This is a genomic window from Sporosarcina sp. P19 (assembly GCF_002743165.1).
Classification (GTDB): Bacteria; Bacillota; Bacilli; order Bacillales_A; family Planococcaceae; genus Sporosarcina; species Sporosarcina ureae.
On sequence record NZ_PDYR01000008.1, the window covers coordinates 57,672 to 146,638 of the forward strand.

General features: G+C 41.5%; 89 protein-coding genes, 1 rRNA gene and 1 other annotated feature (1 of these 91 only partly in view). Of the genes, 25 read left to right on the forward strand and 65 right to left on the reverse strand.

Annotated features, from left to right (window positions below; translation table 11 throughout):
- Together CSV74_RS16930 and CSV74_RS10055 are read right to left on the reverse strand one after the other, a co-directional pair.
- Window positions 1-52, reverse strand: partial view of a DMT family transporter gene (locus CSV74_RS16930; RefSeq protein WP_233190874.1) — the 5' end (the start) only. Its footprint begins 191 nt before the window's first position; only the first 52 of its 243 coding nucleotides appear in the window; the start codon lies at window positions 50-52; its stop codon lies beyond the left edge, outside the window.
- Window positions 53-283: 231 nt separating this feature from the next.
- Window positions 284-1,195, reverse strand: a complete 912-nt coding sequence (locus CSV74_RS10055) for a LysR family transcriptional regulator (protein ID WP_099691537.1) — start codon at window positions 1,193-1,195, stop codon at window positions 284-286.
- Between the two features lie 112 nt (window positions 1,196-1,307).
- Between CSV74_RS10055 and hutG the strand changes: the two genes are divergently transcribed.
- From hutG to CSV74_RS10075, 4 genes are all read left to right on the forward strand, one after another.
- Complete coding sequence (gene hutG, locus CSV74_RS10060) at window positions 1,308-2,267, forward strand: formimidoylglutamase (protein WP_099691538.1); 960 nt, start codon at window positions 1,308-1,310, stop codon at window positions 2,265-2,267.
- Complete coding sequence (gltS, locus tag CSV74_RS10065; protein WP_099671858.1) at window positions 2,264-3,454, forward strand: sodium/glutamate symporter; 1,191 nt, start codon at window positions 2,264-2,266, stop codon at window positions 3,452-3,454. Before hutG ends, gltS begins: the two co-directional genes overlap by 4 nt.
- Window positions 3,455-4,072: 618 nt before the next feature.
- The gene (gene pepT, locus CSV74_RS10070; protein ID WP_099691539.1) at window positions 4,073-5,299 is read left to right on the forward strand and encodes a peptidase T; all 1,227 of its coding nucleotides are present in this window, start codon (window positions 4,073-4,075) and stop codon (window positions 5,297-5,299) included.
- 4 nt (window positions 5,300-5,303) lie between these two features.
- Window positions 5,304-6,257, forward strand: a complete 954-nt coding sequence (locus CSV74_RS10075; RefSeq protein ID WP_099691540.1) for a DMT family transporter — start codon at window positions 5,304-5,306, stop codon at window positions 6,255-6,257.
- Window positions 6,258-6,306: 49 nt separating this feature from the next.
- Here the strand turns inward: CSV74_RS10075 and CSV74_RS10080 are convergent, their stop codons facing one another.
- The 4 genes from CSV74_RS10080 to CSV74_RS10095 form a co-directional block, all read right to left on the reverse strand.
- Complete coding sequence (locus CSV74_RS10080; protein WP_099691605.1) at window positions 6,307-7,200, reverse strand: DMT family transporter; 894 nt, start codon at window positions 7,198-7,200, stop codon at window positions 6,307-6,309.
- Between the two features lie 693 nt (window positions 7,201-7,893).
- Window positions 7,894-8,964 carry an ABC transporter substrate-binding protein gene (locus tag CSV74_RS10085; RefSeq protein ID WP_099691606.1) on the reverse strand — a complete coding sequence of 357 codons (1,071 nt, stop codon included), beginning with the start codon at window positions 8,962-8,964 and terminating at the stop codon, window positions 7,894-7,896.
- A gap of 32 nt (window positions 8,965-8,996) precedes the next feature.
- Complete coding sequence (locus tag CSV74_RS10090) at window positions 8,997-9,776, reverse strand: ABC transporter ATP-binding protein (protein ID WP_029053964.1); 780 nt, start codon at window positions 9,774-9,776, stop codon at window positions 8,997-8,999.
- 5 nt (window positions 9,777-9,781) lie between these two features.
- Entirely contained in the window at window positions 9,782-10,600 is an 819-nt protein-coding gene (locus CSV74_RS10095) for an ABC transporter permease (RefSeq protein WP_051210536.1), read from the reverse strand.
- 107 nt (window positions 10,601-10,707) lie between these two features.
- On the opposite strand from CSV74_RS10095, the gene CSV74_RS10100 reads away from it, so the two are divergent.
- A complete protein-coding gene (locus CSV74_RS10100; protein ID WP_099691541.1) occupies window positions 10,708-11,415 on the forward strand; it encodes a hypothetical protein in 708 nt (235 codons plus the stop codon).
- 37 nt (window positions 11,416-11,452) lie between these two features.
- Here the strand turns inward: CSV74_RS10100 and CSV74_RS10105 are convergent, their stop codons facing one another.
- Window positions 11,453-11,731: a hypothetical protein gene (locus CSV74_RS10105; protein ID WP_099691542.1), complete on the reverse strand. Its 279-nt coding sequence runs from the start codon at window positions 11,729-11,731 to the stop codon at window positions 11,453-11,455.
- Between the two features lie 98 nt (window positions 11,732-11,829).
- The gene (locus CSV74_RS10110; RefSeq protein WP_099691543.1) at window positions 11,830-12,909 is read right to left on the reverse strand and encodes an AI-2E family transporter; all 1,080 of its coding nucleotides are present in this window, start codon (window positions 12,907-12,909) and stop codon (window positions 11,830-11,832) included.
- Between the two features lie 255 nt (window positions 12,910-13,164).
- Between CSV74_RS10110 and CSV74_RS10115 the strand changes: the two genes are divergently transcribed.
- Window positions 13,165-14,814 (forward strand): SLC13 family permease, encoded by a 1,650-nt coding sequence (locus CSV74_RS10115; RefSeq protein ID WP_099691544.1) that lies wholly within the window; start codon window positions 13,165-13,167, stop codon window positions 14,812-14,814.
- Window positions 14,815-14,858: 44 nt separating this feature from the next.
- Here CSV74_RS10115 and CSV74_RS10120 read toward each other — a convergent pair whose 3' ends face one another.
- A complete protein-coding gene (locus CSV74_RS10120; RefSeq protein WP_099691545.1) occupies window positions 14,859-16,058 on the reverse strand; it encodes an MFS transporter in 1,200 nt (399 codons plus the stop codon).
- A gap of 145 nt (window positions 16,059-16,203) precedes the next feature.
- On the opposite strand from CSV74_RS10120, the gene CSV74_RS17020 reads away from it, so the two are divergent.
- Both CSV74_RS17020 and CSV74_RS10125 read left to right on the forward strand, forming a co-directional pair.
- Window positions 16,204-16,326, forward strand: coding sequence for a hypothetical protein (locus CSV74_RS17020; protein ID WP_255397532.1), 123 nt, complete (start codon window positions 16,204-16,206; stop codon window positions 16,324-16,326).
- Between the two features lie 173 nt (window positions 16,327-16,499).
- The gene (locus tag CSV74_RS10125; protein WP_099691546.1) at window positions 16,500-16,709 is read left to right on the forward strand and encodes a CsbD family protein; all 210 of its coding nucleotides are present in this window, start codon (window positions 16,500-16,502) and stop codon (window positions 16,707-16,709) included.
- A 97-nt stretch (window positions 16,710-16,806) separates the two neighbouring features.
- On the opposite strand, the gene CSV74_RS10130 is transcribed toward CSV74_RS10125, so the two are convergent.
- Window positions 16,807-17,280, reverse strand: coding sequence for a YflT domain-containing protein (locus CSV74_RS10130; protein WP_158231786.1), 474 nt, complete (start codon window positions 17,278-17,280; stop codon window positions 16,807-16,809).
- Window positions 17,281-17,431: 151 nt separating this feature from the next.
- Between CSV74_RS10130 and CSV74_RS10135 the strand changes: the two genes are divergently transcribed.
- The 3 genes from CSV74_RS10135 to CSV74_RS10145 all read left to right on the forward strand — a co-directional run bounded on the left by CSV74_RS10135 (window position 17,432) and on the right by CSV74_RS10145 (window position 19,060).
- Entirely contained in the window at window positions 17,432-17,737 is a 306-nt protein-coding gene (locus CSV74_RS10135; RefSeq protein WP_029053973.1) for a DUF3243 domain-containing protein, read from the forward strand.
- Between the two features lie 16 nt (window positions 17,738-17,753).
- Window positions 17,754-17,993 carry a hypothetical protein gene (locus tag CSV74_RS10140; RefSeq protein WP_099691548.1) on the forward strand — a complete coding sequence of 80 codons (240 nt, stop codon included), beginning with the start codon at window positions 17,754-17,756 and terminating at the stop codon, window positions 17,991-17,993.
- A gap of 155 nt (window positions 17,994-18,148) precedes the next feature.
- Window positions 18,149-19,060: an EamA family transporter gene (locus tag CSV74_RS10145; RefSeq protein WP_369823708.1), complete on the forward strand. Its 912-nt coding sequence runs from the start codon at window positions 18,149-18,151 to the stop codon at window positions 19,058-19,060.
- A gap of 32 nt (window positions 19,061-19,092) precedes the next feature.
- On the opposite strand, the gene CSV74_RS10150 is transcribed toward CSV74_RS10145, so the two are convergent.
- The 5 genes from CSV74_RS10150 to CSV74_RS10170 all read right to left on the reverse strand — a co-directional run bounded on the left by CSV74_RS10150 (window position 19,093) and on the right by CSV74_RS10170 (window position 23,047).
- Window positions 19,093-19,656, reverse strand: a complete 564-nt coding sequence (locus CSV74_RS10150; protein WP_099691550.1) for a hypothetical protein — start codon at window positions 19,654-19,656, stop codon at window positions 19,093-19,095.
- Window positions 19,649-20,536 (reverse strand): hypothetical protein, encoded by an 888-nt coding sequence (locus CSV74_RS10155; RefSeq protein WP_099691551.1) that lies wholly within the window; start codon window positions 20,534-20,536, stop codon window positions 19,649-19,651. Before CSV74_RS10155 ends, CSV74_RS10150 begins: the two co-directional genes overlap by 8 nt.
- 12 nt (window positions 20,537-20,548) lie before the next feature.
- Window positions 20,549-21,178, reverse strand: coding sequence for an alpha/beta hydrolase (locus tag CSV74_RS10160; RefSeq protein WP_099691552.1), 630 nt, complete (start codon window positions 21,176-21,178; stop codon window positions 20,549-20,551).
- Between the two features lie 158 nt (window positions 21,179-21,336).
- Window positions 21,337-22,014: an ABC transporter ATP-binding protein gene (locus tag CSV74_RS10165; RefSeq protein WP_099691553.1), complete on the reverse strand. Its 678-nt coding sequence runs from the start codon at window positions 22,012-22,014 to the stop codon at window positions 21,337-21,339.
- A gap of 1 nt (window position 22,015) precedes the next feature.
- Window positions 22,016-23,047, reverse strand: a complete 1,032-nt coding sequence (locus CSV74_RS10170) for an ABC transporter permease (RefSeq protein ID WP_099691554.1) — start codon at window positions 23,045-23,047, stop codon at window positions 22,016-22,018.
- Between the two features lie 169 nt (window positions 23,048-23,216).
- Here CSV74_RS10170 and CSV74_RS10175 point away from each other — a divergent pair, with 169 nt between their 5' ends.
- Both CSV74_RS10175 and CSV74_RS10180 read left to right on the forward strand, forming a co-directional pair.
- Window positions 23,217-24,167: an ABC transporter ATP-binding protein gene (locus tag CSV74_RS10175; RefSeq protein ID WP_099691555.1), complete on the forward strand. Its 951-nt coding sequence runs from the start codon at window positions 23,217-23,219 to the stop codon at window positions 24,165-24,167.
- A complete protein-coding gene (locus CSV74_RS10180; protein WP_099691556.1) occupies window positions 24,160-25,677 on the forward strand; it encodes an ABC transporter permease/substrate-binding protein in 1,518 nt (505 codons plus the stop codon). The genes CSV74_RS10175 and CSV74_RS10180 overlap by 8 nt, the downstream gene beginning before the upstream one ends.
- A gap of 266 nt (window positions 25,678-25,943) precedes the next feature.
- On the opposite strand, the gene CSV74_RS10185 is transcribed toward CSV74_RS10180, so the two are convergent.
- Window positions 25,944-27,185 (reverse strand): acyl-CoA dehydrogenase family protein, encoded by a 1,242-nt coding sequence (locus tag CSV74_RS10185; RefSeq protein WP_369823709.1) that lies wholly within the window; start codon window positions 27,183-27,185, stop codon window positions 25,944-25,946.
- 402 nt (window positions 27,186-27,587) lie between these two features.
- Here CSV74_RS10185 and CSV74_RS10190 point away from each other — a divergent pair, with 402 nt between their 5' ends.
- Window positions 27,588-28,190, forward strand: a complete 603-nt coding sequence (locus CSV74_RS10190) for a hypothetical protein (protein WP_099691557.1) — start codon at window positions 27,588-27,590, stop codon at window positions 28,188-28,190.
- Window positions 28,191-28,241: 51 nt separating this feature from the next.
- Here CSV74_RS10190 and CSV74_RS10195 read toward each other — a convergent pair whose 3' ends face one another.
- Complete coding sequence (locus CSV74_RS10195) at window positions 28,242-28,679, reverse strand: GatB/YqeY domain-containing protein (RefSeq protein ID WP_099691558.1); 438 nt, start codon at window positions 28,677-28,679, stop codon at window positions 28,242-28,244.
- A 296-nt stretch (window positions 28,680-28,975) separates the two neighbouring features.
- Between CSV74_RS10195 and CSV74_RS10200 the strand changes: the two genes are divergently transcribed.
- Window positions 28,976-31,168 carry a DNA topoisomerase III gene (locus tag CSV74_RS10200; protein WP_099691559.1) on the forward strand — a complete coding sequence of 731 codons (2,193 nt, stop codon included), beginning with the start codon at window positions 28,976-28,978 and terminating at the stop codon, window positions 31,166-31,168.
- Between the two features lie 331 nt (window positions 31,169-31,499).
- On the opposite strand, the gene proS is transcribed toward CSV74_RS10200, so the two are convergent.
- From proS to CSV74_RS10220, 4 genes are all read right to left on the reverse strand, one after another.
- Window positions 31,500-32,936 (reverse strand): proline--tRNA ligase, encoded by a 1,437-nt coding sequence (gene proS, locus CSV74_RS10205; RefSeq protein ID WP_099691560.1) that lies wholly within the window; start codon window positions 32,934-32,936, stop codon window positions 31,500-31,502.
- Between the two features lie 159 nt (window positions 32,937-33,095).
- On the reverse strand, window positions 33,096-34,385 hold the full coding sequence (locus CSV74_RS10210; RefSeq protein ID WP_099691561.1) for a cation:dicarboxylate symporter family transporter: 1,290 nt from the start codon (window positions 34,383-34,385) through the stop codon (window positions 33,096-33,098).
- Window positions 34,386-34,483: 98 nt separating this feature from the next.
- On the reverse strand, window positions 34,484-35,359 hold the full coding sequence (locus CSV74_RS10215) for a response regulator (protein WP_099691562.1): 876 nt from the start codon (window positions 35,357-35,359) through the stop codon (window positions 34,484-34,486).
- On the reverse strand, window positions 35,356-36,630 hold the full coding sequence (locus CSV74_RS10220; RefSeq protein WP_099691563.1) for a sensor histidine kinase: 1,275 nt from the start codon (window positions 36,628-36,630) through the stop codon (window positions 35,356-35,358). The genes CSV74_RS10215 and CSV74_RS10220 overlap by 4 nt, the downstream gene beginning before the upstream one ends.
- A gap of 138 nt (window positions 36,631-36,768) precedes the next feature.
- Here CSV74_RS10220 and CSV74_RS10225 point away from each other — a divergent pair, with 138 nt between their 5' ends.
- Complete coding sequence (locus tag CSV74_RS10225) at window positions 36,769-37,419, forward strand: SDR family oxidoreductase (RefSeq protein ID WP_099691564.1); 651 nt, start codon at window positions 36,769-36,771, stop codon at window positions 37,417-37,419.
- A 145-nt stretch (window positions 37,420-37,564) separates the two neighbouring features.
- Here CSV74_RS10225 and CSV74_RS10230 read toward each other — a convergent pair whose 3' ends face one another.
- From CSV74_RS10230 to CSV74_RS10295, 14 genes are all read right to left on the reverse strand, one after another.
- On the reverse strand, window positions 37,565-38,413 hold the full coding sequence (locus CSV74_RS10230) for an ABC transporter permease subunit (protein ID WP_099691565.1): 849 nt from the start codon (window positions 38,411-38,413) through the stop codon (window positions 37,565-37,567).
- Entirely contained in the window at window positions 38,413-39,201 is a 789-nt protein-coding gene (phnE, locus tag CSV74_RS10235; RefSeq protein ID WP_099691566.1) for a phosphonate ABC transporter, permease protein PhnE, read from the reverse strand. Before phnE ends, CSV74_RS10230 begins: the two co-directional genes overlap by 1 nt.
- Before the next feature lie 13 nt (window positions 39,202-39,214).
- Window positions 39,215-39,997 (reverse strand): phosphonate ABC transporter ATP-binding protein, encoded by a 783-nt coding sequence (phnC, locus tag CSV74_RS10240; protein WP_099691567.1) that lies wholly within the window; start codon window positions 39,995-39,997, stop codon window positions 39,215-39,217.
- A gap of 77 nt (window positions 39,998-40,074) precedes the next feature.
- Window positions 40,075-41,118, reverse strand: coding sequence for a PhnD/SsuA/transferrin family substrate-binding protein (locus CSV74_RS10245; protein WP_099691568.1), 1,044 nt, complete (start codon window positions 41,116-41,118; stop codon window positions 40,075-40,077).
- 113 nt (window positions 41,119-41,231) lie between these two features.
- Window positions 41,232-42,029 carry a PHP domain-containing protein gene (locus CSV74_RS10250; RefSeq protein WP_099691607.1) on the reverse strand — a complete coding sequence of 266 codons (798 nt, stop codon included), beginning with the start codon at window positions 42,027-42,029 and terminating at the stop codon, window positions 41,232-41,234.
- Entirely contained in the window at window positions 42,019-42,744 is a 726-nt protein-coding gene (locus tag CSV74_RS10255; RefSeq protein WP_099691569.1) for a phosphonate C-P lyase system protein PhnL, read from the reverse strand. The genes CSV74_RS10250 and CSV74_RS10255 overlap by 11 nt, the downstream gene beginning before the upstream one ends.
- A 26-nt stretch (window positions 42,745-42,770) precedes the next feature.
- Window positions 42,771-43,952 carry a phosphonate metabolism protein PhnM gene (phnM, locus tag CSV74_RS10260; protein WP_099691570.1) on the reverse strand — a complete coding sequence of 394 codons (1,182 nt, stop codon included), beginning with the start codon at window positions 43,950-43,952 and terminating at the stop codon, window positions 42,771-42,773.
- 14 nt (window positions 43,953-43,966) lie between these two features.
- Window positions 43,967-44,806, reverse strand: a complete 840-nt coding sequence (locus tag CSV74_RS10265; protein WP_099691571.1) for an ATP-binding cassette domain-containing protein — start codon at window positions 44,804-44,806, stop codon at window positions 43,967-43,969.
- Window positions 44,799-45,665 (reverse strand): alpha-D-ribose 1-methylphosphonate 5-phosphate C-P-lyase PhnJ, encoded by an 867-nt coding sequence (locus CSV74_RS10270; RefSeq protein ID WP_099691572.1) that lies wholly within the window; start codon window positions 45,663-45,665, stop codon window positions 44,799-44,801. The genes CSV74_RS10265 and CSV74_RS10270 overlap by 8 nt, the downstream gene beginning before the upstream one ends.
- Window positions 45,655-46,770 carry a carbon-phosphorus lyase complex subunit PhnI gene (locus CSV74_RS10275; protein WP_099691573.1) on the reverse strand — a complete coding sequence of 372 codons (1,116 nt, stop codon included), beginning with the start codon at window positions 46,768-46,770 and terminating at the stop codon, window positions 45,655-45,657. Before CSV74_RS10275 ends, CSV74_RS10270 begins: the two co-directional genes overlap by 11 nt.
- On the reverse strand, window positions 46,771-47,367 hold the full coding sequence (gene phnH / locus CSV74_RS10280) for a phosphonate C-P lyase system protein PhnH (RefSeq protein WP_099691574.1): 597 nt from the start codon (window positions 47,365-47,367) through the stop codon (window positions 46,771-46,773).
- A gap of 36 nt (window positions 47,368-47,403) precedes the next feature.
- A complete protein-coding gene (gene phnG, locus CSV74_RS10285) occupies window positions 47,404-47,826 on the reverse strand; it encodes a phosphonate C-P lyase system protein PhnG (RefSeq protein ID WP_099691575.1) in 423 nt (140 codons plus the stop codon).
- Window positions 47,827-47,963: 137 nt separating this feature from the next.
- Complete coding sequence (locus CSV74_RS10290) at window positions 47,964-48,692, reverse strand: GntR family transcriptional regulator (protein ID WP_199170342.1); 729 nt, start codon at window positions 48,690-48,692, stop codon at window positions 47,964-47,966.
- A gap of 221 nt (window positions 48,693-48,913) precedes the next feature.
- Complete coding sequence (locus CSV74_RS10295; protein WP_099691576.1) at window positions 48,914-49,810, reverse strand: DMT family transporter; 897 nt, start codon at window positions 49,808-49,810, stop codon at window positions 48,914-48,916.
- A gap of 134 nt (window positions 49,811-49,944) precedes the next feature.
- On the opposite strand from CSV74_RS10295, the gene CSV74_RS10300 reads away from it, so the two are divergent.
- The 4 genes from CSV74_RS10300 to CSV74_RS10315 all read left to right on the forward strand — a co-directional run bounded on the left by CSV74_RS10300 (window position 49,945) and on the right by CSV74_RS10315 (window position 53,969).
- Window positions 49,945-50,379 (forward strand): hypothetical protein, encoded by a 435-nt coding sequence (locus CSV74_RS10300; protein WP_099691577.1) that lies wholly within the window; start codon window positions 49,945-49,947, stop codon window positions 50,377-50,379.
- A gap of 145 nt (window positions 50,380-50,524) precedes the next feature.
- Window positions 50,525-51,367, forward strand: coding sequence for a YitT family protein (locus tag CSV74_RS10305; RefSeq protein ID WP_029054007.1), 843 nt, complete (start codon window positions 50,525-50,527; stop codon window positions 51,365-51,367).
- Window positions 51,368-51,749: 382 nt separating this feature from the next.
- A complete protein-coding gene (locus CSV74_RS10310; protein ID WP_029054008.1) occupies window positions 51,750-53,282 on the forward strand; it encodes an AbgT family transporter in 1,533 nt (510 codons plus the stop codon).
- Window positions 53,283-53,399: 117 nt separating this feature from the next.
- Window positions 53,400-53,969: a nitroreductase family protein gene (locus CSV74_RS10315; protein ID WP_099691578.1), complete on the forward strand. Its 570-nt coding sequence runs from the start codon at window positions 53,400-53,402 to the stop codon at window positions 53,967-53,969.
- A 102-nt stretch (window positions 53,970-54,071) separates the two neighbouring features.
- Here CSV74_RS10315 and CSV74_RS10320 read toward each other — a convergent pair whose 3' ends face one another.
- A complete protein-coding gene (locus tag CSV74_RS10320; RefSeq protein WP_099691579.1) occupies window positions 54,072-55,019 on the reverse strand; it encodes an NAD(P)H-dependent flavin oxidoreductase in 948 nt (315 codons plus the stop codon).
- Between the two features lie 63 nt (window positions 55,020-55,082).
- Between CSV74_RS10320 and CSV74_RS10325 the strand changes: the two genes are divergently transcribed.
- Window positions 55,083-55,610: a gamma carbonic anhydrase family protein gene (locus tag CSV74_RS10325; RefSeq protein WP_099691580.1), complete on the forward strand. Its 528-nt coding sequence runs from the start codon at window positions 55,083-55,085 to the stop codon at window positions 55,608-55,610.
- A gap of 53 nt (window positions 55,611-55,663) precedes the next feature.
- Here the strand turns inward: CSV74_RS10325 and paaX are convergent, their stop codons facing one another.
- The 20 genes from paaX to CSV74_RS10425 form a co-directional block, all read right to left on the reverse strand.
- Window positions 55,664-56,524, reverse strand: a complete 861-nt coding sequence (gene paaX / locus CSV74_RS10330) for a phenylacetic acid degradation operon negative regulatory protein PaaX (RefSeq protein ID WP_099691581.1) — start codon at window positions 56,522-56,524, stop codon at window positions 55,664-55,666.
- A gap of 95 nt (window positions 56,525-56,619) precedes the next feature.
- Window positions 56,620-57,396, reverse strand: a complete 777-nt coding sequence (locus CSV74_RS10335; RefSeq protein WP_029054013.1) for an enoyl-CoA hydratase-related protein — start codon at window positions 57,394-57,396, stop codon at window positions 56,620-56,622.
- Between the two features lie 36 nt (window positions 57,397-57,432).
- On the reverse strand, window positions 57,433-58,638 hold the full coding sequence (locus tag CSV74_RS10340) for a thiolase family protein (protein WP_099691582.1): 1,206 nt from the start codon (window positions 58,636-58,638) through the stop codon (window positions 57,433-57,435).
- Entirely contained in the window at window positions 58,635-59,507 is an 873-nt protein-coding gene (locus CSV74_RS10345; RefSeq protein WP_099691583.1) for a 3-hydroxyacyl-CoA dehydrogenase, read from the reverse strand. Before CSV74_RS10345 ends, CSV74_RS10340 begins: the two co-directional genes overlap by 4 nt.
- A gap of 94 nt (window positions 59,508-59,601) precedes the next feature.
- Entirely contained in the window at window positions 59,602-61,116 is a 1,515-nt protein-coding gene (locus CSV74_RS10350) for an aldehyde dehydrogenase family protein (protein ID WP_099691584.1), read from the reverse strand.
- A 14-nt stretch (window positions 61,117-61,130) separates the two neighbouring features.
- Window positions 61,131-61,904, reverse strand: coding sequence for an enoyl-CoA hydratase-related protein (locus tag CSV74_RS10355; RefSeq protein WP_099691585.1), 774 nt, complete (start codon window positions 61,902-61,904; stop codon window positions 61,131-61,133).
- A gap of 14 nt (window positions 61,905-61,918) precedes the next feature.
- A complete protein-coding gene (locus CSV74_RS10360) occupies window positions 61,919-62,695 on the reverse strand; it encodes an enoyl-CoA hydratase/isomerase family protein (RefSeq protein WP_029054018.1) in 777 nt (258 codons plus the stop codon).
- Window positions 62,692-62,997, reverse strand: a complete 306-nt coding sequence (locus CSV74_RS10365) for an EthD family reductase (RefSeq protein ID WP_029054019.1) — start codon at window positions 62,995-62,997, stop codon at window positions 62,692-62,694. Before CSV74_RS10365 ends, CSV74_RS10360 begins: the two co-directional genes overlap by 4 nt.
- A 14-nt stretch (window positions 62,998-63,011) precedes the next feature.
- On the reverse strand, window positions 63,012-63,515 hold the full coding sequence (gene paaD, locus CSV74_RS10370) for a 1,2-phenylacetyl-CoA epoxidase subunit PaaD (RefSeq protein ID WP_099691586.1): 504 nt from the start codon (window positions 63,513-63,515) through the stop codon (window positions 63,012-63,014).
- Window positions 63,516-63,539: 24 nt separating this feature from the next.
- Window positions 63,540-64,349 (reverse strand): 1,2-phenylacetyl-CoA epoxidase subunit PaaC, encoded by an 810-nt coding sequence (paaC, locus tag CSV74_RS10375; RefSeq protein ID WP_199170343.1) that lies wholly within the window; start codon window positions 64,347-64,349, stop codon window positions 63,540-63,542.
- A complete protein-coding gene (gene paaB, locus CSV74_RS10380) occupies window positions 64,346-64,693 on the reverse strand; it encodes a 1,2-phenylacetyl-CoA epoxidase subunit PaaB (protein WP_099691587.1) in 348 nt (115 codons plus the stop codon). The genes paaC and paaB overlap by 4 nt, the downstream gene beginning before the upstream one ends.
- Window positions 64,694-64,709: 16 nt before the next feature.
- On the reverse strand, window positions 64,710-65,663 hold the full coding sequence (paaA, locus tag CSV74_RS10385) for a 1,2-phenylacetyl-CoA epoxidase subunit PaaA (RefSeq protein ID WP_099691588.1): 954 nt from the start codon (window positions 65,661-65,663) through the stop codon (window positions 64,710-64,712).
- A gap of 122 nt (window positions 65,664-65,785) precedes the next feature.
- Window positions 65,786-66,025 carry a ferredoxin gene (locus CSV74_RS10390; RefSeq protein WP_029054024.1) on the reverse strand — a complete coding sequence of 80 codons (240 nt, stop codon included), beginning with the start codon at window positions 66,023-66,025 and terminating at the stop codon, window positions 65,786-65,788.
- 37 nt (window positions 66,026-66,062) lie between these two features.
- Entirely contained in the window at window positions 66,063-67,097 is a 1,035-nt protein-coding gene (locus CSV74_RS10395; RefSeq protein ID WP_099691589.1) for an NAD(P)/FAD-dependent oxidoreductase, read from the reverse strand.
- Window positions 67,098-67,354: 257 nt separating this feature from the next.
- Entirely contained in the window at window positions 67,355-68,530 is a 1,176-nt protein-coding gene (locus CSV74_RS10400) for an ABC transporter substrate-binding protein (protein WP_099691590.1), read from the reverse strand.
- A gap of 17 nt (window positions 68,531-68,547) precedes the next feature.
- Complete coding sequence (locus CSV74_RS10405; RefSeq protein WP_029054026.1) at window positions 68,548-69,288, reverse strand: ABC transporter ATP-binding protein; 741 nt, start codon at window positions 69,286-69,288, stop codon at window positions 68,548-68,550.
- A complete protein-coding gene (locus tag CSV74_RS10410; protein ID WP_029054027.1) occupies window positions 69,285-70,064 on the reverse strand; it encodes an ABC transporter ATP-binding protein in 780 nt (259 codons plus the stop codon). The genes CSV74_RS10405 and CSV74_RS10410 overlap by 4 nt, the downstream gene beginning before the upstream one ends.
- 4 nt (window positions 70,065-70,068) lie before the next feature.
- Window positions 70,069-71,106 carry a branched-chain amino acid ABC transporter permease gene (locus CSV74_RS10415; RefSeq protein WP_099691591.1) on the reverse strand — a complete coding sequence of 346 codons (1,038 nt, stop codon included), beginning with the start codon at window positions 71,104-71,106 and terminating at the stop codon, window positions 70,069-70,071.
- On the reverse strand, window positions 71,106-71,984 hold the full coding sequence (locus tag CSV74_RS10420; protein WP_029054029.1) for a branched-chain amino acid ABC transporter permease: 879 nt from the start codon (window positions 71,982-71,984) through the stop codon (window positions 71,106-71,108). Before CSV74_RS10420 ends, CSV74_RS10415 begins: the two co-directional genes overlap by 1 nt.
- A 30-nt stretch (window positions 71,985-72,014) precedes the next feature.
- The gene (locus tag CSV74_RS10425; RefSeq protein ID WP_099691592.1) at window positions 72,015-73,343 is read right to left on the reverse strand and encodes a phenylacetate--CoA ligase family protein; all 1,329 of its coding nucleotides are present in this window, start codon (window positions 73,341-73,343) and stop codon (window positions 72,015-72,017) included.
- Between the two features lie 550 nt (window positions 73,344-73,893).
- On the opposite strand from CSV74_RS10425, the gene yedE reads away from it, so the two are divergent.
- Both yedE and yedF read left to right on the forward strand, forming a co-directional pair.
- Entirely contained in the window at window positions 73,894-75,102 is a 1,209-nt protein-coding gene (gene yedE, locus CSV74_RS10430; protein WP_099691593.1) for a selenium metabolism membrane protein YedE/FdhT, read from the forward strand.
- Window positions 75,092-75,331: a sulfurtransferase-like selenium metabolism protein YedF gene (gene yedF / locus CSV74_RS10435; protein WP_099691594.1), complete on the forward strand. Its 240-nt coding sequence runs from the start codon at window positions 75,092-75,094 to the stop codon at window positions 75,329-75,331. The genes yedE and yedF overlap by 11 nt, the downstream gene beginning before the upstream one ends.
- Window positions 75,332-75,378: 47 nt before the next feature.
- On the opposite strand, the gene CSV74_RS10440 is transcribed toward yedF, so the two are convergent.
- Window positions 75,379-76,965, reverse strand: a complete 1,587-nt coding sequence (locus tag CSV74_RS10440) for a 2-isopropylmalate synthase (protein WP_099691595.1) — start codon at window positions 76,963-76,965, stop codon at window positions 75,379-75,381.
- Between the two features lie 57 nt (window positions 76,966-77,022).
- Window positions 77,023-77,262 (reverse strand) — a binding site (T-box leader).
- Between the two features lie 290 nt (window positions 77,263-77,552).
- Here CSV74_RS10440 and CSV74_RS10445 point away from each other — a divergent pair.
- Window positions 77,553-78,929 carry an alanine/glycine:cation symporter family protein gene (locus CSV74_RS10445; RefSeq protein WP_099691596.1) on the forward strand — a complete coding sequence of 459 codons (1,377 nt, stop codon included), beginning with the start codon at window positions 77,553-77,555 and terminating at the stop codon, window positions 78,927-78,929.
- Between the two features lie 59 nt (window positions 78,930-78,988).
- Here CSV74_RS10445 and CSV74_RS10450 read toward each other — a convergent pair whose 3' ends face one another.
- Window positions 78,989-79,876, reverse strand: coding sequence for a stalk domain-containing protein (locus CSV74_RS10450; RefSeq protein WP_099691597.1), 888 nt, complete (start codon window positions 79,874-79,876; stop codon window positions 78,989-78,991).
- Between the two features lie 177 nt (window positions 79,877-80,053).
- Here CSV74_RS10450 and CSV74_RS10455 point away from each other — a divergent pair, with 177 nt between their 5' ends.
- The gene (locus CSV74_RS10455; protein ID WP_099691598.1) at window positions 80,054-82,192 is read left to right on the forward strand and encodes a type IA DNA topoisomerase; all 2,139 of its coding nucleotides are present in this window, start codon (window positions 80,054-80,056) and stop codon (window positions 82,190-82,192) included.
- 95 nt (window positions 82,193-82,287) lie between these two features.
- Here the strand turns inward: CSV74_RS10455 and cls are convergent, their stop codons facing one another.
- The 7 genes from cls to rrf form a co-directional block, all read right to left on the reverse strand.
- Window positions 82,288-83,742 carry a cardiolipin synthase gene (cls, locus tag CSV74_RS10460; protein WP_099691609.1) on the reverse strand — a complete coding sequence of 485 codons (1,455 nt, stop codon included), beginning with the start codon at window positions 83,740-83,742 and terminating at the stop codon, window positions 82,288-82,290.
- A gap of 355 nt (window positions 83,743-84,097) precedes the next feature.
- Window positions 84,098-84,754 carry a hypothetical protein gene (locus tag CSV74_RS10465; RefSeq protein WP_099691599.1) on the reverse strand — a complete coding sequence of 219 codons (657 nt, stop codon included), beginning with the start codon at window positions 84,752-84,754 and terminating at the stop codon, window positions 84,098-84,100.
- A 154-nt stretch (window positions 84,755-84,908) separates the two neighbouring features.
- Complete coding sequence (locus tag CSV74_RS10470; protein ID WP_099691600.1) at window positions 84,909-85,313, reverse strand: hypothetical protein; 405 nt, start codon at window positions 85,311-85,313, stop codon at window positions 84,909-84,911.
- A gap of 74 nt (window positions 85,314-85,387) precedes the next feature.
- The gene (locus CSV74_RS10475) at window positions 85,388-86,767 is read right to left on the reverse strand and encodes a sensor histidine kinase (RefSeq protein WP_099691601.1); all 1,380 of its coding nucleotides are present in this window, start codon (window positions 86,765-86,767) and stop codon (window positions 85,388-85,390) included.
- Window positions 86,764-87,435, reverse strand: a complete 672-nt coding sequence (locus tag CSV74_RS10480) for a response regulator transcription factor (RefSeq protein ID WP_099691602.1) — start codon at window positions 87,433-87,435, stop codon at window positions 86,764-86,766. Before CSV74_RS10480 ends, CSV74_RS10475 begins: the two co-directional genes overlap by 4 nt.
- Window positions 87,432-88,232 (reverse strand): YihY/virulence factor BrkB family protein, encoded by an 801-nt coding sequence (locus CSV74_RS10485; RefSeq protein WP_029054042.1) that lies wholly within the window; start codon window positions 88,230-88,232, stop codon window positions 87,432-87,434. Before CSV74_RS10485 ends, CSV74_RS10480 begins: the two co-directional genes overlap by 4 nt.
- 467 nt (window positions 88,233-88,699) lie before the next feature.
- Window positions 88,700-88,815 (reverse strand): 5S ribosomal RNA (gene rrf / locus CSV74_RS10490).
- Between the last annotated feature and the right edge of the window lie 152 nt (window positions 88,816-88,967).

The window sequence follows — 88,967 nt, forward strand, 5'->3', positions numbered from 1 at the left end:
TTGTCTGCAATAAATAAAACCAAATAGCATTTGATAGGCAGTCATCACCCATGTATCAAAACGATAGCCGTGTACTTTGACAAGCAACGTCGCGCAAACCCACGCTACTGCAGATAAAAATCTTAATACCGTACCCATTTTTCAAAATCAAATGATCACCCATCACTCCACCCCACTGTTGCAAGCGGTAAATAAGCTTCTATACTAGTGTCCCAATAGCAAATGACGAGGCCATAAAAGCAGTCGTAATGACAACTAAAATACCGAATAAAAACTTATTCATTTAGTTCTCCCCTTCTTTCCACTTTACAGAAGAGTCACGCTGCATTTGTATACTATCGATCAACACCTCAATAGCTGGTGGCATATAACGTTTTTTCAAATAAGTGAGATACACTGTGCGTGTCAACGTCTTTGAATTTGTTGTTTTTATGACAATAGTTGGATCGGACCTATGCGCAAAATATTTTTGTGGAATAATCGAAATTCCAATATTCTCCCGTACCAACTCCACAATCGTTTCAAAACGCTCTACTTCATAACATACATTCATTCGCACGCCTTCTTCAGCAAACGCAGCAAAAATATCCTGTCTTGTTTGCAATCCAACACTCGTGACAATGAATGCCTCATCTTCTAGATCGGCTAGCGTAATAGAATCCTTGCCTGCCAAACGATGTTCTGGATGCATGACAACTGCTAATTGCTCTTGGTATAAAGGAATCGTGACGATATCCGAAGCCTCTATAAATTGATTGGTTAAACAGACATGGACAGCGTATTGACGGAGCGCTCGTTCAACATCTCCGCGGCCTAACACCTCTATTAACTTCACATGCATCGATGGAAACTCTTGGCGGTATGCAAGTAGTATAGAAGGAAGCCAATTTTTCACCGATTCAATCATACCGATCTGCACACTTCCGCTGCCTGTCCACTTCACTTCTTTAATTTCTTGCTGTAAAATATCTGTCTCATGGAGAATCTGCAATGCACGTTCATAAATCACGCTACCCGATTCCGTCAATTGGACACGCTTGGTCGTTCGTTCAAGCAACTGAAATCCTACTTCAAATTCCAAGTTCTTGATTGCTTTACTGAGCGAAGGCTGTGAAAGATGAAGTTTTTTGGCCGCTTCAGAAAAACTGGACTGCTGGACCACCATGACAAAATACTGCAATTGCTTGAATTCCATTCATCTCACCTCCACTTATAGTCTGTATGCATGAATATATGAAAAACATGTATTAGAATTAATAAGTACAAACCAGTATAGTAAGAATATCACGTTGGAAAGGGTGAGTATATTGTTAATCCCATCAAATGAAAAATACTGGTCAGGTCGTACCGATAGCGAGACCGACAGAGCTGCATTCCGAACGCATCAAATCATTCAATTTTCCGAAATAAAAGAAAGCGCTACCAATAAAACTTGTACCCTCATCGGATTTTCTTCCGAAGAAGGTGTACGTCGAAATAATGGCAGACTCGGTGCTGCAGAAGGACCGAATGCATTACGTAATGAACTAGCGAAACTACCTTGGCGCTTGCCCGCTGACTGTCAGCTATTTGATGTAGGTACTGTCGTATGTGAGGACGGTCAGCTAGAACAAGCGCAAGCTGAATTAGGCGCAGTCGTTCAAAAGAGCCTTCTCTATCACACGAAACCCGTTATTTTAGGCGGCGGACATGAAACCGCTTACGGTCATTATACTGGAGTTCGAGACTTCCTTGGCCCTGACGCAAAACTTGGTGTCATAAATATTGATGCCCACTTCGATTTGCGCGGCTACGATGAACAACCTTCTTCGGGCACGATGTTCAAGCAGATGCTCGATGCTGATCCGAATGTTGACTACCTCGTGCTAGGTATACAAGAATTTGGCAACACGGACGCATTATTCGCAGAAGCCGATGCAAAAGGCGTGACATATGTCACGGAACAAGAGATTACGACAAGTCTTTTAGACGATACATTACAAAAAATACAGTTATTCATTGATAAACAGGACGCTATTTTGTTAACATTGTGCTCGGATGTCCTGAATTCTGCGTATGCTCCAGGTGTAAGTGCGCCGTCACCCTTCGGATTGGATCCGTTGATTGTCCGCTCTTTCATTCAGACTGTTGCATCACATAAGAAAACCCTTTCATTTGACATTTCCGAAATAAATCCGTCACTTGATCATCATAATCAAACGGTTAAGCTGGGGGCCTATCTTACAAATGAAGCAATCTTTGCATTGCTGGGAGGTCGAATCACATGACAATTGAGCTAAATCAAATCTCTACGCTGTTTTTAGCGTTAGCTCTCCTAACACTGGGTACGATGTTAGTCCGTAAAGTCGGCTTTCTCCAGAAATTCTGTATTCCTGCCCCTGTTGTCGGCGGTTTACTATTCGCGTTTTTAGCGACTATTTTGAAGTACTTCAATTTACTAAGTTTTACATTGGACACATCATTGCAAAATTTATTTATGCTGACATTTTTCACAACAGTCGGTCTTGGTGCTAGTTTTCGTCTGATCCGTCTAGGCGGAAAATTATTGATGATCTACTGGGCAGCTTGTGGCTTCTTAGCACTGGCTCAAAACGCCATAGGTGTCTCCATGTCCTACATATTCGGCCTGCATCCGTTGATCGGTATGATGGCTGGCGCTGTCTCCATGGAGGGCGGGCACGGTGGTGCAACTGCTTACGGGGAAACGTTAGAAAGTCTCGGGATTGATTCTGCACTATCTATTGGTATTGCGGCGGCTACTTTTGGACTCGTAGCAGGCGGTCTAATCGGTGGCCCTATCGTTAAATACTTGATCAATAAATATGATTTAAAGTCTACGGAAGTCGAGCATGAAGAAGCCTATTCCGTGGAATCATTGGAAAAACCAATCAACACCGATAACTTCCTGACACAGACGTTATTAATTACACTTTGTATCGCAGGCGGTACGTTTATCGGTGATCTGTTCTCTAGTGCTACTGGTTTCGTCATGCCAGGTTACGTAGGTGCAATGTTCGTTGCAGTTATCGTTCGAAACATTGTGGACCGCGTGAAGGAAGATGCGGTTCATATGACGAGCATCAACTTGATTGGCGACGTATCACTTGGTATTTTCTTGTCGATGGCGTTAATGAGCATCAAGCTATGGGAAGTCGCAGATTTGGCGCTTCCATTGTTGCTGATCGTCTTTGTACAAGTGATCTTCGTCGCGTTGTTTGCAATCTTCATCCTGTTCCGCTTGCTCGGTAAGGATTACGATGCAGCGGTCATGATCGCTGGTTTCGCAGGCCATAGTCTGGGTGCGACGCCAAACGCGATGGCGAACATGGCAGCCGTTACAGGACGCTACGGCCCGTCACGCAAAGCCTTCCTGATCGTCCCTATCGTAGGCGCCTTCCTCATAGACGTCGTCTCGATGCCGATCATCATCACTACGATTAATATATTTAATTGATAGTCGTAAATTAAACGCTTTAAAAATGTAAGCTAATTAGTGAGTGCGTGGGGATTGAAGCTCCAGTTGGGGGACGCTTTCCCATGGGCTCGGCTTGAGCCGCTTCCTGCGCTTCGCTTCGTCCAGGGTCTCAAGGCTCTCGCTGATCCATCGGGAGTCGCCCCCAACTTCCGCTTCAATCCTACTTACCGAGTGGGGGTACTTATATTGCTCATTGTAGGTAGTGTGTGAATTATTGTTGTGTTTCAACTTATTTAAGTTCAAGGACAGATCAAGTTCTAGATCAAAACTAATTACAAGGCTAGTTTTAGTGCACAACAGTAAGTGTCAACTACTTGCTATGCAAGGGGTTGGCGCGTAGGAGGGGCGACTCCCAGAGGATCAGCTCGACAGGTGAGACAACCAAAAGGGAGCTCGCGACCTGGTTGGCTCACCGCGAGCCCTCAGGAAAAAGCGTCCCCTCCGTAGCGCCAATCCCAACACCAACACCAATAAACCCTACACCATTTCCCAAGAACCGAAACTCTCGGTTCTTTTTTTTATTCATTTTAAGCGAAATATTCACACACCTCTGTTAAAATGAAAACATTATTTCGTATCTTGAGAGGAGCCTGCTATTTGAAAGAAGAACTGATTGAACGACTCATCCGCTATGCTAAAATCGACACACAATCCGACGCTGCTTCGGTCACGACACCGTCCACCGCAAAACAATGGGACCTGCTGCGTGTGCTCGAAAAAGAAATGGCCGACATCGGTCTCGAAGAAATTTCGGTGGACGAAAACGGCTACCTATTCGGCACATTACCGGCTAACACCGACAAACAACTGCCAACAGTCGGCTTCCTAGCACACGTCGACACAGCGACTGACTACACGGGTACAAACGTCACCCCAAAGCGCATTGACAGCTATGACGGTAAAGACATTTCATTGAATGAAACAACCCTCATGAGCGTACAAGCTTTTCCTGAGCTCAACAACTACATTGGCCACACGTTAATTACGACGGACGGGACAACTTTACTTGGTGCTGATGATAAAGCCGGGATCGCGGAAATCATGACAGCTATGCATTATTTAATTGAGCACCCCGAAATCAAACACGGCAAAGTACGTGTCGGCTTTACACCTGACGAAGAAATCGGACGTGGCCCTCATAAGTTTGACGTAGAACGATTCGGTGCAGATTTCGCCTATACAATGGATGGTGGACCGCTTGGAGAACTTCAGTATGAAAGCTTCAATGCTGCGGGCGCAGAAGTAACGTTTAATGGAACGAATGTGCATCCGGGAACTGCAAAAGATAAAATGGTCAACTCCCTATTGATCGCGGCAGAGTTCCATCAAGCCATGCCGGAACATGATATCCCGCAGGAAACAGAGAACTATGAAGGCTTTATTCATTTAATGGAAGCATATGGTTCTGTAGAAAAAACTACCTATCAATATATTATTCGTGACTTTGACAAGAATTCTTTTGAAGCTCGCAAACAACTCTTACAAGATACCGCTACACGCCTACAAGAGAGGCATGGTGAACATGCAGTGGAGCTGATAGTAACGGATCAGTACTTCAATATGGGCGAAAAGATTAAGCCTGTCATGGGAATCGTCGACGTAATGGCAGACGTCTACCGTAGTCTCGATATCGAACCGAAAATCGCACCGATTCGTGGTGGTACAGATGGTTCACAACTTTCCTATATGGGTATGCCAACGCCAAACATCTTCACGGGCGGTGAAAATTACCACGGTAAATACGAATTTATTTCAGCAGACAATATGGTGAAAGCTACACAAGTCATTATCGAAGCGCTGAAGCTCCAAGAACAGCGAGGTTAAGTGTATGAAGGCAATTGGAATTGGCATATTATCCGCCCTCTTTTTTGCGGTTACTTTTGTGCTAAACCGATCGATGGAACTTGATGGTGGCAGCTGGATGTGGAGTGCATCATTGCGTTATTTCTTCATGGTGCCCTTCCTAGTGGTCATCGTAGCCATGCGCGGCGGCTTGCCTGGCGTAAAACGAGAGATGACTGCGGCACCTTGGCCCTTTTTCATCTGGAGTTTCGTAGCTTTCGTCCTGTTTTATGGTCCGCTGACGTTTTCAGCCGGCTATAGTCCGGGATGGCTCGTTGCGGGAACATGGCAGATGACAATCGTCGCTGGCGTGTTGCTAGCACCCTTCTTCACGTTCCAAGCCAAGACGGAGACTGGCGAAACACGCACGATCCGTCACCGCATTCCTACAGCATCATTGGTCATTTCACTGGTCATCTTAGTTGGTGTTGTGCTAATCCAGATTCCACATGCAGGAAGCGTATCGACGAAAACGATTCTCCTGGGTACCTTGCCGCTTGTCATTGCTGCATTCTCCTACCCGCTCGGCAATCGAAAAATGATGAATCTACTAGGTGGACGGCTCGATATGTTCCAGCGTGTACTGGCAATGACACTGATGACGATACCTATTTGGTTACTGCTAGCGGTCTATGCAGCGGCAACTGTCGGCTTGCCTTCTATGAGCCAAGTCGTGCAGTCATTAATTGTCTCAGTCAGTTCAGGTGTGATCGCTACTTCATTATTCTTCATGGCGACGGATATGGTGCAACATGATCAAGGGAAACTGGCGGCTGTCGAGGCTACGCAGTCCGTTGAATTAATTTTCGCCATGCTTGGTGAGATGCTATTGCTTAGCTTGCCATTACCGGGCGCTCTTTCGTTAGTCGGCGTGCTGGTAATTATCGGAGGCATGTCGTTGCATAGTTATCAAACTTCATTGGTCGCAAAGAAAACATAGAAAAGAGTTGTCCAAAAGTCAGTTAATGACTTGTCGGGCAACCCTTTTTTCAAATTTCATGCTCTTTTACTTGTGAGGGGATACGTTTTTTCAACAGTTGAGGTCTGACCTCTGATAATAAAATCGCTATAAAGATAATAAGTGCGCCTAGGAACATGCGGAACGTCAATAATTCATAGGCAAGGGCTACAGAGAAAATCATGCCCCAAACGGATTCCGTCGATAATATAATGGCCGCTTTTGTTTCTGACAAGTGTTTCTGTCCAACTGTCTGCATCAAGAATGCCAGAGTCGTAGAGAATACAGCTAAGTACAGCACCGAGCTTATACCCTTTGGTTCCATGGAAAATGACGTTTCGCCCATTCCGATAACAGTCACGCAACTGATTACGGCGGCGATAGCCATTTGCAATAGCGTTAGCAAAATAGCGTCTTCTGTTCGGACAAATCGTGCCGTGTAAAAAATATGAAACGCAAACATTACAGCACAACCGAGCGTCAGCATATCGCCAATGTTAATCGTGGTAGACCACTGCAACGATAAAACCGCCACTCCAATCAATGCCAGTACTGCACCAAACAATTCAAATGCATCCAGCTTCCGTTTATATAAAATGAATGCGATAAACGGGACCATCACTACATTCACACCGGTTAAAAACGCATTCTTCGAAGGTGTCGTAAACTGCAAGCCTACCGTCTGCAAAGCAAATGCCGCATACAGCAAAACACCAAGCAACGCACCTTTCCACAAAACCGACTTGTCCACCTGGAGTAGACGTTTATGGAAAACGACACTCAGTAGCAGCGCTCCTATTGTAAAACGTACGGCTAAAATTTGATACGGCGTGTAATATTCCAAAGCGAGAGCGCTCATCACAAAGCCGCTCCCCCAGATGATGGCGGTGATCGTCAACCCAATCTCACCTATGTATTTCCTCATGTCATTCACCATACTTCCACTAGTCAGTCCTATTATTCTAGCATGTTTTTTGTCAGATAATAGCTGAATTCATAAAGAAGTCCGACTTTTGCTAATAAAAACACGTCTTTGTGTGATTAAATTCTAATGATGATTGCTGTGTAAGTAGGCTAGTATCCACGAGGGGATTAAAGAACCAGCTAGGCACGCTTTCCGGAGGGCGTGACTCACTCCATGCGTTCTATAAAAGTGTACGCTTCTAACACTTCTCTTCCACTCGTAAAAGCCGTCCTTCGCTACGACTCTCGCTGGTCCACTCGGAGTCGTCCCAGCTTCTGCTTCAATCCTACGTTGTTAGCGGGGTTCTATAAGTCACACACTGTAGTGTGCTAATTATTGTTAAATCTAAACTTGTTTAAATCCAAGTTCAAATTCCTGTGAATACTGATTACAATCCACATTCAATGCACAACGGAAAGTGGCATCTACTCAGTTTTCAAGGGATTGGCGTGTAGGAGGGGCGACTCCCAGAGGATCAGCCCGACAGGCGAGACAACTAAGAGAGCGCAGCGAACATTTGGCTCGCCGCAGGCCTTCAGGAACGCGTCCCCTCCGAAGCGCCAATCCCTACCCCAACAGCCTTTCCACAGCAAAAAAAGAAGCCATCACCAGAAGTCACAAACATCATGACTTCTAGGACAACTCCACCAACTATCAATCTTCGTATAACCCAATCTCTTTAATCGCACGCTCGACAAGCGACGGATCAACAGACTTATCGAAGTCGATCTCACCACGTATCGCCCCGTTCGCTTTGTACATCTCATACTGCTTCTTAATATCGTCGATAAACATCTTGCCGTTCGGATCAAGTCCTGTCACGAACACTCTCTCCCATAACTCGGGATCTTTCAACGCCGTATGTTTCACCATGATGTCTATAATCTCTTCTTTACCTTGATCTTTAAAGAACGCATCGTTATAGTCACGCACCCCTTTTAGATAGGCTGCCATGAAGCGTAACGACAAATCTTCATTCGCCATGAACTGCGGTGAAGCCAACACCATGGCGATCTGTGATTCAGGCGCATAATCAGTCGCGTCTCCGAAACGTACATGAAAACCTTTACTGATACCCTGCGCGATAAGCGGTTCGATATTCAATGCCGCATCAACCGTTCCTGAATCAATCGCTCCAAGCATCGCACCGAAGTCCGCGATATGCACATACTCCACATCGTCTTCAGTCAAACCGGCATGCTTCAGCATCTCTTCATAGATATACCCATCAATAGAGTTGCGCGACGATACCGCGATTTTCTTTCCTTTAAAGTCGCTGTACTCCTTGATTTCATCCACCATATGATTGCCGATGACGAAACTGAAATAGGACTTGCCGGGCATATTATGGCCTTTATCCGCGATAATCCGTACGTCAATTCCTTGAGCGATTGCGTTAAAGAATGATGCAGTGGAAACGCCACCTGCGATATCCACTTCGCCAGCGGCTAGTGCAGGCAACATATCATCGCTGTTTGCAAAGTCCGCAAAATCTACACGTATATTGTAGTCATCAAAATAGCCCTTTTCTTTCGCAATATAGAAACCAGCTCCAGAAGCAGCACCATCTTCTGCTATAAATACCGTCGCTTGTTTTTCAAGCGGTGCCAAATCACCTGACGCCGGCTTGCCGTCATTCGTTACGGGCTTCGCAACTTCTTTCGAAGAACATGCCCCCATCATCAATACGACCGATAGTAGGCTGAACAACCCTGCCTTCTTCATCCATTTCCCCACATCATCTCTCCTTTTATCACTTATTCTCTTGATTTCAGTACTTCCTCTTGTAAGTGACGCCATATATCGATGAATTTTGCCGCCATTTCTGGATCTTTCCGGACATCCTCCATCTTTCTCGGCCTCGGCTTATCAATAATGATTTCTTCAATAATTTTACCGGGTTGGGCTCCCATCAATAGAATCCGATCACTAAGCAACAATGCCTCATCGATACTATGTGTAATGAACAACACGGTCTTCTTCGTCTCTGCCCAAATGCTCAATAACTCTTCTTGTAATATAAAGCGGTTCTGTTCATCGAGCGCACCAAACGGTTCATCCATCAGTAAAATCTCGGGATCATTCGCAAAAGCCCTCGCAATACTCACGCGCTGCTTCATTCCGCCAGACAATTCCTTTGGGTATAGTGAAGCAAACCGTTCTAACCCCGTCTTCTTCAAGTAAAAGTCCGTTCGTTCAGTAATGAATGCTTTCGGTAAGTTGCGCATCTTCAACCCAAAGGCTACATTTTCACGTACCGTCAGCCACGGTATGACACCACGTTCCTGAAATACCATCGATTGCAACGGCCGGTCGTTTGTTTCTGTCGCAATCGTAAAACTACCGACGCTCGGCTGTTCCAGTCCAGCCAGAATACGTAACAGCGTCGTCTTGCCACATCCGCTCGGCCCAACGAGACAAACGAATTCTCCTTCATCTACCGTTAGGGAAATATCTTCGAGCGCAATGACACTGCCCTGTTTCTTATAAAAAGCTTTCATTAGCCCATCCACCGTAATCTTCGGCTTCCCCTCCATTTCATTCACCTCCATGGCAATAATTTATTTTGAAGCGCACGCAAAATAAGCGAGAATAAATAACCGAAAAAGGAGATGAGTATTAATCCCACATACATTTCGGGCAATAAGAAGGCTTTATAGGACGTCCATATCAAATAACCAATCCCAGAAGTCGCTCCCATCATCTCTGCCGCCACAATCGTCAATAGCGCAATCGCCTGCCCCATCTGGATCCCCTCGAGCATGACGGGAAGTGCTCCAGGAAGAGCAATTTTAAAGAAGAAATTCCATTGGTTCGTTTGATAGTTATTGGCAACATCCAAATAAATTTTATCGATATTCAATACACCTGCCGCCGTATTAATGACAACTGGGAAAAACACACTTCCCGCAATCGTCACGACCTTCGACAAATCTCCAATTCCGAATAAAATAATGATGATCGGCAATAATGCCAACGTCGGAATCGGCATAAGCGCCATGACAATCGGTTGAACGAAATGTCGGATTGGAGAATATAATCCCATCAATAAACCGACAATGATACCTGGAATGACACCTGCTAAAAATCCGATGAAAATCCGATACAATGAGACACCAACATGTTTCGCCATCACGCCGCTCATAACCATGTCATAAAAGGTTTGCACAATCGTACTGGGCGGCGGGAAAAAGCGAATATCCAAGATACCTGTTCTCGACATCACTTCCCATAGCACCAGCAGGAATAACGGTGACACAATCGTCAGCAATTGCTTGCCGTGATCTTTACGTTGCCGCAACTTCCATTCCCTTTGCTCCACCTCAAATGATTCATTGCGAGCCAATTCTGAAGTCTTCACTCTTCACCACCTCTTCACTGCCTATTGTATGTAAAGGCCTAGTAAACTGGTTGGGCAGGCGTCATGTTCGGGTTGTTTCCGCAAAGTAGTTTGATTATACTGAAGTTATGACTACACTTACACCAGACCAAATTAGAGAATTGAATAGTTACAGTGTCTACCTGGAACAGCCTACACATCCCGTATTCACACTAGCGGACGTATTGGATTCCTCAAAAGTACAGAGTATCGTCCAAGTCGCCCAGACTGTCAGCCAAAGTCCGAATGAAGTCGTCGCAACTTCGTTCTTCGTACGTCGACTCGGTATGTTTTTTGCCATGCAGCTTTATAATTTAGCTGCATACGACGAAATGTGGAACGGATTGGCGGAAGATCTACAGTTCGGTGCACGAGAGGAGTTCGGCAATAAAACGATTAGCATATTTGTAGATAGCGCAGATTGGGAAATGATTGATGACGAAGACCGGCAAGCACATATTAAACGGGTGCTGGACGATGCACATGCAGTGATTACATCGTTGCGTAGCGTGGTGCCCATATCGCCTCTTACCTTATGGGAGAATATCTTCGGCTTCTGGCTCTGGCAATATCATGTACTATTGTCTGACCCAGGATCGGAAATGGAAGCAAGAGAAGATTTAGAGATGCTAAAAAACGATACCACATGGATGGATATCGCTGATCACTCACGTTTAGCAAGCTATTTAAACGGTTCCGAACCATCCGCTTTATTGAATACGACCGTTCGCAAAACGTGCTGTTTCTCTAAAGATGTACCCGGATTGATGCGTTGCGGTTTTTGTCCATTACCGTGAAAAAACAGGCTTTCGCTTACTACGCGAAGGCCTGTTTTTAACGTTTGCGATAAGCATAATAGGATTGCTGTGTCGAATAGATAACCCCCATTGCCGCACCACTATAAAAAAATCCCATGAATATTCCGGCAGACAAGTTCTTTGGATGACTGATGAATATAGATATTGCGAGCGCAACTACTGTGGCCACTGTTGAAAGCCAACTAGGAGGCAATTTAAAAAGCCATTTGGCAATCAATACGACGGCCAAAACAACTGGAACACCCCATATGGCATCCCATACATTGGTGTGAATAACCGGAAATTCCGTCAGCATTTGCTAACACCCTTTCATTTCCATTAGGATGTGCAGTTTTGCTTTATTCATCCATCATAAAATCTCCTAGTCACAAAACTAGGAGATCGGTTCTATCGCTATACATTCTTCGTGGCGGCTTCACTAATTTCAATTCGCATTTCATAGATATTCTGCACAATCACTTTACCGACTGCATAGGCAGGCACAGCTACCAAGATTCCAAGGAACCCTGCAAGACTTCCGGCTACTAATAATACCGTAATGATCGTAAGAGGATGGATATCGAGTGATTTCCCCATAACGTTCGGTGTAATTAGATTGCTATCGATTTGCTGCGCAACTAGCGTAACGACTCCGACCCAAATAACTAATTTAGGTTCCTGTAAATAGGCAATGATTAAAGCTGGAGCCACCGCAATCCACGGTCCGATAAATGGAATGATATTCATGAATAAAGCGAGAATTGCTAGTAGTAAAGCGTACTGAAGTCCGATGATGGAGTAACCAATCAAAATAATTACCGCTAAAATAGCACTAATTAATAATTGGCCTTGAATATAAGAACGTAAAACTTGGTCAATATCTTCCAACGTCTTCTTTACCCAAATACGACGCTTACCGGAGAACACATTGTAAATTCTCGGAGCAAATTTTTCGTGATCCTTCAACATAAATAAGAAGAAGAACGGTACAAGTAACAGTAACGCTACGGCTTGGACGAATGACTGTACAAATTGTACAAACCATTTACCGAATGTCACAGCAAACTTTTGAATTGATTCGACTGCTGAATTCATGGATTCTTGCAATCCTTCCGGTAAATTGTCCATTTGATTAATCGCTTGATCTTGCAGTTGCTCGAGCTGATGGGTGAGAGCTGGCCCATTGTCCACCAAATTATTCACTTGTTTCGTCACCATCGGTCCAATGATTGCGACTAAAATCCAAATAACGGCTACAAGTATGAGCATGATCGTTATAATACTTCCCCATCTAGGCATATTTTTCTTTTCCAAGTATTGCTGGATAGGTACCGTTATGTAATAAAGCAGTCCACCAAAGATTAATGGCATGATAATCGTTTGTAAAATAACTCCAACCGGTCTAAAAATATAATTTACTTCTAAAAAGTATTTCGTGATTAACAATGCCAGCAATATACCGACACCTACCTGAAACCACACCTTTTTCGTCAAATGCTCACTTCCCTTCTAGTTTAATTTATATAGTTAGCTTTATTATACGCGGTTGAATCACCCGTGTCGAAAATTAAATTCGCCCTTTGCTATACAATAACCCTTGATTTCTACACTGTATTGTAACAATAATTGTCTAACTATGCGAAAAAGTCTTAATTCCTCTTGTCCTAGTCGTATTTAGTCGGTAAAATGGTTCTGTCTTGGAAAGATTGCAACTCTTCAAGAAATACATCGTAGAAACGAAGGGATCATATGTTACAACAGACTTGGAATCGTCTTTGGTCGCTACATGATCAAGTGAAAGATGTCTTCCGATTGTTTACTGCACCTAATACTTCTGAAATGGTAAAAGGCGGACAAGGTGGTAAAAAGATTGGCGTGAATCACGAAGGAGGAGGTAGAGACTCCCGCAGTTATTCAGCTACACAGCTCATTGGATTGGTACTGGGTCCTTTACTCTTTTCCCTAATTCTACTGTTCTTCAAACCTGCTGATTTATCTGCAGCCGGTATCGCTATTTTAGCCAGTACCGTATGGATTGCGGTGTGGTGGATTACGGAAGCTATTCCTATTCCAGTCGCTTCCTTGCTACCACTCGTACTATTTCCGATGACAGGCGGACTGGAAATGAAAGATACAGCGTCTTCCTATGGAGATGAAACGATCTTCTTATTTATGGGTGGATTTATGATCGCGCTCGCGCTTGAAAAATGGAATTTGCATCGACGAATTGCATTGACAATTATTTCTGCCATCGGAACAAATATGGACAAAATTGTTCTTGGTTTCATGGTAGCTACCGGATTTTTGTCTATGTGGATATCTAACACCGCAACAGCGATGATGATGGTGCCAATTGGTTTGGCGATCATTACACAAGTATCTGTTGCCTTAAAAGACGATACATCTATCGACACATCAAAAGAAAACTTCGGTTTTGGTAAAGCATTGATGCTCGGTATTGCCTACTCTGCTTCATTAGGTGGGGTTGCGACATTGATTGGTACCCCGCCGAATACATTGCTTGCAGGAGCTATTAATAAAATTTATGGTATCGAGTTATCATTTGGTAAATGGATGTTATTCGGTGTGCCCTTCGCGTGGGTATTTATCTTACTAACTTGGTGGTACTTAGTGAAGATCATCTATAAATCACCGGTCAAAACATTACCCGGTGGACGTGAAGTCATCGATAATGAAAAGAAACTGCTTGGACGCCCATCAATTGAAGAGATTCTGGTCTTCATCGTCTTCGCTCTAGCTGCCTTTTCATGGATTACACGTTCGTTCTTCCTATCGAAATTTATTGACGGCTTAAGTGACGGTGTCATAGCCATTGTGTTTGCGATGATTTTGTTCATCATCCCGTCTGTAAATAAAAAAGGTGACCACTTACTGGATTGGAATACGGCAGTGAAATTGCCTTGGGGTATCTTACTTCTATTTGGCGGTGGACTGGCGATCGCAGCCGGTTTTGTCAGCAGTGGCCTATCTGAATGGATTGGCGCTCAGCTGATTGGGTTGAAAGGTGTTCCACTTATTCTCATTATTTTAATCGTTGCAACATTGGTCATTTTCTTGACGGAAATCACATCCAATACAGCAACAGCTTCCATGATGTATCCAATCATGGCTTCGTTGGCACTCGCACTCGGTTTCCATCCGTACGCATTAATGATTGCAGCAGGTGTAGCAGCTTCTTGTGCGTTCATGCTGCCAGTTGCCACCCCACCGAACGCGGTCGTTTTCGGATCTGGTTATCTGCGGATTCCTGATATGGCGAAAGCCGGCTTCGCACTCAATATAGTCGGAGTCGTACTAGTAACACTTTGTATTTACTTCTTACTTCCATTATTATGGGGCATTGATTTACAAACCATTCCAGAAGTATTTAAAGACTAAAACAAACCAGGTGACGGGACTCATTCCCGCATCTGGTTTTTCATTTACTGTGCTTTACTCAACACTCTACGTCGTAATCGGATCAGTAGTACATAGATTACAGGCACAACCGCCGAAAACATAGCGAGACCCGTCCACCCTGCATACTGCCAGAGCGGCGTTACTAGCGTACTTCCTGCCGCCATACCGATATAATAAGAAACGAGGTACAAGCTTGATGCACTTCCTTTATGATGCGTTGCTTCTTTACTTACAGAAGCGGCAGTTAAAGAATGGGCAGAGAAAAAGCCAAGACAAATCACGCAATAACCAATAATAATTAGCGGTAATGTAGTTGGAATGGTAAGAAGACAGCCGACCGCCAGCAGAATAACACCTATCAAACGAATAGGATTCATACCTACTTTACTGGCAATAGAGCCGGCAAGCGGTGCACCAATAATTCCAAATGCATACGCGAAATAGATATAGGAAACTTCATCAAGCGTCATCGAAAATGGTGCATCCGTCAAATGGAAAGGCAGAAACGTCCACATACCTGTAAAGCTCAGCTGTAGTACAATACCAAGTCCAAAGACAATTAGCAAAGCTGGATTCTTTAAATGTACGCCGAAACCTTCCATATCTTTCTTCATTGACTCCACACTCGGCTCGAAGTGAGTGGATTTCGGCAAAACAACTAGTAAGAAGATAAATACGACCACACCTATGACCGTCAGAAGTTGAAGTGATAGCTCCCATGACCAGCGTTCCGCTAAATAGCCCGTTACAAAACGACCGAGCATCCCACCTGTGCCGTTAAATGAAATATATAGCGCAGTCGCCACGCTTACTACCCGCTCATTGATCTCTTCATTGATATAAGCGAGAGCGGCAGCCAATACGCCAGCCATTGCGAAGCCCTGTATAAAACGTAGCACAAGGATGACAGTAAAAGAATGCGTCATAAACATAGGAATAAATAATAGCGCCGTTACTAATACGGAGATTTTCACAAAAATGGATCTGCCCAGCCGGTCTGAGTAAAACCCGAGTATCACCAATCCACAAATTAGACCTACTGTATTGACGGACATAGCTAAACTGGCAGTGGATACGGAGACATTGAATTGCTTTGTTAAAATAGGTAGCAAAGGTTGTAGAGCATACATCGCGGCAAATATTAGCACTGAAGCAATGCCTAGCCCGATGACAATACGCCAAAATCGAAGCTCGCGAATCGTTGATTTTGCTTGTGAATTCATAATGACACTTCCAGTCGATAAAATGTGAATAATGAAATTATATCACTACACTAAAAGTTTAACAGGAATTAGTAGACAACATATTGAAATCATATGTATATTATCTGTATAAAGAGCCATCCTACCATTTGGAGGTGTTAGACAAATGAACAAAATGGCGATGACAGCTGTCGGACTTGGTGCACTTTACCTCATGCGAAATAAGCAGTCACGGGAAAAACTTATGGAGCAAATTAGTAACCTTTCAGGAATGAACAGTAATCCGTAATGCCAATCATTTGCATACACCCGAAAAACCGGAGCCTCCAGAAGGTTTCCGGTTTTTCATTCTCTTTATAAATTTATGTTGTAGCCTTTCAAGATTTCGCGACAATAATTTGGATGTTTTCTCTTTTAAAAATGGGGTATTTATATACTAACAAACGAAACGGAGGAGATAGTATGAGTAACAAAGACCATGGTACAGAAGATAAATTAAAAGGGATTGGCAACAAAATTAAAGGTAGCGTAAAAGATACCTTAGGCGATATCACTGATAACACTAAGATGCAAGCTGAAGGTAAATGGGACAAAGCAAAAGGCGCTACACAAGAGAAAATCGGTGAAACAAAAGAACATTTCAGTGATGACGAAGCACACCCTGAAAAATAATACGTAGGATAACAAGTCTGCTGCTCAATCAGCAGACTTGTTTTATAGTTACTATAAAAAAGAAGGATCTTCCATTACGATGGGAGATCCTTCTTTTTCACAATTGATCTGTACCTATTCGCGGACTATTAGGAATAGGGTTAGTCCCTTCTTCATTCGAACTCCCATCCAGGTTTTCACCACTGTCTGTTTGTTGTCGGGCACTATCATGTTGATCTACAGACTGCGCTCGTTCTTCATCTGTTAATTGATCAACAAACAAAGCGATACCACCTTCTTTTAAATCATTGTAGAAGGTTTTGGATTCTTGTTTCGTAAAACCCATTTTAATAAAGATCGTCAACATTTCATCTTTACTGTTGAACAGACGACGCGTATGATCCCAAAGCGATCCTTCTTGAATACCAATTACCTCAATTTCAGAATCACTTTCCAAAACTTTCAGGTCATCCCGCACATTTGAAACTGCAGACATATGATGTTTTTTAAATCCCTTAGCTTCAAGTTCAGTTATTTTATATAGGACATTATCTACGGAATGAAACGTGCCCTCATACTGTTTATCAGCCATCATTGCACCTCCCTTTCACTATGCTATACTTCTACCCACTGAAGATCATATTCACACATGATTCAAAATACTTTACACATTTCTTCCTCTGCATAGTTCTTCACTTCTTGTACAAGCTATTTGTATCACAATGAAAAGGAGTGGTTAATTAGTGGAAATAAAAAAGAAGCTGGAATCTGAAGTTTCAAATATGGGCGATGAAAAGAAAGATCAGATTTTGCAGAACTTCAATCATTTTAAAGGCTATCTAGCCGATAAAGTGGAAAAAGGTGAAAGCCTTGGATTGAGTGATGAACAATTGGCGAAGACAACTGAATTTATTGCCAATTATTTATCACGTCATGAAGAACCTCGAAACCGCGAGCAATATTTATTGCAAGAACTTTGGGATTCAGGTTCTAAAGAAGAGCAGCACTCGTTGGCACATATGCTCCTAAAAATGGTTCGTCAAGCATAATAGGAGGCGATAAGACGTGGCTTCAACAAAAAACCCGAGTCCTAAATATCATCCGAATACGTATCGTCTGATTCAGACACATCCTGAAAATCTACAGACTAATACAGTTAGTTTGTTCGATTTGCACGAAGATATGCAAACGGTCGACTCCATTTCTTTACCTGATCAGCGAAAAGATCTTATGAAAGAAAAAATCAACCACTCCCCTCGTTTAAGTGGCGGTAGCTTGTCGAACGACTACGGCGCCCCGCACTGATTTACCGATAAAAGCCGTACAGTGAAAACTTCATTGTACGGCTTTCCCCTGTTTATTTGCAGTAGCTGTCGATATTTCCCGGGAAATGCAGAAAGTATTATGCAGTCCAAAAAATCATTTCCATGATATACTATGTTCCGATGGAAATGGAGGTTATGCGGATGAAACTATGGATGTATCCGCTGCTCGTTGTGTTGGGAGCTGCAAGTTATGGTATTTTATCAACGATTATTAAATTGGCGATACAGGATGGCTTCACCGCTTCAGAAGCAGTGACAAGCCAATATTATACAGGATTTCTATTAGCACTTATTATTTTTATCCTAGTCAAACGCGGCGTACCGACACTCCGTGGAAGTTTCCCAGTATTAATTGCAGGACTATTTACAGCAATTACTGGAACGGTATATGGGAAAGCAGTTGAATATATGCCCGCTTCATTGGCGGTCGTATTGCTCTTTCAATTTACATGGATTGGAATGCTTTATGAATGTATAGGAGCCAAGCGTTTGCCCAAACAGTCTGAAGTGGTGTCGCTTGTATTTCTATTCGGCGGAACCATTTTAGCCGCCGGATTGATTGACGTCGATGTAAGCGTGATTCCATGGCAAGGTTGGGCGTGGGGACTTGCTGCAGCCTTTAGTTTCGCGGCATTCGTTACAGCGAATCAGAAGCCAGTGCCCGGTATGGATGTAGTGACACGGCTTTTCTTAATGTCATTTTACGCGGCAATCGTCATTACATTTTTCCAATCCCCTGAAATTATATGGAATGGAATGTTGGGTGAGGGATTGTGGATGTATGGTGCCATATTAGGTGTGTTCGGCATCGTTCTGCCCATTTTCTTGTTTTCAATCGGAGTACCGAAAGTCGGAGCAGGCATGTCTTCTATTTTAAGTGCTGTCGAGTTGCCCGTGGCGATTATCGCTTCGATGCTGTTGCTTGGCGAAAGGTTAACTTTATTGCAGTTTCTTGGCATTTTCCTAGTTTTATTCGGGATGACTTGGCCCGCTATATTGCAACGTTTTGCAGTGAAGACTAGATTGCGATTAAGACGGTTGGAGTAAATGGAAATATGAATAAAACAAACGAGACTCCACTAATCCAGTGAAGTCTCGTTTGTTGTATATTCCGACCAATCCCCTCTACGCAAGGAAGCGATAAGGAACAGTAGCATGATATCCATTGCAACAACTGCGAAACTGACAATGATGAAGAATGTTGAAAACGCATGATCTCCAAAATTTAGCGAGAACGCAGTCATCAGCATCATCAGGAAGTGAATACTCATGTACCAGACATAAGCCATGTGTACGCGGTTATGCAAATGTGCTTTGCCGGGTTCTTGAATCCTCGATTTCCACGTGCCAAATAAGTAGTAGACAACGATTACTTTCCATATGAATAAAGTTTCGGCATATAGGGTCCAGCCGATATCACGAACTTCGGATAGATCCACGAAAACTCCTGGTACCGAAATCAGCACTCCGATGAATGCGGTGAGTTTCACTTTTTTCGCTACCGGATAATGTTCAGCAAGAAGTCGCGCCCCCGAATAAATCAAATAATAACCAATCGGTGCTGCCAGAATGTCGATCCCTATTTGCAGCCGAAAGAAAACGAAGAGGTAGCCCCAGAAGAATAATCTACACGCTTTATTCATGGTTATCTACCTCCGTCCGATCATCGATAACTTGTTGTATAGATTCCTTCGTCATATACGGATAGAAATGTAGATGACCAACTTGCCCGACGAACACTTCACCGGCTTCCGTTGTACCATTTAAATCAATCTTCACGTCTAGTAATGCATGTAGAGAAGGATCAGCGTAACTTTTCACTGTCAACCAGTCACCCATTTTCAAATACAAAGGAAACTTCATCTTACGTATATCGGTGCCTTTTGTTTTACTCCACTCATCACTTTCCAATACAGTCTTTAATTGCTCTGTTTCTGCACTATCTGCACTCTGCAATTTAATGTGGAATTTCCCTTGTAAAGTATCATCGAATACCGTGGTAAGCGATTCTATCGTCAATGCTTCTCGTGCGGCTAGTCGGGCTTCAGAATATTCTCCTACCGATCCTGATTTAAAAGAGAACGGATCCAACTGTTCATTCTGACGTTGGAACAGAATCTGTCCTATTGGATAAATCGTCGTATCATGGCCGGAGAAGTGTACAACCATTTCATTGAATCTCACGGTTTCTCCAAGTGTCACAAATGCTTCGGGATGGAACTGGATATTCACCCTCTTTAGTGAATATCTACCGAATTGCTCTACTTCTTCTACTCCCTCATTCTCCCCGAAACGATCTGGAGTTCCTCGAATATTACCAAGCTCTACAAGTTGAATAAAAGATGTATCTTCTTTATTCGTAATGAAGTAAAACGGGATATACTGTTCATTCTCCAAGTTCACATCAAGATAATGATTCAAGAAGACAGGGTGATCCAGCTTATGCTGCTCTGCGTACATATAATTACCAACCCAGATCAATACGATGGTCAGCATAATCGCCCAAAACGGTTTAATCTTCAACCGACCAGCTCCTTATAGCGAACGAATAAACGTCACCAAGTCCTGTTGATTGTCTGGTGTTACGCCATGTCCATCATTATATGTCTTGAACGTAACATCTGCGCCGAGCGATTCAAAATACTCCTTGCTTTCCACCCCAGATTGGGATGGAATTATATAATCATAGTCTCCATGCGAAATAAATACATGTTGATTTTCCACAGACTGGATTGCGTATTCACTCTTGACGAAATCAGGTACGTACCCGCTAAGTGCCACGACACCATGGAGTGAAGGTATCAATGTTACCCCCAGAGCTTGTGCAAGTACGGCTCCTTGACTAAACCCTACGACTGTCAAACGTTCAGGATCTAGATCGTACTCCTGAATGGCTTCACGAATAAATGATTGGATGTAGACGAGCACTTTATCGAATACTTGACGAACCGGCTTTCCTTCCTCTTCAATTGTGAAAAATGCATAGCCTGGCTCGTGAACGACAGGACCTCTCAAGCTGAAAATATGATGAGTTTCTTTAAAATCTTGGACTAGTTGTGGAAGGTCTCCTTCATGACTCCCCATTCCATGAAGTAAGAATAATGCAGGTCGTTTTTCTTCTGTATTCGCTGGCTTTGTATGTGTAAATGTAAATGGTGATTTCATAGTCATTCTCCCCTTTTCTCTTCTTTATGCCACTAGTTTACCATAGAAAAAAGCACCTGCCACTTTATGCGACAGTCGTGTTGAATAGCTTATTTCTATTCTGGCTTCGAAAATACTTCGTCCTAGTTAATTGTGCTATCTTTGATTTGATTAACTGCTTATTCCACTATATAACCATCCCGCATCGTAATAACCCGGTCAACATACGGTAGCATCTCTTCGTCATGCGTCACCATCAATGTCGTCAAATTTAAGGTACGTGTTAATTCCTGCAACAATTTCATCACACCTTTTGAGCGGTTCGTATCAAGACTAGCAGTCGGTTCATCCGCAAACAAGATCTTTGGACGATGGATGATTGCACGAGCAATTGCCACGCGTTGACGCTCTCCTCCTGATAAAGAAGAAGGATACGCCTCTTTACGGTGCTCCATTTCAACTAACTTCAACATCTCATCTATTGCTTTAGCCTGTTCCTTTTTGCTCGTTTTCGTTTCTGATACATCAAGCATCAATTGCAATTGCTCTTCCACCGTCAAAAAAGGCACTAAGTGGGAAGATTGAAAAACAAATCCGAAGTCTGTCGCCCGAATATGGCGAACTTCTTCTTGACTCATCTTCGTCATGTCTTTCCCATCAAACATAATTTCACCGGTGGATGCTTTTTGCAATCCTGCTGCGATGGTTAGAATCGTCGATTTACCAGACCCCGAAGGACCAATTAGCGCAGTAATTTCACCTTCCTTTAAAGACAAATTGACACCTTTTAATATCTCTTCTTCAATTTCTCCATTAGAGAACGTTTTTTTCACTTCATCAATAATAAAGGTAGACATATTACATCTCTCCTTGTTGAATCGCTTGAAGCGGTTCAATATTTTTCACTTGGAATCCTGAAATGGTAGCACCGATAAACCCAACCACCATAAACACCGCTGATAGCATCCATACGGTATCCAATGTTAAGTGGAATGGCATGCCTTCAGGTGCAACAAAACTAAATGCTTGGCTAAGTGCAATGGACAACACGAGTGAAATAGCGGTAATGACTAGCATCTGGTACCAAATCATCTTGAATAACGAAATCGTCTTCATGCCGATCGCTTTCAATATGCCGTACAACCCGATTTTCTGAACGTTCATCATATAGAAGAAAATAGCAAACAACATACCGCTAATAATGACTAAGAACCAGACGATCATATTCAATGACATCTGCTCTGCACTGTAACTCGGTATGGCATGTAAGAACTCTTTATTTGAAAAAGAATCTAATGCGCTAAGTGTCGGTGCATCTTTACCTGGGATGAAAATCGTCTGCATCTCCATCACTCGGTAAATTTCTTGATAGTTCGTCATGGCAATGAAAGCAACGGGTGCGTGACTGTACTTTTGTTGGTCAACAAATCCTTTAACGACGAATTCTCCACTGAATTGATTATTCGTTAAGACGTCCCCCACTTGAATTCCGTCTTCTTGTAAAGAACGATCCAGAACGATTTCACCTTCTTTAACGTTTTCGAATAGCTCTGAATTGGTAGAAGTAACGAATGCCAGACTGTGCTGTTTATCTTCTGCGTCATTGACGAATCCCATCTGAACCGAAAATGCAGTTGCTTCAGGATTGTCTATAAAGATTTGCTGCTGAACTCCTTCATCTATTTTTGAAAGATTATAGGTCTTGTCTGCATCTTTATCTAAATAAAATTGCCCTTGTGGTAATTTTTTAATAAGCGCTGCATTATCCTGTGATAATCCATTTGCCAGTCCTGAAATAATAAATGTCAAGAAGCTGACGAGAAATATAATGGACCCGAGAATCAGGAATCTAGTTTTGTTTTTCTTCATTTCTTTCCATGCGATTTTCATATCGTTTGCCTCCGTGTGTTTACTTTATACTTCTATCCTATCTTGCGAAGATGAACGGAGAATGAACAGCGTATTAAAACGCACTTCTTTTCATTACTTTTAAAAAGAGATATGACTTCCTATTTTTCTATCACTATGTGAAAATTGTAATAACGAAGGAGGGTTTTTGATGATTCGTTTTGAAGAAGTATCAAAGAGTTATGATATGTCTCGCTTAGCCGTGGATTCGGTGAGTTTAGAAATTAAGCGAGGAGAGTTTCTTGTGTTAGTCGGACCAAGTGGTTGTGGGAAGACCACAACGCTTAAGATGATTAATCGGCTGATTCCACTGACAAAAGGGACGATTTGGCTCGATGGCAAGCGCATCAGTGATTATCCGATCCATGAGCTCCGTTGGCAAATCGGTTATGTATTGCAGCAAATCGCGTTGTTCCCCCATATGACGATCGAGGAAAATATCGCAGTTGTTCCTGAACTGGTCGGTTGGAAGAAGAAAAACATCCGCGCACGCGTAACGGAACTACTTGAAATGGCTGGGTTAGATCCCGAAGAATACCGAAAACGTAAACCGCATGAACTATCAGGCGGCGAGCAACAGCGGGTCGGTGTCGTGCGCGCACTGGCTGCAGACCCAGATATTCTATTGATGGACGAACCATTTAGCGCACTGGACCCAATCAGTCGTCTAAAGTTGCAGGAGGATCTGCTAGATTTACAAAATAGAATCCAAAAAACTATTGTATTCGTCACACATGATTTACAGGAAGCATTTAAACTAGGCGATCGTGTTTGCATTATGAATGAGGGCAAAATCGAACAAATTGCAACACCGCAAGAGATTCTGACTAAACCCGCTTCGCCGTTCGTGCGCGAGTTTACAGCATCAGCTGCAGCCCGCACATTTTCCATTGCGGATCATATAGAAGAGATTCCGGCAGATTTGTCGCTATCTTTTGCGATCCCTATTGATTCTGAATGGGGGCCGCTCTTGCAGTTCTTAGCTTCTGAAGATCAAGTGGCGATTAAACAAGACGGTCAAGTTATTGGAATGGTTACCCGAAAAGGAATTCTTCATTTTCTAGCGGAGCAGTCACTGAAAGGAGGTACGTCTAATGAATAATTTTCTGGATGTATTTCAAAACAGACGCGGTCAATTACTGGAAGCACTAATTGAACATATTCAGATCTCATTAATCTCCTTAATAATTGCAGTGCTAATTGCGGTTCCACTAGGAATCTATTTGACAAATCGGCAAAAAATAGCGGAATCTGTCATTGGGATCAGCGCCGTACTGCAGACGATTCCTTCTCTCGCACTACTCGGTCTATTAATTCCCCTATTCGGTATCGGGAAAATACCCGCTATTATTGCGCTAGTAGTCTATGCATTGCTGCCTATTTTGCGCAATACATACACAGGCATTAAAGAAGTCGATCCTTCACTTCGAGAAGCCGCCACTGCGATGGGAATGAATACACGAAAGCGGCTAATGAAAGTTGAACTACCACTTGCCATGCCGATCATCATGGCAGGTATCCGCACATCGATGGTACTGATCGTCGGAACCGCAACATTAGCTGCTTTGATTGGCGCGGGTGGTCTAGGTGATTTGATATTACTTGGAATTGATCGTAATAATCCATCATTAATCGTACTAGGCGCTATACCTGCAGCGTTACTCGCACTATTCTTCGATTTCCTGTTAAAAATATTCGAAGGTCTTTCATTTAGAAAAGCCATTACTGCATTTACCATTTTCATTATTGCGGCCGTCTTGATGATTGCAGCACCATTTATAGGAGGTAACTCCAAAAATGAAATAGTCATCGGAGCCAAGCTTGGCGCAGAACCTGAAATTCTCATAAATATGTATAAATTATTAATCGAAGACCAAACCGATCTCTCCGTCGAATTAAAACCGGGGCTCGGTAAAACTTCATTCGTCTTCAATGCACTGAAATCGGGAAGTATTGATTTATATCCTGAGTTTACGGGTACCGCTATAGCCGAATTCCTGAAGGATGAAGCTGTCAGCAACGACCGCGATGAAGTGTATGAGCAAGCGCGAAAAGGACTAGACGAACAATTTGATATGACGTTCCTAACACCGATGTCCTACAACAATACGTACACACTCGCTGTTTCCAAAGCATTCCAAGAAGAGTACGGACTGAAAACGATATCTGATCTGGCTGCGGTTGAAAAGGCTGTAAAAGCAGGCTTCACTCTCGAATTTAATGACCGTGAAGATGGATACCTTGGCATTCAAAACCTTTACGGCATCACGTTCCCTTCCATCCAAACGATGGAGCCGAAGCTACGCTATCAGGCAATAGAAGCAGGTGAGATCAACTTAATGGATGCATATTCGACAGATAGCGAGCTACGCGAATATGAATTGACAGTTCTCGAAGACGACAAAGAACTGTTCCCTCCATATCAAGGTGCGCCATTGCTTCGTAAAGAGACGCTGGCGAAGTATCCAGAGCTTGAGGATGCGTTAAATAGCCTTGCTGGTATTGTGACAGATGATGAGATGCGTGAAATGAATTATCAAGTAAACGCGGAAGGTGCCAAAGCGAAGGAAGTTGCAAAGGCATTTTTGAAAGAACAAGGTTTGTTGGAGTAGTAGTGCGGGTGGCGTGACTGACCAGTGTACGCATTGAGCGGTTATACGGCCAGTATGATCGCCTACGGAGCGAGATAGAGCGGTTGTACGTGTTAATAGAGCACTTAGACACTGTCTTAGAGCGGTTAACCAAACACTATGATCGCTTATACGAATTAATGAGCGAAACTGTACAGCGCTCTCCCGCTCACTACGCGCTATCAATATAAGACAAAAACAGTCACCGACAGATATACCCTGCCGGTGACTGCTTTAATTTGATTTAATTAATCCATCCAAGGAACTTCGATCATTGTACGGCCGATCCACTCACGCAACACTTCGTTTGTTGGTCCCATAATAGCACCAGCACGCCCGTCGCGTACGAACTTCTCTACCTGACCTGTCATATAACCACGACCACCAGAAACTTGCAACGCCGAGTTAGTAACGTCAATCACCATATCCGCTGCATGCGTCTTCAGCTGCCATAATGGATACAAACACTCCGACAATTCCTTGCCTTCTTTAGTGCAACGATCCAACGCTTCTGCTGTACGATACAACATACTACGTGCGCTATCTACTTTGATCTGCGCCTTCGCCAACTCATGACGAATGACTTGGTAATCTGTAACGGATGATCCCGTATCTGCGTGTACTCTCCGTTTAGCACCATCTGTTGCCATATTTAGAGCACCTTGTGCAATACCGACCCAGCAAGCTGCTGAACCTAGTAAGAATAGAGGATCGATCGTGTTGTCGTTGAAATAGCCCATACCGCCTTCGCTACCGATACGGTTTTCAAGAGCCACTTGTACATTTTTAAAGTTCATCGGACCACTTGCGTTTCCACGTAGTCCCATTGCATCAAATGGGAATGCTTCGACACCTCGCTGATCATTTTCGACCAATAAGAACATCAAATTATCAGGGTCATCAGTTTCGGGAGACGTCGTTGCAACTAAATAAAAGTCTGCTTCTCCACCACTTGTGACAAATGACTTTTCTGCGTCCAGCAAATAACCATTTGCATTTCGTATTGCTTTACTGCCGATATTCCAGAAGTGGCCTCCTGTCGCTCGTTCACTAAATGCTAGGCCACCGATTTGTCCATCACGCAAGCGTGGCAATAAACGTTGACGCTGTTCTTCAGTGCCTGCTTCATAGATCGTATGCGCTGTTGTCATATGCATAACCCAGCACATCGTCGTAGACGGGCAATAATGTGCAAAGCTTTCGGAAAGTACTGCGAATGCTGTGAATCCGTCTTTCAGACCACCCGCTTCAACCGGGATGGTCACAGCCGAATAACCAGACTTCGCAACTTCACGTAAACTTTCACGTGGGTAACTTCTCTGTTGATCAGAAATAAGTGCACGCGGTAGCAGTTCTTTCTTGCCTAACGCATGTGCAGCTTTTTGTAATTCTTCATGCCCTTCTGGACAAGTCCACCATTCGGGAATTTGCATAATTCCTTCTTGTTGTTTTTGTTTTTCCATCATAGCACTTTTTACCAAAATTACCACTCCATTTTATCATTTGCCTACCTTTTCACTAGCTAGCAAGCAGGCTGTTCTCTATCAACGATATCATGTTTTATGAAATAGTAAAGATTAATCCAATAAATAACTATTATTTTCATTTTAAGTAAAAATAAAATATCTAATAAATCCATTCAATTCATCACAAAAACTATTAACTCTCACTCAAGACTTGTATATATAAAACGTTGAAAACACTATGAAGCATCAGCGTTAACAGTCATTTCAATTTCCTCATATCTACCCTACCAATTATCATTTTTTATTTAAGTATTATTTATTCAATAAAATTAGACACATTTCAATTGAAATTTATAAAGCACTCGATTATTTCAGGTAGTACTATAAAATGCTATAATAAAATGTAAAGAGAAGGAGGCGTATGCGATGAAAAAATGGATGAGTATCACGATTTTAAGCTGCCTATTATTTCTCACTGCATGTGCGGCAACAGATACGAATAAATTGACGATACCTGAACTTTCAGATCGTGAAAAACAAATACTTGAAACAGCTGCCAATACTGCATTTGTTTTTGATTATACAGCCGATCAAAACTATAAAAAGGTAACTCTATGGGTAGAAAAGTATGAAAAAGGCAAGAAGGTTGCAGAACCAATTAGTGAGCTATCCACTCCAATGCCTGGAGAGTCAACGAAGGGTAGCATCGTTTTGACAGTCACACAAACTCTCGAAGAAGAACTATTATTTTCTGCAAGTGTAAGTGACGATAAGGGCGCTGCAAGTGTTAGTAATCAAGAAGAGCTGAAAACACTGAAAGACATGGCGACTCTATTTAATACCAATCCACAAGAAGGTTTACTTCTTTCGGATAACATGTTGTTGGCGGGTATCATCTACACATCTACAGCAGAAGGTTCGCCGACAAGTACATTATCATCCGATTTCTATGAACAAAGAGAAGGCTATTTGGACGAATTAAAAGAATATGACGTGGTCTACGTGTTACGAGCTTCATTTGAAAAATAAAAAAACTGGCCGACAAGCATACTACTTGTCAGCCAGTTCAATATCCGTAATTCAATTTTGTAAATACTCTTTAACTGCCTGCGAAACAGTCTTCCCTTCCGCACGACCAGCGACTTCCTTCATTACAACGCCAATTGTCTGACCCATTGAGGCATCTTTTGAAATGCCTAATGAAGCTATCAATTCTTTTACTTCTTCCACATTCATCTGCTTCGGCAAATAGGATTCGACAATCGCGATTTTCGCTTTTTCTGCTTCCACAATGTCTTGTCGATTGGCTTTTTGACCTTCATCGAGCGATTGTTTTGTTTGCTTTAGCTCACGCTGAACGATTTTGATTTCTTCTTCTTTCGTCAGTTCGCGCTTTAATTCAATCGATTCATTTTGTAGACCTGCACGCAATAAATTAATGACACCTTTCTTCATTGTGTCTTTTTCCTTCATCGCAGTTCTTATATCGGCCATTAAACGATCTTTTAATTCTGACATGGAAATCCCTCGTTTCTATAGTGTTACGTACAGTATACAAAAAAATCATACGTTCAGTCTTGTATTCTTACTCCGTCTGAAATACCGCCCCCTTTTTAGAGGTTGACTTTACATTCGGCTTCGCAACTCCTAAACCTCTATTAATGAACTCACAAAACGTATACATCCGCCTTAATTGACGAAACTTCCGGTCTGGTTTACACTTTTTAGTAAGTAACTCCTTCATATAGTATAAGGACAGAACCCTTATCTGTTGGAGGAGTTTTTCGACATGTATATAAAAAGGAGTTCATTGTATGAAAAAAAGTGTAGTACTGGCGGAGAAACCTTCCGTAGCGCGGGATATTGCCCGTGTGCTGAACTGCAATAAAAAAGGTAACGGCTATTTAGAAGGCGATAAATATATTGTGACGTGGGCACTCGGACACCTAGTAACGCTCGCTGATCCAGAGAATTACGATACGAAATTCAAGACATGGAAACTAGATGATTTACCGATGATGCCTAATGATTTGAAACTAACGGTCATCAAACAAACGAGCAAACAATACAATGCCGTAAAAGCGCAACTGCTTCGCACGGACGTTTCAGATATTATTATTGGTACAGATGCTGGACGTGAAGGAGAATTAGTTGCTCGTTGGATTATTGAAAAAGCGAAGGTAAAGAAGCCAATCAAGCGTCTCTGGATTTCATCTGTCACGGACAAAGCAATTAAAGATGGTTTCGCCCAGTTAAAGCCAGGTAAAGCATATGAAAATTTATTTGAGGCAGCAGTCGCACGTTCTGAAGCCGATTGGTATATCGGTCTTAATGCCACGCGTGCACTGACAACCAAGTTTAACGCACAACTTAACTGCGGACGTGTGCAGACGCCTGTCGTGGCAATTATTGCACAGCGCGAAGAAGAGATTAACACTTTCCGGCCTAAAACATTTTACGGAGTCGAAGCGCAGTCTGATTCGAAATTAAAACTGACTTGGCAGGATGCAAAAACAGGCGATACACGTTCATTTGACCGCGACAAACTGTCTGCTATCGTCAAAAAAGTCGATTGTAAACAAGCTGTAATTGAAAATGTCGAGAAGAAAGCGAAAAAATCCTTCTCACCAGGCCTATACGATTTGACTGAATTACAACGTGACGCCAATAAAATGTTTGGCTACTCAGCAAAAGATACACTCAACATTATGCAAAAATTATATGAACAACATAAAATACTAACCTATCCACGCACCGACTCTCGTTTCCTTTCAAATGATCTCGTCGCAACACTTCCCGAGCGCTTGAAAACAGTGGGTATAGGCGAATATCGTTCCCTTGCGAATAAAATATTGAAGAAACCGATTAAAACGAGTAAATCATTCGTTGACGATAGCAAAGTATCTGATCACCACGCAATCATTCCGACAGAAGAAATCGTATTTCTTGATAAATTGTCTGATCGCGAGCGAAAAATCTATGATCTGGTCGTCAAGCGATTCTTAGCTGTTTTGTTCCCAGCACATGAATACGAACAATTAACGGTTCATGCAAAAATAGCAGACGAACGGTTCACAGCACGCGGAAAAACGATTTTGGCTGCTGGTTGGAAAGAAGTGTATGACATCCAATTCGACGAAGAAGAAACTGAACAGGATACGAAAGAACAATTATTACCTAAGCTAGTAGCAGGTGATCAGCTCGACATCAAGCTCATCAAAGAGACATCTGGTCAAACGAAGCCCCCTGCGCGTTTCAATGAAGCCACACTATTATCCGCCATGGAAAACCCAACGAAGTATATGGGATTACAGGATAAGAAACTCGCAGACACATTGAAATCAACAGGCGGACTAGGGACAGTGGCAACACGTGCTGATATCATCGACAAGCTATTCAACTCCTTCTTGATCGAAAAACGCGGGAAAGACATCCACGTCACGAACAAAGGAAAACAGTTGCTCGAGCTAGTACCGGACGAATTGAAATCTCCTTTGCTAACAGCTGAGTGGGAACTAAAATTAGAGAAGATTGCCAAAGGGCAGTTAAAAAAAGAAGCGTTCATTAATGAAATGAAAGGCTATACGAAAGAAATTGTTTCAGAGATTAAAGCGAGTGAAGCAAAGTTTAAGCATGATAATATTTCAACAAAAACATGTCCAGACTGCGGGAAGCCGATGCTTGAAGTAAACGGCAAGCATGGCAAGATGCTTGTTTGTCAGGACCGCGAGTGTGGTCACCGTAAAAACGTCTCCCGTGTCACGAACGCACGTTGTCCGCAGTGTAAGAAGAAGATGGAGCTGCGCGGCGAAGGTGAAGGACAGATCTTTACGTGTAAGTGTGGTTATCGCGAAAAACTTTCTACGTTCAAGGCACGTCGCGATAAGAATTCAAAAGGTAAGGTCAACAAACGTGATGTACAGAAGTATTTGAAGAAGAATAATGATGATGAGCCTATCAACAATCCATTTGCGGATGCGTTAAAAGGTTTGAAGTTGGACGACTAATCCAAAAAGGATTAAACAACATCTGTGTTGTGTAGCGCCAATCCCTTCAGTGTCAGTGGTCATACTTATTGTTGCTCATTAAAGATATACTTGTAAAGAGTTCTATAATTGAATTAGATTTAGAACTGCCCTTGAATTTAACTAAGTTCAAGGGCAGTTCTACTTCACATACTATTGCCAATGAGTGTTTTAAATCTAATCACTATGAAAGTTAGATTGAAGCGGAAGCTTCAATCCCCACCACACCACTTCACTCTCTAGAGTATTTGCACTTAAAATCACTAAAAAAGCTGTCCCACAAAACTTCGTGGGACAGCTTTTTATTGCTCTATTAGTAAGCTCTTGCAAACCAAACTGTATGCTTCGATTCATTTCCACAGTTAATACAAGCGGATTTCTCTGCCGGTGGGTTGAATGGAATATTACGTGTTGTAAATTTCGTTTCATCTTTGACATGTTCTTCACATGCGTCATCGCCACACCAGCCTGCAAGGATCCAACCTGGAGTTACTTCGTTGGTCGCACTATCTTCAATGTGCTTCTTCAACTCGTCTAACGTATCGATATTCGTATGAGAGTTTTCGTCACGGAACGTACGAGCATTCTCAAGTAAACGCTTCTGCATCGTCTGTAGTTCTTGCTCAATGCTAGCCACAGCTTCAGTCAGATCAACTGCTACTTTCTCACCGCCGTCACGCGCTTTCATCAATGCTTGATTGTTGTCAAGATCACGTGGTCCAAGCTCTAGACGTACCGGAACACCCTTTAATTCGTACTCGTTAAACTTGAAGCCTGGAGACTGATCCGAATCATCCAAACGGACACGAATGCCTTTAGATTTTAATTCAGCGTAGATCTCGTCTAGCCTTTCCATAATCGCTGGATTCTTCTTCCAAGGTCCAACTGGGATTAGCACGACTTGTGTCGGTGCAACGCGCGGAGGCAATACAAGACCTTGCTCGTCGCCATGTACCATAATAACGGAACCGATCAAGCGTGTTGACGTTCCCCATGATGTCGTATGCACGAACTGGTGCTTATTTTCTTTTGTTAAATATTTAATATCAAATGCTTCCGCAAACTTTGTTCCAAGATAATGTGAAGTTCCAGCTTGTACCGCTTTACCATCTTTCATCATCGCTTCAATCGAGAACGTATCAACTGCTCCCGCAAAGCGCTCAGAAGGTGTTTTCTGTCCGTCATATACAGGAATCGCTAATAAGTCTTCTACGACTTCTTTGTAGATTTCTAACATTTGCATCGTTTCATGGCGCGCTTCTTCTTCATCTACGTGTGCAGTATGTCCTTCTTGCCATAAAAATTCTGATGTACGAATGAATGGTAGCGTCTTTTTCTCCCAGCGGAATACGTTTGCCCACTGGTTGATTAGTACTGGAAGATCACGATAGCTCTTGATCCAGTCAGAATACAAATGACCAATCATCGTTTCAGACGTCGGACGCAGCGCCAAACGTTCTTCCAATTTCTCGCCCGCCGCTTCTGTCACCCATGGCAATTCTGGAGAGAATCCTTCGATATGATCTTTTTCTTTTTCGAAAAATGACTCTGGAATTAGCATTGGGAAATAGGCATTACGGTGACCTGTTTCTTTAAAACGACGATTCATTTCATCCTGAATATGCTCCCAGATTTCATAGCCGTCTGGTTTAAACGCGATACATCCACGCACTGGTGTATAATCCATCAAATCTGCTTTCTGAATCGTATCGATATACCACTTCGTAAAATCATTTTGCTGATTGCTCATTACTTCATTTCCTCCTTAGTAAAAACCGCACTCTTGTTATTCCATACTGCTAATCATATAACAAATCAAGCATTCCTACAATTGAATGTCGTCACTATGCCTGTCTGTCTCCATAAACTCCATAAAAAAACTGCCCTCAATTAAGAGGACAGCGTTCAATTAAACTAATTTCTCTTCTGCAAAGACATATTGAGGTTCGCTTTCTGTCTTCACTGTTTCCTCACCGAAGCGACCTTCCCACTTCGACAAAACTACGGTTGCAAGAGCGTTTCCGATTACGTTAACTACCGTACGTGCCATATCCAGCAAACGGTCGATACCCGCGATAAACGCCAAGCCTTCAAGCGGAATACCTACTGTTCCAAGTGTCGCAAGTAACACGACGAATGAAACGCCAGGTACGCCCGCAATTCCTTTAGACGTAATCATCAACACTAATACCAATGTGATTTGTTCCGTAATACTCAACTGGATTCCATACATTTGTGCAATGAACATGGCCGCCAATGCTTGGTAAAGTGTAGATCCATCTAGGTTAAACGAGTAACCTGTCGGTACCACGAAAGATACGATGTCTTTCGGACTTCCGAACTTCTCCATTTTCTCCATCACTTTCGGCAACACCGTTTCCGAACTGGATGTTGAAAACGCTAGAATTAATTCGTCTTTCAAGATCTTCATGAAGTGGAAGATGTTCACGCCGACCATCTTCGCGATCCCACCTAACACAACGATGATGAAGAATATCATCGTGGCATATACAAGTACCATTAATTTACCCATTGGAATGAGTGATTCCAAACCAAATTTAGATACCGTTACACCAATTAACGCGAATACACCAAACGGTGCGAATTTCATAATCATATTCGTTACCCAGAACATCGCGTCTGCGACTCCTTGAAAAACTTCTAGAACCGGTTTGCCTCGCTCTCCGATTGCAGCTACACCTAAACCGAATAACACAGAGAAGAAAATGATTGGCAACATATCGCCATTCGCCATCGAGTCTACGATATTACTTGGTACGATGCCGACTAACACATCCATGAAGCCGCCATTCTGCACTTCTCCTGTCGTTTCTACGTATTGCGAGATATCACCCTTTTCAAGAGAAGACATATCGATGCCTTCACCTGGCTTGAAAATATTAGCAGACATAAGTCCCACAATAATCGCAATCGTTGTTACAATTTCAAAATATAAAAGCGTTTTACCGCCAAGTTTACCTAATTTCTTAATATCACCTGTACCTGCTACTCCGATTACTAGCGTTGAAATAATAATAGGTACTACAATCATTTTAATCATATTGATGAACATCGTGCCGATTGGCTGTAAGTATCTCTCTACATTAGGATTACCATAAAAGATTGCACCGACTGCAATACCTAAAACCAATCCAATTAATATTTGGTAAGCCAAAGACAATTTAAATATCTTTTTCATCGATAATCCCCCTTTGACGTTCTCTGAAAACGCTTTCTTTCAGTAACTTATTCATATCTTACGGGGACCCTACAAAATTCTACAATATCCTACAATAATTATTTTCGTTCTTCTATTACCTCCATATATAACACATGCAGAAACTTCTTACTGTTCACTTTGACAGGCCTAATATCGAAACTATCTTCTTGAATCTGTTTCATTCTCATACTAATCTCCTGGAAATCAAAGAAGCGTGGTGCATAGTATTCGAATTCATCGATTGTATAATCTACTGCGCCAAGTGATGCCAAATGTTCCATTGCGGTAAGGATTGACCGACGGATTCTTTGCTCCATCGCCTTACTTTCTTTGGAGATGTCTCCATCTGGCACACCCAGTTTGGTCAACGCGGATTCATACAGCCCCTTTAAAGGCGGTAGTTGAACAGCTCGCTGCTCGTTCAAGACTTCCATGATGGCTACGATGTCGCGACTCGCGCTGTCACTGAAGATTCCCATATCATGCAGCTTCTTTAGAACAATATCTTTCACCGATTGTTGCACTTTAGGTTGTTCAACAGAACCGAATTGCGCCAGTGATTCCCGAATCGTCAATAAGGAGCTTTTTAGACGTAATTGCTCAGCTGTACGTCGCACGATGCTCTGTACTTCTATTTGATTGATCGGCTTATGTATGAAAAATTCGACGCCGACTTGATAGGCCTCGCCAACCATCTCTTTGTTAACTACTTGGCTCAGCATAATGAATTGTCCGCAGTAGCCTTGCGATTTCAACTGTTGAATCGTTTCGATCCCGTCGAGTTCAGGCATCAATAAATCGATCAATACAACGTCGGGTGCCAAGGATAGTATTTGAGGAATAGCTTTCACTCCACTGTCAGCCTCGCCAATCACAATCCCTTCTTGCTCTGCTAGAATATTTTTTAGCATCACACGGCTTGCTTTATCATCATCTACGATAAAATATCTCATGCTTCTATCTCCTTCATAATGGATTCCATGGGGATTTCCACTAGTACATTCAGTCCTTTATCTAGGCGTTCTACAGCAATTGTACCTTGCATCGCATCGATAATTGTGCATACATGCGATAACCCGATACCTGTTGCTGCTGTTCCTTGATCCGTAAATTTGGTCGTATATCCTGGTTCAAATATTACGTCTTCATGTTCAAAAGGAATTCCTTTTCCTGTATCACACACACTAAAACGCACCCACGCTCCATCTCTCTTTACTGTAATGTGTACATGACCTTTTTCTTCAATAGCTTCTACCGCGTTCGCCGTCAAATTGTTCAACACGGCAAGCAAAGGTACATGCTGTCCTGTTTGGAAGTCCCCATCAATTGTTTTTTCCACCGTGCATTCCTTACCGATCATATCACTGTACTTTTCATTCGCAGTGACGACCATGTCGAGTAAATCAGATAGATAAAATGCCTCTACTTGTTGCCGCGTAGTCCACTTTGATAATCCCGCCAAAATTCGTTGGGAGTCTTTTTTCACTTCGTGGATTTCCTGCGCTATATGCAACGCTTGGGTGCTAAGCTCCCGTTGCTTCTCTTTTTTAAGCTTGCGGTACAAGTCATGACTTGACGCGGTGATCTGTTCTATATGGTTCATGGATTTTTGTAAATACAGTGCTTCCGCATATAGCTCTGAACCCACACCAAGCATCTCTTCTACACGCTGCTTCTCTTTTGATAACGCCACAGAACTATATAACCCCACCGTGAAGAAACTACGCAATAGTGCCACCCCAACTAGAATGCCCCACTCTTTACCATTAAGTAGTGAACCATGTTGCCACCAATTACGCAGTGCATGCTCGGACGTGTTGCTCACTACTTCAAATAAGAAAGCTAATGCACCCAGTCGAAGTGGTAAAGATTTATATTTTTCAAGACCGACGAAGTGCCAGCCGACCGCCACGATAAAGTAAAATAAAAAGACGGGTACATGCATCTGTAAACTCTCAAGCAACTCAGCGCCAAGCCACATCTCTTTCGTTACGCGAAATACTACTACGGTAACTGCCGTAACGAATCCTGTGCGCAAAATGGAAACAGGTGGATAAATAAGAATTAGTAAAAAGAACAATATACCGCCTAACGCAAAACGGAACATTTCTCCGTCAAACGGCATCACTTTCAATTCACCGGTAAGAGCTGTCAAGATTGCAATAAATGCAATTCTTGCCGCTTCTGATTGATATACATGGCGCCACATTAATTTTGCATTCATTATTTTGCTCCTAATAAAATAAGTAATCGTACACGTATTATAGCAACCAGGAAAGCAATGTACAGTTTTGGACTTGAATATTTCGGGTACAGTAAGAAGGGATATTTATTATATTTATATATTGAAAGGATGAAATAAATGAAAGTTTTAGTTGTAGGTGCAAACGGTCATATTGGAAAACAGTTAGTATCATTGATTCAAGATAGCAACACACTTGAAGCAAAAGCAATGATCCGTAAGCAAGAACAAGCAGAACATTTCGAGAAAATCGGTGCGGAAACCGTGCTTGTAGATCTTGAAGGCGAAGTAGAAGACATCGTAAAAGCAGCAGATGGTGTAGATGCTATCGTCTTCACAGCAGGCTCCGGCCCAAAAACCGGTCCAGATAAAACGATGATGATTGACCTCGACGGTGCTATTAAAACTATACAAGCAGCGGAAAAAGCCGACGTTAAACGTTTCATCATGATTAGTTCGTACGACACAACACGCAAAGCGATCCAGGAAGCGTCAGAATCATTTGCTCCGTACGTTGTAGCAAAACACTACGCAGATGAATGGTTACGTTCAACTGATCTAGACTATACGATGATTCATCCAGGTGCTTTAACAAACGACAAAGGAACAGGCAAAGTAAAAGCCGCGAATACTGTCGAACCAAACGAAGTACCACGGGATGATATCGCAGAAGTCATTTTCGCTTGTTTGGAAAACGACTCAACAATTGGCAAAGAGTTTCAAGTAATTGGTGGCTCTACACCGATTAGAGAAGCGATCGATGCGCTATAAAGGCAAAGCAATAGAATCAACAATTTAGATAGTAACTATAATCGCGGAATAAAAATAAACTAAAGACCAACTCCCCATGAGTTGGTCTTTAGTTTATAAATCATTTTAATTACTACTCCTCTTCCATTTACACGGAGCAGCAAGCTCAATTTTTTATACTTGCAGGAAAATAACGGTTTTTCAGCAAAGTGGATATGACCTCCAGTATGATCGCCAATACTAGAATCATATATGTAATTATCCCAACTTCACGCAAATCGAAGTAGAAGCTCGAAGCCATAAACAGCTCGAAACCGATCCCCCCGGCTCCGGCTGCCGCTCCCATTGCAACTGCTACCGCAAAGTTAATTTCAAACCGCAGAAAAGTCCAGGACATAAGATATGTAAATGTCGAAGGAAGTATGGCATGTACTACAATGTGCCACCAACCCGCACCCGTAGCCCTTAACGCCTCGATAATTCCTTTGTCCACTTCCTCAAACGCTTCAGAAAATGCTTTTACTAAATACGCAATAGAATGAAACAGCATGCCTAGCACTGCAGCTTCACTCCCTAATCCAGCCGCAATAGCAAAGATCAAAACCCATAAAACCGTAGGAACTGCACGGATAAAGGCCAAGAAGATGCGAACTATTTTGGTGATCCATTCATTGGTCAAATTAGTCGCTGCAGATAGCGCTAGAAAAAACGAAAGAACGGCTCCTAGAATTGTAGATAAAAAGGCGAGTCCAAGCGTAATACCCACTTGATGGAAGGCTTCTCCCCAACCGAAATGACTGAGGGCAGGTTCTAAAAACATAACCCGTAAATTATAGGCTGTTTCCTTTATAGCTCGTTGAATGTCGAGCCCTGTATAGTCAAAGAACAGGAAAGCTAAGACAGTCAGTACGGTTAGAATGAAGATGGTTAACTGCATGATTAGCTGTACTTCATTGCCCGACTTTATGCTAATACGACCATCACTTCGTCGCTTCATATGTGTTGTCGCTTGCATTAGAGAATCACCTTCCGTACATGGTTTGAAAGTAGTTCAATGAGGATGACAGCTACGACGATACTGACAGTAACTAACGCCACTCCATGATAGTTGAGTGTTTTATAATACAAGTCAAATGTGTAGCCGATTCCTGTTCCTGTCAAGATTCCTACTAACGTAGCATTGCGTATATTTGTTTCAATCATAAACAGTATCCAACTAATCATTTGCGGTAAACACTCGGGAATGACTGCTTTCATAATAATTTGGATATATGTTGCACCTGTTGCTTGTAACGCTTCTACCGCACTTTGGCTGGACTCGTCAATGACCTCAATGAAAGCCCGAGTTAGAAAACCGACCGAACCAACGAATAAAGCGAGATACCCTGTTAAAGAGTTCTGCCCGAACGATAGTAGTAAAATTAATGCCCAGGCTACCACGGGAATATTTCTTGATAGCGATGCTATAAACCTCGCCAAGATACCAAGTAACTTGCTCGTCCCCACCGATTTTGAGCCCATCACTCCCAAGAAAAGTGAAAGAATAGTAGCTGTTGTAGTTGCCGCAATAGACATGAGGATCGTTTCAACTAATTTGTCTAGAATGGTTGGCATACGTTCAAGTGATTCCTCAGTGACTACCAAGTTGGAAAATATCCATATAAAAGCTTCAGGTAACGTCGCGAGTCCATGTAAAATATTAAAGTCGGTGAGCACGGATGACAGATACGTTACTAACGCAAGAAGAAGGACCACTACTATCATCTGTTGGTTTTTCTTGTATCGTATTCTATTTTCATTCACAATAGTTAGCTCCTCATACCGTTGCTAGTTCTCTTACTACTGGCACGGGCTTTGTCTTGGTACCGTAAATGACATCCGTACGTTCCATAGTCAAGCGATGACTCACATCATCAAAGACCACTTGACCTTGCCTGAGCCCTATAATACGATCTGAATAATCACGTGCCACCTCCACTTGATGCAGATTCACGATGCATGTAATCCCAAGTTCCATCGTGATGGACTTCAAATGATCCATGATGATTTTGGAGGCATTCGGATCAAGAGAAGCTATAGGTTCATCGCATAAAACAATTTTAGGTTCTTGGATCAACGCACGTGCAATTCCCACTCGCTGTTGCTGTCCACCACTTAGTTGATCACAGCGCTTATAGGCATGTTCAACAATCCCCAGTTTTTCCAATAAGAAAAATGCTTGCTCTTTTTCTTCCTCAGTAAATCTGCCCATAACTCCCTGCAATGTCGTTTTATATCCAAATCGACCATGCAGAACATTTTCAATGACAGATAATCTTGGCACCAAATTATAATGCTGAAAAACCATACCAATATCCGTTCGTAACTTTCGTAATTCCTTTTTGTTCAACGTCCCTACATCTGCTCCATCAAAGATTACCGCACCTTCATCAATATCAACCATTCGATTGATGCATCGAAGTAAGGTTGACTTTCCCGCGCCTGAAGGACCAATGATCGAAATAAATTCACCAGCATCCACTTCAAAGTTTACATTCTTCAAGACTTTATTTTGATTGTTATATGATTTCCCAAGTTGTTGTACTGTTAATAAAGACATATCTTCTCGCTCCTCTTTTATTCGAATATATATACAATCAAAGCGTACAATTCCATGCACGCTCTGACTGAACTCACCTATTCATTAAAAAGATTTCGGACCGGGGTAAACCAAGCGTCTTCAACTGGCACAAAACGCTCTTCTTCCGTTTTAAAGAATAAGCCTGCTGCATTAGAATCTTTTGGTACGAAAATTTCTTCGTTATCGGCAAACTCATCTGAAGTGAATAGTGTTTGTAATTTATCAAAGTCTTCTTGACCAAGAACATTCGTATTCGCAACAAATGGAGCGTTAAGTACAGGCGTTACTTCCATCAGAGTGAATTCCTTGCCTGCTACACGATTAAATGGTTCCGCTGCATCTTTTTTTACTTTATATACAGATCCCACTTCATTCTCTTCCCCTTCTACTACGTCTACATAGGATTCAACACACGTATCACAAAAAGCCGCCACATCTGTACTGCCATTCAATACATTCACTGCTGAACCTTGATGAGAATTACCGAATAAGACTTGTGAAAATAGAGGGCCACCCTCCATTAGATCTTCGGCATTCAATTCTCCATATTTCTTGTTGTCAGCAAAATGATCGATTATCGTGGAGGAAGGAATGACAAATCCTGAAGTTGAGCTATTTGAAACAAATGAAATGCTTTTCTCCGCTACTGTATCTAAGGAGAATTCACCGTTTACTTTAAAGGTTTCTTGATCCTCTACGTCAACTGCAAGCCAACTATAATATAAGGCGTCGTCCAATGTACCAGAAGGGCCAGTGGAAACTACTAACGGCTTATTTGCTTCATTTCCTTTATTGGCTTGGACATACCCTTGCGCACCCATGTAGGCGAGATCCGCGTTATCATTCACCATAGTTTCAATTGCGATTGCATAATCAGTCGTCAACTTGTGCTCTACCGATTTTCCGGTTGTTTCCTCGATGGCTTTTCCAATTTCATCTCGTGAAGTTTTCATATCATTTCCTGATTCATTGGGATACCAGACAATACTGATGACGTCATCCACTTCTGTTTTTTCCGCTCCCGCTTGGCCACTTGAACACGCAGACAGTAGTAAAGTGGCTGACGCAAGTATTGCGAAGACCGAATTCAATTTCTTCATCAAGTTCACTCCTCTTCAACTAGTTAATCAACTTTATTGAAACATAGAAAGATAACGCAATGTGAGTATTTACAGGATCTTCACAGACTCTTTACACCACTTTGATCCATCCATTAAAAATCGGAAGGACTCACAATATCGCCAATATCAATTTCTTTCCCAAATACACCGTGATAGTCTGTGCCACCTGTCATCAACAGATGATACTGTTCGGCTAGTTCTTCAACTCGTCTACTATCTTCGGCTGTATGATCAAAGTGATTGCGTTCAATACCGTCAAGTCCAGCTTCCACCAATTCAACGATCAAATCATATGAATCCAACTGTCCTGGATGCGCAACTACAGCCAATCCACCGTCAGCTTTAATGGCTTCCACCGCATCGTACACATCGATGTATTCTATATCTCCTGAAGCAACGCCCTGTCCTTTAAATAACTGTTTGTACAATTGTTGATAGGCGACTGAAGTAAAAGGATCTTCTGTCAGCTCTTTCATAATATGTTGTTTGTAAACCGTTCCGGTAAGCTGCACAGATTCAAGGATTCTGTCCTTATCAAGCAAATAACCGGCCTTGATTATTTGTTCTATTTGCCAAAGCGAGTGAGCGTGCCTTCTTTCTAGCAATGGTTGGCAAATCGATTGGATATGTATTGCAGTGGGATCATAGTTGTAGCCAAGCACATGTACTTTTCGTTGCCGCTTGAAGTCATATGCTGATATTTCAACGCCGGGTAGTGCTATGATGCCGAAATCCTCACTTACAGTTCGGATTTCCTCCCAGCCGGCTACCGTATCATGATCGACAAAACTGATATGTGTTAAGCCGGCCTGTGCAGCCTTTTGAAAAACAGTAGAAATAGAATCCGAGCCATCTGAATAGTGACTATGAACATGTAGATCAGCTTTCAGAACCAACACCCACCTTATTGTCCAGCACGATTTTTTTCGCCTTCATGTCGAATACTTTGTCACATAACCCTTCCATGAACTCTATATCATGGAAAATCCCGACGAGCGTTGTCCCATTGTTCTTCAGTTTTTCTATCATTTCACGAACTCTTACTTTTGATTGCTGATCTAAACTAGCAGTCGGCTCATCAAGCAATAATAGTCTAGGTTTTTTTACAGTAGCCATGGCAATGTTCAAGCGTAATTTTTCGCCGCCCGAGAAGGTATTTGGATAACTGTCCCATAGCTTAGGATCCAGTTCGAAATGAGCTAACGTTTTTTCAGTTTCAACATTGGCTGTTATTTCAGATTCCCCCATCTCCAATAACGCATTGGTCACTAGCTGTCGGCAGGTTGTCCTAGGCATAACATTTAAAAATTGAGATACATAACCAATTTCGTATTTACGCAAGTACAGCATTTGTCGATCGCTCACTTGAGATAAATCCACAAGCCCAAAGCGCTTCGAGTCGTATAGGATCTTACCTTCATCCGGTAAATACGTACGATAAATACTTTTTAAGATCGTTGATTTCCCACTTCCACTTTTCCCTACAATGCCAATAAACTCACCCGCTTCTAAGGAAAAATGAATGTTTTCTGTAGCTGGCATGGTTTTGTCTAAATGATGAATAGTGAAACGCTTTCCGAATCCGGCGATTTCCAGTATAGACATCACGATGATGCTCCTCTCCAATTATATTAGTTTGTGCGATAATTAGTTTTTGTGGTCAGCATTCCGTTTACTATTGTTGTCGTCAACATAGGATAGCCATCATCCATTCTCTCAATGATTAGTAGGTCGGCTTTCTTTCCAATTTTAATCGATCCCAATTCGTCATCTATTCGGACTGCCTTCGCCGGATTCAACGTAACCATCATGAACATTTGGTGCAGATCATTTCCATATTGTTCATGTAATGCAAAGACCGCATGCAAGAGACCGGCTGGATAATAGTCACTGCATAAAATATCAATACAGCCATGATCAATTGCTTCTGTTGCAGATAAATTGCCAGAATGAGAACCACCAAGTAAAACATTCGGAGCACCCGCAATCGTATGCAAACCAAGTTCTTTGGCTCTCTTCGCAACTTCCAACGTAATCGGAAATTCACTAATCGTTGTACCAAATGTTTTCACTAATTCTAGCTTCTGTACATTATCATCATCATGAGAGGCAATAGCAATGCCTTTTTCCGTAGCAATCTCTGCAATTTCCTTCATGTTTTCAGTCGTTAGAGACTCTGTAGTTTGTCTTTCAGCGATCAGCACATTGATGTCTGAATCTGATAGATCCCGATATCCTTTCAATGTTTCACGATACACTTCTAAATTTCGATACTGCCCTTGTCCCGGTGTATGGTCCATAAATGAGAGCAAATGAACTTTGTCATCTTCTATATTCTGCACAAGACTCGCCACACCATCCATATTGTCAATCTCAAATCGCGCATGTAAACGATGACGAATCAAGTGTAAATTCCCATGTGTTGAATGGATAGCATCGATCATACGCTGGATATTGTTAGGATGATGCATCGTTTTCTGTGTAAAGACATCTTCCCCATAAAAGGACAGTGAGTGAAACATAGTGGTAATCCCGTGACTGATCAATACTTTTTCAGCCTCTCGCAAACTTATATCGAAATCCATCATGCAAGAAGGTCTTGGCGATGCAATTGTTTCAATATAATCAGAATGAATATCAATAAACCCTGGAGAAATAAGTCCGCCGCCGGCATCAATCCGGTTAGCCTCAGGAAATCTCATTACATCTTCCTGCGGGATGATATCTTGAATGAATTCCCCTTCTACAACAACTGCAAAGCCTTCAAGAATTTCGTTTTCTGTTATGATATTCCCATTGTGGATTACATACATGTCAGCAGTTCCTCCTATAGTAATGAGTACACTAATTGTTGTGTGTACGCATGTTGTGGGTCTTCCAATACTTGATCCGTCAAACCTTCTTCAATTATTTCGCCGTTTAACATAACAATAGTACGGTCCGCCAGCATCCGAATCACTGCCAAATCATGTGACACCACGATCATGCTGATTTGTAGTTCTCTTTGAATTTTTTTGATTAAATCTAGTACATTTGCTTGCACCGACAAATCTAGCCCAGTCGTTACTTCATCCAAAAATAAAATAGGTGGGTTATTCGATAACGCTTTAGCAATTTGCACGCGCTGCTGCATCCCCCCCGAAAACTTTTCGGGTTCTTCTTTCATACGATGCAACGGAATATGAACATTCGTAAGCAATCTCTTCCCTGTTGCCTCCATATCTGACACATTCCGATTTCCAGCCGCAATTAGTTTTTCCGCTATGTTGCCAATCGATGAAAAGTTCATTTTCAGTCCATGAACTGGGTTTTGATATACCATGCCATAATCATGATTTCGAATCATACGCTTTTGCTGAGAAGACAATTCAAAAACATTTTTATTTTCTTTCCCTGGTCGGTTAATGTACGCAGCTCCAGATGTGATGTCGGTATCAAAATACAAGCACTGCATCATCGTCGATTTACCACTTCCACTTTCTCCAACAATCCCTAAAATTTCTCCACGATAAAGATCTAAAGAGACGTCTCGTACGGCAAAGACCGTTCCACAAATTTTGCAGTAATTTTTCTCTACACTATTTCGCTCTTTATCTTGGCATTCTTGACACCCTGTACCATATTGTTTGCATAGATTCTCAACCCGTAAAATCGGTGTTTCATGCATACGTGCTTTCCACCTCGACTTTCTCTTGTTTGTTTAATTGTTCTATACAATAAGCCGAATCGTTGCACTGATAAATCGTTGCACCCTTTTCGTGATCTATGAGTTCATCCAGGAAAACATCTACTGCTCCACACAAATGACAATGAGCTCCTTCAAATGATTCAACAGTAAATGGATAATCTTCAAAAGCTAACGATTTGACGGATGTATAGGGCGGTACAGCATAAATTTTCTTTTCTCTTCCTGCTCCAAGAAGGATCAAGGCTTCAGAATGATCCATTTTCGAATTGTCGAATCGAGGAATTGGACTTGGTGCCATTACATAACGATTGTGAACGGATACGGGATGATCAGCAGTTGTCGCTGTTTTTCCGAACTTCATAATTTGTTCGAACAACATTAGCCAAGCACCACTATAATCATCTTCTGCGTGCATACGTTTTGTCATATATTCCCTTTCTTCAATGGCACGCAACGGCTCTGGTATCGGAACTTGTAAGACAAGAATCTGCTCTTTCGTCAATGAACATTCCGGAATCCGGTGCCTTGATTGAATGATATCCGCTTCTTCTGTACACTCTGTCAGTTGAACGCCCGTTGTATCTTGGACAAGCTTTTTTATACTCACTGCATTGACAGATTCATCGGAGCCTTGGTCAATCACTTTTAGCACATCTGTTTGTCCTATAAGGGAAAGTGTAAGCTGCAATCCACCTGTTCCCCAGCCTCGTGCAATGGGCATTTCCCTAGAAGCAAACGGCACTTGATAGCCTGGAATCGCTACAGCTTTTAGAGTAGCGCGACGAATTTCCTTTTTTGAACCTTCATCGAAAAAAGCAAAATGCGTGTTAGCTTTCATTGACCTGCACCCCTTTCTTCACTTGCCGTATACTGTCTAATTTAGATTGGAATGTCACGTAATGCGGTAGCTTCAAGTGGGAAATAAATCCACTAGATTCCACTGAATCAATGTGAAGCAGTACAAATTCTTCATCATGTGTTGGAAATTCATCATTTAGATGTTCTAGGCACTGATCGAGAATACTCATGGCAATCGTTTTGGTTTCATTTTGTCCATAACAAATTCCATATCCAATCTCAAATTCCAGTTCTTCTTCATTGTTTTCATTTTTCACATGGACGGGCACAAACGATTCTACTTCCGTTACTTGAATGTCTCCGATATAAAACTCTTCGTCCTCTGAACCGTCTTCTTCGTTGGGATGCTTAACGTAAATTGGCAGCGAACCTACGCGCACTTCACCTACAGTCGGATGGACTTCTCCATATCCGCGCAACGAGGCATATGCCAAAGAAGTCAATGCACCTGTTTGTCCACGGGTCAGGACTTGTAATCTCGCACTACGGCTCGCCGGAAACTCCAAGTTTTGTTTTGTAATATCTTCAGGTTCTGTATTGTCCATTTCATATTGTTCAAACAACCCTTCTTTACGAAGGTACTCTACAACTTTCGGATAGCGTTCAACCGTTTCTTCCACTTTCACCTCTCGAAGTTCTTCGGCATAGCTCTGCAGCCAATGCGTATTATCCGCCTTTTTTTCATTGATTAAATTAAAATCTAGAAGACGATGTGTGTAGTCATACGTGGCACCCAGTAATTGACCCCCAGGTATATCTTTAAAGCTCGCAGAAATTCTTCTTTCTACAAACATTGCATCTGTCTCGACTGACTCGCTGTAATACAATCTTGGCAATGTGGATCGGTGAGCTCGCATAAGGAATACTGCTTCTTCCATACTTCCCTCCGCCTGCTTGATGGCCAATGCCGCTAATTGCGGAGAATATAAACTACTTTCCGACATAACTTGATCGACCAAAGCTCTCATCGTCGACAAAATAGTTTCAATTTCCAGAATTGCTTGCCCTTTGAGCCGTTCGAACTTCACTCGTTTGATAGAAGCATCTATCGCCTGAGTACCTCCTTTTACAGGAACATACCCCACTTATCCCACCTCCTTATGTGCAACTGCTGTTGTTCTGGGTACGCAAGCAATTTGTGAAGCTTGATCGATAAAAATCAAGTCGATTCCCATCGGAAATTCGTTCGTCCGCTGATTTCTAGCTTGCCATAACGTCACTGGAAACCCTGTTTGTAAGGACACTTCTGATTGAATGCCCGGACCTTTTAATACGATTTCACCATCATTTTCTAATACAGAACTTTCAATGAGCCAAGTGGAAGATTGCTGTGGATCAATAAGAGATCCGACTTTACACTGTTCCAAAGCGTGTCGTATTTCTTGCTCTTTATCTTCGCGAAGGACTATGACAAAATCCGCTTCATGAATGGATGCATATTTAGCAGAAGTATATTCCGATATCTTTTCTATTAGCTCCTGATGTTCATCAGATACAATATGGAAAGTGACTTCTCCATCCAATAATGCCATTGCAGTTAAAAGTAAAGCTTCACTGCAAGGAATAGAATAATCCATTCGCTTCACCGGTTCAGTAATGGATGAAATTGTTCCCGGCCGTGACATACTATGCAGTAATTTACGATAGACATATTGCAAATCATGTACTTGATCAATCGCCATATTCTCTCTCCTGTCCACTTTGTTTCTAGTAAGTAATTATATTTCCATCGTTTCAAAATTAACTTTTGTACCGATTAACTCTGCCTGTCGTCTTGTTTTCGCTTTCCTGATTTCATCCTCAGCAGCGATCAACTGGGGTTCCCATAGAAACGTTTCCGGCAAATCGGCTTTATACGCTGCATCGATGATTGCCAAATGCTTAGCGAGCTCCTCTTCCATCCCCGTGACAATGCCGATGCCGATGCGATTGGCAATCTCCACTTTTGCTTCCGTAACTAGGACTTCACCCATATAGAATAAGGAATTCTTAGCTGTTTCACGCATTTTGATCATCGTCATTCCATATTGAGGCGCTGTAATTTCACGACATTCATATGATTCCGTGATGGTTTCCGCAAATTTTTTAGCAAGATGACCATTATCTTGAATAAGAATTTCAGTTCTTCTTCTTCTTTTCATATGTGCTCCCTCCTTTTCTATAATTTAATAGTAACTTGTCGCCAAGTTGGTGTGTTTTAAGATACGGTTAGTATATTGTAAACAGTCTTTACAAATGGACATAAAAAAACAAGCAAGGATGAGAGACCCTTGCTTGTTTATGAATTCATCGTAATATCATATTTGAACTTATCACTGCGATATAGCACTTTAGTATATTCAAGCACCTTACCAGTTTTCTGGTCTACACAGTCGCTTTCAACCATAATGAGCGGGACCATACTTTTGCAAGATAACAACTGTTGCTCACCAGCAGTTGGAAATGTGATGCTTAGTAGAGATTTGCGACTGTTAAATTCTCCATAGCCAAGTTTCCGATAATAGGCGAACATCGATTGGATTTTGAAGCAATCTTTTTTAATGCGCGGCATGGTCGTTTCGCTAACAAAAGAATAATGAATAGCTATCGGCTCACCGTCAATCAAACGCAATCTTCCAATTTTGTAGATAGCGTCTGATTTCCTCGCTTCTAATACGTGATACGTATGTTCATCGTAAGGAATTTGTTCACAATTTATCGTGCGCGTTTCTAACTCATACCCTAATGCCTTCATCTTTTCAGTAAAGCTCGTCCCTGCAGTTAGAGACAGCTGAATTTGTATCGCCTGCTCTTTTAGAAACCGTCCTTTGCCTTGTTTGGAATAAATAAAACCCCGTTCTTCCAACTTGGTTAATGCATTTCTTGCAGTCATCCTCGGTACATTGTATTTTTTCGCCAGAATATTTTCAGAAGGTAATCTATGTCCATATGTGAAGGTCTTTGAAACAATTTGTTCCATTAGTTCATCAATAATCACTGTTTCCTTTTCCGCCGAAATGATAGCCATCTCCCTCTAAGAACTGTTATAGAAGACATATTTTCTATTACATTGTACTATACTTCCTATTTTAAAAGACGTAAGACAGTGTCTAAGAATTCAACAGGTTGCATTTCAACTTTACAGTTCGCCGTATGAACCACCTCTGCACGCAGCAAATATTTCACGTAAGCTTTTGATTATTTTATGATACGCGGATTATTAGGATAGTAACTCTTCATCACTCCTTACTATTTGTATCCATCCGCATGAATAGTTTCCTTCTTGTGGTAATTGACAAAACAGATACTGACAACAACAAGTAACAAGCCCACCCACAACGTATGCGTCATCGGCTCACCGACAAACACCGTACTAATGAACACCGAAATAACAGGCACTAAAAAGGTAAAGACCGCCACCTTACTTGCCTCTCCCGCACGAATGAGCGAGTAATAAATGATATAGGCAACCGGAATACCCATTGTTGCACCGAATCCAAGTCCAAAAAGATACATAGGATGCCACTCTATCGCCGACCAGCTCTCTGTAATGGCACTGAGTACAAGCAGCACTACGCCCCCTATAGTAAATTGCATTGCCACCATCCAATATGCATCGACTTCCTCACTTACTTTCTTCACATATGCAACGCCAACTGCCCAAAAGAAAGCTGTCAGCACACCTAATATGACGCCGAGTATGGAAATCTGGGTAGTGAAATGTTCCACACTAACTACAGTTATTCCGATGAACCCAATCAACAGACCCGTTATTTTAGTTGCAGTCATACTTTCTCCCAGCCACATCCAAGCAAATAATCCGAGAAGGACCGGCTGGAAGTATACTAGTACAGAGAATAGCCCACCCGGCAAATAGTGTAGCCCAATCGTATGCAATCCAAAAAACAGAACGGTGTTGAACAAAGCTGAAATACAATATTTGCGCCAATGCTGACGCCATTGCAATCTGTCACGCAGTCTTATCATCAGTAATACAATGAAACAACCACCTAGCAACGCACGCATACCCGAAAATAATAGTGGCGGTGCATACACGATCGATAGTTTATAAATTGGCCAACTAATGCCCCAAATCATGACTAAAACTGCCAACGCGACGGTAGATTTCGTAAATAGCTTGTTCACTCCTCCATCCTTTCTAATTATATTGATCCTTTAAATCTAGTCTATTCTCACAATCTTTTTATTGACTTTAATTCAAGACAAAGGTTTTCTTTTTTGCAAAAGTTCCTTATGATTACTATTGGAGGCGATTTTACGTGAAAAAATTATTTGCAATGATGATAACTGCTGCTATATTAGCGGCTTGTAGCAATGATGAACCGAAGAAACCGATTGAATCAACGGAATCAGTAGAAGAGACAGCTCCGGTAGAACCAGCAAGTGACGAAGTAGAAAATGGTCTAAAAGCAGATACGGTAGAACATGAGTATGCTGCTTTTGCTGATGATCAAGTACCTGTCAATTCCAAAGTGAAGTTTCTTGGAACCGTGACAGCTGTTAATGAAGGAACTCTAACTGTGCAAAACAAAACAGATAAATCCTCGGATGAAATCATTTACGTAAAAGATATCCGACTAGGGGAGCGTACCGATATTTTGGAAGACTTTGATGTTTCCGTTTACGGTACGTATGAGGGGAAAGACGATGAGGATGTGCCTGTTATTAAAGGGATTTTTATTGACGTAGACTGAAAATCTAAAGGAACAACCATAACTAGTTAATTTATATGTTTTGATCGAAGGACCAACAGGTATAGTGCATTTACAGTAGAAACTTCATGGGAAGCACAGAAGCGGCATACTACAGTATGTCGCTATTTCGGAAAGAGGGGATTATATGCAACGAACACTACTTGATTATGCCGCTTTAATCTTAGGGTCATTCATGTTCGCAATTGGGATTAACTACTTTGCGATTCCAAATATGCTATCTGAAGGCGGCGTCATCGGGATTACCATCATTACATACTATTTATTCGAATGGTCACCTGGACTTGTCAGTTTTGTAATCAACTTAGCACTCGTTGCGATCGGGTATAGGTTCTTCAGTAAACGAACGATTATTTATACTGTCATCACCATCATATTCTCATCCATTTTCCTTGAGTTAACGAAGAATTGGGGAGAACAGTTGGGCAGCGATACATTGCTTGCCGCGTTATTTGCCGGTTTATTTGTTGGTGGGGGTCTCGGAATGATCTTTCGTGTTGGCGGCACTTCCGGCGGCGCGACTACTATTGCCCGGATGCTTCAGCAATGGCTTGGCTGGAGTGTTGGGAAAGCGGTGCTAGTTATTGATATTTCCGTCATTTTATTGTCAGCCTTTGTTATCGGTAAAGAAAAAGCAATGTTTACGCTCGTTGCTGTGTATGTGGGTGCAAAAGTGATTGACAAAATAGTAGACGGCGCAGATGATAGAAAAGCCGTGATGATCATTTCGAAACACCAAGAAGATATTCGACATGAATTACTCACGACAATGGGCAGAGGCGTAACGATTCTTGACGGTCGCGGCGGCTATACGCTCGAGAAGCAAGCGATTTTATATATTATTATCAACCAGACAGAAATCGTTCAGTTGCGACGTATTTTAGAGCGGGTAGACGAAGATGCATACGTTACCATCAATAATGTACAAGAAATTTTCAAGCGCGGATTTAAGGAACAACGACCAAAATAAAATTTGCTTCCTAACAGTTCATTTCCATACTATCATGAACTCTCTCCCATACCATTACAGGTAAAGGAGAGAGTTATCTTACTTAATTTTTCATGCTTGAATCAGTGGCGGCGGCATGCAATTTGCTACCGAGAAGCCGTCAGGAAAGAAAATAGTGGATGCTTTGTCACTAGTACACTTCCCTACCCAATACTTGGCGGGCTTTTTCTTGTGTTTTTACACTATTGCACCTCCTCCCAATAGTCGAAACTATCTTCCAATTTAATTATTTCAATAAAGCGTTTCACTCAACCGAGTTCTTCTATATACTTGATAATATCTGAAAAATTCATACCTTTTCGTGATGGATTGAATAGTATTTTTCAAGTGGGAGGAGATTATCATGGATAAACAGAAAAAAGGATTTTTCCAGAAGTTTTTGGATATGATTGAGAAAACCGGTAACCGATTGCCACATCCGGTTACATTATTTGCTGTTTTGGCTTTATTGGTAATCGTCATCTCGGCAGTAGTCTCTTACTTCGGGGTTAGTGCAGAACATCCGGGTAAAGAAGGCGAAATGATTGAAGTAAATAATTTACTGAGTAGTGAAGGTATTCATTACATCATTACGAATATGACCGATAACTTTATCGGTTTCGCTCCGCTTGGTGTCGTGCTGATCACGATGCTTGGTATTGGTGTCGCGGAAGGTTCAGGATTGATCAGTGCTTTACTTCGCGGCTTTGTAATGTCTGTTCCAAAACGAATGATTACGCTTGGATTAGTATTTGCAGGCGTTATGTCGAGTGTAGCTTCTGACGCAGGCTACGTTGTCTTGCCGCCACTTGGTGCGGTATTGTTCGCAGCACTTGGAAGACACCCTCTTGCGGGTCTAGCAGCTGCTTTTGCCGGGGTCTCCGGTGGGTTCAGTGCAAACTTGCTACTTTCGGGTACTGATGCATTACTCGGCGAATTGACGATCATGTCCGCAGCGATCATCAATCCCGAATATGCAGAAGGTATGAATATTGCCATGAACTACTACTTCATCGCATTTTCTGTTATCGTTCTGACATTCGTTGGTGCGTGGGTCACAGAAAAAATCGTAGAACCTCGTCTTGGCGAATATAACGGTGAATTCCGCGAGAAAGTTGAAAAGCTAACTCGTCTTGAAAAGAAAGGCTTGATTTTGGCAGGTGTTTCTGTCGTTATTGCAGGAGCATTGGTTGCGCTTCTTGTTATATTCCCAGGTGCTCCGTTGCGTGGAGATGAAGCAGATATGCCGATTATCAAATCACCATTCATGAAATCGCTCGTGCCGATCATTGCATTTATGTTCTTTGTGCCAGGTCTTGTCTACGGTAGAGTAACGAAATTGATTCGTAATGACAAAGACGTAGCCGCCATGATGTCGACGACGATGTCTGCAATGGGGATGTTTATCGTCCTTTCATTCACAGCAAGTCAGTTCGTCGCATTCTTCTCTGAGTCAAATATGGGCTTAGTGTTAGGTGTTTATGGTGCAAACTTCCTTGACAGTATTAGTTTAACAGGGATTCCTTTGTTACTGATGTTCATTGTCATTGCGGCGTTCATTAACTTGTTCATCGGTAGTGCATCAGCGAAGTGGGCCATGATGGCACCGGTTTTCGTACCGATTATGATGCAACTTGGCTATTCTCCTGAACTGACACAAATGGCGTATCGCGTGGCGGATTCTTCAACTAATATCATTTCACCGCTCATGACTTATTTTGCGATCATCATTGCCTTTGCGCAGAAGTACGATAAGAAGATGGGAATCGGGACGCTCGTTTCCGTTATGTTCCCATACTCCATGTTCTTCTTGCTGTTCTGGAGCGTAACGTTAATTATCTGGATGTTGCTAGGTATCGACCTCGGACCTGGCTCCCCTATTTATTACTTGAAATAAGATGACCAATACCCCGTAAGTGCATTCATTGCTCTTACGGGGTTTTTTATGATAGTATAGTAGTTGATAATGGTTTTCATTTAGAATGATTCTATCTATCAAAAGGAGTTTTTAATTATGGATTATGAAGGAAAGAATGCTGTAGAGAAATCGATCATGGGCAGACGCTCCATCAAGAAGTTTAAAAAAGACCCGGTCGATATAGATGAACTAACAGAATTACTCAACGTCGCAAAATGGGCACCGAATCATAAATTGACCGAGCCGTGGCGCTTTCAGTTATATGTTGATGAAGGCAAAGAAAGATTTATAGAGGCGTTTTTAACGTCCCAAGAAAGAGATGGGAATATACCTGATAAAGCACAGAATAAAGCAGCATATTTCCGCGATATTCCTCTACATTTAGTCGCCATCATGCCGGAGGACTCACGTAAAAAACGTTGGGATGAAGATTATGCTGCAATTTCTGCGATGATCCAGAACTTTCAGCTGGCTGCATGGGAACGCGGTATCGGCATGATCTGGCGCACGAATGACTGGACACATGATCCGATATTTAAAGATGCGATCGGTGTGAAATCAGATGAAAAGATTGTCGGAACACTAATGATCGGCTATCCGAAACATGTACCCAAGCCTGAGGAACGTATGGATATTCGAAACGTACTGACTGTTATCGATGAATGAACTACTATAACGTTTATATGTAAATTCATGTTATAGCTTTAAATATAAAACGCTTGCCCTCAAAATTGAGAGCAAGCTAATTTTATATTAATCAGTATTCGTTCATAGCAAATCTGCAGTGCGCTTGCACGCTTCCTTCGCTTCTTCCATCATACGCTCAATAAGCTCTTGAACGGTTGGAACATCGTTTATTAATCCAGCCACCTGACCGCTATTGATATATCCGTTCTGCATGTCTCCTTCAATAGCACCTAACTTATGCTGTTCTTCAGTTGTTGCTTTATTAAACTCCTCTAGCGTCATTCCTTCTTTTTCACGCTTTTCTAAAGTTGCTACATAATCGTTTGTTAATACTCTCCTTACTCGCCCCACTTTACGGCCAATAATTCTCGTTTCTACGTCTGATGCGTCTACTAGACGTTGCTTATAGCGTTCGTGTGCCTGCATTTCCTGAGTAGCTATAAAGCGCGTGCCCATCTGAACACCTTCGGCACCTAAAACAAGCGCTGCAGCCAAACCTTTTCCATCGCCTACTCCGCCTGCTGCTACGACGGGAATCTGAACATTTGCAGTGATTTGCGGGATCAATGTCATGGTAGTTAATTCAAGCGGTGAGTTAATTCCAGCAGCTTCAAACCCTTCTGCCACTACTATATCTGCTCCAGCCTCTTCCGCTTTCACAGCATGTTTAACAGATGCTATGATCGCTATAACCTTGATTCCATGATCGTGTAAACGTTGAATATATGGTGACGGATTTCCTGCTGATAGTGATATAACCGGTACCTGGTGTTTAATAACTAATTCTATTAACTCTTCGACGTAAGGAGTTACATTAATCGCAATATTTACCGCAAAAGGACGCGAAGTTATAGACTTCAAATCAGTAATTTTACGATCAACCTCTGCTATAGTGGAGGTTCCACAACCAATTGTGCCTAAGCCACCAGCTTCTGAAATAGCCGCCGCCAATTTAGGGCTACTAATATCGCCCATCCCTCCTTGAATGATTGGATATTGGATAGATAATACATTACATAACGAATTCATACAATACACTCCCTTTTATGTTATACTTTATCATATATTTCATTATATTGAAGGAGGAAACTCATGATTATACCTTATAATAAGAAAAGTCCGGTAATTGATGCATCCGCTTTCATTGCCCCAGGTGCTTATCTGATTGGCGATGTGACAGTTGGTGAAGAATCTACAATATGGTTCAACTCTGTACTACGCGCAGACGAGGGTGCGATTGTAATTGGCAAGCGCTGTAGTATACAAGATAATTCTACAATCCATCTATATGAAGATGCACCTGTTGAAATTGAAGACGAAGTAACTGTCGGGCATAATGTGGTATTGCATGGTTGCAAGATTCAAAAACGTTCTATTATTGGTATGGGTTCAACTATTCTCGATCACGCCGATATTGGTGAAGAGTGTATTATTGGTGCAAACACTTTAATTCCTTCTGGAAAGGTCATTCCACCACGTTCATTAGTGATCGGTTCTCCTGGAAAAGTTGTCCGACAATTGAACGACCAAGATCTGGAAATGATTCAGCTGTCTATCGATACGTATGTTCAAAAAGGAAAAGACTTCAACCTTATTTTACAAAATGAACTGAGTTTTTAATATATTGTGCATCAGAAAAGCCGTGAGCGTAAATAGGCCCACGGCTTTTTCCGTCATTTTATAATCAATGGATTATCTTCAGCATCATAGGTAGCATCTTTTCTACTTATATCATTATCTTTTTCAAATATATGTTCGAAAAAACGATTGGCAGGTTCAGCAAGTAGCTTATAATATTGTGCAAATAAATGAGCTGAGTGTGTTCCGCTCCACATCTCAGGAAGAAGTTCCTTTGGCAAACCAGGATCAATGAACAAGAACTTTCGATATTCATGCACTAAATTAGTGCGTTCTACAAAACACTGAGCGTCCGACAACAAACCACTTTCCATTTCACTCGTTGCCACGACAAACTTTTGACTGTATATCGAAATAAATTCTCCATACTTCTTCTCGATCTCTTCAAGAGGCCAACTCTTGGCAACCAACTCTTGGTTTGACCTTGGTCCCGTGTACTTTGAGAGAAATAAGTCAGCATGCTCTTCAATCTCATATTTTGCTATTAATAAGCGTACTTCTTTTGCCAAATCATTCGGCGTAATCCAACAACCATTCGTAAAAGTACCGAATCCGCTCCATAAAAGCTCTTTTCGCAATTCATCACGGAGTTGTCGTTTATCTTCAGGTATGTTGTACATCAACATACGCCATTGACCATCCCACTCATGAGGCTCTAATTTAAAAATACGCGATGCAGCTTCCTCGATACGAGAAACTCCACGGTCCGTTAAGTAATAATAACTTTTTCTTCCTTCACGTTCTGTTTCAAACCAGCCTTGTTTCATCATACGAGACAAAACAACGCGTACAGCTTGTTCATTATGGCCAAACTCTTTCATCAACCGAATCAAGCTACCGATCCAGATTTTATTTCCATAATGGCGAACGTAATCACCAAAAATTGTGAATACCATAGATTGTGTATTAGAGATAGAAAAAACCACTCTTTCTATAAAATTATTCGGTTCCTTCTCTCCATTATAACCGTTGGCCAATAATGATGACAAGCTTATGTGCCTTGGAATTCCGGTTCACGCTTTTCATTGAACGCTTGTAAGGCCTCAACGCGGTCCTCGGTCGGGATGACTAATTCGTATGCTTTCGTCTCAATTGCAAGACCTGTACGAAGATCAGTATTTAACCCCTCATTAATTGCATATTTAGCTTGTTTAATTGCAACAGGGCCATTTTTCATAATAGCTTCTGCTAATTCTTCGCAAGATACCAATAAGTTATCTGATTCTACTACTTTTAATACAATACCTAGCTCTAATGCTTCAGCAGCAGTCAAGCGTTTGGCTGTGAATATAAGCTCTTTTGCTTTCATCACTCCAACTAATCGAGGTAGCCTTTGTGTGCCTCCCGCCCCTGGAATGATAGCCCAACTCGTCTCAGTCAAGCCTAACGTAGCGTGACTAACAGCGATCGAGAAATCGCAAGCCAGCATCAATTCAAAACCACCACCAAGTGCATGACCATTTACAGCGGCGATTGTAGGCTGTGGTAATTCTGCAATACTGTTGAACACGTCACGAATAGCTTTTACATTACGGCGCACTTCTGATTCGTTAAGTGTCTTACGTTCTTTTAAATCCGCTCCAGCACTGAATGCCCTTTCCCCTTCTCCTCTAAAAATTACAGCTCTGATATCAGGGGCAATATGGAGAGTCTCTACTATTTGTTGTAATTCTTTTAAGGCAGGGTAATTAAAGCAATTCAAAGATTCGGGCCGATTGATTGTTACATAAGCGATACGGTTTTCAATTTCCAATAAAACTGGTTTCATTATCCAAGCTCCTTTACGCGTAAATTGTGAGTAGTTTTAGACTTCAGGCTTTTCTACGATCATTGCTATACCTTGTCCGACACCTATACACATAGTTGCCAAACCGTATTGCATATCACGCTTATTCATTTCATATATTAACGTCATTAAAATACGTGCTCCGCTTGCTCCGAGTGGATGTCCATATGCAATTGCTCCACCATTGACATTTACTTTCTCTGCATCCAACTCTAGTTGTCGAATACATTCAAGCGACTGGGAAGCAAATGCTTCATTCAATTCTACCAAGCCCATATCATCCGCTGTTAAATCTGCGCGTTGTAAAGCTTTGCGTGACGCATAAATTGGACCTAGACCCATCACCGCTGGCTCAAGACCTGCTACTGCACCTGTAACGTACTTCGCAAGTGGCTTCAGTCCGAGCTCTTTCGCTTTCTCTGCACTCATTACTAGAAGTGCTGCTGCCCCATCGTTTACCCCTGATGCATTACCTGCTGTAACTGTACCATCTTTAAATATCGGTCGTAGTTTCGCTAATGCTTCAACAGATGATTCTGGACGTGGATGTTCATCTCGCTCTACAATAATTTCATTACCTTTACGATCTTTATATACGACCGGTACAATTTCTTTGCTGAATGCACCTGCCTCCATTGCCTTTTTTGCTCGACGTTGACTTTCATATGCAAAAGCATCTTGCTCTTCACGTGAAATGTTATAACGTTCCGCTACATTTTCCGCTGTTTTCGGCATAGTGTCAGATCCGTACATTTCTTCTAATTCCTTATTCGTAAAGCGCCATCCAATAGTCGTGTCATACATTTTCATATCTCCGCGCGGATACTCTACTTCAGGTTTACCCATCACAAATGGTGCGCGTGTCATGCTCTCCGTGCCACCTGCGATGAAGACATCCCCTTCACCGGCCATAATCGCTCTTGCTGCATACATCACTGCATCGATACCAGATCCACATAAGCGATTAATTGTTGTTCCGCCCACTTCTATAGGCAAACCCGCTAGTAATGCAGACATACGAGCCACATTACGATTATCTTCACCTGCTTGATTCGCGTTGCCAAAAATCACTTCTTCAATTTCTTCAGTAGGAAGACTTGGATTTCTTTCAATTAGAGCTTTGATGACTGTAGCGCCCAAATCGTCAGGTCGAACGGCTTGTAACGCTCCCTTATATCTTCCAAATGGCGTACGTACTGCGTCAACGATTACAACTTCCCTCATGACTTCACCATCTCCTTGTTATCCGTATAATCATAGATCCCTTTACCACTTTTTCTTCCAAGACGTCCAGCTTTAACATATTGTTCTAGTAGAGGGGCAGGACGATATTTTTCACCCAATTTCTCATGTAGATATTTCAAGTTATTTAAGCGTGCGTCTAGTCCGACTAAATCTACTAATTCAAACGGTCCCATAGGATAGTTGAGGCCTAGTTTAATTGCTTTATCGATTTCTTCAGGTGAGCCTAAGCCTTCTTGCAACATATAGAACGCTTCATTTCCGACTAGGGCGCTAATTCGGCTTGTGACAAACCCAGGGAATTCATTGATAACAACCGTTTCTTTCCCCATTTTAACGGCAACGTTTCTAATGACTTCTGCTGTTTCATCACTTGTTTCTAGTCCGCGTATAATTTCTACGAGTGGCATTTTATGTACGGGGTTGAAAAAGTGCATAGCAATAGTGCGTTCAGGACGCTGACCGTACGATGCAATTTCAGTAGGACTCATAGTTGACGTATTTGTTGCAAAGTAACAAGAAGCAGGTGCATTTTCTTCAATCGTTTGGAAGACTTGCTTTTTAATATCCGCAACTTCAGGCACCGCTTCAATTACTAGATCCGCTGTTTTTGCTGCTAATGCTAACTCTGTTTCAAAATGAAGATGACTACGAATATCTTTTGCCACTTGTTGCGTAATTTTTTGTCGTTCCAAACCTTTCGTGATGATTAACTCAATTTCTTTCTCTGCATTTTTCAATGCTTGTTCATTAATATCTACGATGGTGACAGAATATCCACCTAGGGCACTTACATAAGCAATACCTCTACCCATCACACCAGAACCCACAACTACAATATTTTCAATCATTTGATTTCCCCCTTTAATTGGCTATTTCATATTTATAGTAAGAAAGAACAGAGGCATGCTAAGTAGCCCCTGTTCCTTTTTAACGTAATGTTTTTTACAGTCCGAATGGGTTTAATGGGCGAGATCCATAGTAAGACATGATACTCTTTGTCTCGGAGTAAAGATCTAATGTTTCAATAGCTAACTCGCGTCCAAATCCTGATTGCTTGTATCCACCGAATGGTGTTCCAGGGAAAGCAGAGAATGGTGAGTTAATCATGACGATACCTGCTTGAATTTTATTTGCTACACGTGTTGCACGTGCGCCGTCTTTAGACCAAACAGATGATGCCAGACCGAATTCCGAGTCATTCGCTAGTGTAATCGCTTCTTTTTCATTCGAGAACTTGGATAGTACAACGACAGGGCCAAAGATTTCTTCTTGTACTACGCGCATTTCTTGTGTGACGTTACCGATGACTGTTGGTGCATACCAGAAACCTTTTTCAAAGCCTTCAGGGTGTATTTGCTCACCGCCAGCTAAAATTTCTGCTCCTTCATCAATTGCTGATTGTACGTATTCTTTTACAGTATCCAACTGTCCTTGGTCAATTACTGCTCCGACATGTGTTTCTTTACTGAACGGGTCGCCCAGAACGATCCGATTAGTTTTTTCAATGAATTTCTCAACGAACTCATCGTATACGTCTTCATGAATATAAATGCGTGAACGTGCATCACAAGACTGTCCAGTATTATTATAAATACCATAGATAGAGCAATCTACCGCTTGATCAATATCCGCGTCTTCAAAGATTAAGCTTGGTGATTTTCCACCTAACTCTAATGTGACACGCTTCAATGTGCCAGAAGCACGTGCCATAATATCTTTACCAATCGGAGTAGATCCCGTGAATGCTACTTTGTTTACTAAATCATGTTCCACTAGATAGTTTCCGATTTCAGCACCTGATCCAGGTAAAATGTTCACTACACCTTCTGGAACTCCTGCTTCGTGGCAAATTTCTCCTAAGATAATTGCTGTCAGTGGTGTAAGAGATGCAGGTTTAATAATTACAGAACAACCTGCCGCAAGTGCCGGTGCAACTTTCCAAGCTGCCATCATTAGTGGATAGTTCCATGGAATGATTTGAGCACATACACCAACTGGCTCTTTTTCTGTGTAGTTGTGGAACTGGCCAGGTACGTTATTTACAGAGCCACGGTGTGAAACTAATGCTCCTGCATAAAACTCAAAGTCTTCTACCGCTTGGTTAAGCTGAGCTTGTGCTGCCGCAATAGTTTTTCCTGTATTCAGTACTTCTAATTCTACTAATTCGCTAAAACGACTTCTCATGATCGCTGCAATTTTATTAAGTACACGAGCGCGTTTCCCTGTAGGCGTAATCTTCCACTTTCCATTATCGAATGCATTACGTGCCGCTTCAATCGCGCGCTGTGCATCCTCTTGAGTTGCTTTTGCGACTTCTGCTAAGAACTCTCCTGTTGCCGGATTATATACTTTTGTACGAGCGCCATTGCTGCTCTCTACTTGCTCTCCGTTAATAAATAATTTATAGAAATCACGCTTCATAGTTTGTGCTACTTCTTGCTCTTGAATTTTCGTCATTATAATTCCTCCTCTTATTTTCCAATAAATTCAGGATTTCTTTTGTCTTTAAATGCTTCAATACCTTCTACATGATCTTTAGTCAATCCGGCAATTCGCTGACTTTCTGCTTCGCGTTGAAGATACTCTTCAAACGGTAGTGTCTGAACATCGTTCAATCCTCTTTTAATTAGTCCAATTGCTTTAGTTGGCTTCATCGCAATCGCTTTTGCAAACGCTTCCACTTCTACTTTGAAATCTTCTTGAGAAAATACTTTCGTTGCTAGCCCTAAATCCAATGCCTGTGCTGCAGTGATTTTCTCACCTAGAATTGAAATTTCCGCCGCTTTTGCTGCACCAACTAATTGTGATAGATAATATAGATTGCCTGAGTCAGGAATGAGTCCTACATGTATGAATGCATTTATGTAGCTGGCTTTCTCAGACATCAAACGGAAGTCACATGCTAGAGCTAGACTAAAGCCAGCCCCGGCGGCTACTCCATTGACTGCTGCTATTATGGGCTTTTCTGTTTTCTTTATTTCCAAAATCATTGGACCGTAGTGATCTCTTAGTACTTGACCATGATCCATTTGTTCATCCACTTCCGATAGATCTTGGCCTGAACAGAACGCTCTACCTTCACCTGTTACGACGATGCATCTTGCATTGTCATCCTTGGATGCCATACGCAGCGCTTCTTTAATTTCGCGATTCATCTGCGCTACGAATGCATTTAATTTATCAGGACGATTCAATGTAAGCCAAGCAATACCTTCTTTCAATTCGTATTGAATTGTTTCAAACATAGAAAATCGCCTCCTCATTTTCCTTTATATACCGGCTTTCTCTTTTCGACAAAAGCTTTCATTCCCTCTTTTTGATCCTCCGATGAAAACAGAAGATAGAAGTTCTTTCGTTCATACTGCATACCTTCATACAGTGGATAGTCAACCGCTTTGTTCACTGAATCTTTAATCATTCGAATGGCAAGTGGCGGCATGCTAGCGATCTTATTTGAAAACCGTAAAGCCTCTTCACGCAACAGCTCTGGTGAAACGATCCGGTTAATCACTCCATGTTTTTGTAATTCATTAGCTTGGATTCGCTCACCTGTCCACAACCACTCGATCGCTTTCGCACGTCCAACTAACTTAGTTAAGCGTTGCGTACCGCCAGCTCCTGGCATAACACCTAATGTCACTTCTGGGAATGAAAACTCTGTGCCATCCGCGGCTAATAGAACATCGCAACAAAGAGCAAGTTCAAAACCTCCACCAAAAACAAATCCATGAACTGCACCGATGACGGGCTTTTTGATGAGAGGAATCTGATCCCAGTCAGCAAACTGATTCAATAATTCAAGGCTCATTGAATCCGCTTCAGCCATCTCATCTATATCAGCACCGGCAGAGAAAGCTTTTCCTTTGCCTACTAGCAAAATTACTCGTACTTCGTCATTTCGATCAAATGATTGCATCGCCTCAAGAATTTCACCAACCATATTGCGATTTAAAGAGTTCAGTTGCTTAGGTCTGTTTAATTCAATTACGCCGATTTGTTGATCGACCGATGTTTCTATGAATTTGTAAGCTGTCATTCGCTGTCTTCGCCAATCATTAAAGTGACTAGCTTACCAGCGAAGCCCATCAAGTCTTTTCCAGAAGCTTTTCCTTCATCAGAGCTCAAGCCCGCTTTTAATGATGCTGCATCGTCATAGATCATTTCACACATCAAGTAATACGGTGGCTCTCCACCCATTGGGCTACCAGTGAACTTAGTTACTTTCATTTCACGCAAGCCAGGAATCTTCGCTGTGATTGGTGAATGAACATTGAAGTAGTGCTCATCAAATTCCTCTTTATTTTCAGGGTGTTTGTATAACGCGATTAATTTAGCCATTTAAATTCCTCCAATTACATTATTGTTGATACTGGTTTCATTGCTTCGAAAGGAGTTTTACAACTCTTGCAATATAAAATACTTCTACAAGCCGTTGGTCCGAATATATTTTCCAACGTTACGTAGGTTGAATCACAATACGGACAATCCACGTGCCAAGATCCATCTTCTTCTAAATGACGCGGTGGAGCAGCGATCCCAAACTCTTTCAATCCTTTTTGTCCATTTTCTGTAACTCGATCTGATGTCCAAGGTGGACTGAAAATAAATTCTACTTCGACGTTTTTGGCACCGGGCAGCCCCATCACTGCATTCTTAGTATTTGTTCGGATAATTTCAAGTGCCGGGCAACCTAAAAACGTAGGCAATAATGTTACCTTGATCTGTTCGGGTTCGATATCCACTTTTTCCACCATTCCAAGATCTACTATACTGACCGTATCAATTTCAGGGTCCTTGACGCTTTCAAGCACCTTCCACACTTCTAAGTTTTGCGAGTTTTTTGCTAGAGCTACCATTTCCAAAACACCTCTTTCTTTCTATTACCAGTTTGTAGCTGTATCGAGTCTGTACACCTCAGAAAGTGTATCGATTGCCGTTTGCAATTCATCTGTGTGTTGTCCATTACGGCCATTCAATTTCGGTTCAGGGATGATCGGTAAATCCAATTTCAATTTTTCGAAAGTTGGGCGCAATGCTTCAAGCCAATTATTTTGTATCTTTTCTTCTGAATCTATTAAGTCAAATCGTTCAATTAATTCTTTTTGTTCTCCATAAGAGAATAGATCTCCCATATCATCTACAACTAGTTTAAGCGCGCTAACCATTTTACTTTTCGCTTCTTCTGTTGAGCTTAGTAGTTGTTCGAACCACAACTTCCAATGCATGACGTGGTAATAGAGTTCCATGCTTACTTTCACAGCAATATCGCGAAGTGGTTCGTATGAGCTTTCTCTAAGTGAGTTGATTTTTGCTCTTTTCGCTTGTGTATAGAAGTAACTTCTAACTACTGTATAGGCCCAATCATATTGAGGTGTGTCCATATAATAACCGTCACCGTTGACACGTTCAGTCAAAACACTATTCTTTCGTTCTTGCGCAGGACGTAAGTGAGCGAGATCATCTGCTTTACCTAACCCCAAGTCCTCTAGCAACTTATAATACATAGCTGCATGACCCATCGAATCTTGTGTGATAGAAGATGATGCTACGTCTTCTTCTATGTGCGGTGCTAGACCCAACCATTCAGAGCCGCGATACGAAAACAAGAAATCATCATCTGCTAATTGGAAAATAAGTGCCTCTAAAGCCTTTTTCTCTTCCGCACTCATCATTCTTTCTACGTTACTCATTTTTCTTTACCTCCTGCCCAAGATAAAATTTCTTTCTCATCAAGCATTTCTTGTTCGTATTTACGCCATTTTTTACGTAAGTATCCATAACCTTTTGTAGTACGGTACTCTTTGTTATCCAAACGGGTCAAAGAAAGACGTTCTTCTTCGTCCATACTGCGGATATTCTTTTTATTTACGACCCATATATCCACAACAGGTTCACGGCGCATGAAATTTTCTTGTGCCATCATAAGTGCCATGTCTTCATTTGGCGCTAGCAAATCAAATTGGTGCTGAAATGACGCAGCATGGGTACGCTTACTGAATACTTCAAATTCCTGGTAAAATGTTTTCTCTGACATATTCTCCATCGCTCCTTTATTCAACAACTGCACTTAACGCTTCACGTACCCACGCATTGTTCTCGTATGACGAACGGCGTAGATTAAGACGCGCTTGTGATTTTGGTCCATTATTTTTAATAATATTTTTAAATTCTGTCCAGTCGGGTTGCTGGTAAACCCAATGTTCTTTTTCCTGATCGAAATGCAATGTATCGTCCGGAATTGTTAAACTTAGCGATAGAATTCTCGGAATGTATTTATCCAGGAAGCTTTGGCGTAATTCTTCATTTGTGTTCTTCCGGATACGATATTTAATAGTTGCTTCTTGCTTCGATGCACCTGTCGTAGCTTTACTTGGAGGTCCAAAGAACATAAGAAGTGCTGGCCACCAGCGGTTAAGTGCATCTTGCACCATTGCTTGCTGTTCTTTCGTTCCTTCAGCAAGTGCCATGATAATCGATTCTCCGTGCTGCGCGTGGAATACTTCTTCTGCACAAATACGTTGTAGTGCCTTAGCATACGGCCCGTAAGATGCATCTAGCATATTCGTTTGCGTAATAATTGCGGCTCCATCTACTAACCAACCGATCAAACCCGCATCTGCCCAAGTCTTCGTTTCCATATGAAACACATTGTGAAATTTCAAATCCTCATTAAATAAATCCTGCATGATATCACCGCGAGTTTTACCATATGGCTTCATCAAATCTTCTGCTACGCGTAACAATAGTTGTCCGTGGCCCATTTCATCCTGTACTTTCGCCATGATTCCAAGTTTGCGGTATAGTGAAGGCGCTTTAGGTACCCACTCTTTCTCAGGAAGCGCTCCCATAATTTCACTGATTCCGTGCATGGAAATAAGCTTAATTAATGTTTGGCGATACTCTTCCGGCATCCAATCATCTGCCTGGATCTTATCTCCACTTTCTATGCGCTCCATGAAATACTCCATTTTTTCATCTGCCGTCATCGTTGTCATCGTTACCATTTATCTAATTCCTCCCTTAGATTATGAAAAGTTACTATCTCTCGTTACGTCTTCACAAAAGATAAATATAACAAGTTTAAATGAAGTTAATAAATATTGTTATACTTAACTCCAAAAAAATACTAGACTTCTTCTAACACGATGGGATGTTCGGAAACTTTGATAGAGTCAGTTGGGCAACCTTCTAGAGCGTCCTCCAAATCATCCAGTAAATCCTCATCAACTTCTGCCGAACCTTCATTATTATCAAGAAGTACGAATGCAAAACCTTCATCATCATATTCAAAAATATCCGGTGCACTTGCTCCGCATGCACCGCACGCTATGCAAGTCGATTGATCAACAATAGTATGTGTAGCCATAAAAGGTGTCCTCCTTTATTCTAATTGAGTCAAGCATTCAAGAGATGACCGGGACTTTTTTCTGATCTTGCTTTTCCTTTTTCTCCATCAAAGTCGTACTATGCGTTGCTTGAACTTTAGCCGTTGGATCAAGGTAGACCTTCGCGTTACTAACGGCCGTTGGTGCTTCTCCAAATCCGCTAGCTATAAGTTTAACTTTTCCTTCATACGTACAAATGTCGCCAACAGCATAAATACCCTCAATGTTAGTTTCCATTTTTGAGTTGACGACAATACTGTTCTTTTCAATTTCTAGTTCCCAATCTTCGATAGGACCGAGGGAAGATACGAAGCCGTAGTTGACTATCACTTCGTCAATTTCAATTTCTTCTACCTCTTCCGATTTCATCTTACTAAGAACAATTTTTTCGATCTTATCTTCACCAATAAACAATGATGGTGTATATGGCGTTTTAATTTCTACTTTGGAATTCATTAAATTTTCTACACTAGCTTCATGCGCTCGGAATTTATCACGGCGGTGAACGAGTGTTACTTTATTCGCAATTGGTTCAAGCATAAGAGACCAGTCTACAGCAGAGTCTCCGCCACCAAAAATCTGTACATTCTTTCCTGCAAAGTATTGTAGGTCTTTAATGAAGTAATGTAAATTTTTGTCTTCATATCGTTCTGCATTTTCAACATCAAGCTTTCTAGGTTGAAACGCACCATTTCCCGCTGTAATGATAATTGCCTTAGAGTAATGAGTTTCTTTATTTGTTCTGATTTTGAAGTTCCCATCCTCTTGCTTAATCACTTCACGTACCTCTTGTTCAAGGGTGATCTTCGGTTCGAACTGCGACATTTGCTCAACCAGATTATCAATAAGCTTTTGTCCGGTGATCTTCGGGAATCCTGCAATATCGTAAATATACTTTTCAGGATACAAAGCTGATAATTGACCACCAAGTTGCGGAAGGCTTTCAATTAAGTTTACCGACATTTGGCGCATACCTGCATAAAAGGATGTAAACAAACCTACAGGGCCACCACCAATTATTGTTAAATCATAAATTTTCTGTTCATTACTCATATGCTGTACTCTCCTCTCTTTCGGAAGGAAATTAATCCCTTTAAGTATAACGTATAATTAACGTTTTTATCGTTTTTTGTTATACTTAGTATCTTAAATCAATGTGTAAGCGTTGTCAACAATATATTCAGAATAATTTATTTCCATTTTAAAATTTTATGATATAGCGTCTGTACCGTGTATTACTAGAAAGATTAGTCATTTCTTAAAGAACTTTTCATACAAAAAGCACTGCTATGGCGCAGTGCTTTTCAATCTCATTCAATATACGTCCATTTTCCATCCTTAACAGTTGCCAACACAAAGCTCTCTGGTCCAAGCCCATTATGATCATCAGCTGTATAATTATAAACTCCTGTTGTACCGATCCAGTCTTTAATATTCTCTTCTAAATAATCACGGATAGCTTCACGGTCGGTAGCTCCGTTCTTTAATGCTTCTACCGCCAACATCACATTGTCATAGCCATAAGAACCAAAGTTAGTCGGTTCGCTATCATACTTTTCTGTATACTCCTTGTAGAACTCTGATACTACACTGTACTGTATATCGTCCTTAGGAATCTGATCTGGGAATAGTAGCTTTCCAGTAGGAATTACTACACCTTCTGCTGCTTCTCCCGCCAAAGAGATAAAGTTTTGATTTGCAATGCCATGACTTCCAAACACCGGTAATTTTATTCCTAGATCATGTGCATTCTTTGCAATTACAGCTGGTCCAGGATTAGTTCCCCAAACGACAATTGCTTCAGCTTTTGCACTATTAATTTTTGTCACTTGCGTACTCATATCAGGATCTTGCGTATTATAACTTTCCTTTGCTACGATTTTAATATCATATTCATCTGCTAAAGCTTCCAATTGCTCTAAACCGCTGGAACCAAACGCATTAGAATCACTAATAGTACCAATTTTATTAATTCCTTGTTCATTCAAATACATATAAATTCGTTCAACTGCTTGTCTATCCGATTGCGGTGTTTTAAACACCCATTCCGCATCTTCAACAGGCTCAACGATATGCGTACTTGCTGCTGCCGAAATCATCGTAACTTTTTGTTGCATGGCGATTCCTTTCATTGCAAGGCTTTCACCACTTCCTGAAGAACCAATTAAAGCTAATACATTTTCGTCGTTCACTAATCGATTAGCTTCTTGTGTTGCTTTTTCCTGACTAGATTCGTCATCTGCTAAAATTATCTTTAGAGGAATACCGTCAATACCGCCATCTGCATTAATTTTCTCTTCCAATAATTTCGCTGCATTCCATTCAGGTTCACCTAACGGACTGTTTGGACCTGTTTTTGAATAAATCGCACCAATTTTATACTCTGTCAGTTCTCCATTTTCAGACCCCGCGTCTGCGTCACTACATGCAGCTAACACCAATGAAATCATAGCTGCCAGAATTAGCATAGGTATTTTTTTGAACATCTTCTCATCCTCCATCATCAATGTACTGTGTGCCCTAAATAAGCTTCTTTTACTTCTGGATCATTCAGTAATTCACTTGAACTGCCGCTCTTAATGATTTCACCATGAGAAATGACATACCCTCGATCAGCCACTCTAAGGGATGCATGTAAATTTTGTTCTATTAATAATATTGTTGTTCCAAACTGCTTACGTAAATCGCCAACGAGTTCTAATACATCTTTCGCTACAAGAGGAGCGAGTCCTAATGTAGGTTCATCTAATAGCAATAAATCAGGCTCTGCCATCATTCCCCGTGCAATCGCAAGCATTTGTTGCTGACCACCAGACATCGTTCCGCCCATTTGATCTTTTCGATCACTTAATATAGGAAATAATTCGAAAACCTTTTTGATGTTTTCTTCTATTGCTTGCTTGTTTGTAGTTTTACGATGATGGTAAGCACCTAAATATAAATTATCCAACACAGTCATTGTAGAAAAAATTTGACGATGTTCAGGTACATGAATTAAGTGTTTCTCAACAATCTTTTCTGCTTCCATTCCTGTAACATCAGTACCTTGATAAATAACCTGGCCGCTTGTCGGTCGAAGCAATCCGGACACAGTTTGTAAAAGAGTGGTCTTACCCGCTCCATTTGCACCTAGTAAAGCGACAATTTCTCCCTGATTAACAGACAGTGATACACCATTCAATGCTTGAATCGGCCCATAGCTGACAGAACAATCGAGTACATCCAGTAGCTTTTGTTCACTCATACGACTTCCTCCTCGATCTCGGCACCTAAGTAAGCCGCTATTACCGCTTCATTCGCTTGAATTTCTTTTGGGGTTCCCTCTGCAATCTTCATTCCCTGATCCAAAACAACAAGTTTGTCGCAAATACTCATGACTAGATCCATATCATGCTCGACGACTAGAATGGTTACACCAGACTCACGTACTCTTTTAATCAACTCGCTCATTTCAGATGTCTCACTATGATTTAAGCCTGCTGCAATTTCATCCAATAGAAGCAGTTTAGGTTCTGTAGCGTAAGCACGAGCAAATTCCAATAGTCGCAATTTCCCTAATGACAAACTGGATGCTTTCTGATCGTAAAGTGATTCAAGATTGAAGAAACGTAAAATGTCCATCGCCTCTTCATATACTTTGCGTTCTTTTCTAGTTATGCCAAGCAACATGGAAGTAACTCCTGAAAGGTTTTGCTTTGTTCTCATATGCTGGCCTACCATGACATTCTCAATCACTGTCATATTTTTAAATACTTGTAGGTTTTGGAAGGTACGTGAAATGCCTAATGGAGCTACTTTATATGAAGGAAGAAGATCAATCTTCTTCCCACAAAACAGAATACTTCCTTCAGTCGGTGGAAATATAGAAGATATCATGTTGAACATTGTGCTTTTCCCTGCTCCATTGGGGCCTATCAACCCGACGATTTGTCCTTCATCGACAGAGAAGCTGACTTCGCTATTTGCTACAACTCCACCAAATCTTTTTGTAATTGACTCTACTTGCAACAACGTCATCATCTCCTCATTCTGAAACACTTCGTTTTATCGGTGTGACGGCTACAGACGCTTTCTTTTCTACTCTCTTTATAGTTGTATTTTTTAACCAGTCTACTACTGTTGGGAATAGACCTCTTGGCATAAAGATAACGACTAATATCAAGATCAATCCATAAATTACGTGTTCCGAATCACTAGTGATGAAGGTGAATTGCTCACCAAGTGTATGAACAGTAATACCAATCATACGTATTAGTAAAGCTCCTATTAATGCCCCCCACACACTTCCACTTCCGCCGAGAACGACCATTGCCAGAAAAAGTATGGATGCATCAAATGTAAAGGCAGAAGGAGATATGCTATAGCTCATGTGGGCAAACAACCAGCCAGCCAGTCCTGCAAATACTGCGCTCAAGATAAACACCTGCATTTTATACCTGCCTGTATTTACCCCCATCGAGCTGGAAGCAATTTCGCTGTCGTGTATAGAACGGAGTGCACGTCCAACCCGAGAATGAACAATGTTAAGCGAAAGAATTAAAACTAGTAAAACAAAAAACCATACTAGAAAATAATAGGGAACTCCTTGATTGATTGTCATGCCGAACAATGTCAGCTGCGGGATACCGTAAAATCCTGATGCCCCCATTGTAATTCCTTTACCTTCAACAAGAAGGCCATGAACGATAATACCAAGAGCCAATGTTGCCATTGCTAAGTAATATCCACTTAATCGAGACATCGTATATCCCATGAAGAAAGCTAGAAGAGCTGGAACTAGTAAAGCTATAGGCAAGCTAAGCCAAGGACTCCACCCCCACGTAGCTGTCAAAATAGATGTAGTATATGCTCCCACTCCATAAAACGCTGCTTGTCCTAAGGATATTTGCCCCGCATAGCCCATTAATAGACCTAGACCGATGGCTATAATGGCGTAAATACCTGCAAAAGTAGCCTGTGTAATAAAAAATGATTGGGTGACTATCAATGGAAATATAAGGATGGCGGCAATGAATACAACTACGCCCCACCACTTCGTCTGTTGAACGCCTTGTAATTTCATTACAAACCTCCCTTTCCAATAGTTTTTTCACCCAAAATTCCATTGGGTCTTATTATCAATATAAGCAAGAATATTGAAAAAGTAATAATATCTTTCATTCCTGAACTAACATAGCCCGCTCCCATGGATTCGAATAGTCCAATTAGCAAACCACCTATAACAGCCCCAGGTGCACTACCCAGTCCTCCTAAAATTGCCGCTGAGAATCCTTTAATACCTAACATAGCACCCATATCATATGCTGGGAAAATGATTGGTGCGATCGCAAGGCCCGCGATTGCTCCAAGTGCAGCGCTCAACACAAAGGAGAAGGAAGACATTCTTTTCGGACTTATTCCCATTAATCTTGCAGCCATCGGGTTAACAGAAGATGCTTGGAATGCTTTTCCAAGCATTGTTTTATCGATAAACATGTACATGAGACCGACAACTAACAGCATAATCAAGACAACCCAAATTGATTGGGGTGTAATGGAAGCGCCTCCAATAGTAACAGGAGTATTCTCGGTGAAAGGTGCTACCGTATGCTGGTCTTTCCCCCACACCATGCTACTGATTCCACGGATGAAGATCGAAGTTCCAATCGTCAAAATGATTAAGCTGATCGCATCAGCACCTTTGGCTCTTCGTATCAAGAGGAATTCCATTAGCCAACCGATAAGTGTCACAAAGAGAATCGTAGCAATAAAGGAAAGCCAATATGGCACACCCACTGATACGAGTGAAAACATAGTCAATCCGCCAAGCATGACGAATTCTCCTTGAGCTAAGTTAATTACTTTTGTGACACTATAAATGGTGACGAAGCCAAGGGCGACAATTGCATAAATACTTCCAATCGTAATTCCCGTTAATGTGAACTGTAATAAATCTTGCACTCACTTCACGCCCTTATCCAGTTGTTATTGTTATACACTTACAGGCGAACTATTACGCTTATCTACAACACGAGTTGCTTTTCCTTCAGATCTTGGAAGAGCTTTCGGTGCATTGCATACAACATCTACTGAAATTAAACACGAATTTTTCAATTTGTGCTGGATCTTTCGCTTCATATTCATGATGGATTCATGAAGTAAGTCACACCCAACTTGTTCGTATAGAGAAATCTCAATCTCGATATGTAATTCAATAGCATCCATAACTCCTTTGCGAATTAATTGAATTTGATAAACAGGTGACAATCCTTCTATTTGAAGTAATTCTCGTTCAATCTCAGATGGAAAAACATTTACTCCACGCACGATGATCATGTCGTCTGTTCTTCCTTTAACACGTGACATACGAGTCGTTGTTCTTCCACACTTACATTTCTCATGAGTAATTGATGCAATATCTCCTGTACGGTAACGGATGACTGGAAGCGCTTCCTTTTGCAAGCTAGTAAACACTAATTCTCCTAATTCTCCATCAGCAACAGGTTCAAGGGTATCGGGGTTAATTACTTCTACAAAGAAATGATCATCTGCGATATGCAGTCCATCTTGAGCTTCATGACATTCAGACGCAACACCAGGTCCCATAATTTCGCTTAATCCGTAAATATCTACAGCTTTAATTCCTAGTTTGTTTTCTAATTTTAGACGTATTTCTTCAGACCAAGCTTCTGCCCCAAATATCCCATAGTCTAGATTTGTATCACGAGGATCCATTCCTAGTTCTTCCATTTTTTCGATAATACTCAAGACGTAAGATGGAGTCCCACAAATTCCACGTGGCTTAAGATCATTGATGACCGTGATTTGACGTTCTGTGTTTCCTCCAGAAATCGGTATTGTAGCTACACCTAACTCATCTGCACCTTGATGAAGACCAAGCCCTCCTGTAAACAAGCCATAACCATATGCATTATGGAAAACATCAGACTTCCTTCCGCCTGCTGCGACGATAGCGCGTGCCACTAAAATCCCCCAATTTTTAAGATCACGCTCTGAATAACCGACAATCGTTGGCTTTCCACTTGTTCCAGATGAGCCATGAATCCTTGCAACATCGTCTACAGGAATCGCAAATAGTCCATATGGGTACTGATCGCGGAAATCTTTTTTCTTTGTGAAAGGTAGTTTCTTAATATCCTCTAATGATCGAATATCTTTGGGCTTAATTTGCAATTCATCAAACTTTTGTTTATAAAAACCAACATTTTCATATACGTTTTCCACCGTCTTCTTTAACCCTATAAGTTGTAGTTCTCGCTTTTCGGAAATGGATGCGCTTTCAATATCTGGATTGTACATAGATAAATCCTCCCTTTTCTCTCATACTACTCTATTCGAATATAACGTATATAAAACGATAACTCCTCTATCCGTTATACATAGCAATACATTAATACAACCTTTTCATTAAGTCAACACTAATTTCTGAATATTCTCTTTCAATAAACTTTATAAACTATTATTTTAGTGGACAAGATACTAAATAAGTAGGTGTGTATAAATGAAAACCTATTTTATGAAATTAATGTATTTATTAACAACGATATAAAGCACAACGTATAAATTCCGTTATATTAATTGCGTTTTTTCTTATAAGAAGAATAGTTTATAGCGCTATTTATTATAAAAAAATAAATATTCCGTATGTAAATATACGTATATAAATAATATTGCACAGATAATTTTTTGAATAAAATTGATATACCCAATCATCTCACACCTTTAATGAAATATTAGTCCATTCCTTCCTTTTTAATAAAAATATATATTTTTCTTAGCATCTTCTCACTTGATTTCTGCAAAATTAGGAATACACTAGAAAAAGAACTTTTATAAGGGGCAACTACATATGAAGAGAATCATTCAACCTATTTTCCAACACTATTGGAACCCCTATGTCGTCTTATTAATGGCTGGTATTCTTAGTGCTTTATATTTTGGCTTAACTTCCACCGTCTGGGCAGTAACTGGTGAATTCACAAGACTCGGAGGCGACCTCCTGTTATTACTCGGAGTCGATATCTCGGGCTGGCAATACCTTGATATGGTGCATCTACAAGGTGAGACGTGGAACCGACCAGATGGCTGGATTGTCTGGGGAATGTTCGCAGGTGCGCTCATTATGGTGTTGCTTAGCAATAGCTTCAAAATCCGTCTGCCGCAGCAAAAGAGACGCTATGTACAAGGATTAATTGGCGGAATCATCGCAGGATTCGGGGCGCGCCTAGCACTCGGCTGTAACTTAGCCGCGTTTTTCACAGGCGTTCCGCAATTCTCTTTTCACTCATGGATTTTCATCGTAGCAACAGGTATCGGGACTTTCTTCGGTGCCAAACTGACGAAAACACGTTGGTGGAAAGGCAAACCATCATTGATTCGGGGGAATGCAAAGCCCACGCAACTTAAAAAACGTATAATCCAACCGTATATCGGTGCAGTGATTGCCGTACTTTACATCGGACTCACTATGTACTTCTTCACGTCGGGACAAAGACTGCTAGGCTTAGGCGCGCTATTTGGTCTCGCATTCGGTATTCTAATCGAGCGTGGACAAATTTGTTTCACTTCTGCATTTCGTGATTTATTTCTCGTTGGACGTAGTATTATGGCAAAAGCAATTATTGTAGGAATGGCCGTCAGTTCTATTTTGACGATCATTGTTATTTCGATCTATGATCTAACGCCAATCACACAAATCGCAGCACTTAGCACGTTTGTAGGCGGTACATTATTCGGACTAGGCATCGTGATGGCGTCAGGCTGTGAAACAGGTATGATGTATCGCTTGATGGAAGGCCAGTTGCTATTTTTACCGGTATTTGTGGGTAATATTATTGGTGCTACGTTTCTTGCCTACGCATGGGATCATCTTGGTGTCTATAATGTATTGGTCAAGGGTGGAGCAAAAATCAATCTACTCGATACAATTGGACCGATTGGCGCAATTTCTGTCACACTGCTAATGCTTGGGGGACTCTATGCATTAACAGTATATGGAGAAAAACGCTACCATCGTAAATTGGCAATTAAGAGAGGAATGAATATACATGCAAGCTAAAGTAGAAGCGGACTTCACACTCGACCTTCGCGGCGAGTCCTGTCCCTATCCTGTGATTTACACATTGGAAACACTTGAAGGTATGAATAAGGGAGAAATGCTGCAAGTCATCACGGATTGCCCGGGCTCTTTCCGCAATGTACCGGAAGAAGCGATTGCTCACGGTTACCAATTTGCACAAGATCCTGTAAAGAATGGTCAGGAATATTTATTTCATATTTACGCATGAGAAAAGGCAGCTATTCATGATAAGATAGCTGCCTTTTCTATTTCAAATTAAATATTTACAGTTAGTTTTTGTGCAGACTTTCCCTTTATTTTCGCTACGATTACGCTATTAATCGCATTTATATAGGCCAGTGCACTTGCTTTCAAAATATCTGTGTCAGCTGCCTTCGCGATATAATTTTCTCCTTCATATGCAATGGTAATTTTCACTTTTCCTAGCGCATCTTTGCCCCGTGATACACTGCTAATATCATAGCCTATCAACTTCACTTGAATCTTTGTAATTTCAGCAATCGCTGAATACAGGGCATCGATTGGACCCGTTCCAACAGCACTCGATTTGAAAACTTCTTCCCCTTTTCGAATTTTGACGCTAGCGGAAGGGAAACTAGAATTGCTGACGACTTGCAGATCTTCAAATTCAAAGAAATGATCGCTGTAATTCGTTGCATTTTCTTTATCATGTTTTTCATAATAACTTTCAACTATTACATATAAATCATGATCATATACTTCCTTCTTGAGGTCTGCTAATTTTAGGAATCCTTCAAATATCCCTTCAAACTCTTCAGGCTTCATATAGGTAAAACCAAGCTTTTCAAGTGCGTTTTTCACCGCATGGCGACCTGACCGCGCTGTCAAAATCAATTCCATATCATCCAGCCCAACATCTTCCGGATGAACAATTTCATATGCATCGCGGGATTTTAATAAGCCGTCTTGGTGTATACCTGACGAATGGGCAAAAGCATTATCTCCCGTAATGGCTTTGTTCACTTGCACATCCAATCCCATAAAGCTAGATACAAGACGAGATGTATTCATAATTTCTTTTGTATTAATTTGTGTGTTTACATTATAAATGGAGCTTCTAGTTTTCAATGCCATGACCACTTCTTCAAGCGCTGCATTGCCTGCTCGTTCTCCAATTCCATTAATTGTACACTCTACTTTATCCGCACCATTCTTGACTGCAGCTAATGTGTTTGCAGTCGCCATTCCTAAATCATTATGACAGTGAACGCTTAATAATACGTCCGGGTTCAAGTTCTTCATGCGGTCATTTAATTTATAGATCATCGCACCAAATTCTTCAGGCTCTGCAAAGCCTACTGTGTCAGGCACATTAATCATGGTCGCACCCGCTTTCATAACCGATTCGATTGTATGCCATAAATACTCAAACTCTGAGCGTGAAGCATCTTCTGTTGAATACTGTACTTGAGGCAATAATGTTTTTGCATATTTCACGGCATCTACACCAATTTGTAGGATCTGGTCCTTTGATTTATTGAATTTTTTCTCTACGTGAATATCAGAAGTACCTAGCACCATATGAATCATCGGATTTTCTGCGTACTTTACTGCGTTATAAACTGAATCAATGTCTGCCTGAACTGCGCGCGCCAATGCTGTGATCATGATGTCATTTGTATTGCCTACTTTCTGCGCAACAGCCTTCACCGCATCAAAGTCGCCTTGAGATGAAGCAGGAAAACCAGCTTCGATTATATCAACGCCAAGCTTCTTCAGTTGCTGTGCAATTTCTACCTTTTCATAAAGATTCAATTTAGCACCAGGTACCTGTTCTCCGTCACGTAATGTTGTATCAAAAACCCAAATTTTTCTGCTCATCTCTTTGCACTCCTTTTTATAAAAATAAATACAAAAAACCCCGTCTCTATATTGAAATATAGAGACGAGGTTCAACTCGCGGTACCACTCTAATTGATTCGCCATACTTGGCCAATCCACTTATCGACAGCTATGACTGTCTATCCCGTTAACGGGGGAAACCGACATCCCTTACTGTAGTTCTTTCAGGGAGTGACTCATGGATGAGTTCAAAATGTGCGCCTGCTGATTTTCACCAACCATCAGCTCTCTACAAAGACACAAAACATTTTTACTGGTTCCATTCTTAGTCTACAATGTAATATTAAACGTAATACTACATTGCGCAGAGCAACTTGTCAACCATTTTCAAATAATTCCATGTATTCAACAAAATAATTTGCGAGAAATATATTATCATTCCTTGATAAATATGCTTTTTGATGTGTATCTATTAACAATTACTTAAGTCCAAAAACCTTTACTTTTCTATTTTCATTTGACATCACTTCCATTCATTCACTAGTATAGTAGACAACTAATTCGTAAACCGAAACACAACAACTAGATGATTGAGTAGTCTCAAACTACAAAAGGAGTCGGTGCCAATGAATGCGTTTACCAAATGGGTGGAAATTATCTCAGATTTTTTATGGGGATTACCCATCATTATTTTACTAATAGGAGGTGGAATGTTCCTCACAATTCGTCTGAAGTTCTTTCAGTTCCGCTATATGCCTCACATTTTTCGTCAAACCTTCGGAAAGATCATGTCGAAAGGCTCTGGAGACGGTACACTAACCCCTTTCCAAGCAACAACCTCAGCACTTGCTTCCACAATGGGAGCAGCAAATATTGTCGGAGTTCCCGTAGCCATCGCACTCGGTGGACCTGGCGCGATCTTCTGGATGTGGGTAGTCGCACTAATTGGAATCGGCACGAAATATTCCGAGGTCGTGCTCGGCATTAAATATCGTGAAAAGAACGCTGCCGGTAATTACGTCGGCGGTCCGATGTATTACATAAAAAAAGGACTTGGCTGGAAAAAGATTGCGTATATCTTTGCATTCGCCCTCATGTTAGAAGTTATGGCGAGTACTATGGTGCAATCTAACTCTATCGCTACGACCCTGGAAGGTTCATTCGGTTTATCTCCCATTATAACGGGAATTTTCGTCGCTATACTTGTTGGACTCATTTCATTTGGTGGAATTAAAGCAATTGGGCGCGTAACGGAACGTCTAATTCCATCAATGGTCGTAATCTATATTTTAACTGCTCTCATTATTATCGGCTTTCATGTCGATGCAGTGCCTGCAGCATTTGGATTGATTTTCACACATGCATTCCAGCCGATTTCAGCAGCAGGCGGATTCGCAGGTGCTGGTGTGGCCGCGGCCATTCGTTGGGGACTCGCCCGTGGATTATATTCCAATGAAGCCGGTATCGGTACCGCGCCGATTGCCCACGCAGCTGCGGTGAATAGTCATCCCGCCAAACAAGGTTTCTGGGGCGTCTTTGAAGTCGTTGTGGATACATTGATTGTTTGTACTATGACCGCGCTAGTCATACTGACAACAGGCGTCTGGAAAGTCATTGACGCAGACAACGCGGCGAACATGGTGACAGAAGCTTATAGTACGGTATTTGGAGCTTCTCTAGGCGGGATTATTATATCCGTCGTATTATTCCTATTTGTTATTACAACGATTGTAGTCATCATTTATTACGGTGAAAAACAAGCAGAGTTTTTATTCGGACCCAACTTCTCCATTGTCATACGCATCGCATATATTGCGGCTATTATAATCGGAGCACTTGGTGGATTGCAGTTCGTCTGGAAATTCCTTGACCTACTACTCGCAATTGTAGTGATTCCTAACGTGATTGCGGTACTATTCTTAAGCGGACAAGTACGTGACATAACGAACGATTACTTTACAAACCTCTATCCAACAGAAATGAAACAAAAGAAGAAGTCTTGATGTAAATGGCAGAAAAGGCAGAAGTCCGCGGACTCCTGCCTGTTTTTCATATGATTTGATCACTTCATCATTTCTTCAATAAGCCCTACCGGTACATAAGTCTTCCTCGGTTCGAGTAGCTCCGGTGCCGCTTCAAATTGCAACAATGATTTATTGTAGCCATATTCCTTCTGTCCGCGAGTAATCGTATAAGATGGTGCACCTTTTGATATGACCGCACCCACACCAGTCGAATCCACGACATATCCGAGTTTCTCAGCAAGCAAGCGAAGTGGTACCATCTTCACACCGTCGACCATATAATGATCGTCTTTTATAATTTGTTCTACGGTGGCATCTTCATCTACTGTATTTATGTCTAGTACCACTACTTTCTCCGGCGTTGTCTGGGCTGGAATACTTCGAGTTGTTTCTTTGTAGAATACTAGCAAGTCTTTGCCTTTCAAGTCGTCAGCGTTCACTTTATTACCCGAAGCACTGGAAATGTCCGTACTGTCATCTACATTCAATTGAAGTTTCAAATATGGATCCACCAGTTCATCATCAAATATTCCAACTACTGCTGTGTTTGCTTCATCTTTCCCGACAATAACAACATCTGGAGTGTACTGCGGTGGGTAAATCATAACCATTGGTTTATCTGCATGGGTATAAGCAGACACTTTATCACCTTTTTTTAGCTTTGTCTTTTGCCCGGTATTATCGAAAATCAGTGTTTCATCTGTAATAGCCAAGACAGGAAAATCTTCATCCCCTTTAACCGTATAAAGCGTTAACTCATTATTTTTCTCTATACCATCGATGGTTCCCTCTACTTTAATAAATGCTTTTTCCTCTGATGTCACTTCGGCTTTCACTTCCTCTTTCGCACTAACTGCTTCAGGTACCGCCACGCCACCAATAAGCAATGCTGACATAGCAAATGGTATCATTTTATTCCATTTCATAAAAAATCCGCTCCTTACTTTAGGTTCTATATAGTAGTTCGTTTGTGAGTCAAAAAGGTTACCATACTTTTCATGAAAACCTTTCTTTCTAGAGACGCCTAATAGCCAGCCATCCCAAAATATGAGATAATACAACTAACAGAACGAACGTACTATTAACGAAATTGAGGTGTTCCTATGAAACCGGTCATTTTAGCTGAAAAACCGAGCCAAGCAAAAGCCTATGCAGATGCATTCACCACTCGTAAACATGACGGCTATACAGAAATCCAGCCATGTCAAACGTTTCCACAAGGCGCCTTCATTACGTGGGGCGTTGGTCATCTCGTGGAATTAAAAGAACCGCATACATACAATCCCGCCTGGAAACGCTGGTCGCTCGGTAGTTTACCTATTTTGCCAGAGCGCTACGAGTTTCAAGTTGCCCCGGGTAAGTATAAACAGTTTCAAGTCGTTAAGAAGCTCATTCGTGCAACGGATCATGTCATTAACGCATGTGACGTAGATCGCGAAGGATCTAATATCTTTTACTCCATCTACTACATGACGGGAGCTCGCAACCAGAAGATTGAGCGACTATGGATTAACTCGCTGGAATCCGATGAAGTACGCAAAGGCTTCCAGAATCTACGGGATAATCGACAAGATCTACAACTGTATGAAGAAGCAAAGGCGCGCCAAATCAGCGACTGGCTCGTAGGCATGAATGGTTCTAGGCTTTACACACTACTGTTGAAAGCCAAGGGAGTTCAGGAAGTGTTCCCTATTGGACGTGTGCAATCACCGACCGTTTATTTGATTTATCAGCGCCAACGCGAGATCGAGACATTCGTGTCAGAGCCGTTTTTCGAAGCAGAAGCTATTTTCACTGCCGAAAAAGGGACATATAAAGGAAAAGCCAAATTAAAAGAACCAAAGCGAGAATTAATTGCGGAAGCCTTAAACAGTCGCAACATCACCAAGCGGACTCCTGGCGTGATTACCGAGTTAACGAATACAGATAAACGAACGCCGCCGCCACAGTTACACTCCCTCTCTACCTTGCAGGCAACAGCCAATAGACGTTGGAAAGCGAGTCCGGCAACTGTATTAAAAACAATGCAAACCTTGTATGAAAAAAAGCTCGTCTCTTATCCAAGAACTGATACAAGGCATATTACACCGAGCGAATTCACATACTTGGAAGCGGCCATAGAAGACTATCAAAAGTTGATCGAACAGCCATTTGAAGTGGCTTCACGTACACCTAAAAAACGCTATGTAGATAGCTCAAAAGTACAAGAGCACTATGCAATCATTCCAACGAAAAAACTCCCTACACCAGCAGCACTGACAAAGTTGTCACCACTTGAACGTAATCTGTATGAGGAAGTCATTCGGACGACGCTAGCTATGTTCCACCGGGATTACTTGTATACCGAAACAAAGGTCACTACTGACGTCAATGGGTTGCCGTTCTTCACGACGGGTAAAACCGAGCGTGATAAAGGGTGGAAAGAGCTTTTCTCTACACCAAAGAAAGTAAAAGACTCTGAAGAACCGGCTTTACCACCACTTGAACGTGAGGAAACCGTACAAAGTGAAATTAGTATAAAAGAAGGTGCAACTCAGCCACCCAAACCTTACACTGAAGGCCAGCTCATTGCGATGATGAAAACATGTGGGAAATTGGTGGAAGATCAGAGTGAGACAAACATTTTAAAAGAAATAGAAGGTCTTGGAACGGAAGCTACACGAAGCGGTATTATCGAGACGATTAAAAAACACGGCTATATTTCCGTGACAAAAAACATCGTATCCATCACCGACAAGGGACGTGTACTATGCCAGACCATCGAAGGTAGTCTGCTTGCCAGCCCTTCCATGACAGCAAAGTGGGAAACATACTTGAAGAAAATAGGAAATGGCGAAGGTACAGGTCAACACTTTCTGGGCAGCGTATCAAAGTTTATCCAAAAACTGATTGAAGATGTACCTGTTCAGGTCGAAAAACAGACGATCGATATCGTGCTACCACCACGCCCCTCATCGGGCAAAGGCTCGTATACACGAACTGAAGTTGCTCCCTGTCCACGATGCGGTAAAGGAAACATTATTGAACATCCAAAATTCTATGGCTGTAGTAACTATAAAAATGGTTGTAAGCAAACTTTCCCAGGGCTCTTCTTGAAAAAGAAACTAACGGTACCCCAAGTGAAATTGCTCTGTACTAAAGGTCAAACGAACGTCATCAAAGGCTTCACCTCAGCTGACGGGAAAAAGTTTGATGCTTCTTTGGAGCTAAAAGACGGGAAACTAAACTTAGTCTTTATGTAAATTAAATACTGATACAAAAAGAAGCAGCACAAAGCTGCTTCTTTTTTACATGATATTGTTATTACCTATACTAGTGTAGTACTTACATTACGCCTTTAAAGTACAGGAGATAATAACCGAGATATCGATTGCTTAAACTTAATCAGCAATGATCGCTCCTCATAATGTTCATTCGTCAGCTCAGAACTAAGTTTCGTGTCTTGACGAAACAGATCTGTCAGTTGTTTTGCTACTATCTCATCATAGACAATCGCAGTCACTTCAAAATTCAAACGGAAGCTTCGTGAATCGATATTCATAGTACCTACTACTGACACTTCTTCATCCACTACAATCGTCTTCGCGTGCAGAAAGCCATTCTCATATAATAATATTTTTGCGCCATAATCTAGCAAATCACCCACATACGACCAAGTAGCCCAGTAGACAAAAGGATGATCTGGCTTACACGGAATCATAATCTGTACATCAATCCCTGATAACAATGCAATTTTGCAAGCATCCATAAAACTTGTGTCTGGAATAAAATATGGTGTCTGTATGTAGACACTTTTTTTAGCAGATAATAATAACTTTATATACATGTTCTTCAGATGTTCCGTCTCGGAATTCGGCCCACTTGAGACGATCTGTACTGGGCTTGTGCCGTTCTGTTTTTCAGTCTGGAATATGAAGTCTCCCAAGTCCCCCAGCTCTTTTTTACTTGCTTGGTGCCAATCTAGAACGAATTTCCCTTGAATATGATTGACCGCACCACCTCTAATTCTGAAATGGGTATCGCGCCAATAACCAAATTTCTTATCCAAGCCAAGATACTCATCTCCGACATTGAATCCGCCAATGTACGCTATTTCTCCATCAATGATACAAAGCTTCCGGTGATTTCTATTATTCACACGAAAATTTATTAGTCGGAACATTGATGGAAAGAATACTTCCACACTTCCACCCGCTGCCCGTAATTCGTTATAGAATCTAGGCGGTGTTTTCTTCGAGCCTACCTCATCATACAAGAGCCGTACTTTTACTCCCTCTTTCGCTTTTTGAATCAATAGATCACGCAACCTAATGCCAAGCGAATCGGACTGAATAATATAATACTGGATATTGATCTCTTTCGTGGCAGATCTAATATCCTCAAATAATGCTGCAAACTTTTTATGTCCGTCGTCAAAGATTTCAATATGATTATCTTTGGAGAGTAGAGCGTGAGACGATTTCAAATTCATATGGATTAATTCAGTATGTTCTTTTAATAATGGATTGCTTTCCAGTCTGGCCAAGTTTTCCGGTCGCAGTTGTTTGTCCACTTCCGTTTTCTCAGCCTTTCTTTCTGCAACGGAAAGATTATAGAAATTTTTTTGTTTTAAACTTCGTCCGAAGAACAGATAAATAAAGAAACCGACAATAGGAATGAACACTAGAACCATAATCCACGCCCACGTATTTCCTACATCTCTTCTTTCGATAAATAAAACCGATGCCAATAGCAGGATATTGAGAATTGTGACAATAGATAAGAGCAGTGTAAGGATATTACCAAATTCCATACCGAACAATATCCCTTGAAGTTCTATCATTTTTTCCGCTCCATTTCATTTGAAAGTAGTCTTAAATATAGCATATAGCACAAATTCTCGCCGTTATTTCTACAAAATTCATTTAGGCGAAGATTCAGCTTATAGTATGAAAACACTTTCAAAAATGGAGACTAGTAAAATTAAAGATCTATTTGTCCTTTTCACACATATCGCTAGTAAATAGAGAGATATAGTATTTGAATCAAGTATATATTCCCCGAGAAATAATATAGCAATAACTAGCCATCTTCAATTGAAATAGGGATCACAAGAATACCAAAAATGATTTCAAATTTCCTTTGTAACCGATATAACTAATAAATTTCTATGCGGAATCTTCTGTACTACTGAAAAACTCTTCTTTTAATCGTTTTCCATATGCTTGTCCACTTTCACCACGCTGCCTCGGAAACTCTTGCATCACAATTGGTAATACTCTTTCCCACAAAACATTCATCACATAGATATCTCGATCAAATTGATAGTCCAGTTCATTTAGCGTTAATTGTAGCGATTTCGCATATCTTCGTTTTTCTGCATCCCAAATCGTCGAGACATTCTCTTTAATATATGCATCTATCTCATCTTCGGTTACCGTAATTCCGTAAGCTTCTTCCGCAATATCTAAAGCATCTTCATAATGATCTGTTTGCTTCTCCGCGATACCTCTAAGAAATGGGGAAGAGTGCTCTTGCTCTGTCAGATTATTATTCACGCGTAAACGAAACTCTGTCTTATTTGTGGAAAACGATTGATCTAGTTGATTATTATAAATTCCTGATTGGATAGATTTCAGCTCCTCTGCAATTTCCGGCATATCTTTCAGCACTTTTTCCACGGATTGATTCATCTGGGCGTAATCTATTCCTATCGTTTCAATCTTTTGTTGTTCTGAACTAGCCGTTTGTTTAATTAACAACGTCCCAGCAATCAAGACAGTAAAACAAATCATAATGAGGTGAAACCGATTGCGAGCAGTCATAGTCATTCGCTCCTTCATCTGTTAGGTCGCTCTAGTATGCCATATGGGTTATGAAATATTTGTTGAAACTACTGATTATCCGTAAAAACTTTCCTTTATAATTCGACAATAAAAAGCCCAAGAACCTGGTATGATCCGGATTCTTGGGTAACTATTAATGACGTGCAGTAGGTGTTTTTTCAATCATGAATGTTACAACTACGAATAATGCAAAACTCACTAATAGCACGGTACCGCCTACTATATAGAGTATGAGTGCGAATACTTCATTGACATTGAAGGGTTGCATGAACTGTAACCACATACCCGCCGTTAAACCTATCGCACCGATAATCCCTGTCCAGCCTTGCAATGTTAATAGCTTTCTAGCACGGACTCGGTAAATCTTGTAGAACACACCCCACGAAAATACTGACAACCAACCTACAAGTAAAATATGTGCGTGAATGGGACGGAACGCGTATGAACCTGCACCCGCCATATGGGAACCGAGTACCGTTCCAATTAAACCGAAAATCGCCGCAATGCGAATCAATCGTAAACTCCACTTTTCTTGCATAAGTTATTTCCTCCTGTCATCTTTCTACTACAATTATCATAACACCCCAAGATGAACGGAAGATGAACTGCCTGTTACAATTTAGGTAAATACACGATGAATGTCGTACCTATACCTAACTCACCGACTACTTCTATACGGCCCTCATGAAGCCGTACCACTTGTTCAACAATAGATAATCCAAGGCCCGTCCCCTCTACTTCACGTGTTCTTGAGTGATCTGCACGATAAAAACGGTCAAATATTCGATTCTTTGTATCAGGTGAAAGACCGATTCCTGTATCTTTAATAGAGAAACAGATTACATGTTCCTGCTCGGTCAATCGGATATCGATCGTTTCTCCATCCGGTGAATACTTCAGTGCATTCGACAATAAATTCTCCCATACTTTCTCAAGAAAAGCAGGATCCCCTATAAACGTGATATCATCAATTTCGAGCATGACCGACATCTCTTTTTCTTGTAATAGCCATTGGAATTTCCGTACTGTTTCTCTCACTTGCTGATCAACTCGGAAGACTTTTTTCTGCAATGGAGAGATTAGTTGATCGAGTGATGTCAGCAATAATAACTGCTTCGTCAACGTCGAGAGTCGTTCGGTTTCCGTTTGAATGATTCCTGCATAACGTATGCGTTCATTAGCGGGTAGCTCTTCATCCGATAACAAGTCTGCATACCCTTTAATATTCAATAAAGGTGACTGAAAATCATGCGACACATCACTGACAAATGCCTTTCGAATCTGGTCGTTCTCACTCAAACGATCGACCATCTGTTGAAAGCTCATTGCAAGTTGCCCAATCTCGTCACGTCGATCAATCGACAACTCACTCGTAAACTGCTCCTCACCTACCTTCTTAGTCGCTCTTGTCAATACAACAATTGGTGCAATCAGTTTGCGCGCAACGACGAGCATTGCGAGAATGCTGATAATCGCCATGACAATGACCATGCCACCAAGCAAATAGTGAATTTCAGTGAAAAGCATTTTAATATCTGGGCGCAAAAACAATGCATATATCTGACCATCGTACATAAACGGTACACCTACTGTATTAGCTGACTCATTAGAGAAATACCCCGTCACGAACGTCTCCGCCCTTAGATCTCGCATGCCATGATAGACTTCGCCATCATAGACTTTCTGAATCGCTTCATCCTCAAGGTTATCATCGCGAAACGCTTCACCATAGATAGTTGAATCACCTGAAGGCGGTTTGACGAGTAGTTTATAACCCGTACTAGCAAGCATATCGAAGTATGCATGTAAATCTATACCGTTATTCGCTTCAATGAACAATGCAATTTGCTCAGCAACTCGAACATTCTTTGCATCATTCTCTTCTTTCAAATAACGGTGATAATATGTATTAACGGAAAGAAACGCTAGAATCGCACTCACCAGCATGATTCCAACTGTTAAAACGAGAAACTTTCCGTACAGCGACTTCATTCCGAAACCTCAAGCTTATAACCAACACCACGTACCGTTACAATTTTCACCTGATTCGTAAGCTTCTCAAGCTTGTCGCGTAAGCGTTTGATATGTACACTCAACGTCTGCTCATCCCCTTCATAATCAAAGCCCCATACACGTTCTACTAACACTTCTCGTGTAAACACCTGACTATGACGAGAAGCTAACACTGACAACAATTCAAACTCCTTTAATGGAAGTAGTAATGACTTTTTACCAAGCACTACTTCATAACTCTGTCTATTAATCACTAACGGACCGACTTGAATCATCCGGTCGACAGCTTTGTCATAACGCCGTAAAATTGCATGAATCCTGAACAATAACTCTTTCGGTTCAAACGGCTTCACCAGATAATCGTCTGATCCAGCCAAAAAGCCTCGCTCCTTATCTTCCATCTCACCTTTAGCTGTCAACAACAACACGGGAATTTCCGTATCTTCACGAAGCTTCTTCGTCAGCGTATAACCGTCCATTCCTGGCATCATCACATCTACCACCGCTAAATCTGGCCACTCTCTATCGACTACCTTAAGCGCCTCTAGCCCATTCATTGCCTTCACAACGGTATACCCCGCCTGTCGCAAATGAATACTAACCAACTCTAAAATATGTATATCATCATCTACCACCAAGATCTTCATTTAGATCGCCTCCACTTTTTCCACTCTGCGTTCAATAACCCAGAAAGAATAATAATCACTGCTGTTAGATAAAACCATAACACAAGCATAATAATCCCTGCCAATTGTCCATATAGCCTAGAATAATCCACACGTGATACATACTCTCCGAATAGTAATGAAACGAACTGCCAGCCAAATGCTGAAAGCAAAGCGCCGGGCAATGCTTCTTTCCATTTCATCTTTCCCGTTGGCATAAGTTGATAAAATAATAGGAAGAACAAAAATAGAAAGCATGTACCAAGACCCCACTTTATATTAGGCCAAATATACAACCAGCCTTCCCATGCATCGAGCACATCATAATACGCAATGACAGTATGTATATGTTTTTCAATCAATGGCAAAAATAGCGACATCGGAACAATAAGCATGAAAAGAATTGTTACACCGAGATTGCGGATTATACTAATCCATAGCGGCTGCTGGTGAAGCTTCCGATTCGCCATGTCTAATGAACGGGCAAATGATTGTACCGCAACGGATGTCGTCCACAATGCAGCTAGCATACTGAGTGCAAGCAACTTGCCATGACTTTTATAGAGTACGGACTGAACACTTTGCTCAATCAACTGAAAAGATTCATCTGGCACGAATGGACGTAGTAACGCTAAAATACTAGCCTCTTCCAAAGGTAGAAATTGCACAATTGACAATACTACTAGTAAAAAGGGCAATATCGAAAGTAACAAGTAATAAGCGTTCTGCGCTGCCTGATCAAAAAAGCGTTCTTTAAAGAAGCGTTTAACTATCATCATGATCACGGAATCCCCTCCACTACTATCCTACGTGTCATACTACCAATATACCCCAACAAACCAGAGACTATTAGGGTAAATAAAACTTTATATAGAAATTTATTTTCTTTTATGTGGAGTAGTGGATAAGGGATAAAAGTGGTGAGCTGTTGGTGCTAGATATTGAGAAGATTTGGAAGGTTATAGAGCGGATACGTGGTGCGATTGAGCGGGCGCCATGACTTATAGAGCGGATAGACGAAGTGATTGAGCGCTTGCCGTGACTCTTTGAGCGGTTAAGTGGAACAATAGAGCACTAATCCTGATACATTGAGCAGTTAAGCAGCACAATAGAGCGTTTATCATGATAATCAGAGCGAATAAACCCGATCTATAAGTGAGTAAAGTACGAATACATCATGCTCAATTCAATCTATTTCCATTATAAAACACAAAAAAGCCACTCCCCAAAGGGAATGGCTTCGCTTGCCTAGCAACGTCCTACTCTCACAGGGGGAAACCCCCAACTACCATCGGCGCTGAAGAGCTTAACTTCCGTGTTCGGTATGGGAACGGGTGTGACCTCTTCGCCATCGTTACTAGACTCTTTGAGTAAATCTTGTTCACTCAAAACTGAATAAAAGACATTGGTGTAGTTCAAGTAACTACTTTTTAAAATAGGTTAAGTCCTCGATCGATTAGTATCTGTCAGCTACATACGTCGCCGTACTTACACCCCAGACCTATCCACCTCAT

Excerpts from the sequence above, each read along its gene's own strand:
- CSV74_RS10055 (WP_099691537.1), bottom strand. The coding sequence starts at position 1,195 with ATGGAATTCAAGCAATTGCAGTATTTTGTCATGGTGGTCCAGCAGTCC.
- gltS (WP_099671858.1), top strand. The coding sequence starts at position 2,264 with ATGACAATTGAGCTAAATCAAATCTCTACGCTGTTTTTAGCGTTAGCT.
- CSV74_RS10075 (WP_099691540.1), top strand. The coding sequence starts at position 5,304 with ATGAAGGCAATTGGAATTGGCATATTATCCGCCCTCTTTTTTGCGGTT.
- CSV74_RS10080 (WP_099691605.1), bottom strand. The coding sequence starts at position 7,200 with ATGAGGAAATACATAGGTGAGATTGGGTTGACGATCACCGCCATCATC.
- CSV74_RS10085 (WP_099691606.1), bottom strand. The coding sequence starts at position 8,964 with ATGAAGAAGGCAGGGTTGTTCAGCCTACTATCGGTCGTATTGATGATG.
- CSV74_RS10090 (WP_029053964.1), bottom strand. The coding sequence starts at position 9,776 with ATGGAGGGGAAGCCGAAGATTACGGTGGATGGGCTAATGAAAGCTTTT.
- CSV74_RS10100 (WP_099691541.1), top strand. The coding sequence starts at position 10,708 with ATGACTACACTTACACCAGACCAAATTAGAGAATTGAATAGTTACAGT.
- CSV74_RS10105 (WP_099691542.1), bottom strand. The coding sequence starts at position 11,731 with ATGCTGACGGAATTTCCGGTTATTCACACCAATGTATGGGATGCCATA.
- CSV74_RS10115 (WP_099691544.1), top strand. The coding sequence starts at position 13,165 with ATGTTACAACAGACTTGGAATCGTCTTTGGTCGCTACATGATCAAGTG.
- CSV74_RS10120 (WP_099691545.1), bottom strand. The coding sequence starts at position 16,058 with ATGAATTCACAAGCAAAATCAACGATTCGCGAGCTTCGATTTTGGCGT.
- CSV74_RS17020 (WP_255397532.1), top strand. The coding sequence starts at position 16,204 with ATGAACAAAATGGCGATGACAGCTGTCGGACTTGGTGCACTTTACCTC.
- CSV74_RS10125 (WP_099691546.1), top strand. The coding sequence starts at position 16,500 with ATGAGTAACAAAGACCATGGTACAGAAGATAAATTAAAAGGGATTGGC.
- CSV74_RS10130 (WP_158231786.1), bottom strand. The coding sequence starts at position 17,280 with ATGGCTGATAAACAGTATGAGGGCACGTTTCATTCCGTAGATAATGTC.
- CSV74_RS10145 (WP_369823708.1), top strand. The coding sequence starts at position 18,149 with ATGCGGATGAAACTATGGATGTATCCGCTGCTCGTTGTGTTGGGAGCT.
- CSV74_RS10150 (WP_099691550.1), bottom strand. The coding sequence starts at position 19,656 with ATGAATAAAGCGTGTAGATTATTCTTCTGGGGCTACCTCTTCGTTTTC.
- CSV74_RS10160 (WP_099691552.1), bottom strand. The coding sequence starts at position 21,178 with ATGAAATCACCATTTACATTTACACATACAAAGCCAGCGAATACAGAA.
- CSV74_RS10165 (WP_099691553.1), bottom strand. The coding sequence starts at position 22,014 with ATGTCTACCTTTATTATTGATGAAGTGAAAAAAACGTTCTCTAATGGA.
- CSV74_RS10170 (WP_099691554.1), bottom strand. The coding sequence starts at position 23,047 with ATGAAAATCGCATGGAAAGAAATGAAGAAAAACAAAACTAGATTCCTG.
- CSV74_RS10175 (WP_099691555.1), top strand. The coding sequence starts at position 23,217 with ATGATTCGTTTTGAAGAAGTATCAAAGAGTTATGATATGTCTCGCTTA.
- CSV74_RS10180 (WP_099691556.1), top strand. The coding sequence starts at position 24,160 with ATGAATAATTTTCTGGATGTATTTCAAAACAGACGCGGTCAATTACTG.
- CSV74_RS10190 (WP_099691557.1), top strand. The coding sequence starts at position 27,588 with ATGAAAAAATGGATGAGTATCACGATTTTAAGCTGCCTATTATTTCTC.
- CSV74_RS10195 (WP_099691558.1), bottom strand. The coding sequence starts at position 28,679 with ATGTCAGAATTAAAAGATCGTTTAATGGCCGATATAAGAACTGCGATG.
- CSV74_RS10200 (WP_099691559.1), top strand. The coding sequence starts at position 28,976 with ATGAAAAAAAGTGTAGTACTGGCGGAGAAACCTTCCGTAGCGCGGGAT.
- proS (WP_099691560.1), bottom strand. The coding sequence starts at position 32,936 with ATGAGCAATCAGCAAAATGATTTTACGAAGTGGTATATCGATACGATT.
- CSV74_RS10210 (WP_099691561.1), bottom strand. The coding sequence starts at position 34,385 with ATGAAAAAGATATTTAAATTGTCTTTGGCTTACCAAATATTAATTGGA.
- CSV74_RS10215 (WP_099691562.1), bottom strand. The coding sequence starts at position 35,359 with ATGAGATATTTTATCGTAGATGATGATAAAGCAAGCCGTGTGATGCTA.
- CSV74_RS10220 (WP_099691563.1), bottom strand. The coding sequence starts at position 36,630 with ATGAATGCAAAATTAATGTGGCGCCATGTATATCAATCAGAAGCGGCA.
- CSV74_RS10225 (WP_099691564.1), top strand. The coding sequence starts at position 36,769 with ATGAAAGTTTTAGTTGTAGGTGCAAACGGTCATATTGGAAAACAGTTA.
- CSV74_RS10230 (WP_099691565.1), bottom strand. The coding sequence starts at position 38,413 with ATGCAAGCGACAACACATATGAAGCGACGAAGTGATGGTCGTATTAGC.
- phnC (WP_099691567.1), bottom strand. The coding sequence starts at position 39,997 with ATGTCTTTATTAACAGTACAACAACTTGGGAAATCATATAACAATCAA.
- CSV74_RS10245 (WP_099691568.1), bottom strand. The coding sequence starts at position 41,118 with ATGAAGAAATTGAATTCGGTCTTCGCAATACTTGCGTCAGCCACTTTA.
- CSV74_RS10255 (WP_099691569.1), bottom strand. The coding sequence starts at position 42,744 with ATGTCTATACTGGAAATCGCCGGATTCGGAAAGCGTTTCACTATTCAT.
- phnM (WP_099691570.1), bottom strand. The coding sequence starts at position 43,952 with ATGTATGTAATCCACAATGGGAATATCATAACAGAAAACGAAATTCTT.
- CSV74_RS10265 (WP_099691571.1), bottom strand. The coding sequence starts at position 44,806 with ATGCATGAAACACCGATTTTACGGGTTGAGAATCTATGCAAACAATAT.
- CSV74_RS10270 (WP_099691572.1), bottom strand. The coding sequence starts at position 45,665 with ATGAAAGCTAACACGCATTTTGCTTTTTTCGATGAAGGTTCAAAAAAG.
- phnH (WP_099691574.1), bottom strand. The coding sequence starts at position 47,367 with ATGGCGATTGATCAAGTACATGATTTGCAATATGTCTATCGTAAATTA.
- phnG (WP_099691575.1), bottom strand. The coding sequence starts at position 47,826 with ATGAAAAGAAGAAGAAGAACTGAAATTCTTATTCAAGATAATGGTCAT.
- CSV74_RS10290 (WP_199170342.1), bottom strand. The coding sequence starts at position 48,692 with ATGGCTATCATTTCGGCGGAAAAGGAAACAGTGATTATTGATGAACTA.
- CSV74_RS10305 (WP_029054007.1), top strand. The coding sequence starts at position 50,525 with ATGCAACGAACACTACTTGATTATGCCGCTTTAATCTTAGGGTCATTC.
- CSV74_RS10310 (WP_029054008.1), top strand. The coding sequence starts at position 51,750 with ATGGATAAACAGAAAAAAGGATTTTTCCAGAAGTTTTTGGATATGATT.
- CSV74_RS10315 (WP_099691578.1), top strand. The coding sequence starts at position 53,400 with ATGGATTATGAAGGAAAGAATGCTGTAGAGAAATCGATCATGGGCAGA.
- CSV74_RS10320 (WP_099691579.1), bottom strand. The coding sequence starts at position 55,019 with ATGAATTCGTTATGTAATGTATTATCTATCCAATATCCAATCATTCAA.
- CSV74_RS10325 (WP_099691580.1), top strand. The coding sequence starts at position 55,083 with ATGATTATACCTTATAATAAGAAAAGTCCGGTAATTGATGCATCCGCT.
- paaX (WP_099691581.1), bottom strand. The coding sequence starts at position 56,524 with ATGGTATTCACAATTTTTGGTGATTACGTTCGCCATTATGGAAATAAA.
- CSV74_RS10335 (WP_029054013.1), bottom strand. The coding sequence starts at position 57,396 with ATGAAACCAGTTTTATTGGAAATTGAAAACCGTATCGCTTATGTAACA.
- CSV74_RS10340 (WP_099691582.1), bottom strand. The coding sequence starts at position 58,638 with ATGAGGGAAGTTGTAATCGTTGACGCAGTACGTACGCCATTTGGAAGA.
- CSV74_RS10345 (WP_099691583.1), bottom strand. The coding sequence starts at position 59,507 with ATGATTGAAAATATTGTAGTTGTGGGTTCTGGTGTGATGGGTAGAGGT.
- CSV74_RS10350 (WP_099691584.1), bottom strand. The coding sequence starts at position 61,116 with ATGACGAAAATTCAAGAGCAAGAAGTAGCACAAACTATGAAGCGTGAT.
- CSV74_RS10355 (WP_099691585.1), bottom strand. The coding sequence starts at position 61,904 with ATGTTTGAAACAATTCAATACGAATTGAAAGAAGGTATTGCTTGGCTT.
- CSV74_RS10360 (WP_029054018.1), bottom strand. The coding sequence starts at position 62,695 with ATGACAGCTTACAAATTCATAGAAACATCGGTCGATCAACAAATCGGC.
- CSV74_RS10365 (WP_029054019.1), bottom strand. The coding sequence starts at position 62,997 with ATGGCTAAATTAATCGCGTTATACAAACACCCTGAAAATAAAGAGGAA.
- paaD (WP_099691586.1), bottom strand. The coding sequence starts at position 63,515 with ATGGTAGCTCTAGCAAAAAACTCGCAAAACTTAGAAGTGTGGAAGGTG.
- paaC (WP_199170343.1), bottom strand. The coding sequence starts at position 64,349 with ATGAGTAACGTAGAAAGAATGATGAGTGCGGAAGAGAAAAAGGCTTTA.
- paaB (WP_099691587.1), bottom strand. The coding sequence starts at position 64,693 with ATGTCAGAGAAAACATTTTACCAGGAATTTGAAGTATTCAGTAAGCGT.
- paaA (WP_099691588.1), bottom strand. The coding sequence starts at position 65,663 with ATGGTAACGATGACAACGATGACGGCAGATGAAAAAATGGAGTATTTC.
- CSV74_RS10390 (WP_029054024.1), bottom strand. The coding sequence starts at position 66,025 with ATGGCTACACATACTATTGTTGATCAATCGACTTGCATAGCGTGCGGT.
- CSV74_RS10395 (WP_099691589.1), bottom strand. The coding sequence starts at position 67,097 with ATGAGTAATGAACAGAAAATTTATGATTTAACAATAATTGGTGGTGGC.
- CSV74_RS10400 (WP_099691590.1), bottom strand. The coding sequence starts at position 68,530 with ATGTTCAAAAAAATACCTATGCTAATTCTGGCAGCTATGATTTCATTG.
- CSV74_RS10405 (WP_029054026.1), bottom strand. The coding sequence starts at position 69,288 with ATGAGTGAACAAAAGCTACTGGATGTACTCGATTGTTCTGTCAGCTAT.
- CSV74_RS10410 (WP_029054027.1), bottom strand. The coding sequence starts at position 70,064 with ATGATGACGTTGTTGCAAGTAGAGTCAATTACAAAAAGATTTGGTGGA.
- CSV74_RS10415 (WP_099691591.1), bottom strand. The coding sequence starts at position 71,106 with ATGAAATTACAAGGCGTTCAACAGACGAAGTGGTGGGGCGTAGTTGTA.
- CSV74_RS10425 (WP_099691592.1), bottom strand. The coding sequence starts at position 73,343 with ATGTACAATCCAGATATTGAAAGCGCATCCATTTCCGAAAAGCGAGAA.
- yedE (WP_099691593.1), top strand. The coding sequence starts at position 73,894 with ATGAAGAGAATCATTCAACCTATTTTCCAACACTATTGGAACCCCTAT.
- yedF (WP_099691594.1), top strand. The coding sequence starts at position 75,092 with ATGCAAGCTAAAGTAGAAGCGGACTTCACACTCGACCTTCGCGGCGAG.
- CSV74_RS10440 (WP_099691595.1), bottom strand. The coding sequence starts at position 76,965 with ATGAGCAGAAAAATTTGGGTTTTTGATACAACATTACGTGACGGAGAA.
- CSV74_RS10445 (WP_099691596.1), top strand. The coding sequence starts at position 77,553 with ATGAATGCGTTTACCAAATGGGTGGAAATTATCTCAGATTTTTTATGG.
- CSV74_RS10450 (WP_099691597.1), bottom strand. The coding sequence starts at position 79,876 with ATGAAATGGAATAAAATGATACCATTTGCTATGTCAGCATTGCTTATT.
- CSV74_RS10455 (WP_099691598.1), top strand. The coding sequence starts at position 80,054 with ATGAAACCGGTCATTTTAGCTGAAAAACCGAGCCAAGCAAAAGCCTAT.
- cls (WP_099691609.1), bottom strand. The coding sequence starts at position 83,742 with ATGGAATTTGGTAATATCCTTACACTGCTCTTATCTATTGTCACAATT.
- CSV74_RS10465 (WP_099691599.1), bottom strand. The coding sequence starts at position 84,754 with ATGACTGCTCGCAATCGGTTTCACCTCATTATGATTTGTTTTACTGTC.
- CSV74_RS10470 (WP_099691600.1), bottom strand. The coding sequence starts at position 85,313 with ATGCAAGAAAAGTGGAGTTTACGATTGATTCGCATTGCGGCGATTTTC.
- CSV74_RS10475 (WP_099691601.1), bottom strand. The coding sequence starts at position 86,767 with ATGAAGTCGCTGTACGGAAAGTTTCTCGTTTTAACAGTTGGAATCATG.
- CSV74_RS10480 (WP_099691602.1), bottom strand. The coding sequence starts at position 87,435 with ATGAAGATCTTGGTGGTAGATGATGATATACATATTTTAGAGTTGGTT.
- CSV74_RS10485 (WP_029054042.1), bottom strand. The coding sequence starts at position 88,232 with ATGATGATAGTTAAACGCTTCTTTAAAGAACGCTTTTTTGATCAGGCA.